The sequence below is a fragment of the Thalassotalea sp. G2M2-11 genome (assembly GCF_017168195.1).
GTDB lineage: Bacteria > Pseudomonadota > Gammaproteobacteria > Enterobacterales > Alteromonadaceae > Thalassotalea_E.
This window is the reverse complement of the sequence record NZ_JADNYL010000001.1, coordinates 403,700-519,042: the sequence shown is the minus strand read 5'-3', so window position 1 is coordinate 519,042 and position 115,343 is coordinate 403,700. Positions and strand designations below refer to the sequence as shown.

The 115,343-nt window shown below is 40.2% G+C and carries 111 protein-coding genes (1 of these 111 cut by a window edge); 49 read left to right on the top strand and 62 right to left on the bottom strand.

The window, feature by feature from the left end; all coding sequences use genetic code 11:
- Positions 1–265: 265 nt before the first annotated feature.
- From dksA to panC, 6 genes are all read left to right on the top strand, one after another.
- Entirely contained in the window at positions 266–706 is a 441-nt protein-coding gene (gene dksA / locus IV514_RS02295; RefSeq protein WP_206483287.1) for an RNA polymerase-binding protein DksA, read from the top strand.
- Between the two features lie 14 nt (positions 707–720).
- A complete protein-coding gene (gene gluQRS, locus IV514_RS02290; protein WP_206483286.1) occupies positions 721–1,614 on the top strand; it encodes a tRNA glutamyl-Q(34) synthetase GluQRS in 894 nt (297 codons plus the stop codon).
- 160 nt (positions 1,615–1,774) lie between these two features.
- Complete coding sequence (gene pcnB / locus IV514_RS02285; RefSeq protein WP_206483993.1) at positions 1,775–3,115, top strand: polynucleotide adenylyltransferase PcnB; 1,341 nt, start codon at positions 1,775–1,777, stop codon at positions 3,113–3,115.
- Complete coding sequence (gene folK / locus IV514_RS02280; RefSeq protein WP_206483285.1) at positions 3,112–3,621, top strand: 2-amino-4-hydroxy-6-hydroxymethyldihydropteridine diphosphokinase; 510 nt, start codon at positions 3,112–3,114, stop codon at positions 3,619–3,621. Before pcnB ends, folK begins: the two co-directional genes overlap by 4 nt.
- A gap of 88 nt (positions 3,622–3,709) precedes the next feature.
- Complete coding sequence (gene panB / locus IV514_RS02275) at positions 3,710–4,504, top strand: 3-methyl-2-oxobutanoate hydroxymethyltransferase (protein WP_206483284.1); 795 nt, start codon at positions 3,710–3,712, stop codon at positions 4,502–4,504.
- Between the two features lie 8 nt (positions 4,505–4,512).
- Entirely contained in the window at positions 4,513–5,358 is an 846-nt protein-coding gene (panC, locus tag IV514_RS02270) for a pantoate--beta-alanine ligase (RefSeq protein ID WP_206483283.1), read from the top strand.
- 118 nt (positions 5,359–5,476) lie between these two features.
- Here panC and IV514_RS02265 read toward each other — a convergent pair whose 3' ends face one another.
- From IV514_RS02265 to IV514_RS17410, 9 genes are all read right to left on the bottom strand, one after another.
- Complete coding sequence (locus IV514_RS02265) at positions 5,477–5,623, bottom strand: hypothetical protein (RefSeq protein ID WP_206484042.1); 147 nt, start codon at positions 5,621–5,623, stop codon at positions 5,477–5,479.
- A 152-nt stretch (positions 5,624–5,775) separates the two neighbouring features.
- Positions 5,776–7,416 (bottom strand): pyridoxal-dependent aspartate 1-decarboxylase PanP, encoded by a 1,641-nt coding sequence (gene panP / locus IV514_RS02260; protein ID WP_206483282.1) that lies wholly within the window; start codon positions 7,414–7,416, stop codon positions 5,776–5,778.
- 399 nt (positions 7,417–7,815) lie between these two features.
- Complete coding sequence (locus IV514_RS02255; RefSeq protein WP_206483281.1) at positions 7,816–8,499, bottom strand: SAM-dependent methyltransferase; 684 nt, start codon at positions 8,497–8,499, stop codon at positions 7,816–7,818.
- A complete protein-coding gene (locus IV514_RS02250) occupies positions 8,499–9,272 on the bottom strand; it encodes an ABC transporter permease (RefSeq protein WP_241242146.1) in 774 nt (257 codons plus the stop codon). Before IV514_RS02250 ends, IV514_RS02255 begins: the two co-directional genes overlap by 1 nt.
- Before the next feature lie 3 nt (positions 9,273–9,275).
- Positions 9,276–10,211 (bottom strand): ABC transporter ATP-binding protein, encoded by a 936-nt coding sequence (locus IV514_RS02245; protein ID WP_206483280.1) that lies wholly within the window; start codon positions 10,209–10,211, stop codon positions 9,276–9,278.
- A gap of 129 nt (positions 10,212–10,340) precedes the next feature.
- A complete protein-coding gene (locus IV514_RS02240) occupies positions 10,341–11,285 on the bottom strand; it encodes a carbon-nitrogen hydrolase family protein (RefSeq protein WP_206483279.1) in 945 nt (314 codons plus the stop codon).
- Between the two features lie 160 nt (positions 11,286–11,445).
- The gene (locus IV514_RS02235; protein ID WP_206483278.1) at positions 11,446–11,856 is read right to left on the bottom strand and encodes a CBS domain-containing protein; all 411 of its coding nucleotides are present in this window, start codon (positions 11,854–11,856) and stop codon (positions 11,446–11,448) included.
- Between the two features lie 212 nt (positions 11,857–12,068).
- On the bottom strand, positions 12,069–12,254 hold the full coding sequence (locus IV514_RS02230; protein WP_206483277.1) for a hypothetical protein: 186 nt from the start codon (positions 12,252–12,254) through the stop codon (positions 12,069–12,071).
- 323 nt (positions 12,255–12,577) lie between these two features.
- Complete coding sequence (locus IV514_RS17410; protein WP_241242145.1) at positions 12,578–12,790, bottom strand: GDCCVxC domain-containing (seleno)protein; 213 nt, start codon at positions 12,788–12,790, stop codon at positions 12,578–12,580.
- A 242-nt stretch (positions 12,791–13,032) separates the two neighbouring features.
- Here IV514_RS17410 and IV514_RS02225 point away from each other — a divergent pair, with 242 nt between their 5' ends.
- Positions 13,033–15,351, top strand: a complete 2,319-nt coding sequence (locus IV514_RS02225; protein WP_206483276.1) for a S9 family peptidase — start codon at positions 13,033–13,035, stop codon at positions 15,349–15,351.
- 237 nt (positions 15,352–15,588) lie between these two features.
- Complete coding sequence (locus IV514_RS02220) at positions 15,589–15,900, top strand: DUF4389 domain-containing protein (protein ID WP_206483275.1); 312 nt, start codon at positions 15,589–15,591, stop codon at positions 15,898–15,900.
- A gap of 76 nt (positions 15,901–15,976) precedes the next feature.
- On the opposite strand, the gene efp is transcribed toward IV514_RS02220, so the two are convergent.
- Entirely contained in the window at positions 15,977–16,546 is a 570-nt protein-coding gene (gene efp / locus IV514_RS02215) for an elongation factor P (RefSeq protein WP_206483274.1), read from the bottom strand.
- A gap of 48 nt (positions 16,547–16,594) precedes the next feature.
- Here efp and epmB point away from each other — a divergent pair, with 48 nt between their 5' ends.
- The 3 genes from epmB (at position 16,595) to IV514_RS02200 (ending at position 19,057) form a co-directional block, all read left to right on the top strand.
- The gene (gene epmB, locus IV514_RS02210; protein ID WP_206483273.1) at positions 16,595–17,611 is read left to right on the top strand and encodes an EF-P beta-lysylation protein EpmB; all 1,017 of its coding nucleotides are present in this window, start codon (positions 16,595–16,597) and stop codon (positions 17,609–17,611) included.
- A gap of 34 nt (positions 17,612–17,645) precedes the next feature.
- The gene (locus IV514_RS02205) at positions 17,646–17,951 is read left to right on the top strand and encodes a hypothetical protein (protein ID WP_206483272.1); all 306 of its coding nucleotides are present in this window, start codon (positions 17,646–17,648) and stop codon (positions 17,949–17,951) included.
- A gap of 95 nt (positions 17,952–18,046) precedes the next feature.
- Complete coding sequence (locus tag IV514_RS02200; RefSeq protein ID WP_206483271.1) at positions 18,047–19,057, top strand: DUF4382 domain-containing protein; 1,011 nt, start codon at positions 18,047–18,049, stop codon at positions 19,055–19,057.
- 109 nt (positions 19,058–19,166) lie between these two features.
- Here IV514_RS02200 and IV514_RS02195 read toward each other — a convergent pair whose 3' ends face one another.
- Positions 19,167–19,655: a DUF3016 domain-containing protein gene (locus tag IV514_RS02195; RefSeq protein WP_241242144.1), complete on the bottom strand. Its 489-nt coding sequence runs from the start codon at positions 19,653–19,655 to the stop codon at positions 19,167–19,169.
- Between the two features lie 341 nt (positions 19,656–19,996).
- Here IV514_RS02195 and IV514_RS02190 point away from each other — a divergent pair, with 341 nt between their 5' ends.
- The 8 genes from IV514_RS02190 (at position 19,997) to IV514_RS02155 (ending at position 27,629) form a co-directional block, all read left to right on the top strand.
- Positions 19,997–21,247 carry a tyrosine-type recombinase/integrase gene (locus IV514_RS02190; protein WP_206483270.1) on the top strand — a complete coding sequence of 417 codons (1,251 nt, stop codon included), beginning with the start codon at positions 19,997–19,999 and terminating at the stop codon, positions 21,245–21,247.
- Between the two features lie 10 nt (positions 21,248–21,257).
- The gene (locus tag IV514_RS02185) at positions 21,258–22,469 is read left to right on the top strand and encodes a pentapeptide repeat-containing protein (protein WP_206483269.1); all 1,212 of its coding nucleotides are present in this window, start codon (positions 21,258–21,260) and stop codon (positions 22,467–22,469) included.
- Between the two features lie 2 nt (positions 22,470–22,471).
- Positions 22,472–23,269, top strand: a complete 798-nt coding sequence (locus tag IV514_RS02180) for a phospholipase D-like domain-containing protein (RefSeq protein WP_206483268.1) — start codon at positions 22,472–22,474, stop codon at positions 23,267–23,269.
- A 142-nt stretch (positions 23,270–23,411) separates the two neighbouring features.
- Positions 23,412–23,972, top strand: coding sequence for a recombinase family protein (locus tag IV514_RS02175; protein WP_206483267.1), 561 nt, complete (start codon positions 23,412–23,414; stop codon positions 23,970–23,972).
- 545 nt (positions 23,973–24,517) lie between these two features.
- On the top strand, positions 24,518–25,471 hold the full coding sequence (locus IV514_RS02170; protein ID WP_206483266.1) for a hypothetical protein: 954 nt from the start codon (positions 24,518–24,520) through the stop codon (positions 25,469–25,471).
- Between the two features lie 113 nt (positions 25,472–25,584).
- Positions 25,585–25,848 carry a hypothetical protein gene (locus IV514_RS02165; protein WP_206483265.1) on the top strand — a complete coding sequence of 88 codons (264 nt, stop codon included), beginning with the start codon at positions 25,585–25,587 and terminating at the stop codon, positions 25,846–25,848.
- Positions 25,849–27,042 carry an HNH endonuclease gene (locus IV514_RS02160; RefSeq protein ID WP_206483264.1) on the top strand — a complete coding sequence of 398 codons (1,194 nt, stop codon included), beginning with the start codon at positions 25,849–25,851 and terminating at the stop codon, positions 27,040–27,042.
- A 164-nt stretch (positions 27,043–27,206) separates the two neighbouring features.
- Positions 27,207–27,629, top strand: coding sequence for a hypothetical protein (locus tag IV514_RS02155; RefSeq protein ID WP_206483263.1), 423 nt, complete (start codon positions 27,207–27,209; stop codon positions 27,627–27,629).
- A gap of 158 nt (positions 27,630–27,787) precedes the next feature.
- Here IV514_RS02155 and groL read toward each other — a convergent pair whose 3' ends face one another.
- The 3 genes from groL to IV514_RS02140 form a co-directional block, all read right to left on the bottom strand.
- On the bottom strand, positions 27,788–29,434 hold the full coding sequence (groL, locus tag IV514_RS02150; protein WP_206483262.1) for a chaperonin GroEL: 1,647 nt from the start codon (positions 29,432–29,434) through the stop codon (positions 27,788–27,790).
- 66 nt (positions 29,435–29,500) lie between these two features.
- Complete coding sequence (locus IV514_RS02145) at positions 29,501–29,791, bottom strand: co-chaperone GroES (protein WP_206483261.1); 291 nt, start codon at positions 29,789–29,791, stop codon at positions 29,501–29,503.
- Between the two features lie 104 nt (positions 29,792–29,895).
- Positions 29,896–30,417: an FxsA family protein gene (locus IV514_RS02140; protein ID WP_206483260.1), complete on the bottom strand. Its 522-nt coding sequence runs from the start codon at positions 30,415–30,417 to the stop codon at positions 29,896–29,898.
- A 153-nt stretch (positions 30,418–30,570) separates the two neighbouring features.
- On the opposite strand from IV514_RS02140, the gene cutA reads away from it, so the two are divergent.
- Positions 30,571–30,885 (top strand): divalent-cation tolerance protein CutA, encoded by a 315-nt coding sequence (gene cutA, locus IV514_RS02135; protein ID WP_206483259.1) that lies wholly within the window; start codon positions 30,571–30,573, stop codon positions 30,883–30,885.
- A complete protein-coding gene (locus IV514_RS02130; protein WP_206483258.1) occupies positions 30,882–32,726 on the top strand; it encodes a protein-disulfide reductase DsbD in 1,845 nt (614 codons plus the stop codon). Before cutA ends, IV514_RS02130 begins: the two co-directional genes overlap by 4 nt.
- 36 nt (positions 32,727–32,762) lie before the next feature.
- Here the strand turns inward: IV514_RS02130 and IV514_RS02125 are convergent, their stop codons facing one another.
- Genes IV514_RS02125 through IV514_RS02115 form a run of 3 tightly spaced genes read right to left on the bottom strand, consistent with a single transcriptional unit; the run spans position 32,763 to position 36,792 of the window.
- Positions 32,763–35,207 carry an EAL domain-containing protein gene (locus IV514_RS02125; protein ID WP_206483257.1) on the bottom strand — a complete coding sequence of 815 codons (2,445 nt, stop codon included), beginning with the start codon at positions 35,205–35,207 and terminating at the stop codon, positions 32,763–32,765.
- A 3-nt stretch (positions 35,208–35,210) separates the two neighbouring features.
- Positions 35,211–36,407 carry a hypothetical protein gene (locus IV514_RS02120; protein WP_206483256.1) on the bottom strand — a complete coding sequence of 399 codons (1,197 nt, stop codon included), beginning with the start codon at positions 36,405–36,407 and terminating at the stop codon, positions 35,211–35,213.
- A gap of 7 nt (positions 36,408–36,414) precedes the next feature.
- Positions 36,415–36,792: a hypothetical protein gene (locus tag IV514_RS02115; protein WP_206483255.1), complete on the bottom strand. Its 378-nt coding sequence runs from the start codon at positions 36,790–36,792 to the stop codon at positions 36,415–36,417.
- Positions 36,793–37,184: 392 nt separating this feature from the next.
- Between IV514_RS02115 and aroQ the strand changes: the two genes are divergently transcribed.
- From aroQ to IV514_RS02095, 4 genes are all read left to right on the top strand, one after another.
- Positions 37,185–37,640, top strand: a complete 456-nt coding sequence (aroQ, locus tag IV514_RS02110) for a type II 3-dehydroquinate dehydratase (protein WP_206483254.1) — start codon at positions 37,185–37,187, stop codon at positions 37,638–37,640.
- Positions 37,641–37,699: 59 nt separating this feature from the next.
- Positions 37,700–38,149: an acetyl-CoA carboxylase biotin carboxyl carrier protein gene (gene accB, locus IV514_RS02105; protein WP_206483253.1), complete on the top strand. Its 450-nt coding sequence runs from the start codon at positions 37,700–37,702 to the stop codon at positions 38,147–38,149.
- A gap of 23 nt (positions 38,150–38,172) precedes the next feature.
- Positions 38,173–39,519 carry an acetyl-CoA carboxylase biotin carboxylase subunit gene (accC, locus tag IV514_RS02100; protein WP_206483252.1) on the top strand — a complete coding sequence of 449 codons (1,347 nt, stop codon included), beginning with the start codon at positions 38,173–38,175 and terminating at the stop codon, positions 39,517–39,519.
- A 166-nt stretch (positions 39,520–39,685) separates the two neighbouring features.
- Entirely contained in the window at positions 39,686–39,853 is a 168-nt protein-coding gene (locus IV514_RS02095) for an oxidoreductase-like domain-containing protein (RefSeq protein ID WP_346776886.1), read from the top strand.
- A 65-nt stretch (positions 39,854–39,918) separates the two neighbouring features.
- Here the strand turns inward: IV514_RS02095 and elbB are convergent, their stop codons facing one another.
- From elbB to IV514_RS02080, 3 genes are read right to left on the bottom strand one after another with little or no spacing between them, the layout of a single operon-like run.
- A complete protein-coding gene (gene elbB / locus IV514_RS02090; protein WP_206483251.1) occupies positions 39,919–40,575 on the bottom strand; it encodes an isoprenoid biosynthesis glyoxalase ElbB in 657 nt (218 codons plus the stop codon).
- Complete coding sequence (locus IV514_RS02085) at positions 40,575–41,798, bottom strand: multidrug effflux MFS transporter (protein WP_206483250.1); 1,224 nt, start codon at positions 41,796–41,798, stop codon at positions 40,575–40,577. Before IV514_RS02085 ends, elbB begins: the two co-directional genes overlap by 1 nt.
- A gap of 3 nt (positions 41,799–41,801) precedes the next feature.
- Entirely contained in the window at positions 41,802–43,253 is a 1,452-nt protein-coding gene (locus IV514_RS02080) for a PLP-dependent aminotransferase family protein (RefSeq protein ID WP_206483249.1), read from the bottom strand.
- Positions 43,254–43,378: 125 nt separating this feature from the next.
- Here IV514_RS02080 and IV514_RS02075 point away from each other — a divergent pair, with 125 nt between their 5' ends.
- Together IV514_RS02075 and IV514_RS02070 are read left to right on the top strand one after the other, a co-directional pair.
- A complete protein-coding gene (locus IV514_RS02075; RefSeq protein ID WP_206483248.1) occupies positions 43,379–43,528 on the top strand; it encodes a hypothetical protein in 150 nt (49 codons plus the stop codon).
- Between the two features lie 11 nt (positions 43,529–43,539).
- On the top strand, positions 43,540–44,463 hold the full coding sequence (locus IV514_RS02070) for a DMT family transporter (RefSeq protein ID WP_206483247.1): 924 nt from the start codon (positions 43,540–43,542) through the stop codon (positions 44,461–44,463).
- Positions 44,464–44,555: 92 nt separating this feature from the next.
- On the opposite strand, the gene IV514_RS02065 is transcribed toward IV514_RS02070, so the two are convergent.
- Positions 44,556–46,973 carry a zinc-dependent metalloprotease gene (locus IV514_RS02065; protein ID WP_206483246.1) on the bottom strand — a complete coding sequence of 806 codons (2,418 nt, stop codon included), beginning with the start codon at positions 46,971–46,973 and terminating at the stop codon, positions 44,556–44,558.
- Positions 46,974–47,238: 265 nt separating this feature from the next.
- Between IV514_RS02065 and IV514_RS02060 the strand changes: the two genes are divergently transcribed.
- Complete coding sequence (locus IV514_RS02060; RefSeq protein ID WP_206483245.1) at positions 47,239–48,207, top strand: class 1 fructose-bisphosphatase; 969 nt, start codon at positions 47,239–47,241, stop codon at positions 48,205–48,207.
- Positions 48,208–48,322: 115 nt separating this feature from the next.
- Here IV514_RS02060 and IV514_RS02055 read toward each other — a convergent pair whose 3' ends face one another.
- Positions 48,323–50,395 carry a S9 family peptidase gene (locus IV514_RS02055; protein ID WP_206483244.1) on the bottom strand — a complete coding sequence of 691 codons (2,073 nt, stop codon included), beginning with the start codon at positions 50,393–50,395 and terminating at the stop codon, positions 48,323–48,325.
- 241 nt (positions 50,396–50,636) lie between these two features.
- Here IV514_RS02055 and IV514_RS02050 point away from each other — a divergent pair, with 241 nt between their 5' ends.
- From IV514_RS02050 to IV514_RS02040, 3 genes are all read left to right on the top strand, one after another.
- Positions 50,637–51,560, top strand: a complete 924-nt coding sequence (locus IV514_RS02050; RefSeq protein ID WP_206483243.1) for a manganese-dependent inorganic pyrophosphatase — start codon at positions 50,637–50,639, stop codon at positions 51,558–51,560.
- 92 nt (positions 51,561–51,652) lie between these two features.
- Complete coding sequence (locus IV514_RS02045; protein WP_206483242.1) at positions 51,653–52,192, top strand: GNAT family N-acetyltransferase; 540 nt, start codon at positions 51,653–51,655, stop codon at positions 52,190–52,192.
- 174 nt (positions 52,193–52,366) lie between these two features.
- On the top strand, positions 52,367–54,295 hold the full coding sequence (locus tag IV514_RS02040) for a DNA topoisomerase III (protein WP_206483241.1): 1,929 nt from the start codon (positions 52,367–52,369) through the stop codon (positions 54,293–54,295).
- Here IV514_RS02040 and IV514_RS02035 read toward each other — a convergent pair.
- From IV514_RS02035 to fadB, 4 genes are all read right to left on the bottom strand, one after another.
- A complete protein-coding gene (locus tag IV514_RS02035; protein WP_241242143.1) occupies positions 54,292–56,274 on the bottom strand; it encodes a tetratricopeptide repeat-containing sulfotransferase family protein in 1,983 nt (660 codons plus the stop codon). The genes IV514_RS02040 and IV514_RS02035 overlap by 4 nt on opposite strands.
- A 121-nt stretch (positions 56,275–56,395) precedes the next feature.
- Positions 56,396–59,050 (bottom strand): TonB-dependent receptor, encoded by a 2,655-nt coding sequence (locus IV514_RS02030; RefSeq protein WP_206483240.1) that lies wholly within the window; start codon positions 59,048–59,050, stop codon positions 56,396–56,398.
- Positions 59,051–59,354: 304 nt separating this feature from the next.
- Positions 59,355–60,518, bottom strand: coding sequence for an acetyl-CoA C-acyltransferase FadA (gene fadA, locus IV514_RS02025; protein ID WP_206483239.1), 1,164 nt, complete (start codon positions 60,516–60,518; stop codon positions 59,355–59,357).
- Positions 60,519–60,527: 9 nt separating this feature from the next.
- A complete protein-coding gene (gene fadB / locus IV514_RS02020; RefSeq protein ID WP_206483238.1) occupies positions 60,528–62,687 on the bottom strand; it encodes a fatty acid oxidation complex subunit alpha FadB in 2,160 nt (719 codons plus the stop codon).
- A 245-nt stretch (positions 62,688–62,932) separates the two neighbouring features.
- On the opposite strand from fadB, the gene IV514_RS02015 reads away from it, so the two are divergent.
- Positions 62,933–64,126: an MFS transporter gene (locus IV514_RS02015; RefSeq protein ID WP_206483237.1), complete on the top strand. Its 1,194-nt coding sequence runs from the start codon at positions 62,933–62,935 to the stop codon at positions 64,124–64,126.
- Between the two features lie 84 nt (positions 64,127–64,210).
- On the opposite strand, the gene IV514_RS02010 is transcribed toward IV514_RS02015, so the two are convergent.
- The gene (locus IV514_RS02010) at positions 64,211–66,433 is read right to left on the bottom strand and encodes an EAL domain-containing protein (protein ID WP_206483236.1); all 2,223 of its coding nucleotides are present in this window, start codon (positions 66,431–66,433) and stop codon (positions 64,211–64,213) included.
- Between the two features lie 294 nt (positions 66,434–66,727).
- Between IV514_RS02010 and IV514_RS02005 the strand changes: the two genes are divergently transcribed.
- On the top strand, positions 66,728–67,636 hold the full coding sequence (locus IV514_RS02005) for a TIGR03899 family protein (RefSeq protein WP_206483235.1): 909 nt from the start codon (positions 66,728–66,730) through the stop codon (positions 67,634–67,636).
- On the opposite strand, the gene IV514_RS02000 is transcribed toward IV514_RS02005, so the two are convergent.
- The 3 genes from IV514_RS02000 to IV514_RS01990 are packed head-to-tail and all read right to left on the bottom strand — an operon-like array spanning position 67,637 to position 71,920.
- Positions 67,637–68,398: a phosphoadenylyl-sulfate reductase gene (locus IV514_RS02000; protein ID WP_206483234.1), complete on the bottom strand. Its 762-nt coding sequence runs from the start codon at positions 68,396–68,398 to the stop codon at positions 67,637–67,639. It lies immediately after the preceding gene.
- Positions 68,391–70,124, bottom strand: coding sequence for an assimilatory sulfite reductase (NADPH) hemoprotein subunit (gene cysI / locus IV514_RS01995; protein WP_206483233.1), 1,734 nt, complete (start codon positions 70,122–70,124; stop codon positions 68,391–68,393). The genes IV514_RS02000 and cysI overlap by 8 nt, the downstream gene beginning before the upstream one ends.
- On the bottom strand, positions 70,124–71,920 hold the full coding sequence (locus IV514_RS01990; protein WP_206483232.1) for an assimilatory sulfite reductase (NADPH) flavoprotein subunit: 1,797 nt from the start codon (positions 71,918–71,920) through the stop codon (positions 70,124–70,126). Before IV514_RS01990 ends, cysI begins: the two co-directional genes overlap by 1 nt.
- A gap of 342 nt (positions 71,921–72,262) precedes the next feature.
- On the opposite strand from IV514_RS01990, the gene IV514_RS01985 reads away from it, so the two are divergent.
- Entirely contained in the window at positions 72,263–73,537 is a 1,275-nt protein-coding gene (locus tag IV514_RS01985) for a helix-turn-helix transcriptional regulator (RefSeq protein ID WP_206483231.1), read from the top strand.
- A 309-nt stretch (positions 73,538–73,846) separates the two neighbouring features.
- On the opposite strand, the gene IV514_RS01980 is transcribed toward IV514_RS01985, so the two are convergent.
- The gene (locus tag IV514_RS01980) at positions 73,847–74,956 is read right to left on the bottom strand and encodes an NAD(P)/FAD-dependent oxidoreductase (RefSeq protein ID WP_206483230.1); all 1,110 of its coding nucleotides are present in this window, start codon (positions 74,954–74,956) and stop codon (positions 73,847–73,849) included.
- 94 nt (positions 74,957–75,050) lie between these two features.
- On the opposite strand from IV514_RS01980, the gene IV514_RS01975 reads away from it, so the two are divergent.
- Positions 75,051–75,950, top strand: coding sequence for a S1/P1 nuclease (locus IV514_RS01975; protein WP_206483229.1), 900 nt, complete (start codon positions 75,051–75,053; stop codon positions 75,948–75,950).
- Between the two features lie 73 nt (positions 75,951–76,023).
- Here the strand turns inward: IV514_RS01975 and fkpA are convergent, their stop codons facing one another.
- Entirely contained in the window at positions 76,024–76,788 is a 765-nt protein-coding gene (gene fkpA, locus IV514_RS01970) for an FKBP-type peptidyl-prolyl cis-trans isomerase (RefSeq protein ID WP_206483228.1), read from the bottom strand.
- A gap of 121 nt (positions 76,789–76,909) precedes the next feature.
- Here fkpA and IV514_RS01965 point away from each other — a divergent pair, with 121 nt between their 5' ends.
- Both IV514_RS01965 and IV514_RS01960 read left to right on the top strand, forming a co-directional pair.
- Complete coding sequence (locus IV514_RS01965) at positions 76,910–77,908, top strand: hypothetical protein (RefSeq protein ID WP_241242142.1); 999 nt, start codon at positions 76,910–76,912, stop codon at positions 77,906–77,908.
- A complete protein-coding gene (locus tag IV514_RS01960; RefSeq protein WP_206483227.1) occupies positions 77,887–78,123 on the top strand; it encodes a SlyX family protein in 237 nt (78 codons plus the stop codon). The genes IV514_RS01965 and IV514_RS01960 overlap by 22 nt, the downstream gene beginning before the upstream one ends.
- A gap of 9 nt (positions 78,124–78,132) precedes the next feature.
- Here the strand turns inward: IV514_RS01960 and IV514_RS01955 are convergent, their stop codons facing one another.
- On the bottom strand, positions 78,133–78,324 hold the full coding sequence (locus IV514_RS01955; protein WP_346776885.1) for a YheV family putative zinc ribbon protein: 192 nt from the start codon (positions 78,322–78,324) through the stop codon (positions 78,133–78,135).
- 107 nt (positions 78,325–78,431) lie between these two features.
- On the opposite strand from IV514_RS01955, the gene IV514_RS01950 reads away from it, so the two are divergent.
- From IV514_RS01950 to IV514_RS01935, 5 genes are all read left to right on the top strand, one after another.
- Positions 78,432–80,330 carry an ATP-binding cassette domain-containing protein gene (locus IV514_RS01950; protein ID WP_206483226.1) on the top strand — a complete coding sequence of 633 codons (1,899 nt, stop codon included), beginning with the start codon at positions 78,432–78,434 and terminating at the stop codon, positions 80,328–80,330.
- Positions 80,331–80,762: 432 nt separating this feature from the next.
- Entirely contained in the window at positions 80,763–81,503 is a 741-nt protein-coding gene (locus IV514_RS01945) for a sel1 repeat family protein (protein ID WP_241242141.1), read from the top strand.
- Positions 81,504–81,622: 119 nt separating this feature from the next.
- A complete protein-coding gene (locus IV514_RS17405; protein ID WP_241242140.1) occupies positions 81,623–81,751 on the top strand; it encodes a DUF3149 domain-containing protein in 129 nt (42 codons plus the stop codon).
- A 183-nt stretch (positions 81,752–81,934) separates the two neighbouring features.
- Positions 81,935–82,624, top strand: coding sequence for a flagellin (locus tag IV514_RS01940; protein ID WP_206483225.1), 690 nt, complete (start codon positions 81,935–81,937; stop codon positions 82,622–82,624).
- A 98-nt stretch (positions 82,625–82,722) separates the two neighbouring features.
- A complete protein-coding gene (locus IV514_RS01935) occupies positions 82,723–82,953 on the top strand; it encodes a YheU family protein (protein WP_206483224.1) in 231 nt (76 codons plus the stop codon).
- Positions 82,954–82,964: 11 nt separating this feature from the next.
- Here IV514_RS01935 and IV514_RS01930 read toward each other — a convergent pair whose 3' ends face one another.
- From IV514_RS01930 to nudE, 3 genes are read right to left on the bottom strand one after another with little or no spacing between them, the layout of a single operon-like run.
- Positions 82,965–83,534 (bottom strand): YceI family protein, encoded by a 570-nt coding sequence (locus IV514_RS01930; RefSeq protein ID WP_206483223.1) that lies wholly within the window; start codon positions 83,532–83,534, stop codon positions 82,965–82,967.
- 14 nt (positions 83,535–83,548) lie between these two features.
- A complete protein-coding gene (cysQ, locus tag IV514_RS01925; protein ID WP_206483222.1) occupies positions 83,549–84,367 on the bottom strand; it encodes a 3'(2'),5'-bisphosphate nucleotidase CysQ in 819 nt (272 codons plus the stop codon).
- The gene (nudE, locus tag IV514_RS01920; protein ID WP_206483221.1) at positions 84,364–84,930 is read right to left on the bottom strand and encodes an ADP compounds hydrolase NudE; all 567 of its coding nucleotides are present in this window, start codon (positions 84,928–84,930) and stop codon (positions 84,364–84,366) included. The genes cysQ and nudE overlap by 4 nt, the downstream gene beginning before the upstream one ends.
- An 80-nt stretch (positions 84,931–85,010) precedes the next feature.
- On the opposite strand from nudE, the gene yrfG reads away from it, so the two are divergent.
- On the top strand, positions 85,011–85,688 hold the full coding sequence (yrfG, locus tag IV514_RS01915) for a GMP/IMP nucleotidase (protein WP_206483220.1): 678 nt from the start codon (positions 85,011–85,013) through the stop codon (positions 85,686–85,688).
- Here the strand turns inward: yrfG and IV514_RS01910 are convergent.
- The 12 genes from IV514_RS01910 to gspC all read right to left on the bottom strand — a co-directional run bounded on the left by IV514_RS01910 (position 85,685) and on the right by gspC (position 97,018).
- A complete protein-coding gene (locus tag IV514_RS01910; RefSeq protein WP_206483219.1) occupies positions 85,685–86,425 on the bottom strand; it encodes a type II secretion system protein N in 741 nt (246 codons plus the stop codon). The two genes, yrfG and IV514_RS01910, sit on opposite strands and share 4 nt — an antisense overlap.
- Complete coding sequence (locus IV514_RS01905) at positions 86,422–86,892, bottom strand: type II secretion system protein M (protein ID WP_206483218.1); 471 nt, start codon at positions 86,890–86,892, stop codon at positions 86,422–86,424. The genes IV514_RS01910 and IV514_RS01905 overlap by 4 nt, the downstream gene beginning before the upstream one ends.
- Complete coding sequence (gene gspL / locus IV514_RS01900) at positions 86,889–88,115, bottom strand: type II secretion system protein GspL (RefSeq protein WP_206483217.1); 1,227 nt, start codon at positions 88,113–88,115, stop codon at positions 86,889–86,891. Before gspL ends, IV514_RS01905 begins: the two co-directional genes overlap by 4 nt.
- Positions 88,115–89,104 carry a type II secretion system minor pseudopilin GspK gene (gspK, locus tag IV514_RS01895; protein WP_206483216.1) on the bottom strand — a complete coding sequence of 330 codons (990 nt, stop codon included), beginning with the start codon at positions 89,102–89,104 and terminating at the stop codon, positions 88,115–88,117. The genes gspL and gspK overlap by 1 nt, the downstream gene beginning before the upstream one ends.
- On the bottom strand, positions 89,101–89,730 hold the full coding sequence (gene gspJ / locus IV514_RS01890) for a type II secretion system minor pseudopilin GspJ (protein WP_206483215.1): 630 nt from the start codon (positions 89,728–89,730) through the stop codon (positions 89,101–89,103). Before gspJ ends, gspK begins: the two co-directional genes overlap by 4 nt.
- Entirely contained in the window at positions 89,727–90,107 is a 381-nt protein-coding gene (gene gspI, locus IV514_RS01885) for a type II secretion system minor pseudopilin GspI (protein WP_206483214.1), read from the bottom strand. The genes gspJ and gspI overlap by 4 nt, the downstream gene beginning before the upstream one ends.
- Positions 90,097–90,741, bottom strand: coding sequence for a type II secretion system minor pseudopilin GspH (gene gspH / locus IV514_RS01880; protein ID WP_206483213.1), 645 nt, complete (start codon positions 90,739–90,741; stop codon positions 90,097–90,099). Before gspH ends, gspI begins: the two co-directional genes overlap by 11 nt.
- A 33-nt stretch (positions 90,742–90,774) precedes the next feature.
- Positions 90,775–91,218, bottom strand: a complete 444-nt coding sequence (gene gspG, locus IV514_RS01875; RefSeq protein ID WP_206483212.1) for a type II secretion system major pseudopilin GspG — start codon at positions 91,216–91,218, stop codon at positions 90,775–90,777.
- Position 91,219: 1 nt separating this feature from the next.
- Positions 91,220–92,443 (bottom strand): type II secretion system inner membrane protein GspF, encoded by a 1,224-nt coding sequence (gene gspF / locus IV514_RS01870; RefSeq protein ID WP_206483211.1) that lies wholly within the window; start codon positions 92,441–92,443, stop codon positions 91,220–91,222.
- 9 nt (positions 92,444–92,452) lie between these two features.
- Positions 92,453–93,964, bottom strand: a complete 1,512-nt coding sequence (gene gspE, locus IV514_RS01865; RefSeq protein WP_206483210.1) for a type II secretion system ATPase GspE — start codon at positions 93,962–93,964, stop codon at positions 92,453–92,455.
- 2 nt (positions 93,965–93,966) lie between these two features.
- On the bottom strand, positions 93,967–95,979 hold the full coding sequence (gspD, locus tag IV514_RS01860) for a type II secretion system secretin GspD (RefSeq protein ID WP_241242198.1): 2,013 nt from the start codon (positions 95,977–95,979) through the stop codon (positions 93,967–93,969).
- A 103-nt stretch (positions 95,980–96,082) separates the two neighbouring features.
- Positions 96,083–97,018: a type II secretion system protein GspC gene (gene gspC / locus IV514_RS01855; RefSeq protein ID WP_206483208.1), complete on the bottom strand. Its 936-nt coding sequence runs from the start codon at positions 97,016–97,018 to the stop codon at positions 96,083–96,085.
- A gap of 176 nt (positions 97,019–97,194) precedes the next feature.
- On the opposite strand from gspC, the gene IV514_RS01850 reads away from it, so the two are divergent.
- From IV514_RS01850 to IV514_RS01840, 3 genes are all read left to right on the top strand, one after another.
- Entirely contained in the window at positions 97,195–97,602 is a 408-nt protein-coding gene (locus IV514_RS01850; protein ID WP_206483207.1) for a S4 domain-containing protein, read from the top strand.
- Positions 97,603–97,604: 2 nt separating this feature from the next.
- Positions 97,605–98,468 carry an Hsp33 family molecular chaperone HslO gene (hslO, locus tag IV514_RS01845; RefSeq protein ID WP_206483206.1) on the top strand — a complete coding sequence of 288 codons (864 nt, stop codon included), beginning with the start codon at positions 97,605–97,607 and terminating at the stop codon, positions 98,466–98,468.
- Between the two features lie 114 nt (positions 98,469–98,582).
- Complete coding sequence (locus tag IV514_RS01840) at positions 98,583–100,007, top strand: sulfotransferase (RefSeq protein WP_206483205.1); 1,425 nt, start codon at positions 98,583–98,585, stop codon at positions 100,005–100,007.
- Between the two features lie 190 nt (positions 100,008–100,197).
- On the opposite strand, the gene IV514_RS01835 is transcribed toward IV514_RS01840, so the two are convergent.
- A complete protein-coding gene (locus tag IV514_RS01835; protein ID WP_206483204.1) occupies positions 100,198–103,173 on the bottom strand; it encodes a TonB-dependent receptor in 2,976 nt (991 codons plus the stop codon).
- A gap of 401 nt (positions 103,174–103,574) precedes the next feature.
- On the opposite strand from IV514_RS01835, the gene IV514_RS01830 reads away from it, so the two are divergent.
- The 3 genes from IV514_RS01830 (at position 103,575) to IV514_RS01820 (ending at position 107,653) form a co-directional block, all read left to right on the top strand.
- Entirely contained in the window at positions 103,575–103,928 is a 354-nt protein-coding gene (locus IV514_RS01830) for a DUF3802 family protein (RefSeq protein ID WP_206483203.1), read from the top strand.
- 63 nt (positions 103,929–103,991) lie between these two features.
- The gene (locus IV514_RS01825) at positions 103,992–104,396 is read left to right on the top strand and encodes an OsmC family protein (RefSeq protein WP_206483202.1); all 405 of its coding nucleotides are present in this window, start codon (positions 103,992–103,994) and stop codon (positions 104,394–104,396) included.
- 314 nt (positions 104,397–104,710) lie between these two features.
- Complete coding sequence (locus tag IV514_RS01820) at positions 104,711–107,653, top strand: TonB-dependent receptor (protein ID WP_206483201.1); 2,943 nt, start codon at positions 104,711–104,713, stop codon at positions 107,651–107,653.
- 196 nt (positions 107,654–107,849) lie between these two features.
- On the opposite strand, the gene IV514_RS01815 is transcribed toward IV514_RS01820, so the two are convergent.
- The 13 genes from IV514_RS01815 to rplF all read right to left on the bottom strand — a co-directional run.
- Positions 107,850–108,749 (bottom strand): phosphoribulokinase, encoded by a 900-nt coding sequence (locus IV514_RS01815; RefSeq protein ID WP_206483200.1) that lies wholly within the window; start codon positions 108,747–108,749, stop codon positions 107,850–107,852.
- 136 nt (positions 108,750–108,885) lie between these two features.
- A complete protein-coding gene (gene rplQ / locus IV514_RS01810) occupies positions 108,886–109,293 on the bottom strand; it encodes a 50S ribosomal protein L17 (protein ID WP_206483199.1) in 408 nt (135 codons plus the stop codon).
- Between the two features lie 41 nt (positions 109,294–109,334).
- Positions 109,335–110,324, bottom strand: a complete 990-nt coding sequence (rpoA, locus tag IV514_RS01805; protein WP_206483198.1) for a DNA-directed RNA polymerase subunit alpha — start codon at positions 110,322–110,324, stop codon at positions 109,335–109,337.
- 24 nt (positions 110,325–110,348) lie between these two features.
- Positions 110,349–110,969 (bottom strand): 30S ribosomal protein S4, encoded by a 621-nt coding sequence (gene rpsD, locus IV514_RS01800; protein WP_206483197.1) that lies wholly within the window; start codon positions 110,967–110,969, stop codon positions 110,349–110,351.
- A 21-nt stretch (positions 110,970–110,990) separates the two neighbouring features.
- The gene (gene rpsK / locus IV514_RS01795) at positions 110,991–111,380 is read right to left on the bottom strand and encodes a 30S ribosomal protein S11 (protein WP_206483196.1); all 390 of its coding nucleotides are present in this window, start codon (positions 111,378–111,380) and stop codon (positions 110,991–110,993) included.
- Positions 111,381–111,393: 13 nt separating this feature from the next.
- A complete protein-coding gene (rpsM, locus tag IV514_RS01790; protein ID WP_206483195.1) occupies positions 111,394–111,750 on the bottom strand; it encodes a 30S ribosomal protein S13 in 357 nt (118 codons plus the stop codon).
- Between the two features lie 129 nt (positions 111,751–111,879).
- Complete coding sequence (gene rpmJ / locus IV514_RS01785) at positions 111,880–111,993, bottom strand: 50S ribosomal protein L36 (protein ID WP_009839384.1); 114 nt, start codon at positions 111,991–111,993, stop codon at positions 111,880–111,882.
- A 17-nt stretch (positions 111,994–112,010) separates the two neighbouring features.
- Positions 112,011–113,336: a preprotein translocase subunit SecY gene (gene secY, locus IV514_RS01780; protein WP_206483194.1), complete on the bottom strand. Its 1,326-nt coding sequence runs from the start codon at positions 113,334–113,336 to the stop codon at positions 112,011–112,013.
- Positions 113,337–113,344: 8 nt separating this feature from the next.
- Positions 113,345–113,779, bottom strand: coding sequence for a 50S ribosomal protein L15 (gene rplO / locus IV514_RS01775; protein WP_206483193.1), 435 nt, complete (start codon positions 113,777–113,779; stop codon positions 113,345–113,347).
- Positions 113,780–113,781: 2 nt separating this feature from the next.
- Positions 113,782–113,961 carry a 50S ribosomal protein L30 gene (gene rpmD, locus IV514_RS01770; protein WP_074496183.1) on the bottom strand — a complete coding sequence of 60 codons (180 nt, stop codon included), beginning with the start codon at positions 113,959–113,961 and terminating at the stop codon, positions 113,782–113,784.
- Between the two features lie 6 nt (positions 113,962–113,967).
- Entirely contained in the window at positions 113,968–114,477 is a 510-nt protein-coding gene (rpsE, locus tag IV514_RS01765; protein ID WP_206483192.1) for a 30S ribosomal protein S5, read from the bottom strand.
- 9 nt (positions 114,478–114,486) lie between these two features.
- Positions 114,487–114,840 carry a 50S ribosomal protein L18 gene (gene rplR, locus IV514_RS01760; protein ID WP_206483191.1) on the bottom strand — a complete coding sequence of 118 codons (354 nt, stop codon included), beginning with the start codon at positions 114,838–114,840 and terminating at the stop codon, positions 114,487–114,489.
- A 9-nt stretch (positions 114,841–114,849) separates the two neighbouring features.
- Positions 114,850–115,343 carry the 3' portion of a 50S ribosomal protein L6 gene (gene rplF / locus IV514_RS01755; RefSeq protein ID WP_206483190.1) on the bottom strand. The gene runs 40 nt beyond the window's last position, so the window shows 494 of its 534 coding nt (coding positions 41–534); its start codon lies off the right edge, out of view; the stop codon is at positions 114,850–114,852.

Genomic DNA, 115,343 nt, shown 5'->3' with positions numbered 1-115,343 from the left:
AAAACCAACTAACCATTGACGAAACAGGGTAAAACTTGCTAAAAAAGTGTGCTTGCAGAGTAATTGCTCAATAAAATAAATTTTTATCAAACCTAAGTGGTTGATTATATTTAATTATTTAATTATTTGTTGATTTCTTCTTGATTTTTATTCTCTGTAACACAATATAGTTCTGATATTTCAGGTCTATTTATAATTGGCACTTGCAATTAACTGACTAAAACAGACAAAGCCAGTTGATTTATTTAGCATTAGGAGACTTAGCATGCCAAACAAAAAAGCTTTAGGTATTTTAGCCTTGGCAGGTGTTGAACCTTACCAAGAAAAACCTAACGAAGAATACATGAGCGCTGAGCAATTAGAGCACTTTAAGGTGATCCTTGATACTTGGCGCGCGCAGTTAAGAGAAGAAGTTGACCGTACCGTAACCCATATGAAAGATGAAGCGGCAAACTTTCCTGATCCCGTAGACCGTGCGGCACAAGAAGAAGAGTTTAGTCTAGAGCTACGTACCCGAGATCGCGAACGTAAGCTGATCAAGAAAATTGAAAAAACGTTACAGTTAATTGAAGAAGATGATTTCGGTTTTTGTAAGGCTTGTGGCATCGAAATCGGTATTCGCCGTTTAGAAGCTCGCCCTACCGCCGATCTTTGTATTGAATGTAAAACGTTAGCAGAAATAAAAGAACGTCAACTCGCTGGTTAATTGTTAACAAAACAATGACGCAGTCAATCAAACGACCACCGAGTTATCGTGGTCGTTTTGCTCCATCTCCATCCGGTTACCTTCATTTTGGCTCCTTAGTCAGTGCCTTAGCTAGTTTTCTCGATGCCAGAAAAAATCAAGGATCTTGGTTAGTTCGCATTGAAGATATTGATCCGCCACGCGAAAAAGCCGGCGCAAGTAACGTCATTTTAAATACCCTAGAAGCTTATGGCTTACACTGGGATGATTCGGTTTTATATCAAAGCCAACAAACTGCACGCTATCAAGCCATTATTGATGAGCTAAGCCATAAAAAGCTCAGTTATAATTGCCAATGTACACGCGCACAAATTAAGGCTGCAGGCGGTATTTATCAAGGTCATTGCCGAGACTTAGCTTTAGCTGACCAGCACTGTGCAATCCGAGTTAAAAACACCGCCGGAACTAGCTCATTTAACGACTTGATCCAAGGCAAGGTGAGCTGCGATCCAGCGCTCGCTCAGGAAGATTTTATCATCCGTCGCAGAGATGGATTATTTGCTTATCAGCTTGCCGTAGTGGCTGATGATATCTATCAAAACATCACCCATGTAGTTAGAGGTTGCGACTTACTTGAGCCGACTTGTCGACAGCTCAGTTTCTATCAGATACTCAATGCAACAGCCCCTCAATATGCGCACGTGCCGCTTGCAGTCACTGAACAAGGTTATAAGCTTAGTAAGCAAAATAAAGCGCCAGCCATTGATGTTACAAAACCACAAGCGTCACTGATTGCGGCTTTAGAATTCTTGGGTCAATGTCCTCCCAATGAGCTACGCGATGGTACAGTCGATGACATCATTCAATGGGGGATCTCTCACTGGCAACGTGCTGCGATACCAAGAAAAACACAAATTCATATTTGCTAGAAATTCTCACCCATTGGTGTTTTTTCATTCTCTTTTTCCCGCTACTGTTATATTATTAGCCCTTATTTTTTTCAAAGTATGTTAAAGGCGTCTCATCATCAAAAGCGTGATCAATTTGTGCAAAAAAGTTTTAGCTAAAAAAAGCACTAAACCAGCCACTATCAAGCAAACATCCCCACACGTATATACCAGAGATCAACACCCTGTTTCTCGCAGCTTGATCAGTGCCAACGCATTGAAAGTATTATATCGATTAAACAAAGCTGGTTTTGACGCATACCTTGTTGGAGGTGGTGTACGTGATATTTTATTAGGCTTAGCACCAAAAGATTTCGATATCGCAACAAATGCTACTCCAGAAGAAATCAAAGCCCTGTTTCGAAATTGTCGTCTTATCGGCCGTCGCTTTCGATTAGCACATATTCTTTTTGGCCGCGAAATTATTGAAGTTGCCACGTTCCGCGGCCATCATGATAGTGATGAGAAACAGCAAAAACCTTGTCAAAAAACATCTAAGCAAAATGAACACGGCATGTTACTGCGTGACAATATCTACGGCTCAATTGAAGAAGATGCCGAGCGTCGAGATTTCACCATCAATGCCTTGTATTACTCTACAGCTGACTTTAAGGTCTACGATTTTGCTAATGGCCTAGCAGATATCAACAGCCGAACAATTCGTCTAATTGGCGATCCACAAACGCGTTATCGTGAAGACCCTGTTCGGATGTTACGAGCTATTCGTTTTGCTACCAAACTCGATATGACCATCAGCCCAGAAACAGAACAACCAATTAAAGAACTGGCTTCTTTATTAGGTAATATTCCTCCTGCTCGCATGTTTGAGGAGTTTTTAAAGTTATTTTTATCTGGAAAAGCTCAAGCAAATTATCACCAGCTCAATCATTATGAACTATTAAAGTACTTTTTCCCTATCGTAGCGCAAGCTATTGAGCAACAGTCATTACCTTTTATCAATTCTTTTATAGAAACGGCATTGAAAAATACCGATGACAGAATAAATCACAATAAACGGGTAACCCCGGCATTTTTATTTGCTGCGCTGCTTTGGTATCCATTACAAAGGCAGATCGAACAATTACGTGAGCAAACACAGTTAACGCCACAAGATGCGTTTTTCAATGCGCTGGGTGAAATAATGGCGGAGCAACAGCGTAGCATTGCCATCCCCAAACGTTTTCAAGCTGTCATGAAAGATATATGGGTTTTACAAGACAAACTGACGAAACGGGAAGGAAAAAAAGCGTTTAAAACATTTGAGCATCCTAAATTTCGTGCGGGTTACGACTTTTTACTGCTCAGAGCTGAAATAGAACAAGAGCCAAAACTGCAAGAATTGGCAAAGTGGTGGACGGATTTTCAAACCAATAACCATGAAACACAAAAACAGATGATCAAAACCCTTGGTCGCCCAAGTGCGCGCCGCAGCCCAAGAAAGCGACGAAAGCCAAGAGCAACAACAGCACCGAGTAAACCATGAACACAGTCTATATCGGATTAGGCAGTAATTTATCGGATCCTGAGCAACAAATTAAGCAGGCGTTACACGCCATCAGCGCCATGCCTGACAGTGAACTTGTCAAAACGTCATCACTCTATTTTAGTCGCCCAATGGGGCCACAAGATCAACCCGATTATATGAACGCTGTGGCAAAATTACATACTCAATTAACGCCACTGTCCGTGCTTGATCACCTACAAGCAATTGAAAATAAAGCAGGAAGAATACGAAAAGAAAACCGCTGGGGTGCGCGTGTTCTCGATCTTGATATCTTACTTTATGATCAGGAGTTGATTGAAAATGAGCGTTTAACTGTCCCCCATTACGGACTCAAAGCGCGTGAGTTTGTCTTAATTCCTCTCGCTGAAATTTGCGATGATTTAGTTTTACCTGATGGTGACAAAATACAAACACTTGCCAGTAATATTCCTGCCAATGGCTTAAAAATTCATAGTCAATTGAGCTACCCCCTACAAATGCGCTAAAATAGCTTGAGTTTGATAAAACTATAAGCCGCTGACCTACTGGCAGCAAAAAACAATAAAAAAACTTCAATACAATTTTGGAACAAGCATGGCAAAAATTACCACAGCAACATTACAAAAAATGAAGCAACAAGGTGAAAAAATTTCCACCATCACCGCTTACGACGCTAGCTTTGCTAAATTATTTGACCAAGCAGGTATTCACGCCATCTTAATAGGTGACTCTTTAGGTATGGTGTTGCAAGGTCAGGATGATACCTTACCGGTCGACATAGAGCATATGGCCTATCATACTCAATGTGTCAAACGAGGGGTAGAAAACACCTTAATCATTAGTGACATGCCTTTTATGAGTTATGCCACCAAAGAGCAAGCTTTTACTAATGCCGCCAAGCTTATGCAAGCTGGTGCGAGTATGGTGAAGCTCGAAGGTGGTTTATGGTTAGCTGATACCATTGAAGGCTTAGTAGAACGCGGTATTCCTGTTTGTGCTCATTTAGGGCTGACCCCACAATCGGTTAATGTCTTCGGTGGCTTCAAAGTTCAAGGACGAGAACAAGCGAAAGCACTAGAGATGGTTGAGCATGCCAAGGCATTAGAAAAAGCGGGTGCGCAACTATTAGTGCTAGAATGCATTCCCGCCGAACTTGGTAAAATGATTGCAGAAGCGATTACCATTCCAACCATAGGTATTGGTGCAGGCAAAGATACTGACGGCCAAATTCTCGTGATGCATGATGCGCTTGGCATCTCGTGCAGTTACATGCCAAAATTCTCACGCAACTTTCTGATAGATACCGGTGATATTAAAAAAGCGATAGAGCTTTATATCTCGGAAGTATCCAAAGGTAATTTTCCTGGCGAAGAGCACATTTTTAAATAGGCGTTATCATGAAAACAGTCAGCCAAATTGACGAACTCCGTCAAATCATCAAAGCATGGCATCAACAAGGGTTGACCGTCGCTTTTGTTCCTACTATGGGCAATCTACATGCGGGCCATATTTCACTCGTCACCGAAGCCCACAAGCATGCGGATAAAGTTGTTGCCAGTATTTTTGTCAATCCTATGCAGTTTGGTGCCAATGAAGATATCGATAGTTACCCTCGCACTCTTGCAGATGATCAGAAAAAATTAACCGAAGCCAACACAGATTTACTATTTACCCCAACCGCTGAGATTATTTACCCAAAGGGTTTAGATAAACAAAGCTATGTCGAAGTACCTAATGTCTCTGAAGGCTATTGTGGTGAAAGTCGACCGGGACATTTTCGCGGTGTCGCTACCGTTGTTTGTAAATTATTTAACTTAGTTCAACCCGATGTAGCTTGCTTTGGCTTAAAAGATTACCAACAGGTTCAAGTGATACAAACCATGGTGGAAGATCTATCCATGCCAATAAAAATCATTCCTGTGGCAACGGCCAGAGAAGCGAGCGGCTTAGCGCTTAGCTCGCGCAATGGTTACTTAACTGACGAAGAAAAGAAGATCGCTCCAGCACTGAGCCAAAACATTCAATGGTTAGCAGAGCAATTAAAACATAATAATGACTTTATCGGTTTAGCAAAAAAAGCCGCCAGTTTTATCGACAATGCCGGACTCAAAACCGATTACATTCATATTTGTCATGCGAGTACCTTACAACCAGCCAGTGAAGATGATCATGAGCTTGTCATACTCGCAGCTGCTCACTGTGGTAAAGCGCGTTTAATCGACAACTTGCAAGTCACACTGTAACATTACAGACAAGGTTACACCTTTAACTCTGTCAGTTAGCTGAGTGCTTGTCATAGACTTTTACAGATAAAAAAACCGAAAGCTGATGCTTTCGGTTTTTTTATGACTGAATAAAAGCCTATTCGTACGAACGTTCCATCCACATTAATTGGCTTTTCAAATCCTCAATTTCTTTCTGCGCTTCGATAAGCTGCTGTTCCATTGACAATTCAGTTACGTTATTTTCTTCAATCATTTCAGGCATGTTATTCTCTTCACTATGCATAATACTACTCCAAAGTGTAACCACACCTGAATTATTACACAATAACTTTCATTTTGTAAGCACAATGAAACAATTTAATTATGAAAAGAAAGGGAAAATGTAAAGAATTTAAATATATTTATGAATATCAATAAGTTAAATAAACGTAACAATTACTCATTTTCATTCGCTAAAGTAAGTAATTTAGGTAAAAAGTTTCGACTTTCCTGCGCTAATTCTGCTTGTTCAGCCAAAACATCCACTAAAATTTCATTTGAGGTCAGCGGGTTTGCCAGCACAACACGAAAAACTAAGGTTTTTCTACCTTGGTATTTCTGCACTTCAATACGGGTACGAGAAACAAATGATTTGCCATTTTCCCGCTGTCGCTTCTGTACATACTTCGTTAATTTATCCAACAAAGAATTGATTTTATCTTGTCCCGCCTTATCGCTATGTGCAAGAAGGTACTGCACCACAGCAGGATTATAACGATAAGTTAAAATACACAATTCTGGACGGGTAATTAATTCAAAGTCTGGATGCTGCTCAATTAAATCAGCAAAATAATGTGCTTTTTCAATACTACGGTTTATCAAAAGTTCATAACCTGGACGACTGATCACATGCAAACTGGCATAAACTAACATTGCCATACCTGGTCGAGAGCCCTCTAACGTATGAGATCCTAAGTCTTTAGAACCTTTACGCAGTATATATTCAGCATGATGTTCAATCGCAGCAACAGAAGCTGGATTTTTAAAAACGACTAAGCCTGCGCCCATAGGTACATACATTTGTTTATGAGCATCGATAGTGACAGAATCTGCTAATTCAACACCGGCAAGCAAAGAGCGATGTTTATCTGATAATAACGTAGCGCCGCCCCAAGCAGCATCAACATGAAAGTGACAATGAAACTGCTGAGCGATCTCAGCCATTTCCGTTAACGGATCAATATTCCCCGTTTCGGTTGTGCCCGCCACACCAATAATACTTAATACCCGTATATTTTTATCTGTGAGCTCTTGGCATTTCTCACGCAGCTTTTGGCAATCAACTTTATTGTTTTCATCCGTTGGAATAGCAATCACGCTGTCTTGTCCTATACCTAAGACATCAGCTGATTTTTTCAACGAGTAATGACCACGGCTTGAAACCAAAATAGCCAAACCATTGTATTGGTAATGCTTTAACGCATTAAATAACCCTTCACGAGCAACTCCTTTAAAGTCACCTTCAGGTTTTAACAAGTTATTACGAGCAACCCACAGCGCAGTTAAATTGGCAACGGTGCCGCCAGAGCAAAAAGCACCTAAAGAGTGATTGGCACTATGCATCCACTCCTGATAAAACGGTTCGTCATTTCGATAAACAAGGCGATGCATCATGCCCAATACTTGACGCTCTAATGGCGTAAACGCCTTAGATGTTTCTATTTTAACGAGGTTTTGGTTTAAGCCGACCATTAGCTTTGATAATGGTAAGATAAAATATGGTAAGGCTGAGGTCATATGCCCTATGAAACTAGGGCTTGATGTATGCACCGATTGCGCCACCAGCTTATCCAGCAAGTGATGCATATGGTCAGATACAAAGGTCGGCTGTTCAGGAATTTGTGAGCAAGCGAAATCTTTTTCAATTTCAGATAATGCCATTTCTTTCGCGGCAATGTGATCACCAAGAAAGCCCGTCAGGTTTTGTGACATTTCTTGTTCAATTCGCCCTAAGGTAGAATCTGGCGCTTCTGGAATGGTAAAAATGCGGTGTAACGACTCTTCTGTCGCCTTAGCTGCGCGTTTTGATACCGTCATACTTAGATCACTATTCTTGGCTTGCTCAAACAAGCGAAATATTCAATATAAGTGCGGCACTTTAATAAAATTTACAGTAAAAGTCTTGTGTTTTATTTCATTTATTCGCGTTAACAGCGTCAATTAAGCAACTAATGTCGCTAAATAAACAAAACCTAACTCAACAATTGCTAAGCTACTTAATGCCATCATTAATACATTCTTTTTAATATTTGTTGTCATTTTCATCACTTCCTTAATTAGTTTATATTTTATAAACAAGTTTCAAGCCAATATTTTAAATTATTGATATATATAAACTATTATAGTTAAGAAAGAATGGATTGTTAGTTGCTTTAAGAAAAAACAACTAATTTTTAGTAAATTTCACTAATTATAAATACTGCGAAATATCAGCTCTTAGCGCAATAACAGCTGCCAGCATGTTTGACCGCTAGCCTGATATTTTGCTTCAAATGGCGTGAGCGGTTGTTGATCAACAACTTCGTTAAGCTCTCCTTGGCGATCAACTAACGTGGCGGCGAGTTGAAACTCTTGCAAATACAAGCGCCAGTTACTGCGTAATTCGATCTCTTCTCCAATACTGATCAACTCAGGAAAAACGGCACTGCCATGCCAGCGTCTTTGTAAGTGTTTCGCTTTTGGCCACGGATTTGGGTATAAAATATAATGTTTACTCACCGGCCAGTTAGCGCGTTTAACTAACCGATAAAAGTCATTTAAATCAGCCCGCACAAGTAAGTAATTATTTACTTGTTGTGTTGCCGTTTGGGCGATTAACTGTCCATCATTTTTATTAATGCGGTGTGCTGACTTATCCACCCCAATGACTAATGCATTGGGGTTACGTTTAGCCAGCAACCGTGTACTTTGCCCGACACCACAGCAAGAATCTAAGATCACTTCACCTTGATGCGCCTGAACCAGCTGATTTGCTTGTTCAAACGCCTCTAGAGTATGGGACTGAAAAGGTTTCTTTGACGGATGCGCAAGATGTTTCTTAGCAACATCAAGTAACTTTTCATGGATATCTGGTTGATTGGTGATAATCGCTTTTGAATCACCTAACGCCTTATCTGTCATTAACTTCTTAGCCCTATACCTTTAGTAATTAACATCATTGCGATTGTAAATAGACTTACAATAAACACACCAAGTACAGCAAATGCAACGGTCAAGTCGACATCTGATACCCCGATAAAACCATAGCGAAATGCATTAACCATATAGACAATCGGATTAACCTTAGACACCCCTTGCCAAAATTCCGGTAATAAGCTTATCGAATAGAACACGCCTCCAAGGTAAGTCAATGGCGTTAAAACAAAGGTTGGTATAATAGAAATATCATCGAAGCTACCGGCGAATATGGCATTAATTAACCCGCCCAAGGCAAATGTTGCAGATGTTAGTGCCACGGTAACAATGATCACCCAAGCGTTATGTACTTGAATATCTGTAAAGAACAATGAAATAAAAGTAACAATACACCCCACTAAAATGCCCCGAGTCATGCCGCCGCCGACATAGCCGGCAACAATCACCCAATTAGGCACAGGGGCTACTAACATTTCTTCAACATTACGTTGCCATTTGGCACTAAAAAAAGACGAAGCAACATTCGAATAGGAATTGGTGATCACGCTCATCATAATTAAACCAGGGACAATAAACGACATATAATCAAAGCCGTCCATAGTGCCGATGCGAGCACCAATTAACGAACCAAAAATAACAAAATATAAACTAATAGTGATCGCCGGCGGTACTAACGTTTGTACCCAAATACGCATAAATCGGTGTACTTCTTTGTGTAATATACTTTTCAGCGCGATCATATTTCTTGCAGACGACATTAATTATTCTCCTTGCGCAGCAACATGTGCCCCTGAACCCACTAAACTGACAAACAACTCTTCTAAACGATTACTCTTATTACGCATACTTTGTACATCAATTTGTTGTTCACTTAATTGCATAAAAACATCATTAATACGTTGTGATTTTTTGACATCCACTTCAATGGTATGGCCATCAATCACACGATAACAAAAACCCTCAATCTTTGGTTCAGGGCTATTTAGTTTCAAATCGAGTACAAAAGTTTCAACATCCAATTTGGCCAATAACGATTTCATATCGGTATTTTCAACAATCACCCCTGAATCGATAATAGCAATATTTCGACACAGCATTTCTGCTTCTTCTAGGTAATGAGTCGTTAAAATAATAGTGATACCTTGCTTATTTAACTCCCTGAGAAAGTCCCACATTGAGCGGCGTAGCTCGATATCAACACCAGCAGTTGGCTCATCAAGGATCAGTACTTTAGGTTCATGCATTAATGCACGTGCTATCATCAAACGTCGTTTCATACCACCCGATAAGTTACGTGCAGGAGCATCTTTTTTATCCCAAAGATCGAGTTGTTTTAGATATTTTTCAGCACGTTTATGAGCCAGCGATCTTTCTACGCCATAGTAACCCGCCTGATTAACTAAAATTTTTGTTAACGATTCAAACTGGTTGAAGTTAAATTCTTGTGGGACTAAACCAATAAAACTTTTCGCTGTTTCAAGTGCTTGATCGATGTCATGACCAAACACCTTTACTTGACCTGCGGTTTTATTGACAAGGGAGGTGATCACGCCAATCGTAGTTGATTTACCCGCACCATTAGGTCCGAGCAATGCAAAGAAATCCCCTTGCTTAACAGACAAATCAATACCTTTTAACGCTTGAAAGCCACCCTTATATGTTTTTTTCAAGCTTGTTATTTCGAGCGCTTTTTCCATAGCAATACCTCATTAAGATCGTCTTGATAACATGGGGGATAAAACAATATTTTCAATATGGCAGCACTAAATATCTCGCATGATTATCATTCAAGTTTTTGATGATGACACGAGTTTATGATTTGAGCACTACTCTATATTGGTAAAGCTAATTGGCGATTGTCTTGCTTTATCAACGGTGAGTTTAAAAATATCAGGCCGCGCATAATGGCCAGCCACATCTAATGCACGTTTAGCAGTAGTTGCTTGTGCTGCATCAATATCAACCAGCAGTAGACCTTTTTCACAGGATAATGGGCCGGCAATAATTTCTCCTTTAGGCGATACCACCAAAGAATCCCCCTGATTAATCCATTGCTCTGTTTCAGGGTATAACCTGTCAATATCAGGAAAGTCTTTCGGTAAATCACCTCGTTCAAGAGCCACACCACAAGATAATACCCAGCATTTGCCCTCTCTAGCAATATGTTGCATCGTACCTATCCAGGCATCGCCACTGTCATACGTTGGTGCGATGTAAATTTCAACGCCCTGCGCATACAAGGCATAGCGCGCCAAAGGCATATAATTTTCCCAACAAATTAAGCTGGCAATTTTGCCAACAGGCGAATCTATCACGTTCAATCCATGCCCATCACCAAAGCCCCAAACCATACGCTCAGGGTTCGTAGGCATCAATTTACGGTGGTGATTAATCAGTTTACCTTTATCGCTGATAGTCACAAGTGAATTATAAAGTGTGCCTTGGCTGTTCTTGTCATCTCGCTCACTCATCCCACAAACGACAGTAACCTGTTTTTTCTTCGCAACATCAAATAAAGGCTTGAGATCGTCAGTGGATAAGTTGACAGAGTTTTCAAAAAACTGATGATGTAATGATTCACAAATCCCCCAATCGCCACCAGGTCTTAATCGCCAGATCCATGCAGGGTAACCTGGAATAAACGCTTCAGGGAAAATGATCAACTGAGCACCTTGTTCAGCCGCACTCTCAATCAATTCCACCGCTTTGTTAATAGTGCGTGTTTTATCTAAAACAACAGGTGCCTGTTGAATAATCGCTATTTTACTCATCTCTACACTCCCTTTCACTTGATTAGTAGATCAGACAAATAGCTCATGATCTATCGCTGAAGGTTTCAGCTTTTTAAACGAATGGTTCTTTTAGATTAGCAAATAAACACAGCTTTGCTGTGCTTGTAGTAGCAGTTTCAATAAAGTGAAGGTATTGGATTTACTGATTTTTTCGTTTTAGCGCCAACATAATATCACGCCATGACAGTATACCCACGGCCTTCTTGGATTGATCAACAATTGGAATGCAAGATATTTTATATTGGTTGAACACATCAATCGCATCATAGACACTTGCCTCAGAGGTAAGGGTGACTAACTTTCTCGACATGATCTGATGTACACGCTTATTCAAAACGGCTAAATCTTTCGCTGTCTCAGATGCTGTTCCTAAGTTAGGGCTTAATGACTTTAGTAAATCACGATCAGAAATCACCCCAACTAACTCATTAGATTCAACAACAAGTAAATGATGAAAGCCTGTGTGATCAAATAATTTTTTAATATGCTTCAGCGTATCATCCATTTGTACGGTAACAATCGCTTTGCTCATTAACTTTTCTATGCCCATATTTACAGCTCGTTTATTTGTGTCTCACCAAAGTCAAATATGATCAATATCATAACCGTATTTTATCAATCATCGTTAGCTCAAAATGATATATATAGCTATAAACATTTTCATCAACAATCACAGTTCGATTTAGTGAAACTTGCTCGCTTTTAACGGTATCAATTTGATGCTAAATAAGAGTTCAATACGCCCTTGGCAACTGACGCAAGCTATAGATACACCCTTGGGTTCTCCGAACCTTGAGTATGAGGATCAATATCATTGGCTATCAATTGCTCCCATAAGTTAATTGCACTTTTGATAGCAACTTGCGTAGAAGGCTCTTTTTCAGGATTAGCGAACATTGCTGCATATATCTGCGCTGATGTATCACGAATAAACATGTCTTTATCCATTAGCAGGACTCCTCAATCAAAGAAAGACTCAATACTCATCTCATTGAAATATTTGTAAGATAAGCCAGTTAACTCACTTATTTGAGTATATAACAGTAATTAAATAATGCGTGCTGAGAGAGTAACACTAAAATTTAGCTGTATATTATCCAAAAGACATTATGAGAAGTAAGCGGTTCGGCTATCTATACACCTTATGAGGTATATGGAGCACTACAGACGCCAACCTCGTTGTCGCAGCTAATATAACCCCCCTTATTCACCTGTTCATACTTTTACATCGACGAAATCTATGATGTCGGACACACGACGTAGAAAATGTTTTAACAACAGCAAGAACCATTTTCTTGAACCGGTGGACATTTAATGGTGCCATAAGAACAAAAAACACAACAGCTTTTAGGTAATGGTTTCAATAATTTACGACAAGAGGTGCATTCATAAAAATACTGACAAGCATTCTTAGGCATGGTTTCCTTTTTTTCAGCCCCGCACGCTGGACAGGTAATAACCGACTCGGAAATAGTAATATCCATATAATAACCTTAAAAAATTAATAAAGTATTAACCTCTTACCACTATCTCAAATTATCCATCATAAAGCCAATAGCGAATAATTATCATCATTATTCAACATAAATATGTCTTTAAAAGTAGATGGATATCATAAAGATGCGTTTAATCAAATAAGGTAACCAAGCCAGTTTTTAAGATGAAAAACATTGCCAATAAATTGTATGCAATTTAAAGTATCGGCAAGTTAAACAAGGAAAATTATATGCAACTTTCAACATTCCAGCGCTGGATGGTAGCCACGGTGTTTACCACAACACTTGCCGCGTGCCAAAGCACAGTCAAAGAGCAAGATTCAGCGGATATAACAAAAAAGAACAATCACTTAACATTAGAACGCATTTATCAAGACCACGAATTTACATCAGATCGCATTGGCCGTATCCGCTGGCTAGCTGATGGCAGTGGTTACACCGCTGTTGAGAAATCTGCAGCAAAGAAAAAAAATGATGAGGGTGACGAAGTTAGCATAGGTAAAGATATTGTCGTTTACGATCCCGCAACATTAGAACGCACGATATTAGTGAGTGCAGAGCAACTGATCCCTGAAGGTGAAACCAAGCCGCTTGCCATTCATAACTATATTTGGTCAGATGATCGTAAAAAACTACTGATCTATACCAACAGCAAAAAAGTGTGGCGCTCAAATAGCCGCGGCGACTATTGGGTCTTAACATTAGCTTCAAGCAAGTTAGCGCGTTTAGGTGGAAAGGATGTGCAAGACAGCAGCTTGATGTTTGCTAAATTTTCGCCAGACGCAAGTGCTGTAGCTTATGTGGTAGACAATAATATTTATCTGGAAAATTTAGCTAATCAACAAATTACTCAGTTAACTAAAGATGCGGGTAATGGCATTATTAATGGCTTATTCGACTGGGTATATGAAGAAGAGTTTAGCATTCGCGATGGCTTTCGTTGGAGCCCTGACGGCAAGAAGATCGCCTATTGGCAGCTAGATACCAGTGGTAGTAAAGATTTTCATATGATCAATAATACCGATGCGCTCTACCCAACCATTACCAGTTTTCCGTACCCAAAAGTGGGAGAAACTAACGCTTTAGCTAAAATAGGTATTGTTGACTTAGCCAGTGCAAAAACAACTTGGGCAAAAATTCCTAATAATTCTCGCGATATGTACATTCCTCGTATGAATTGGTCAGGCAACAGTGATGAAATTCTTATCCAACACCTAAACCGTAAACAAGACAGAGACATACTCTACCTTACTAACGTATCAACAGGTGACGTACGAAAAATTTATACCGAACAAGATGAACACTTCTTAGACGGTATTACCGATGCAAAATGGATCAATCAAGGTAAAAACTTTATTTGGACTAGTGAAGCCAGTGGCTGGCGTCATTTTTATAACATTTCACGAGATGGTAAAACCAAAATAGATCTCACGCCGGGTGAATTTGATACCGTTAGCATTCAAGCCGTAGATGAAGATAGCGGTTGGCTTTATTATATCGCCTCACCAAAAGATGTCGGGCAACGTTATTTATTTAGAAGTAAATTAGACGCCAGCATTGTTAATCAACAAGTAACGCCTGATGCTTTTGCCGGCTCAAATAGCTATCAAATGTCACCTAACGGTGAATGGGCGATACATTCTCATTCCACTTTTAGTCAACCAACACAAAAACGCTTAGTAAAGATTGAAGGTCATCAAGAGCAACACATGATGATGGATAACAACGAATTAATCACTAAGCTCGATTCCCTTATTGCTCCACAACATGAGTTTTTTCAAGTGACTGCTCAAGATGGTGTGGTGTTAGACGGTTATATCATGCGCCCTGCTGATTTTGACCCTAATAAAAAATACCCTATTATTTTTTATGTTTACGGTGAAGCTTGGGGGCAAACAGTACAAGATAGATGGCGTGGCAATGCGTACCTATGGGATCAAATGATGACGGAAAAAGGCTATATAGTCGCTTCTATTGATAACCGTGGCACTCGCGCGCCGAAAGGCAGAGAATGGCGTAAACAAGTTTATGGTGCAATAGGAGTTTTATCCTCTCGCGACCAATCAGATGCCCTTAAAGCTATGGCGAAGCGTTGGAGTTACATAGATACTGACCGTGTTGGTATTTGGGGTCATTCTGGTGGAGGCTCTATGACATTAAACATGTTATTTCGCTACCCTGAGCAATATCATGTTGGTATTTCACTAGCGCCAGTACCGGATCAACGTTTATACGACACAATTTATCAAGAACGTTACTCTGGCATCCTTGCTGACAATGAAGAAGGTTATAAGCAAGGTTCACCTATTACTCATGCGAAAAACTTAGCGGGTAATTTACTACTGGTACACGGTACAGGTGATGATAATGTGCACTATCAAGGCGCAGAGCGTTTGATTAATGAATTAGTCAAACATAACAAGCAATTTCAGTTTATGTCTTACCCTAATCGTAGTCACGGATTGTGGGAAGGTGAAGGCACTACACTTCACTTACAAACATTAAAAACCGATTACTTTGATCAACACCTACTAAATCGTAACCAGTGATCATTTTGTTTCTCGATTGACAAGAGCTCAAATAAGCCTGCAAAGCGCAGGCTTTTTTTATGCTAACGCTTGAGCTAGAACTAGAAAGTCAATTTACTTGGTCAAACTCACTCAACAATAGTGCTTTTTGCCACTGTTGTCATTTCTATAAAAATTAACTTATTGATATATAGTACTTAATTAAATGGTTTTATTTTTGCTTATTAATATTGAACCATAGTAAATGAGGTAAAAAACATGAGTATTGAGCAAACAAGCAGTAAGAATTGGTTAAACACTAGTGTATGGCTAAGAGGGATTTTTATGCTCATCTTTGGTTTTATCGGTGGCTTTGCACGGTTTTTGATCACCATTATTGCTGTTTTTCAGTTTTTCTCGTTGTTATTAACTCGAAAAGCTAATACGCCACTCAAAATATTTGGTGAAAGCTTAAACAATTATATTTTTCAAATTAATCAATTCTTAACCGTCAACTCAGATAAGTACCCTTTTCCATTCAATAGTTGGCCAGACAGCAAACCAGTATATCGCTACACACCTAGAAGTTAATAGAGTAAATTCAATAAAAAAGCTCGCAAAATTGCGAGCTTTCTCATACTGACTTTACCGTCTTACCGACAGTTGATTACTTAGAGGCACGCGATACGTATTCGCCTGAGCGAGTATCAACCTTTACCACTTCACCAATTTGCACAAATAAAGGCACACGTACTACAGCCCCCGTGCTTAACGTAGCAGGCTTTCCGCCGGTTCCCGCAGTATCACCTTTTAAGCCAGGGTCGGTTTCTGTAATTTCCAGTTCAACAAAGTTAGGTGGCTCAACCGAAATTGGGTTACCATTCCAGAAAGTAATAGTACAAATATCGCCTTCCACTAACCATTTGGCGACATCACCAATGGCTTTTTCATCCGCTGCAACTTGCTCAAAGGTCTCATTATTCATAAAATGCCAGAATTCACCGTCGGCATATAAATATCCTAGTTCAGAATCCATTACGTCCGCGCCTTCAACTGATTCGCCAGACTTAAACGTTTTCTCTAGGACTTTGCCTGAAATTAATTTACGAATTTTGACACGGTTAAATGCTTGGCCTTTACCCGGTTTAACAATTTCGTTTTCCAAAATGTTACATGGTTCGCCATCGATCATTAATTTTAGACCGGCTTTAAATTGGTTAGTACTATAGTTCGCCATAAGATAGATCTCTTTTTATTAACGCAGAGAGTTAAGTAGAATTAAGAAATGCCGCAAATAATAACCCAAATCAGTAACAATTTGCACAATTCTTGGCAAAAAGAATTAGCAAATGTTGTGACAGATCCAAAAACACTGCTACAAATGCTCAATATCGCCCCCGAGAAGTACTTGCAGCATTTTAGTGCTCGAAAGTTATTTCCGGTACGAGTTCCCCAAAGCTTCATTGGCCGTATGAACCAAGGCGATATCAATGATCCCTTGCTAAAACAAGTCATGCCTTTGTCAGATGAGTTTATCGAAACCGATGGTTTCAGCCTTGATCCATTAGCCGAACATGACACTGTCGCTGAAGGACTACTACACAAATACAAGCACAGAGTATTAATGATAGTGAAAGCCGGTTGTGCCATCAATTGCCGCTATTGCTTCCGTCGCCACTTTCCCTATCAGGATAACAGTCCAAATAAACAGAGATGGCAGCATGCGCTAACATACATAGCTGCACACAAAGAGATTAACGAAGTTATTTTTAGTGGTGGTGACCCATTAATGGCCAGCGATGCTCACTTAAGCTGGTTAGTTAAACAAATAGAACTTATCCCGCATGTGACTCGTTTAAGGTTTCATACCCGCATGGCGATTGTTATACCGCAACGCATCACCGATGAATTTGTCTCGCTATTGCAACAGTCACGATTAAAAGCCACCATTGTCTTTCACATCAACCACGCTAATGAAATTGATTCCTCAGTACGCACAGCCATTGAGCCGCTTAAAGCAGCTCGCATCCCTTTGTTTAATCAAAGCGTTTTACTCAAAGGAGTTAACGATAATGTAGACACGCTTTGTCAACTCAGTGAGCAATTGTTTGACAGTGGTATCCAACCCTATTACTTACATTTATTTGATAAAGTACAAGGGGTTGCGCACTTTAATATCAATGATGAAAAGGCTCAATCAATTGTCAAAGCAATGATGGCAAGATTACCTGGGTTTTTAATGCCAAAAGTGGTGCGAGAAATTGCGGGAGAAGCTAACAAAACGCCATTAAATTTGGCATAATAGCGGCGTTTTTTGACCAACCCAATATGAGCTTATGACTGCAACTGTTAACCAACAATTAATTGATAATATCTCCATCATTTTAAAGAAATCATTGGCTGCTGATGCCACTTTAACCGATCTTAGAGAAAAAAAGATGGCCGGTTTTGACGCTATCTTCAAAAAAGATGCGGGCTTTAATAGCTCTGCCAATACCTTTCAACCTTATGTTGAAGAAGTCGCTGATGACTTATTAAAATGGCAGCAATCACAAGATAAACAACTGCTTATTTCAATCGTTAAACGTATTGAACAATTATTTACTGTACTGGCTAATTTTGAACAGACATATACTGAGTAACATACCTTGTAACAAGATGTGACACTCACTACACAGAGACGCTACAAATAACCTATACTTAACCGGATAAACACATAAACAATAAGGTGAAACTGATGAACAATCATGCTCGTAGTACTTTTTTATTATGCTGTACTTTTTTATTAACTGCTTGTGGAGGTGGTAGCAGTAGCTCTGATACCACCACACCAACAGGCACGAGCCAAACTAGCTTAACTCTGGGTATTTCTGATGCGCCAGTGGATGATGCCGATGCAGTAGTCGTTACTATTGATACCATCACGTTCAAAAGAGATGGTAATGATGATGTGGTATTTGATACCTTTAATAATAGTGAACTCGGCATTGAAAATGCCGACACAGTACAAATTGATTTACTTCAATACCAAGGCAGTGCTCAAATCAACATCCTCGAAGGTGAGATGATTGATGTCGGTGATTACAATCAAGTTATTGTTGGTATCCTTGATGATGATATCGAAGCCACCTATTTATTGGAAAAAGATGGCGACATTAAAGCAATTAAATTGCCTAGTGATACCTTAAAACTTGGTGGTGTTAGCTTTAGCGAAGGCAATGACACTACCGCATTAACCATTGAGTTTAACTTGCGCCGTTCAATGACGTATAACACTGGGCCAGATCGCTATATCTTAAAACCTACCGGTGTTCGTGTTGTAGACAATAGTGAGTCAGGCACTATTTCTGGCGTTGTTGCTCTTGATACCATTAACCAATCTGGTGTTGATTGTATGGCTGACAATAATATGATTTATCTATATGAAGGTACTGATTTAGATACCAGCCTATTAGCAGACAACTTTGATAGTGAAGAAGCTAATCATGGTGCGCCTGACAATGCCATTGCACCAATAGATTCAACCTCACCAAGTTTTGATGATGACAGCCAAACTTACCAATACGAATTTGGTTTTGTCCCTAGTGGTCAATACACTTTGGTTTACGCTTGTAACTCAGGTGAAGAAGGCGATGACCCAGAAAAATATGATGGTGATATTACTCTGCCAAACCCTGAAACGGAAGTCATCACAGTGACGGTTGAAAATGAAGCCGTAGCTACTCAGGACTTCCCAATCACTCAATAATCTGAGACGCTGTTTTAAAGTCACAGCCCACAAAATAAAAAAGCCGAAAATTGAATTTTCGGCTTTTTTTGTTGGTTAAAAAATTTCCCTATTTACGGTTGATACTCCCTCATTGATTAAAAGTATCAGCAAACCAGTCATCCAACATACGTTTTTCATAACTCAATTGATCGTTATGGTATTTCAAACGTGCACCAAGCATAAAATTCATATCAGTTAAATTGATCTCATCAGATGAGAGCAACTGTTGATTCCCATCCAATAATTGATAGCTAAACTTCAATCGTGGATAGAATAGCTCTTTGACCACTCGAATACGGTGCATACCGCCATGATTGACATCACCCGCTAGGTCAACATCTTTAACCACTATTTTTAAGGTTTGCCCTTCAGGTAACTGACTGGCTAATTTAGCAAAATGCTGTTCAAACTCAGCAAATACTCGTGCTTTAAACTTCGCTCTATGACCTTCTCCTACATCAACATCCCGATATTTATCGGGATTAGACCAGGTAACTTCACTCACACCAGCTTGTGCATTTGTCATAACTAATAGCGACACAGCTAAGGTAATAGACTTGGCTAACTTATTCATCATTTGCCCCTTTTTCTGTTACTGACATTTATATTAGACCGGATTTTAACCAAAAGTTATGTAATTATTTGTTAAGGATAATTTATATCTTATTTATCAATCTATTAGTAATAAATTGATAAGAAAAAACTCGAACGATAAAAAATAAAGGAACATAACAATATAAATAAAAAAACCCCATAAACATTAGTTTACGGGGTTTTTGAAAGGTTATGAGTTTCTATGAAATCATAGAAGGATGATTACATCATACCGACCCATTCACCACATCCCCCGTAAGTTGCCGTTAAATAAGGCTTAGTGTTAACATTACTGTCTATAACAATGACTACAATAGCGGCTACATGGCGAAAAAAGAGAACCAATATTTAAAACTAAGGGGAAATGTATGGTGGTATCAAAGACGAGTCCCTACGGCCCTTAGAGAGCGCTTCAAAGGACAAACGATATTATCTCAAAGCCTAAACACAGGGGACATTCGAGAGGCTCGCGCAAAGCGGGATATTCTCAACGGCAAACTAGAGGAACAAAAGTTCAACTCATTCAATCCAGATCGTCACCGCTTCTTAGAGTTAGTCCAAGAGTTCTCCTATGAAAAAGAACGTAACCCGGGGGAGTGGGATGCGCCTCTCGACGCTCGAGAAATGCAACGTAAAGGCGATGACGCAGCTCTCGACGCCTACACAACGGTTAACGGCTACCAAGATCAACGACACAAGTACGGCATTACGCTCAAAGAAGGTGTCGAAGCATGGACGAGAAAATTTAAAACTACAAAGACTGCCGATACAGTTTCTAAGATTAAGAAAACGGCCTACGAATTCCTAGAATTTTTAAACCTTTTCGACATACAGATCAGCGATATAACTAATCGACAGGTTCACGATTTTATCGAGGTTCTACAAGCGACCAAGGCCAGAGCAACGGTACAAGGTAAAATAAGTCGTCTACGCTCGATATGGAACTATTGTAAGAGCCTAGGAGAAGTATCAGGAGAGAGTCCGTTCGATGGCCATATCTTCGTAGGGAATGACGAGCGGAACCAAAAGCAGCCCTTTACGGTCGAGGAAATGACTTGGATTAAAAACAACGTAGCGACGGACGACCCTATTAAGCGCCTATTGTTGGAGCTTGGTATTTTTACAGGTTGTCGTATCTCAGAGCTATGCAACCTTACTCCCGAGCATGTCATTAGCCGAGAAGGCGTGTCGGCTATTTTTATCGAGGAAGGAAAGACATCTGCGTCAACCCGGTTAGTACCCGTTACAGACGATTTAGGAGAGCGCCTTGAAGCTTTAGCCGAGAAAAAAACTAAAGGTGAAAGGCTGTTTGGTATCGAAGGGAAAGACGCCAGTCGATGGTTCTCACGAATTAAGACCGAACACATATCGACCGACTCCGCAAAGTCATTCCACTCATTTCGAGTTATGTTCGCCACGGCCATGCAACAAGCCGAGGTCGAGGAATTAAAGGCCGCCGCCATAATCGGCCATAAACGAGGCAATACAATGACCTACGGATACTACTCGAAAGGTTACGAACTTAAACAATTAAAAGAAGCGTACGATAAGTGCGTCGAAAAGATTATTTGGTAAAGGACTAAAAATGACTCAGGAAGAATTAGATTTAATAATTAAGAACCACCAACTTTGGCTAAACTCAGAAGGCAGCGAAGGGCAACAGGCCGATTTTAATAACGAAATTATAGATTGCGATTATGAACATGCCCCACAGAGTATGAGAGTAAAATTCCATAAAGGAGGTGGACTTGAAGCTGTGGGAGGAGTCGCTTTCGTAAACGGACAAGAAAGTAAAGAGCATCGCCCGTCTCACTTTACTGCTCTTAATTTTGGACAAGCAGACCTACGAGGCGCACTCTTTAAAAATGCATTATTTTATAAATGCGATATGTCGGAAGTGAACTTTAGCGCCTGTGACTTGAGTGAGGCCAAATTCGCGGAAGTTAAGCTGACAAAGGCTAAATTCGGTGGTTTTTTCGAGCCTCCCGCTAAGTTAAACGGTGTTACTTTTATCCGTTGCGATTTAACTCACAACTTCCTTCAACAACATGACCTCTCTTACAGTGAGCTTAGTGGCACAGACTTTAGCGATAGCAATATGATTTCAACTGTTTTTAAAGAGTCTACAGCGGTAGGTGCGAAATTCAAATCAGTCAGTCTATCCGGTGCAGACTTTTCGGGCTGCTCTTTGTCAAATGCCGAGTTTGTAGGTTCCGACTTAACTGCCGCAAACTTTTCATTAGCACGGCTTAAACTGGCGACCTTCGTTAACTCTAACTTGGCGGGAGCGATAGGCAAACAACAAGGCTACTTTAAACGCCTTAAAGAGGCCTTTAATAGTAAAAGAGAGTCAAATTATGTCGGGTGTCGAATAGATGGTTCGTATGGAAATGAAAGATTTAAAAAAGCAATTAACGAAGAGGCTTATGTCGAAGAGTTTTCGTCAGCCCATCCTCACTGGTACAAACTATGGTTAATATCCTCCGACTGCGGACGTTCCATGCGATTGTGGTCCGTTTGGTCATTGGTAATTGCGTTAATTTTTGCCATTGCCTATTTTAATATCGGAGTTGATGGGTTCACGTTTAATGATCAGATTACTAAACTTATTAAAGCGGGTGATTTCTTCCCATTTTTCTATTATTCGGTAGTAACCTTTACAACATTGGGGTTTGGCGACATAACGCCTATCAACTCTTTGGCGATGGGAGTCGTAATTTTAGAAGTAATCATCGGCTTTGTTATGCTCGGTTTACTAATTTCTATTCTCGCTAACAAAGTCGCAAGCAGGAGCTAACGATGAACATTAATAGCCTTTTTGATGATAGTAATTCTTCGTATGAAGACTCTTTACTAAAAGTAGTATTCGACAATATAGAACTAGAAGTCTGTAAAGAAATAGAGAAACATAATTTAATCGTTGGCTGCACCCTGACTCTTTCAAATGAAAAAATTATTGAAGCTTTATCCTCAAATGAAAAGGAAGTGTGCATTATCGTCGATAAGAAAAGTTCTCTCAAAAAACAGAGATTCTTAAAGGATTCGAGTTCTAACTTAACAGCTTTTAAATTTGACCCTTCCACTTTTGGCGATTTATACCTGTTAACATCTCCAGATGTAAAACAAATCAATAATAAAGACCCTATTAGACTTTTTGGTTTATCAACAGAGCCGTATGAAGAAGTTGGCGACGATAATGAAACAAGAAAACGATATCCTCTATCACATCAAAAGTTTTTAGTATTTTGTAACTACGATAATGATGGAACAATTAGTGCTGAAAAGATTGTTACTGGCTCTTTTAACTTTTCAGACAATGCACCTTACTCAAGAGAAAACGTTATATTTATTAATGACCCGAAAGTCGCAAACCTCTTTTATAGAGAGTGGCAGCGTATAGCTACATTAAGTGAACCTCTAAATCAATTTTGTAAGGATGATATTGCGCCTCAATTCCTCGAAAGCTCAATGAGCGGTGAAGAAATAAAATGGAATTATGAAACACTTAAATCGTTGAGCGAACATAATGAGCATACATACAAAATGCTAGAGGACGCCGATGCAGCTAAACATTTATACGAAAAAGATTACTATTAAAGAAGAGTTCTTTTTGACTATAGCCGTAACGAACCATTAGGCCGAACCAAAATAAAGTTCGTTTAGACTTGCATCTCCATGAACTCCATCATAGGATGCTGACCTTTAGACTCTAAACGAACTATTTTGATAAGGTCCCCTAATGACTGCACACCGTTACGGTTACGCCCGAGTATCGACACTAGACCAATCCACCAGCATTCAACGAGAAGCTCTAGAGGCGGCTAAATGCAACCGTATATTCGAGGAGAAGGCGTCCGGAATAACCCGAGAAGGCCGCTCCGAGTTGTCCTTAGTCCTCGAAGTGTTACGCGAAGGCGACACTCTTGTCGTGACCAGAATAGACCGTCTAGCTCGCTCACTTAAAGATTTACAAGACATAGTCCACGACCTAAAAGTCCGAGGAGTTCACCTCGAAGCAACGGAACAACCAATCGACACAAAGAGCGCCGCCGGGAAGGCTTTCCTCGATATGCTCGGGGTTTTCGCTGAGTTCGAGACCAACCTTCGTAAAGAACGTCAGCTAGAAGGTATCGCCAAGGCCAAAGAGAAGGGCGTCTATAAGGGCCGAGCGCCAGTGTCCGAGGAGAAGAAGAAGCAAGTTAGAAAGCTTTACTTAGAAGGCGTTAAGCCCGCACAGATAATCAGAGAGACGGGAATCGGCAAGACGACTGTGTTTAAAATCATAAAAACGTTAAGATAGCAGCAAGCACGAGAAGAAAAGAACTCACTGATGTTTATTCCCGATCCTGAACGACTGATTGAAAAAACGTCGACCCGAACTGCAAGGTTTTGGGGTTGGATATCTTTGCTCGTTTCTATAGGTGTCCTGATATTGGTTTTTATGTCAAATGACTTCCCCGCGAAGGTCATAGGGATACCCGCCGGAGTCTTATTGCTGTTGCTGTCTATTAGGTTGTTATTTGGTAGGGGCCAAAAAGGGCTAGGGATCTTCTCATCGACGTCTCTTTACTTATTGGGGGCATTAATTGGCCTAACTAGCGTCTTCGCGAGCTTATGGAACCAAACGTTTTACTACAATGGCATTGTAATGGCCTTGGGCTGCATACTTTTAGCAAAGCACCGTAAGAACAAAAAATAGTTGTTCGATACACTTATCCGGATTTTTAAATACCTTATCGAACGTCCTTAAGGTTGACCTAAAAAACCTCTTAGACCTCGCTGTTGCTGGCTTTATGACGTTCTTGTCGTTACAATTTTAATTTTAATTAATTACGGAAAAACTTAATGCCTAGAGGTAACTCCCGCAAAGTCCCCCTTAAGGAAATCTTACTAATTGACGAGATAACTCCTCGCGGTCCTCTAGGGAAAGGCTCAAAGGGTCGACAAAAGGTCCTAGATAAACTCACAGACGACCACCGACAAGCTTTAACCAGCGAGGCTGCTCTTAAGGCTAGGGTAACGCCTCAAGGGTTTTCGATAGGAGCAAACATAGAACGGCTTAAAGTCGCTAAGATCCCCAGAGACCTACCGACGGCTTACGAGAAGAAACTTAAAGGCGTCTCTTATGCGCTGGTGGACGGTTACCAACGTTACAAGGCCATTGTCAAAAAGTACGGCTTAGAGACCCGCGTCCCTATCGAGGAGCTAGAGGGCGAAACTATGGCGGACCTAATGCTCGCCGCTTACGAGGCAAACGAAAAGCACCCGTTACTCTTAACGCAGGACGAAAAGAAGGCCCACGTCTTCCGCCTCATGCTTAACGGCCTCCTTATGGACAAGTCTATCGACCAATTGTATAAAATGTTTTCTCACTCTTTCGGACGCACGACCATAGCTGAATATAAGAATGCCGCTAAGTTTGCCCGAGAGGAGGCTCAACTCGAAGGACTCCCCCCGGAGCAAGTTATAGCCGCCCTTAGAGAGCATTTAAGAGCCCCCACGGTAGACTTAATTAACCCCCGATATGACTCCAAGGGCTACCCCCTAAAGGAGACCGTAGTCGGCTGGAAGTCGGTCGTAGAGACTGGAGACGTAACGGAGCTATTAGCTAAAAGGGAGCGAGAAGAAGAACGACGCCAAAGCAAGGAGCGAGAAGCCTTGACAGACTTCGCTGCGACCGCTAAAGGCTATGACGAAAAGGTGGCCCTAAAAGCCGCTTACGCATTAATTGGTAGGCTAAAAGATAAGCTTAATGATAAACCAGACGAGGACTTCCTAGAGCTTTTCGGGGAGGACTAGAGTACGGTCGTAACTAAAACCTTTAGCATGGCCTTGTTTTAAAATATAAAAAACTTTAGCTTATTGCTGATTAGTATTTTCAAGAATGTTAGGTAACTATAAGTAAGGACAAAATGAAGACTCTTAAGTTTAAAATGGAATGCGAAATAACTGTACCCGACAACGCAGTAATTCACGAGGTTAATGGTCTAGAGTTTCTTTTAGTACATGGTCGATTAATAGCACCAGAATTATCTTGGATAACGTTAGATGGTGTTGATGCTGACGGTGAACCTGATTTAATGCCCTTGGAGGGCGAAATTGAAGACAAAGTTAACTCGTTAGGGACCTGCTACTCTGTTAGTAAATTAATACTCGAAAACTCAAAGGGTGAATAAATGGATATAGAATTACTTCGCCCTAAGGACTCTCCTAGAATAATTGATCTTGTCGCACAGGCAGGCATCGATGTTACTCCATGGACCACCAATGAAGATGGGACAGCTTGTAAAGTTCCCGCCAGCAATCCTAAGTACTGTTACGAATGGTGCTTTAGGGATTTTAAGTCTAAGGTAGTAGTTTTAAACATTTGGTTCGATGAGCTTTATGTCGATAACACTCAAATCAGCCAAAGGCTAAATTTACGGTTAATAGCCGATACAGACCAAGACCCCAACCGTAGAAGAAGAGCGGCAACAATGGACTCTGCGATAAGAGTAGCTTCATTGGGCGGCTGGACCATAAGAGCTATAATTATGGCCGGAAAAGATAGAAAGGATGGGAAGCAGGAAGCTAAAGCGAGAATGTTAGACTCGCAACCATGGATTGTAGATTCCTACTCAGAAGATACTGGGGAGTGTCACTTAGTTAGGAACGAAAACGACGTGAAGCCGAAGCCCGTCCAAACCGCCCCATGGACCCGTAAAGAATTAAGAGCATCGGTTGAGGCATACTTAGAAATACGTACAGCAGAGATGCAAGGTAACCGAATCAATAAAGCGGCTGTCTATAGACAACTTGAGGAGCGCTTCGATAGGACCGGGAAAGCCTTTGAATTTAGGATGCAAAACATCTCGCACGTATTGTCGCTAATGGGCCGAGAATGGGTAGATGGCCTTAAACCAGCCTCGAATGTTGGACCTACCAACGCAAGCATTATCGAAGAACTAATATACGAACTAGAGGGAAATTCTGCTCCGCCTGTAGCCGCATTCGAGGAGAAAATTAGAGCATCCCTTAAAAAAGGCATAAAGAGCCCCCCAGAAGGTAATCAGTCACCCGGTACTTCAAGCTCCCCCGTCACACAATTCGTTAGGGACCCTGCCGTTGTCGCATGGGTTTTAAACGTGGCCCAAAAGAACTGCGAGTGCTGTAAACAAAAAGCGCCATTCGAAAAAGATGATGGCTCCCCGTTCTTAGAGGTTCATCACGTATTACGCCTTGCCGACGGAGGGCCCGATGTCATATCAAATGCTGTAGCACTATGCCCTAACTGTCACCGAGAGCTCCATTATGGGGTAAATCGAGCCAAACTTACAGAACGCCTTTACGAGTCGATCAAACGCTTAGAGAAGCCTACGGGTCCTTCCTAGGCCATACCACGAGGGTAATTCTCGCCCCGTCGTTTAAATTGTGAGAGGGTTCTGGGGATCGCCTTTATATTGTTGCTAATGCCTGTTTTAACTTAAAGGTTGACAATTAATACCTGAATTTATTTAACTAAACCTAATATTAAGTTAAGCAAGGAAATAATAAGTTGTTCAGTTCGATTAAGAAAAAATGGAACGAGATTCAATTCGAAGCTTCACTAGAAGCAAGAGTCAAACGGGCGAAACTAGTAATTGAAGAGTACGATGGTGTAACTGACGATGACATCGACTATATAAACCAAAAATTCGCCAAATCGATAGTGCTTCGAAATTTAGGAAAAGAGGATCTCGGACAAATAGAATGGGTTACAAATAAAGTCGAACAAGCTAGAAAGGAGCTCGAAAATATGTTCTTACAGGACGGTTACGATAAAGAACTATCTAGAGCTATCTCATTTATTTGTATTGGCTGGGACCAACAAACTTATGAGAAAAACAAGCTAAATAATAATATGACCTTAAACTGTCTGTTAAAAGTACACACGATGTTCAATGGACTATATTCAGAAAAAGACCTACTCAAACGGTAAAAGTGCTTTGTAGTTGAACAACTGGCTTAAAGATAAGTTTGAATCTAAATAAAAAGGATGCCGTTGTCTCCAACAAGCACCCTCTTTACTGTCTACATTAATGTCTACGACGCTTTGTAACTCATTGATTTAAAAGAGATACAAACCGAAAGGCTGGCTTACATCATGCCCGGCATACCGCCGCCCATACCACCCATGCCGCCCATATCAGGCATTGCAGGTGCATCTTTTTGTGGAGCGTCAGTTACCATAGCTTCTGTTGTTAACATTAAACCTGCTACCGATGCCGCAAACTGTAATGCAGAGCGAGTCACTTTAGCTGGGTCTAAAATACCCATTTCTAACATATTGCCGTAAGTGCCATTACCAGCATTGTAACCATAGTTACCTTCACCGTTACGTACTTCATTTAATACTACTGACGCTTCATCACCACAGTTAGATACGATTTGACGAAGTGGTGCTTCCATTGCGCGAAGTGCTACGTTAATACCATGTGTTTGGTCTTCATTAGCACCTTCTAAGTTTTTAATTGCATCAGATACACGAACTAAAGCAACACCACCACCAGCAACTACGCCTTCTTCAACCGCTGCGCGAGTTGCATGTAACGCATCTTCAACACGAGCCTTCTTCTCTTTCATTTCAACTTCAGTTGCTGCACCAACTTTAATTACCGCAACACCGCCAGCTAACTTAGCTAAACGTTCTTGAAGTTTTTCTTTGTCATAATCTGAAGAAGATTCTTCAATTTGACCACGAATTTGACCAACACGTGCTTCAATGTCAGCTTGCTCTCCAATACCGTCGATGATAGTTGTGTTGTCTTTAGAGATCACTACACGTTTCGCCTGACCTAAATCTTCTAATGTTGCTTTTTCAAGCTCCATACCAATTTCTTCAGAAATAACCGTACCGGCAGTTAATGTTGCGATATCTTGTAGCATGGCTTTACGACGGTCACCAAAACCTGGTGCTTTAACTGCAGCTACTTTAACGATGCCACGCATGTTGTTAACAACTAATGTTGCTAACGCTTCACCTTCTACGTCTTCAGCAATAATTAATAACGGCTTACCTGCTTTAGCTACCGCTTCTAACGTCGTTAATAATTCACGGATATTAGAGATTTTTTTATCAACTAATAAAATGAACGGGTTTTCTAATTCAACTGCACCACTTTCCTGATTGTTAATGAAGTATGGTGATAAATAACCACGGTCAAACTGCATACCTTCAACAACGTCTAATTCGTCAGTTAATGCTTGGCCTTCTTCAACGGTGATAACACCTTCAGTGCCAACACGTTCCATTGCAGTAGCAATGATTTTACCAACAGTTTCATCAGAGTTAGCTGAGATAGTACCTACCTGCTCAATCGCTTTGTTATCGGCACATGGCGTTGATAAACCTTTCAATTCTTCAACCGCTGCGATAACCGCTTTGTCGATACCGCGTTTAAGATCCATTGGGTTCATGCCAGCAGCAATTGATTTTAACCCTTCAGTTACAATTGATTGTGCAAGTACTGTCGCAGTTGTTGTACCGTCACCCGCCTCATCATTGGCTTTAGAAGCAACTTCTTTCACCATTTGTGCGCCCATGTTTTCAAACTTGTCTTCAAGTTCGATTTCTTTTGCCACAGAAACACCATCTTTAGTGATTGTTGGGCCACCAAATGATTTGTCTAAAACAACGTTACGGCCTTTAGGGCCTAACGTTACTTTTACTGCATCTGCTAGAATGTTTACACCGTTAAGCATTTTAACGCGTGCGTCATTACCAAATAATACGTCTTTTGCCATTTTAAATTCCTTAAATTTCAGTTTAGATGGAGCTAAGCTCTACATCATCAATAAATTATTTTTGTGTTACTCAACGATAGCTAAAATATCTGATTCACTTAGAATCAAAACTTCTTCACCATCGATTTTTTCAGTCTTAACACCGTAACCTTCATTAAAAATCACTTGGTCACCAACTTTTACGTCTAAAGCACGCACTTCACCGTTTTCTAAAATACGGCCATTGCCAACAGCTACTACTTCACCGCGAGTAGATTTCTCAGCAGCGCTGCCCGTTAAAACAATACCGCCGGCAGATTTTGACTCTACTTCTTTACGTTTGATGATTACGCGATCGTGTAATGGACGAATGCTCATTGATTTCTCTCCTGAGATATAAACTTACTATTAGGGTTTAACAAAATTGTTTGAGTTAGAAATGGGGGTGTTTTATCACTTCACAAGTCCCCCAATAAAATTTTTTAATCTTTTCGCTCATACTCGCCATCAATGGTTTGTCCACGATGGGGTTGAGTGCCAATACTAGGCTCTTTATTAGTAACGCTATCAGGTTTAACACTACGCTCTTCTGGCTGGCCATAAACGGTATGATGATGAAAAGCAAACCCTTGCCCAGCGCCAATACTTGATACGGTTAAGTGGCGTTGTACTGCACCAATTAACAGCGTTCTAAATTGCGGGATAAGTAGCGATAAACCAAAAATATCGGTCACAAAGCCGGGGGTCACCAAAAGTACACCAGCAACTAACAGTAATAAGCCAGCAACAATATCTTCCGAGGGCATTTCTCCCATGGCCATTTTATTTTGTAACGATTGAACGGTGGCCATACCTTGCTGTTTAACATTTTTAGCGCCTAGCCATGCTGTGATAATAACTATTGCAATTGTTGGCCAAACCCCAAGCATTGCACCTACTTGCATTAACACAGCAATTTCAATAATTGGAATAACAATAAATAAGAAAAATAAAATTTTAAACATGCAATACCCAGAAAAAAAGACGGTGAAACTTATATGGGGGTATTCAGGTCTATTTCAAGCAACTGGTATCAGGTAGGTGCTGTTGTTACACTCGTAAAGAGAAAAATAAGCTCACAGTATTTGTGTTAAGTTTCATTTAAGGAAAAGTCATTAATGTACCAAGTCGTTTTATCAACCTGTCCCAATACGCAAGTAGCAGAACAGATTGCATCCGCACTGGTGACTGAGCAATTAGCCGCTTGTGTTAATATCTTGCCGAAGATCAAGTCTATTTATCAGTGGCAAGGTAAAATAGCTTGTGATGATGAAGTGCAGCTGATAATTAAAACAAAAACTGAACACTTTACCGATGTTAGTGATAAAATATCACAATTGCATCCGTATGATACGCCAGAAATCATTGCTTTAGATATAGCACAAGGCAATCACTCTTATTTACAATGGATAGATGAGTCGTTAACCAAATGATAAATAGAAATTTTTTACTCGTATGCTTTGTTTCATTAACTACGTTACTAGCCGCAATACCAAGCACATACGGTCAATCTTCGATTTTTGATACATCTGCTTCCTCTTTATTCAATAATGAAGATGAATTTTTAAAACCGGATCAAGCATTTGTCTTTAATTTTGATCAGCAAAACAACACGTTAATTCTGACGTTTGATATCGCCGATGGTTACTACCTGTACAAAAAACAATTTAAATTTACTGGTGAAAAGATAACGTTCAATCCAGTGTCTTTACCTACTGGAAAAGATCATGAAGATGAGTTTTTTGGTAAACAGCAAATATATGTCGATCAGTTATCGCTTACAGTGCCGCTCAGTTCAGTCGATGAAGAGGGTAAAATTCACGTTCGTTATCAAGGCTGCGCAGAAGCAGGGTTATGCTTTCCGCCAATCATAAAAACAATTGAGTTAAATACTATTCACTCTGGCTCAAACGCTGTGTTATCTGCTTTAAATCTGTCGACTGGGTCAAAGTCTCCTAGTAACAGTTCAGCTATTTCACAACAATCATCAGCAGAAAATAGCGAGCAGCATCAACTTGTTGATTTGCTAAAAGGCAATGATCTGCTGTTCACCCTCATTGCCTTTTTCATTGGCGGATTATTACTGTCTTTCACACCTTGCGTCTTCCCGATGTACCCTATTTTAACCGGTATTATTGTTGGGCAAAAAGATAAGTTATCAACGAAAAAAGCCTTTAGCTTATCTTTTATTTATGTTCAAGGTATGGCCATTACCTATACAATTTTAGGGATTGTTGTGGCACTAGCAGGCGCACAATTTCAAGCTATGTTTCAACACCCATATGTACTAATTACCCTAAGCATTCTGTTTATCTTTTTAGCCTTATCAATGTTTGGCGTCTTTAATTTAGCACTTCCTAATAGCTGGCAGAACAAGCTCAATAATTTAAGCAATAGTCAACAAGGGGGATCATATTTAGGAGTATTATCCATGGGCGCTATTTCTGGCCTTGTTGCTTCTCCTTGCACCACAGCGCCATTAACAGGGGCCTTGCTTTATATCTCACAGTCGGGTGATATTTTACTCGGCGGCTTCGCCCTTTATGCATTGAGTTTAGGCATGGGTTTACCTTTATTAATTTTAGGAAGCTCTGGTGGTAAATTATTACCTAAAGCTGGTAATTGGATGAATGTCATCAAAAACATTTTCGGCCTTTTACTACTCGCGGTGCCTATTTTCTTACTGGAACGTTTAATTCCTGAACTTATCGCGAATATTTTATGGATAACACTATTGCTAACAACCGCTAGCTATTTTTATGTGGTCAACCATGGCTCAAAAGCAAATTTATGGTTTGGTGTGCGTAGCTTAGTGATTTTCTTAATGATGTTTTATGGGGCGATACAAGCTTATCATTTGATCTATCCAAATATGGCTTCCTCTGCTTCACAAGTGCAACATGAAGAAAAATTTATCAAAGTGAAATCGCTTGATGAACTGCACCAATTGGTTAAGCAATCCAATGACAGCAACAAAACCGTCATGGTAGATCTTTATGCCGATTGGTGTATTGCCTGTAAAGAGTTTGAGAAATACACCTTTACCGCACAGAAAGTTAAACAAGCACTAAAAAATACGGTACTCGTTCAAATGGATCTAACCGACATGGGCGATCCTAATTCGCGCGCCATGATGGACCAATATCAAATATTGGGATTACCCTCAATTTTATTCTTTGATCTAAATGGCCAAGAGTTAACTCAACAACGCGTCACAGGATTTATGGGACCAGACGAATTCGCAGAGCACGTCAATCGCCTCTTTAAAGATTAAGTCTTGTTTAGTCGTAGTGAACTAAGCATAGGTTCACTACGACACAATGGTTTGCGCTGTTGTTTTCCAAAAGCCGTCAACCACTTGCTTATCGATAAACTCGAGTAACTCTCTATCTGGAATAGGTTTAGAAAAGTAATAGCCTTGAATAATATCGCAATTACTCTCGGATAAACTTCTTAACTGCGCGCTACTTTCAACGCCTTCAGCAACAACGGTCAAACCTAAATTCTTCACCATAGCGATGGTTGAAGTAATGATCTGATAATCGGCATGGTTTTCTAGCATACCAAAAATAAAACTTTTATCGATTTTGATCACATCAACAGGCATTTTCTTGATATAAGCGAGTGAAGAATACCCCGTACCAAAGTCATCAATAGCAAAGGAAAAGCCTATTTCTTTTAAGTTATTCATCATATCGATGGCGCGATCAATATCTTTTACTAAGGTTTGTTCTGTCAGCTCTAATTCAAAAAGGCGTGCTGGTAAGGCAAACTCTCTTAATAAACCTTGTAAATACCGAGGTAAGTTAACATCAACAAATTGTCCGGCAGATAAGTTAATGGCAATACGGACATTCTTAAGCCCAATAGCCTGTAACTGCTGTACCACTTCAAAACACCGTCTGATCACCCAATAACCAAGTTCTACCATGTGCTCAGAATTTTCCAGAATAGGAATAAAATCATCCGGCGAAATCATACCTTTTTCGGGGTGCTGCCAACGCAATAAGGCTTCAAAGCCATAAATTTTATTGTTTTTCGCCATCACTTGTGGCTGTAAACTAATGCTAAACTGGCCTTTAGCTAACGCTTGTCGCACTTCAGTTTCCATCATCACACGGAACGCAACACGTTGATACATATCCTGATGATAGATATGAAATTGATCGCCACCGTTATCTTTAGCTTCGTACATGGCGATATCCGCCTGACTCACTAATTGCTCTGGTTTGGTCAATTCATCGTTACTAAAAGCAATACCAATACTCGTGGAAACATAAAAAATACTTGAACCAATTTTTATTGGCTCTTTAAAGCGCTCCAAAATTTGCTGAGCAACAGGAATGGTATCTTGCTCACTATTAACATGACTTAATACCACAACAAATTCATCACCACCAAAACGACACGCTAAATCAATGTTGCGCACGCTTAATCGAACGCGTTTAGCTGCTTCAATCAGTAATTTATCACCTTCACCATGACCGTGACTGTCATTAACTTTTTTAAAATCATCGAGATCTAAAAATAATACCGCGACACCATGCTTATAACGCGCAATATTCGCCACGGCTTTTTTTAATTGGTAATTCAACATATTGCGATTAGGTAAACCGGTTAACAAATCATACATCGCAATGTTTTCCAGCTCTTTGGTTTTCTGTTCTACCTCAATATTGAGCTGCTCCAATTCAAAGCTCAATTCTGTTGCAGCATCCGCGACACTATCAAGTTCATCAGCAAACAAGCGACGACGGTTTAGCTGGATCAAACGAAACTTTTCAAACTCTTTGCGTGCCAATAATGGCAAGGCATTAGATAATTTTAATATTCGGTTAGCAAAAGGGTTCGTCACAAAGAAAACCAATATTGCAAGGGTGATAAATATCAGTAAGGCAGAAAGTAAAAACTGTAAACGATGCTGATGATATTCCTCAGCGATAGAGGTCACATCATCGACTAACAACAACAAGTATTGACGCTCTGCCGACACAGATAATGGGATCAAATTAATTAAATAATGCTGCTTGGCAAGCTTTACTTGCAAGCCTTTCTCTTTCACTGAGCTCACTAGATTTTCTGGCGGTATTTGCTGGAATACCTGCTTCATCATTCTGGCATTTGACGCCGAAATAAAAGTAATATCAGACATGATTGCTTGAGCAGAATTTTCAAAACTAACTATAGATATTTCACTGTTAAGCGCTTGATTTATTGAATAAATAATATCAATAAGTGAGATGGTCATTGCCAACACAACGGGCTCCCCGTTGGTCGATAACAGAGGAATTGCCATTAATTGCAAACATTGTTGTGCACAAGTGAGTTGATACCAAGGTTGCTGGTCATTAAATGCAGATTCTGCCGCAAACTTTACATCTTGTTCGAGTTTACTTGATTGATAAAGTAGCTCACCGCTTTGATTGATTAACCAAATATTTTCAACATTATGATTGATTTGCAAGGCATCAAATTGACGATCTAAGGCAGTCACTAACGCCTGCTCACCACCACTACCGTTATGTTGTATCACATCATTAAATGACTCAACCCATAAACCTAATTGCTCTTTCGCGACCTCGCTGTGTATTCTCAATTGCTCTTGCCCCTGAGCAATTTTTTCTATTTGAAAGCGCTTAAATTCTTTATTAAGACGATCAATAGACATTACCGAGATGCCCGCACTTAATAACATTAACGCGCCAACGACTAACAATAATAACTTGTTCGATACGCTGATAAATAACTTGCTCATAAGCTAAAACCAATACATCAATTGCATCGCTAAAATATTCCAGTCTTCTTGGTCATTGCGTTGAGCATCGGGCATAACAATAGGTGTTAAACGCGCAGTACCAGCAATATGATGATACTCCATCTGCAAGCGAAGTGAGGCATTAATATCGTAATATACCCCAAAGGTTAGATCGTTTTGATAGGCAAAATAATGCGGCACTAAACCAAATGATCCGGCAGCTAATTGACTACCATTTTTATCATCTTTATCCACATAAAAACGCTCAGCGCGCGCTAATAAAGACAAATGACTGCTATATTGATATTGCGCCTGAAGATAAGCTCCCTGACCAATCGACTTCTTACTAAATCCATCAAAGTACAGGCCCGTTAACAAAAAGTTTTGTTGAAAGAATTCAGTACTAAATTGCCACTTCTCTCCTTCATATAAAATATTACCGGTATACTGCTGAAAGCTAAAACCTGCATCAGTAAACATATCGGTACTGACATGCTGATAGTTAAAATCAGAATCAAGTAAAGAAAAACCAAATTGCCAAGGTGAAAACTCAGGTTGCCAGTAAATGCTAAATTGCGCATCAAATTCTTGTTCCCCCTTACCTGACACTGAATCGCCCAATAAAAGTTTAGCATCTTTGCGACTTAATGAAGACGCACCATAATTAACATTAATATCGATATCACCAATGTGTTCACCACTATAGCTGATCTTTAATGCCGCACCATCACTCCCCATGGCAATATCTCTAAAGCCATCAAAATAAACAGACTGAGGTAAAATAATACTGGGCCGAGCATGGGGGACATCTCGGGTACTAGAATACAACCAGTTATTATTCTTATAGCGACCAAGATAAAAGTTCACCAGCCAGTGTTCATTTTGAAAGACACTAAAATCAATCAACGCATAATCAATTCTTGCCCCTTCAACAAAACGGTTACCACCATTTAAATAAACTGCCTGCCCGGTTAATCGCACCACATCATTTAATTGATAAGATGCATTGATACCTAACTCGGTTAAATCAGTCGACATCCCTTCATTGTCAGTGACAAAATTGGTGCCATTAACATTGATCAAACCTTGTGATAAAAAGCCATGCGTTTGCCAGCTTTTATTGTTTAATTCTTGGCTGTAGCTAAAGAAACTAAGCAAGGCTCCTAAAAACAAACCGCCCTGTATAAAACTTTTTTTCACTATGTGCTCACTTTGACATTTTAACAACATTGATATGTCCACCTTCACTTACTTTATCCACATAGCCAATTGCGCCAGGAGTAATTCTTACTAATCGTTCTATTTCTTGTTGAGAAGAGATTTTACGTGGTACCACACCTAAACCAGAAAAAGTTAACTTATTCCAGATCCTATCAAGTTTGTACGGAAAAATTTTTAGATATTGAGTTGCAAATTGGATATGTACATCATGCTGACTGGGTAACACAAACACCACAATAGGTGTATCATCAGACCAACGCTGTTGGCGCATGGTAAAGATTCGTCGCAATTGTGTAGTATCAATAGCAGACACGTTGACCGATTGATGAGTAATAACATCTATAGCGAGTACAGGTCTCACCATTACTAACATTACAATCAATAAACAAAACTTAAGAATATGAAAGATAATGATATCCTTATCATTGGTAAACTGAAGCTCACTCAAGCAAGGCCTGAAATAAACTATTCACAATGATAAATAGCTAAGTAATTAAATTTATTGCGAATAGAACCATATTTTCTAGGATAAAGTCTAGTCAAAATCAGCGAAATAACAAATTTTTTACATCATTTGCTCATTAAATCACCCCTAAAAAGAGATTAGACCAGTATTTTGCTGCTAATTTCGGCGAAAACACTATAATATGCGATTAATTTTATAAGTTACTGCAAATATCAGTTCATTATTCCATTCTTACTGAAATTATGTGATGATATTGCTATTAACAAACTTTAACCGGTATTTTAAGAAAGATGGCAGCAAAGTTTAATATTTTAGTGCTTAATGGCCCAAACCTAAATATGTTAGGAAAGCGTGAACCAGAAATTTATGGTGCTTTGTCATTAGCCGAAATAATCAATGAATTAACAACTATTGCAAGCGCACGTGATATTGCATTAACCCATCTGCAATCAAATGCCGAACATGAATTAATTACTAAGATTCACCAATCGTTTGAGCACATCGATTTTATTATTTTTAATCCTGCAGCCTTTACCCATACAAGTATTGCATTAAGAGATGCATTACTGGCCGTTAATATCCCTTTTATTGAATTACATTTATCAAATGTCTATGCCAGAGAAGAGTTTCGACATCACTCATATTTCTCAGACATAGCAAAAGGTGTTATTTGTGGACTTGGCAGCAAAGGTTATCAATACGCATTAGATGCTGCTCAAGATTGGTTAAACAAAAATACGAAGTGATTGAATACCATTTCAGTCACTAAATCACAGTCATCAATAGAGAGTTATAAGGTAATCCCATGGATATTCGTAAAATTAAAAAGCTAATCGAATTAGTTGAAGAATCAGGAATTAACGAATTAGAAATAGCAGAAGGTGAAGAGTCTGTAAGAATCAGCCGTGGTGGTACAGTTGTTAGTGCTCCAGCACCTGCTCTAGCACCGGCACCAGTTGCAGCTCCAGCACCTGTAGCAGAAGCCCCAGCAGTAACGGCTGCAGAGCCTGCAGCCATTGCTGGCCACGTAGTACGTTCGCCAATGGTGGGGACATTTTATTCAGCAGCTTCTCCGGATGCACCTGCATTTGTTGAAGTAGGTCAACATGTTAATGCTGGTGATACGCTTTGTATTTTAGAAGCCATGAAAATGATGAACCAAATCGAAGCCGATAAATCAGGGGTTATCAAAGAAATTTTAGCAAGCAACGAAGATGCTATCGAATTTGATCAACCGCTATTCATCATTGAATAAGCCCAACCAGTAAGGGTAATTTCATGTTAGAAAAAGTCGTTATCGCCAATCGAGGCGAAATTGCACTGAGAATTCTCCGTGCATGTAAAGAATTAGGCATCAAAACAGTTGCAGTTCATTCAACAGCTGATCGCAATCTAAAACACGTATTGCTAGCAGATGAAACCATTTGTATTGGTAAAGCTCCAGCTACTGATAGTTATTTAGATATTCCTAGTATCATCACTGCTGCCGAAGTCACTAATGCTGTTGCTATTCATCCTGGCTATGGCTTTTTAGCAGAAAACGCAGACTTTGCCGAGCAGGTTGAACAATCAGGTTTTGCCTTTATCGGTCCCAAAGCAGAAAGCATTCGTTTAATGGGTGACAAAGTGTCAGCGATTAAGGCGATGAAAGCTGCTGGTGTACCTTGTGTGCCTGGCTCTGATGGGCCATTAACAAGTGATGATGAACTAAACCTTGCCCACGGTAAGCGTATTGGTTACCCCGTCATCATCAAAGCTTCAGGCGGCGGCGGTGGTCGTGGTATGCGTGTTGTGCGTGAAGAAAGCGAATTATTAGAAGCGATTCAATTAACAAAATCCGAAGCACGAGCCGCTTTTAACAATGACATGGTTTATATGGAAAAATTCCTTGAAAACCCTCGTCATGTTGAAATCCAAGTGATGGCGGATGGTCAAGGTGGCGCCATTCATTTAGGTGAACGTGACTGTTCAATGCAACGTCGTCATCAAAAAGTAGTTGAAGAAGCGCCAGCACCAGGTATCACCCCTGAAATGCGTGCTAAAATTGGTCAGCGCTGTTGTAATGCTTGTATTGAGATTGACTACCGTGGTGCAGGTACTTTTGAGTTCTTATATGAAAATGGTGAGTTTTATTTCATTGAGATGAACACTCGTATTCAAGTAGAGCATCCGGTAACAGAAATGGTAACGGGTGTTGACTTGATCAAAGAGCAACTTCGCGTTGCCGCTGGACAACCATTATCATATAAACAAGAAGATATTAAAGTGGCCGGTCACGCAATTGAGTGCCGTATTAATGCGGAAGACCCACGCACGTTCATCCCTTCTCCAGGTAAAATTACTCGTTTCCACCCACCAGGTGGTATGGGTGTACGTTGGGATTCTCATATCTATGCCGATTATTCAGTACCTCCTCATTATGACTCAATGATTGGAAAATTAATCACTTACGGTGATAATCGCGATGTCGCTATCGCTCGTATGCGTAATGCATTAAAAGAGTTAGTCATAGATGGTATTAAAACCAATATTGCATTACACCAAGACATTTTAACCGATCAAGGTTTTGTCAATGGTGGTGCGAATATTCATTATCTAGAGAAGAAACTTTCTGATACTGAATAATTGACACATGTTATATAAAGCCCTGCAATGCAGGGCTTTTTTATGTGCTTAATTTTATCTAGGTGTGGTGACATCAACTATAACCCGAGTGATAGCCAGCAAAGATAAAAAAAGGTAAAATAAGACGCAGTTTAAGAGATTGTACTCAGCAAAAGATCAGGTAGTAATGATGAATGAAGTAGATGAAAAACCGCAACCACCAGCTGACGGTGAATGCTGTGACAGTGCCTGTGATCCCTGTGTATGGGATCATTATTACGCTGAGTTAAAAGCTTGGCGTTTGAGACAGGTGAAACTCAAAGAACAAGCAGAAAAGCCAACAACTGAGCAATAAAAAAAGCCGAGTACAGCTCGGCTTTTAATCACTCTCATCTGAGCTGAACCTAAAAAGTCATTGACTTAATCACACATAGCGATGATCGCATCAACCAGTTTATTAATGCCCGACGAAGCTTCTACCAAAGACATTGCCAGCATATAAGCAGGTGTTGTTACTAATTTACGCTGCTTATCAATCACAACGTCATTCACTTCACAATTAATATGATTCAAGCCCATCGCTTCCAATTGAGCAGCAACGCCTTGGTCTTTACCTATTGTTGCAGATGCTCCCTTGCCATAAACAAAGCTAATTAGCGTTGGGGCTATACACATATACCCAGCCGGCTTGTTTGCCTGTTTAAATTGCTGGCACGCCGTTAATACTTGCTCATTGATCTGACAATTTTCACCATGAATAGCAAAGTCACATAAATTTTTTGCAGCGCCAAAGCCACCGGGAACAATTAAGGCATCAAACTCATCCGCATTTAATTGCTCAACATCTTCTATATCACCACGAGCGATACGTGCTGATTCTTCCAAGACATTTCGGCTTTCACTGGTCATGACCTCACCATTGAGATGATTAATCACATGATGTTGCTCTATATTCGGCGCAAAACAGCGATAGCTCGCCCCTTTCTGCTCAATAGCTAAAAGCGTTAATACCGATTCATGAATTTCACTGCCATCATAAACACCACTGCCAGATAATATAATTGCGATTTTCTTCATTAAACTTCCTCTGCTTGTTTCTGTTTACGGCTAAATTTACCCAATATCTGAGACAATAATACCACAATGATCGAGCACCACATTAACAAGGCAAAGGGCAAGGCAGTATCATTATGAAAATAGGCTAATATCGGACCGGCTAATGCACCGATACCAAAACGCAGCGTACCGATCACCGCCGTCGCCGTACCAGATTCATTAGGAAACTCTTGTAATACTAGCGCATCAGTATTTACCGCTATCATTGAAATACTGCCCATTAACGGTAATAACGTCACTATGGTAAAAATTAACGGTAGTTGCCAATAATTAACTAACACAAGCCCGGAAGAAGCCAACAAAGCAACAATGAGCCCATAACTTAGCATCACTCTTGAACCTTTGCGCACCACTAAGCGTGTATTAATAAAATGTGCACTCATCAACCCTAGTACATTCATACCAAACAGCATACTAAACGCAAACTCCGATACCTGATACACCGTTAAGTAAACAAATGAAATAGACGTGATAAAAGCAAAAAATGCCAGTGACACCACCATAGAAGAGATCAAATCGAGACGAGCACTGTGATGGGATAACACAATCTGATATCGTCTAATAAAACTGGTATGCTGTTGTTCAGTATCACGTTTTGCTTCGGGCAAATACCAAGCAACAAAACATAAAACCACTACGCTGTATGCAGCTAAAACAAAGAAAATAGCCTGCCAGCTATGCAAAAGCAAAACACTACCAATCGTGGGGGCAATCATAGGTGCCAACATCATGATCATCGAGACATACGAAAAGCCTTTCGCTGTATTTTTGCCATAGCGTTCTCGGATGGTGCCAGGCACAACCACAGTGGCGGCGCTGCTAATAAATGCCTGCATAAATCGCAAACCAATAAACTGCTCTATCGTGCTTGAAAATGGTAAACAAAAGCTGATCACGGCAAAACCCGATAACCCTATTATCACCAGTTTTCGTCGGCTATATTTATCAGAAAGAGGACCAAAAAATAATAAGCCTAGTGCATAGCCCAACAAGTAAACACTTAAGCTATTTTGCACACTCGGTATATTGGTATTAAATTGTTCTGCCAACAACGGCATCGCTGGCAAATACATATCAATTGCTAACGGTGATACCGCAATCACTGATGCCAGCAATGGCAGCAACACGGTCACCGAAATCAAATGCGGCTCATGCGTTGTTAAAGATGTTTTTTCCTTACTCATCTATTATCGGTCACCCTTTGGGTATTGATGTACTAATTGACCAAGCGTCTGAATAGCCTTCTCGATGGCCTCACTCCATTTCTCACCATAACTGATGCGCATATAGTTTTTATGTTTTCCAGCTGGTGAAAATATTTCGCCCGGCGAGAAGCTGATGCCCTTTTCGATCGCTTGAAAGAAAAGTTTACTGGTATCGACATGGGAACGACAGCGGATCCACAGCACACTGCCCCCTTTAGGTTGAGAAATACATACCTCACTTGGGAAGTGTTCTGCGATTAAAGCACGCATTCGTTCACAATTGTAACGTAGGGTTTTACGTAATACTTGCAAGTGGCGATCATACTCACCACTTAATAAATAATCCGTCAAAGTCCATTGCTGAAGCATTGCGGTTGAACATGACATCGCACGTTTTATACGTTTCGCTGCTTCTTCAAACTTACCAGGGATCAACCAACCAACGCGATAGCCTGGTGCTGCCGTTTTGGAAAACGATGAACACGTCATGACCAGCCCTTTTTCCGAATATAACTGCGCAGGAATAGGACGTTGCTCACTGTAATAAAGATCACTATAAACCTCATCTTCAATGAGCGGGATATCCCTTGACTCCAGCAGCTTCACTAACCTTTGTCGCTGTTCGTTATTCATCATTGACCCGAGCGGGTTGTTGATGGCGGTGGAAAAAAGGCACGCCTGTACTGGGTGCTGGTCTAATACCTGTTCAAGAGAATCAACACAAACCCCTTGCTCTGTACAAGTGTATACTTCAAGTGCTTTCATGCCTTGACTTTCAATCAACTCAATCAAGCCAAAATAACAAGGTGACTCTACTGCAATAATATCACCAGGTTTTGCTACACATTGCAGCGCAATCGCAATAGCTTCTTGTGCACCATTGGTGATCACCATGTCCTGATGATCGACAGCCACCCCTTGTTCTTGGTAACGTAACGCTAAGGTTAAACGCAATTTTGCATCACCATTGACTGGACCGTAACTTACCGCTTTTTCTGATACTTTCGTTAACACTGACCGCATCAACCTTGCCAACGCTTTATCCGGTGGATGTGCATTCACGGGATTAGAAATCCCCAAAGCAACAGTATCCGGAATGTGTATTGCGTCATACACCTGTTCAATCAGGCTACGACATGACACTTCAACCGGTTGACAACACGCCCATTTACTTGGCATCGGCAACAAGGTTCTCGCTTGTTTTGCCTTTAAATAATAGCCCGATTGTGGGCGTGCACAAATCATTCCCTGACGCTCTAACTCAATATATGCTTGCTTCACCGTTGGCACACTAATGTCGAACTGTTTACTCAGTTTTCTTAAACTGGGTAGCTTATCACCGGGCTTTAATGCACCACTTTTTTCTTGTCGTTCAATAAAATCAATGACTTGTTGATATAAAAACTCAGGTGCCGACTTATCTAATAATCGCATAAAACTGTATAGGTTTCATTTTCATTTTTCTGTGTATGTTATTACAACAAAATTTCGATACACTGTCCATCATCAACCACACATCACTTGATGTTTGTTTATTCTGACCATAAGGAGATTGCACAATGACTTTTACTTACATCATAAAACAACTTATCCACCAATGGATTAAAGCCATGGCAAAAAGCCAGATGGCGCAACAACTTGTGGCACAAGAAACTCCTAACATTGCATTAACTGAGCAAGCAAACAATTGCGCTTCCTGCTGTAAATAAGGTAAACCTTAATGAACAATTTTCTGCTCTATATGTTGACTGTGCTAATTTGGGGCTCCACTTGGATAGCCATCAATTATCAATTAGGCGAAGTCAGTAATGAAGCATCACTAAGCTATCGCTTTGGTCTTGCTGCACTTGTGCTCTTTGCCTACTGCAAACTGAAAAAGCACTCGCTAAGCTTTCAGCTAAAACATCATGGGCAGTTTTTCTTTTTTGGCTTGACTTTATTCAGTGCAAATTACTTTTTCCTTTACAGCGGACAACAATATATTAACTCCGCACTGACTTGCATCGCTTTTTCGTTGATTTTATTTGCCAATATTATCAATGCAAAAATTTGGTATAACACCCGTATTTCTAAGCGGGTATACCTAGGTGGCTTTATCGGTATTAGCGGTATCACTACCTTGTTTTGGCCAGAAATTTACCTGACAGAATTTGGCGATCAAGTGCTTTTAGGTTTGTTGTTATGTGTGATAGGTACTCTGTTTGCGTCAACCGGTAACATGTTGTCAATTGGTCATCAACGTAAGCAACTTCCCCTTTTACCAACCACCGCTTGGGGCATGTTCTATGGAGCATCTTTCATGGCGCTGGTCAATGTACTACAAGGGAAAAGTTTTGGCTTTGACATGTCCTTACCCTATGTATCGTCCCTGCTTTATTTATCTATTTTTGGCTCAGTGATCGCCTTTAGTTGCTATTTAACGTTACTTAATAATATTGGCGCCCATAAAGCATCTTACAGCTCGATTATGTTTCCAGCAGTGGCTGTGATTATTTCCACTTTTGTTGAGGACTTTCAATGGAGCGGCTACACCATAATCGGCTTTTTGCTGATCGTTATCGGTAATATTATTGTCTTAACACCAACAAAGGTATGGTATCGCTTTTATCGTAATCCCCCTCAACCAAGCTCATTTTCAACATAAAGTAATTTCCTTCTGTGGCATTGCACATTAGAGCCGTGCAAATTGCACAACGGCTTGAGGATACCTTCCCCTCAAGCCGTTTTTTTTTATTGCTAGCTACCTATAGGAGAACCAGGTGGTAAGCTAATGTTCGATGCAGGGGGCATAAGTTCATTATGAGTTAAACCATAGCGTATTTGCTGCGCCAATAAGGCAAAATGCGCCCGATATGATTGATATTGTCGCGACGAGGATTTTTTAGTTAACCACTTTTCCAAAGCAGTTAACGTCACAAAAACTTCTGCTCGAACTTCACTCACTACCCCTTGCTCTTGCCACAGCGCAAGTAACTGCTCTATCACCTGCTGATTAACCCGTTGTTGTACCAATGAAGCAAGCCCAGACTGACTCGGTAAGTGGATGGTCTGATCAATTAACTGCTCAAATAATTGCCCTACTGACAAAATATTTTCATCACGCACCGCTTGTTGCTGCAATCGTGCTAAGCGCGCACTATTTAACAATAAAGTGAGGGTATGTTTTGCACTGGCTTGCGCCGCGGACACAGGATCAAACGTTAACCCAGTTTGGCTGGTGAAACTTTCGCGATCACGTTGATAGCCATAAGCTTTTGGCGGGATCAAGTTGATAATATGCTCCGGCAAGGTCAAAGTATCACTTGCTAACGTATCCAGTAACGCCGCAAAAGCTTGCTGTTGTCGTTCACCACTTACCGGCTGTAAAGAGTTAGTGAACGCCTGCTCACGCACTTGGTATTGATAATCAACACCCGCTATTAATTTAACCGCAGCTTCAACCTGATAACGATGAAAATTATAAATTGGCACAAGCACTCGCTCTAATTCTGACAACGGGGTATCCACCGGAATACTGGTAATGCCAAAATCAGCCAAGGCTTTGGCACGAACGGCTAAGACTCGTTGTAACTCTTGTGCAGCATTCGCTCCATTATCCCACAAATGACCGCTAACATGTGCGCCTGAACGCGGCCTTGCATCGGCATCTGACATATACAACAAGCCTTTATTTTGCGCTGCTTTAATGGTTTGCGCTAAATATTGGGGTTCATCAGAGCGAACGTCAGCATAACCATAAGCAATCACATGCTTATCCCAAACACCAATTTTATCGTCATATGCTTGCGATAAGTCTATTTCACCATTTGTTAACGTGATCAAAGGGTGCGGATAATCCATCACTGAGGCACGATTATTCACACTGGCTGCAAAGTTATGGGCAATACCCAATGTATGACCAACTTCATGCGCTGCTAATTGACGAATACGGGCTAACGCCATTTCTTTCATCTCACTGGTATCGGTTTGCTTAGAGGTAAACGGAGAAGTTAGCCCTAATGCGATAAGATAGTCTTGTCTGACCCTAAGCGAACCTAAGGTCACGTGGCCTTTAATAATTTCACCAGTGCGAGGATCAATCACAGATGCGCCATACGACCAACCTCGAGTTGCACGATGAACCCACTGGATCACGTTATAGCGTACATCCATAGGATCAGCATCTTCAGGTAACATTTTCACTTGGAAAGCATTTTTATAACCAATCGCAGCAAAGGCTTGATCCCACCATTTAGCACCATCAAGTAACGCACTGCGTACAGGCTCAGGCACACCGGCATCTAAGTAATAAACAATAGGCTCTACTGCTTCACTTATTTTTGCACTAGGATTTTTCTTGGCTAAACGATGACGTGGGATCACTCGTTTAACGAGAGGTTCATCAATGGCACTGGCATAATCGGCAAAACTGATCGCCCAAAAACCGCTGTAAGGGTGAAAAGCACGACTTTGATATTTATCATCTGGCAACTTGATCAATGAATGATGCAAATTAACCGTTACCGCATGAGAGTCAGGCGTCACTGAGCGCAAATATTTACCGGCACCACTGCCTTTATAAGTCACCCGTGCTTCTAATTCGGTATTTTCAGGAAATGCTTTACTGCGTTTGGCATACAAACCACTGCGACTGCTATCAATACTAAAGCTGCCTTGCTTTCTTTGCTTTAATTTTTCACTGATATTATGAATATCTGATAACAAGAACGGGGTATAATCAACCAAAACAGACTGACCATCATCACTTGTTTGAGCAACGTTAAAGCCCCAAATTATAGAGCTGGCAAATGCTTGCTCGACCGCTTGCTGTTCTAACTTGTTTTTACTGTTGGCGCGGTAATAACTATTTTTCTGTCGCAAAAATACTTTATTTCCCACCCGTTCAAACTGGACTAGGCGTGTATCGCCTAATTGGCCACGATCTAGCCCGATATCATTAGAGCCAATTCCTTGCGGTAATGAACTTTGAAATAAAAACTCTTGCTCAAACTTATCGATGACTAAATAGACCTTACCGCTAGTATCATCCAAGTAAAATGAAAAATAGCCTTGATGATGAGTTTTCCCTTCCACAAACTCTGTATAATTGGCTGACACCGACAATGAAAAAATACTACATACGAGTAATAAAAGTATATTTTTAACTAAGTGCATTGATATCCCTTTTAATTTTAAAAAATCAGTTAAATTTATAGCATTTACGCTACAGAAAACCGTTCATTTATTGTTATAATTAGCGTGAAAGTTAGGGTGTAATATTTCAATTTTACTAATTGAATCTTTATTATTGGTTAAATTATCAGTAATTTTAACGCGCCAGTTTAATGTTAGTTGAACAAAAAGTGACTAAAAAAAGCCCAACAAATATAATATACAATTTACTCAAACACGAGTATTTCACTCAAAATTAGGTAAAACAATGCAACGACTTGCCCCAGCTCTACGTGAAGATAACGTACCTTTAGATTTAATTTCTCTGATCAAAACTATCTTAGCAGCCACCAAAGAGATTTCTTTTCGTGTCAGTCAGGCACACTTAGGGGGCTTAATGGGCTCTACCTTAGATGAAAATATTCAGGGTGAAGTGCAAAAGAAGTTAGATGTTGTGGCAAATGAATTATTTAAAGATATTTTATTAGAATCAGGGTTTGTTAAAGCCATTTCTTCAGAAGAAGAAGATACCTCTGTTGCTGGTGAGCCAAAAGGAAAATTTATCGTTTCATTTGACCCGCTAGATGGCAGCTCAAACATTGATATCAACTCACTCATAGGTACAATTTTTTCAATCCATGAATCTCGCCCAGAGTTGGCTGCTGACGACCCTGATCAATTTAAGCAAGCGGGTCACAAACAAGTATGTGCCGGTTATGTGCTTTATGGTCCATCCACCATGCTAGTGATGACTACAGGTCAAGGAACACATTTTTATGTCTTAGATCGTACCCATGGCGGTTATCTATTGGTGCAACGAAATGTGCAAATCCCTCAGGATACACAAGAATTTGCCATTAATATGTCGAATCAACGCTTTTGGCAACAACCCATGCAAAATTATATTAACGACCTAGTGGCCGGTGATACAGGACCACGAGGTAAAAACTTCAACATGCGTTGGATTGCAGCTATGGTAGGCGATATTCACCGCGTATTGACTCGAGGCGGCATATTTACCTATCCTGCTGATAACAAAAACCCGAATAAACCCTATAAGTTACGTTTAATGTATGAAGCTAATCCGATGAGCTTTTTGGTTGAGCAAGCCGGTGGCCTAGCGATGACCTCTCAAGGGCGCATTATGGAGATTGATCCATCAGATATTCACCAACGTGTAGAGGTGATCATGGGCTCGAAAAACGAAGTGACAAAATGTTTAAGTTATTATCAGTAACCTCATAACTGCATGAGCGCATTACCAAATAAAAAGCCCTGATAGTTCAGGGCTTTATTTTTTTCAACGATTTATCATGCTTTAAACGCATGGCTTATATGAAGCTGAGGTTATCTTAAGCACTCTCTTTTTTCTTCGCTTTATTTTTATCTTTCACAGCTTTCAGTTTCGCTTTGTGATCAAGCTTATAATCCGGCATGGTTTTCTTACCTTCCATCAGATAATTATCCATCCAACGCATCAAACGTAAGCTGTAATCATACTGCGCTGCAGCCTTACGGTTACCATGACCTTCTCCTGGATAATATACTAGGCGCACATCTTTACCTTGGACTTTCATGTAACGATACATTTCCATCGATTGTGCCGGATGCACTCGAGGATCATCTTTACCATGCATGATCAAAAGAGGCGTTTTAGACTGGTGAGCCCAATAAATAGGGCTACGTTCTAAATAGTACTGCCATTTATCCCATGGGTAAGAGCGCGCATGAACTAAATGCATTTCATTAGAAATATCGGTAGTACCAAATTTAGATAATTGATTTGAGATACCAACAAACATCACACTTGCAGCAAAATGCTCTGTCAATTTTGTTGCTGCCCAAGCAGAGGCATAGCCACCATACGAACCGCCAGTAATGCCGACTCGTTTACTATCCACTAAGCCTTGCTCAACCAGATAATTTTTCATATCCACCAGATCATTAAACTCAGCACCCGCATAATCATTTTGTCCTAACTTAGAATACTCAACACCTTTACCGGTTGAGCCACGATAATTAGGATAAAATACTGCATAACCGCGCGCTGCGCCCATTTGACCGGGTTTAGAGTAAGCAGTTACCCAACCATTTTTTTCATGACTTTCAGGTCCACCATGCACTTGCATGATCAATGGATAGCGCTGACCTTTTTTATAATCAAGCGGATAAACTAAAATCCCGCCTACTTCCACGCCATCACGTGCTTTGATAGTAATAGATTCTTGTTTCGCAAAACGTTTATCTTTTAACCAAGGGTTGGAATCTGATACTTGCGTCAGTTTCTTACCACGAAGCATAAACGCTTCATTTGGGTGTTTGGCACTATGACCCTTTAACGCGATGGTTTTATCTGAATCAGAGATTGAGAGGTTTGAAGCAATGATTTTGCCCGCTTTCAATTGCGTTCGATACTTTTTGCTGCCCGGCTTAATATTTGCCACTATGCTTTCAGTGCCAATATTGGCAATAAAGTGTAATTTGTCGCTGTGATGAGACCACTCAATATCACTGACATGACCAGCAAAATTCGGTAACCAATGACTAATTTTACCACTACTTGCGTCAGCTAAATATAAACGTCCAGTTGCTGGATCATGTTTATCTTGTGCGCCGATAATGGCGATGTATTGTCCATCAGCAGAAAACTCAGCAGTGCCTAACTTACCTTCAGTGGCGATAGATAAGGTGATTTTCTGCTCGGCAAGGTTCATAACATGCCATTGTGATTGAGTGTATGTATCATCAATTAATGAGGTGGGTTGAGTTTTCACCAATAACTGCTCGTTATCAGCTGACCAATTCATATCGGTCACATGACCTTTAACATCAAAGGCATCCAGTTGCTGTGCTTTGTCATGGACGGCTAAGTCGGTGACAAACAACTGTTTGTTTTTCAAGCCCATTTCATACACTTCGGCTTTAAAACCTAACTTTTTCAGTTCTTTCTCAGACTTGTCTTTTGCTGGCATAGCAAGTATCGCCACTTGCTTACCATCAGGACTAATATCGTAACGGCTGATCGAAGTATCTTTTAACCCCATGACTTTTTGGCGTTCACCACCATCAACGGGAATGCGATACAACTGAGTAAACTTATCCCCTTTAAATTTCGCCAGAAAATAGACAAATTTTCCATCGGCAGACCATTCCAAACCACCAACGTTCACTTTACCTGTAATAAATGGGCGAGTATTTCCTTTCGCATCAGTAATATATAATTCGGTATAATTTTTACCATGTTGATCAACATACAGCTCTCGAGGTTGCGTACGAGTATAAGCAAGGTAATCACCACTTGGGCTAACAACACTACTAACGACTGATTTAATTTTTGGAATATCCTCGATACTAATAGTATCGTCTGCTACGACAGTTGTACTGACTAACGAAAGCACTGCCGCAAATGATGTTAATTTGAACATAAGGTCCTCATATTTAAAGCTTTGGATTATTATCATTTTTCGCAGCAATATTAGCCCACCTGAGAAAAACCATAAAGCCTTTATCACGGTAAAGTTGTTTAAGAATAATAGTGGATAAAATTAGTACAATTGTTGACTAGTCTAACCAACGAACTTTTTGTTAGAATAGACACTCTAATATTATCAATAGCCAATATAAATTGCTTTATTGGCAACTCATGGCGTTTGGAGAACACTATCAATGTCAGCATATGCAGTAGGACACAAGGTTCCTGATTCAGATTCAATTTGCTCAGCAATTGCGCTTTCATATTTAAAAACAACGCTGGGCGAAGACGTTAAACCAGCACGTTTAGGCGAACTTTCACCTGAAACATTATTTATTTTAGATAAGTTTGGTTTTGAACAACCTGAACTTAAGCTAAGTTTTGCTGATACTGATGGTATTTATGTTGTTGATCATTCTGATCGAATCCAAGGGCCAGATGATATCGATAACACTACTATTTTAGGCATTATTGATCATCATAAACTAGGTGACATCACCTCAAATGCGCCGCTGGAATGTTGGATCCGCCCTGTCGGCTGTACCAACACAATTATTAAAATGATGTACGACTTCCACAATGTTGAGATCCCTAAAAATATTGCTGGTGCGATGATGTGCGCGATTTTATCCGATACCGTTATTTTTAAATCACCAACCTGTACTACCGCTGATATCAAGTGCGTTGAAGCTCTAGCAGAAATTGCAGGAATAGATGATCCACAAGGCTTAGGCATGGAAATGTTTAAAGTGAAATCTGCGGTAGAAGGCACACCGATCCGTGACTTAGTATTACGTGACTTTAAAGACTTCGATATGCATGGCAACTTAGTCGGTATCGGACAATTAGAAGTGATCGATCTGGCGATATTTGACGATATCAAAGCAGAGCTAGCGGCTGATATTGCAGCACTCAAAGCTGAAGGTAACCGCCATAGTGTGATGTTATTATTAACAGATATTATGAAAGAAGGCTCAGAAGTGTTAGTGGTAAGTGATAATGACGATTTAACCGAAAAAGCTTATGGTAAAGCAACTACTGATGGCAAAGTATGGCTAGACGGTGTGTTATCTCGTAAAAAACAAGTGGTACCGCCACTACAGGAATCTCTCGCTTAACAAACATAGCGATGTGTAACAAAGCTCGATGATATGAACTTACATCGAGCTTTTTTATTTGGCGTTCTCAGCCAGCAGATAAAGGCATATGCATGGATATTAATGATTCAACCCGCTTATCTTTTCGGTTAATGAATAGCTCTGACATAGACGCTTTATGGCAGTTAGATCAAGATCCTGAGGTAATGAAATATATCACAGGCGGTATCATCTCAACTCGAGATAGAATCATTAATACCTTTATTCCTCGCATGCAAGCTTACCGAAATGAAGATAAAGGTTGGGGCTTATGGCAAGTTAACCTCAAACAAACGGATGAATACCTCGGCTGGATTTTAGTCCGACCAATGAATTTTTTCTCTGATCACCCTGAAGCTGACAACCTTGAACTTGGCTGGCGATTTTTTCGTTCATCATGGGGTAAAGGCTATGCCTCAGAGGCAGCCCAACATATCAAAAACATTCTCGCGCAAAATAAAGCTTACCGCGCTTTTAGCGCGATAGCTGCCACTGATAACTTAGGCTCTATCAATATCATGCAGAAAATCGGCATGTCATATGTGAAAACCTATCATCATGTTGATCCGTTATTTGAATGTGATATTGCCTATTATCAAATCAAAAATCGCTAACCACTATTAATAAACTCAGTGCTGTTTTGACACGCTAAGTAAAGTGAATTAATAACATTAGCTGTCACCAAGCAATATTCTAGCCCCTATTTTCTCATACCATCCAAGAAGCACTGGATATAAAAACAGTTATCAATTACACTCTTCAAACATTCTCTCGACACTTTAATTTCAATGAGATTATATATTGCCGAAAAACCCAGCCTTGGCCGAGCTATTGCCTCAGCACTACCAAAACCACATAAAAAACAACAAGGATATATCGAACTCGGGAATGGCGATATTGTCACATGGTGCATAGGCCATATTTTGGAACAAGCACAACCTGACGCCTATGATGAAAAATACAAAAAATGGCAGTTAGAACATCTGCCTATTATCCCTACAAAGTGGCAGCTAACGGCAAAGTATCAAACAAAATCGCAACTTAGTGTCATCCGAAAATTAGTCAAACAAGCACAACAGATCATCCATGCTGGCGATCCTGATCGCGAAGGACAATTACTGGTAGATGAAGTAATTGAATTCCTTAAGGTAGCACCGCACAAAAAAGCCAATATGCAACGGTTATTGATCAGTGATCTCAATACTTCTGCCGTCAAACGCGCATTACAACAATTAAAACCGAATCAAGCGTTTATGCCATTATCAATATCTGCATTGGCACGCAGTCGGGCTGATTGGCTATACGGCATCAATTTAACTCGTGCCTATACCATACAAGGAGGTAAAGTAGGCTATCATGGCGTGCTATCAGTAGGTCGTGTCCAAACGCCAGTACTTGGTCTGGTAGTTAATCGCGATCACGACATTGAACACTTTGTCAGTAAACCCTTTTATCAAGTAAGTGCCGTGCTAGAAACAGCAAACGGCGAGCAGTTCGAGGCAAAATGGCAACCCAGCGATGCTTGTATACCTTATATGGATGAAGAAGGACGAGTGGTCGTTAAAGCATTAGCAGAAAATGTTGTCGAACGCATTTCTGAGCAACCGGCAACCGTTACTGAGGTCGAGAAAAAGCATAAAAAGCAAACACCACCATTACCCTTTAACTTATCCGCATTACAAATAGCTGCAGCTCAACAGTTTTCAATGAATGCTAAATTAGTGCTCGATGTTTGCCAGTCTTTATACGAAAAGCATAAATTGATCACTTATCCTCGCTCTGATTGTCGTTATTTACCCGATGAGCAACACAGTCAAGCAACAGGTATTTTAACGCATATCGCCCAAGGAAATTCATCACTGGCTAAAGCGGCAAGTAATGCCAATGCACAATTAAAAAGCGGAGCATGGAATAGCAAAAAAGTAACCGCACATCATGCGATTATCCCGACAGAAAAACCTGTTAATGCCATCGTATTAAACAATTTTGAGCAAAATATTTACCAGCTGATCGTACGCCAATATATCGCCCAGTTTTATCCCGACTATCTATACCACCACACAAAAATTTCATTAACAATTGCTGGAGGCCACTTTACTGCAAGCGCCAATATCCCTAAACAGCTGGGATGGAAGTCTTTATTTCCTCAGAAAAAAATGGTTAAGAACAGCGATGAAGCTTTGCAAGAGCAACAACTACCAGTAGTTGAACAAGGTGACGTGCTACTTTGTAAACAAGGCAATTTACTGGAAAAGCTGACTCAAGCCCCTAAAGCTTTTACTGACGCTAGTTTACTTGCCGCAATGACAGGCATTAATCGTTTTGTCAGTGATAAAACACTTAAAGCCATATTGAAAGATACTGATGGTTTAGGCACCGAAGCTACCCGTGCCGGCATTATTGAATTATTGTTCAAGCGTGGTTTTTTACAGCGTCAAGGCAAAAATATTCACGCAACTGAGGCGGGGAAAGGCCTGATCAATGCATTACCGAAACAATGTACGCAACCAGATATGACCGCACAATGGGAAGCGACATTAAACAATATTGCCGAACGCAAAGCCAGCTATCAGCACTTTATAACACCGCTCACTGAGACATTAACTGAATTAATTAGCTTAGCGATGCAGCAGTTACCCGTCAGCTTAACAGGAATTAAATCAACACAAGCTCCGGCATATAAAAAACGTAAACGTGCGAAAAGACAACGTGCTTAATTGATATTAAGCACTTTCTTCAAAGGTGAAAGATGCTGCTCAAAGTATTGCCATTGCGCTGTAGCACTTTTATAAATAGGCTGGCGAACTTGCTCAGAACTTGGCGTTTTGATATTACGTTTGGTTTTATGAAACTCTAAACATGACGGTTCAAATTCTAAGCGACAAAAATCAAGCATTCTTCTGACTTGCCCTTCGAGATCATCCACCACATCTTCATGGTTCACTGTCAACACGAAACCAGGTAAGACGGATTGCCAGTGTGCCATTAATTTCATATATGCATTGTAATAACGACCAATATCTTCAAGGCTATAACTAAAATCCTGCCCTTCAGCAAACAACTGTTTGTAACCACTAAAGCAACACGCCATGGGAGAGCGCCGTGCATCAATGATTTTAGCATTAGGTAAAATTAATCGGATCAGGCCGATATGAAGAAAGTTGTTCGGCATTTTATCGATAAATAATGGCGCATGTTCGCGATAGACCCTAGTGTCATCGATAAATTGCTGACCAAAACGTTTAAAGTAACTCCCGTCAATGTCAGCTAAATTTTTCGGGTATAAATTTTCTTGTTTATTTCTTCCGCGCAAACGTGCAGCTAAGCCAAGGATATTATGCAGCTCCATGGTGCCATCTACTTGGCTGTGAGATGCTAGTATCTGCTCCAACAAGGTAGAACCCGCACGAGGTAAACCGACAATAAAAATAGGATCCGGCACATCAAGACCTAAATGCCCCCGTTGTTCAAATAACTCAGCTGTGCAATGGTGTATTTGTTCATCCACTTGCTGCTCGATCTTACTAATATCAAATTTATTATGAGAACTTTGCAGTTGATTGCCTTGCTGATAGGCATGAAATGCTTGATCGTATTGCTTTCTGTCTTCATAAGCTTTACCCATAGCAAAATGCAACTGAACTTTATCGGTTAAGCTAGCCTGTTCATTGTCAATTTGCTGTTGCATCAGCGCTATTTCGTCATCTCTAAAATGATAAGTTTTAGTATTCGCCAAGCTCCAAAATGCATCACCGTAATTCGCTTGTATTTGATATGCCCTTTGATAAGCCTTAATTGCTTCAGCTAAATCTCCCTTAGCTTTTAGGGCATGCCCAAGCTGTAAATGATAACCCGCAATTTGATCATTATCGGCTATCACTTGCGTAAATATATTAATTGCTTGTTCGGTTTTTCCTAAGCCAGTTAACACGCTTGCTTTTGCGACTTTAAAGCTATGGTTATCAGGCTGTGCGGTTAATAATATCTCAACTTGCTGCTCAGCTTTTTTAAATTTGCCCAAACGGATCAACAAATTTAGATATAAAGAACGCGCATGGATATGCTTTGGTGCTAATTCAATAGCACTCGACAATAAAAACTCAGCATCGGCGTACACTTTCAGCTCTATACCGATCTCAGCCAGCAGGCACATACCTTCAATATGATGTTTATTCTGTTGCAGAAAATGACGACATACTTGTTCTGCTTTAACAAACTTACCTTCATGCATAAATTCAGTGACGGCTAGCAAAGCAGGCGGTAATTGCTTCAATTTTTCTAATTGATTTGCCGCTTGTTGTATTAACTTCGGTTGAGCTTGCTTGCGGTATATTTCTATTAATTCTTGCCAACTCGCGACTAAGCAAGGATTAAGCTTTACGGCTTGCTCAAATGCCTGTTGTGCTTTGTCAGCTTGTTGCAGTGCCAGATAATTATAGCCTTTTTCTTGGTAAGCTCTGCTGTGCTTGTGATCGAGCACCAATAATTCATCGAGACTTGCCAAAGCACTGGAGAATTTTTTTGCATAGCGTTGGGCAACAGCAACTAAATACCGCAGTTGCACTTGATGCGCCTGCTCATCAGTTTGTCTCAGGGATTGTTTTGCCTGTTCAATGGCCTCATTAAATTTTGCCGATTGGATTAATTGTTGAATATTTTTGAATTGCACTTCAATAGAGGAAGATGAGTTGACCAACGATTTAGCTCCATAAAATGATAGAAATAGCGACGAGCTGCAAGAGTGAACACTGTATCAAGAAAAAGCCGCTTGATACAAATATCAAGCGGCTTTGCACAGCATTATTGTTAACTACAGCTTAATAAAAATCATACGAAAATCTTAAGCCAATCGTACGAGGACGATTTGTTACAACTTTAGGTGTGAATTGTTGCATATCAACATATAAAGTTGCGCTTTCATCGGTCAAGTTATCAATAAACAATTCAGCTTTCCATTCTTCGTTGGTGACACCAAAGCTTAAATTTGCAAGCACGTAACTGTCTTGGATATAACGGCCACCTGCAAATGTTTGACCATTTCTATCAGTGTAATTAACACCGGTATAAACATCCGCTTCTTTCTTAATGCTGATGCCAGAGCCTGTACCGTAGATCAAGTTAGTCGCATCTTCCTGCACAAATGCTGCCATTGTCATACCTGTGAATCTTTCCCCGGTATAACTAATAGAACCATTAATATAGCCTGTCATATCTCCTTTGATATGATAGAAATAACGTGCTTGTAAATTACCAGAGAACTCAGCTGAGTAAGGTAATCGACTACCAACCGGTGGTGCAATCCCATCTAGTTCAGCATTAATTGACGTTAACTCTGTATCAAGGAAACTAAACGCACCTGAAATGATTAGATCTTCAGTTGCTGCCCAACTAAAGTCACCATCAATACCTCTAATTTCTGCATCACCGACATTATCGGTAAACACTAAGAAACTAATATTGGTTGGGTCAAACCGTGACGTTTGTAAATCAGATATTTTTGAATAGTACGCCGTGGCATTAAAGCGCAGGCTTTGATCAAACAATGTTGATTTTAAACCAAGTTCAATATTATCCAAACTATCTGTAGTCGAATACACTGGAATACGGAAGCCATCAAATGCCCCTTCCTGAACTTTGGCCTGTCCACCACCAACGCGGTTAGTCACTGGAGGTCTAAAACCTTCTGAATAAGATGCAAACACCATCACTTCATCTGACACCTTCCAGTCGAGAGATGCTTTAAAAATGGTGTCATCAACTGTTAGCGTACCGTCGCTATCCAACAGACTCGTGTCTAATTGTCCATTCGCAATCGCTTCTTGAATGGCTTGCGCCTCATCTTCGCCAAAAAATTCGGTTAAGGCAGCATCACTACCATCTCCAAAGGCACGTAATCGTCCACTGACATCTGCGGTCGTTGTTGAACCTTTATAAATATCATCAATCTGGTACCAACGAGCACCTAAGCTTGCTGTCACCGTATCGGTTAAATCAAACTCAACTTGGCCAAATAGTGCGATTTGATCAATAGTATGAGTGATATCATTCACAAAGCTATATTCAGCAGAAAATGGGCCTTCACCACTGTTAGTGCCTTCGTTACCGACAAGCGTTCTTTCTAGATTACTAAAATGAGGTAAATCCGTGTTAGCAATGTTAAATAAACCAACCGTGGCTAATTCTTGTGAATCATAAAACACACCAGCAGTGACTCGCCAGTCATTATCCATTGAGGTATTCATACGAAGTTCATGGGTAATACGTGAAGTGTCGGTATGTTCCTTATAAAACTTCGTTGGATCTAAACATTCTTGAGCTTCTGGAGCGCCCCAATAGCTACAGACGTAATAGGCAGAAAAAGAACCACCATTGGTATAACCCGTGTAATCAATGGTTGAGTCTATTTCTCTGTCTAAGTAGCCACCCGTATAGACTAGCTCAAGCTGTTCTAAACGACCTTCTAAGGTCCAGGTCGTTAAGCCAAAGTCATCACGATTATCTTCTGGCGTAAAACGGTTAGTCGATGATTCACCTTCAAGGTTAGGGTCATAAGCAAACACCCCTTCTGTTTCAAGTGATTGTTGAGTATGTTGTACCAACAATTCCCACTCATCATTAATTAAATAAGACAAACCAAAACGCGCACCAGCGTAATTAGCCGTGTTAAAGTTTTCTTCCACTAATGAATCATTTCTTGGTGAGGTCACTGGTACATCTTCAGGGTTAGTTAATGCCCCTCCTGAGATTCGACTGATCACTTCCGCGCTACCAATGTAACCACCATCACCGGGTACATTTAGTACATTATCAATCCAACCACCTTGAGTATCATTATAAGTCGCAACGCGCACCGCCAAATCATCCGATAATGACATATTGACATAAGCTTCAACAGAGTTGCTCATATCACCACCAGAGGTTGAACTGATGCTGGAATCAAACCCAACAGCAAAACCGTCATGGTTCGGTTTGTTAGTAATTAAACGAACGGTACCTGATTGAGAGCTAGCACCAAACAGTGTCCCTTGCGGCCCAGGTAATACTTCTACCCGTTCGACATCTGTGGCATAAATATCTAAGTTACGACCTTGCATCGAAACCGGTTGCTCATCTAAATAAAAAGCCACTGAAGGTTGCAATGCTTGTACTGATGACACACTGATATTCGTTTGTGTCGTTGCCGCACCGCGAATATAAATTTCATTTTGTCCTGGGCCTGTGCCTTGGAAAACCACATTAGGTAAGAACTCAACGTACTCATCAAAATTAGAGACACCCAGTGTTTCTAAACTATCGCCAGTTAACGCGGTGACCGTCACTGGCACTTCTTGAATAGATTCGGCACGTTTCGTTGCAGTAACTTCAATCACTTCAATGGTTGCTTTATCTTTTTTGCTAACTTCTTCTGCATAAATAGAGCCTGACGCTGCTATAGCTGACAATACAGCACAGTGCAACTTAGTTAGTTTCATAATAAATTTCCCTTAAATCATTATTAATTTATTTGATATGGTACTTTTAGTACTCTAATTATATTTATTTCCTACTATAACGTAACAACGGCATAAATTCATACAAAACCAATAAATAATTAAAAAAATCAGCAGCTAAATGGAAATAACAAGACCCCTTATCCAATAGTAAGAAAAAAAACTACTATCAACACAAATCAAATCGTTCGTTAAATCACCCATGATTATTAGAGCTATTCTCAAAGAATTTTTGACAAAAAAAAAGCCCACCGAAGTGGGCTTCTTACTGACATTTAGTTCGGCATTAAACGCGTTCTATTACGGTTGCAATGCCTTGACCTAAGCCGATACACATGGTTGCAAGACCAAGACTTACATCCTTATCTTCCATTAAATTCAATAATGTGCCGGTAATACGAGAACCTGAACAACCTAACGGATGACCTAACGCAATAGCACCACCATTTAAGTTGATCATATCGTCAGCTTTATCTTCTAACCCAAGTGCACGTATACAAGACAATGCTTGCGCAGCAAATGCTTCATTAAACTCTGCTAGTTCAATATCTTCAAGCGATAAGCCAGCACGTTTCAATGCTTTCTTAGTGGCTGGTACCGGACCAAATCCCATGGTTGAAGGATCGCAGCCCGCGATCCCCATACCACGAATTTTAGCACGCGGCGTTAAGCCTAATTCTTTCGCTCTATCAGCAGACATAACCAACATAGCCGATGCGCCATCAGACAATGCTGAAGAAGTACCCGCGGTAACCGTGCCATTAACAGGATCAAACACAGGTCGTAGCCCAGCAAGTGTATCAACTGTGGTTTCAGGACGAATGACTTCATCGTGTTCAACCAGAGTTAATGCACCTTGTGCGTCATGGCCTTGAGTTGCGACAATTTCATTAGCCCAACGTCCTTCAAGTGTTGCTTGATGAGCTCGCTGGTGTGAACGGGCAGCAAATGCATCTTGTTGTTCACGCGTAATACCATGTTGTTTACCCAATAACTCTGCAGTTAACCCCATATTGCCTGCGGCACGTGAGATGTATTTACTTAGTGCCGGATCAAAATCGACATCATACATCATAGGCACATGCCCCATATGCTCAACACCACCAACAATAAACACGTCACCTTGACCAGACATAATATTAGTTGAGGCATCATGTAACGCTTGCATTGATGAACCACATAAACGATTCACTGTGACTGCGCCCACGTGCTTTGGAATATCCGTCAGCAGTTGAGCATTTCGAGCGATGTTAAAACCTTGCTCTTTGGTTTGTTTAACATTACCCCAAATGATATCTTCAATGAGTGCAGGATCTAAGTTGGGATTACGTACTAACAGTTGCTGCATCAAATGTGCAGATAGTCCTTCGGCACGTACATTACGAAAAACGCCCGCTTTAGAGCGTCCCATTGGTGTACGAATACAATCGACAATTACGACTTCTTTCATGGTCGGCTCCTAAGCTTTTTTAACATCTGTAGAAAAATAAGACTTGCCTGATGCTGCCATTTCACGCAGACCATCAGTTACTTGATAAATCTCACCTAGGTGAGCATATTTATCAGCCATGGCAATAAAGTTCTCTAATCCTAAGGTTTCAAGATAGCGAATCGGACCACCTCTGAACGGAGGGAATCCTAAACCATAAATCAAGCCCATGTCGGCTTCAGCAGCGCTATCAACCACTCCTTCTTCTAAACAGCGAATTACTTCATTCACCATAGGGATCATTAAACGAGCAATGATTTCATCGGCTTCAAATGTTTGATGCTCAATATTAAATAAATCATAGGCCGCTTGAGCTGCCACCTTAGTTGGCTTGCCACGCTTATCTTTACCATAGTCAAAGAAGCCCGAGCCATTTTTCTGTCCCAAACGGTTAGCTTGATACAGAGAACTCACAGGGTCATTAGCTATTTTACCCATGCGAGTTGGGAAGCCTTCTGACATCACGCCTGTACAATGATCGGCAGTATCAATGCCGACAACATCTAATAAGTAGGCAGGACCCATTGGCCAACCAAATTGTTTTTCCATCACTTTATCAACAGCAGCAAAATCAGCACCTTCAAGAACTAATTGGCTAAAACCAGCTAAGTATGGGAATAAAACACGGTTGATATAAAAGCCAGGGCAATCATTGACGACAATGGGAGATTTTCCCATTTTAGCAGCATAAGCCACTACTGCAGCAACCGTTTCATCAGAGGTCTCTTTACCACGGATCACTTCAACTAATGGCATTTTATGCACAGGGTTGAAAAAGTGCATCCCGCAGAATTTATCTTTACGTTTTACACTTTGGGCAAGTAAATCAATTGAAATGGTTGATGTGTTCGAAGTAACAATAGCATCATCACTCACATAGCTTTCAACTTCAGCTAATACCGAGGCTTTGACTTTAGGGTTCTCCACAACCGCTTCAACAACTACGTCAACGTCTTTGACACTATCGTAGCTCAGTGTTGGCGTAATATTGTTTAATACACCCGCCATCTTCTTAGCGTTAATACGTCCACGGTCTGCCAATTTAGATAAAATACCTGCAGCAGTGGTTAATCCTAAATCAAGCGCTTCATTGTTGATATCTTTCATCACAATCGGCGTGCCTTTATAGGCAGATTGGTAGGCTATTCCGCCACCCATTATGCCTGCGCCAAGTACGGCAGCTCTGTCTACCGATTTAGTCGCCATTTTGCTGGCTTTTTTCGCTTTGCCTTTCACCACTTGATCCGCTAAAAATAAACCAATCTGTGCGGTGGCCGCATCTGTTTTAGCCAGTTCAGCAAAGCCTTCATTTTCTAATTTCATAGCGCCGGTACGATCTAAACCTGCCGCCGCTTCAATGGTATTAACCGTCGCCATTGGTGCTGGATAATGCTTACCAGCTTTAGCTGCTATCATGCCTTTACAAGTACTAAACGTCATTACCGTTTCAGTAGGCGACAGCTTTAATGGTTCAAGTTTTGGCTGACGCTTGGCGCGCCAATCTAGCTTGCCATCGATGGCTTGTTGCAACATCTTTAAGGCCGCATCACGTAAATCTTCTGGCGCTACGACCGCATCTAACACACCGACAGCCATCGCTTGTTCTGGCTTATGGGCTTTACCTGTTGACATCCATTCAATGGCATTATCTGCACCAATTAAACGAGGTAAACGAACGGTACCACCAAAGCCAGGCATTAAGCCTAATTTTACTTCGGGTAAGCCGATTGAGCAGCTAGTATCGGCAATACGATAATCACAGGCTAAACTCATTTCACAGCCGCCACCTAGAGCAAAACCATTTAAGGCAACTACCGTTGGTATGTCTAAATCTTCAAATGAGTCAAATACATCAGAGCCTTCTTTAATCCAAGGGATCAACTCTTCTTTTGGCTTTTTGAACATATCCAAAAATTCAGTAATATCAGCACCAACAATAAAGCTAGATTTACCTGATGTTACTAAAACACCTTTAGCATCGCTGCAATCCTTAATTGCTGCAATGACTGCTCTGTATTCTTTAAACGTTTCCTGATCAAACTTATTTACTGAACCTTCGGCATCGAATTTAAATTCGACAATACCGTTATCCAATAGCTCGGCAGAAAGGCTTTTGCCTTGAAATAACATGCCTAGTCTCCTCAATTAAATGTAGGGTGAACAATTGTGTTTTTTAATAATAGTCGATTGAGTGTGCCTTGAATGAAATTGAAAAGCAAATTTTTTAAACAAGTGTTTTAATTAGGTGTATTAATTTTTAAATATTTGCTCAAAATGAGCGAAATAGTTCTATTGACAACACTACATAATCCCTTGATAAAACGTGTTAAACTGGGAATAGAAAAAGTAACTTCACCTTAAATTAGCTCTTATATATGAAAATGCCAACCAAAATGCACACACCAGAAACTTTATTACTTGCGATGGCTTTTATCATGCCGTTAGTTTTTTCAGTCTGGATGGCACTGTTAAATAACTTCGTAATTGAAAAGGCGCAGTTCACTGGTGCTGAAATAGGAATTTTACAGAGTTTACGAGAAGTACCAGGTTTTTTAGCCTTCACGGCAATCTATGTCATGTTGTTCATTAAAGAGCAAAAACTCGCTTTGCTTGCGTTAGGCATCACGGCTTTCGGCGTAGCCATTACCGGTTATTTTCCGTCTGCAATTGGTTTATATATCACCACAGTGATCATGTCAGTTGGTTTTCATTATTTTGAAACAGTCAATCAATCACTAACATTACAATGGATTGATAAAGAACACACCGCCCACTTTTTAGGGCGTTTATTATCGGTTAAATCCGCTGCTTCACTGCTGGCCTTCGGCAGTATTTGGCTATTAATGGAATGGCTATCTTGGTCTTATCAAGCCACCTACACTTTATTTGGCGGCTTAGCATTAATACTGACATTTCTATTAGCGATTTCATTTAAGCAATTTCCAATTAAAGCCGAACAGGAAAAAAAATTGATCCTGCGAAAACGCTATTGGCTGTTTTACGCATTAACATTTTTTAGCGGCGCTCGCCGACAAATATTTGTAGTATTCGCAGGGTTTTTAATGGTAGAAAAATTTCACTATAGCGTGGCTGACATCAGCGCTTTATTTTTAATTAACTACATTTTCAATTGGCTGTTTGCAGCTCGCATTGGTAAATTAATTGGCATAATTGGTGAGCGTAAAGTGCTTAGATTTGAATATATCGGCCTTATCACCTTATTTATTGCCTATGGCTTAGCTGAGAACGCCACTTTTGCTGCCATTTTATACGTAGTCGATCATTTATTTTTCGCGCTGGCCATTGCGATAAAAACCTACTTTCAAAAAATCGCTAAACCTGAAGATATTGCGGCCAGTGCAGGCGTCAGCTTTTCAATCAACCATATTGCCGCCGTTATTATTCCTGTGTTACTTGGCATGGTATGGTTAGTAGACTCATCACTAGTATTTTACATTGGTGCTGGTTTTGCTGCTTGCTCGTTGTTACTTTCCTCTCAAATTCCGCGCCATCCGATGCAAGGAGTGGAACTGCGCAAGCATGAAAATATGAACCTCAGCTCGACATAACTCCTCATGCTTGTTTTGTTAAACTAAAAACAAAAAACTGAGCATAGCTCAGTTTTTTTTACTCAATAACGTTATTATTTAGTGTTATTCATTTGCTTTTAAGAAAGCTAAAAACTCATCTGCCGGCATAGGTTTCGCGTAAAAGAAACCTTGTACTTCATCGCAATTTTGCGCTTTCAAATGTGCTTGCTGCTCTTCTTCTTCAATCCCTTCAGCAATCACTTTCAAGTTCATTTGCTTACCTAAATTGATGATAGTATCAGCAATAATAGCCTGTCCTGGTTTTGTTATATCAGTAACAAATGAACGATCAACTTTAAGTCTATCTAATGGCAATTTCTGCAAATAACTCAGTGATGAGTAGCCAGTACCAAAATCATCTAACGCGATACTAATACCTTGTTGCTTTAACTTAACTAACGCATCAATAACAACCTGAGGTTCATCCATTAAGATATTTTCAGTGATTTCCAGCTCTAACTTATTCGGTAACACTTTATGCCTGACAGTAGCGTCGATGATGCTATCAACGAAGTTCTCTCGCCTAAACTGTGGAATTGACACATTCACTGAAATTCCCACATCATCAAAAGACTCTTGCTCAAGCGTTTTGATTTGTTGACAGGCCTGGTTGATCACCCAATCACCAATTTCAATAATTAACCCTGAATATTCGGCTAATGGAATAAATACCCCTGGCGAAACAAATTGGCCATCTGCGGTACGCCATCTTAACAGCGCTTCAGCACCAATCACTTTACCGGTTTGCAAGTTTAATTGTGGTTGATACCATAGCTCTAAGCGATTTTCGGCAAAGTCTGTGCGCAATTGACGGATCATCCCCAAACGCCACAGTGTTTTTTCTTCCATCTCTTGCTTGTAATAAACAAAGTGCTCTTGGTTATTTTTCTTCGCTAAGTTCAATGCAATATTAATTTGATTTAATACATTAACACCGCGCGAACCAGCATCTGCTTTTTCACACAAACCAAAGCATGCATTAATCGGTAAATGTTGTTCACCAGCAGAGAATGGTTTATTAAATAACAAACTTAATTTTTCTGGGTTAACTTTGTCTTTTGTACCGATAATACCGAAAACATCGGCACCCACTCGAGCAAACTGACATTGTTCACCCATCGCTTTCATTCGGCTAGTCACAGCCATCAACAATTGGTTACCTAAATCTTGCCCTAGACCATCGTTAATATCGCTGAAGTGATTAATATCGATTAAACCCGCGACAAGTTCTGTATTATCACTTTGCGCAAAATTATCTAATAAATTCACAAATTCTAAGCGATTGGGTAAGTCTGTTAACCAGTCTTTATAGGCGGCATCGCTTAACTTTTGAAACAAGTGTACATTTTCATAACCCGTCGCAATATTGGTCATGAATACTTCAATTAATTGTTTTTGGGTATCGGTTAAGGCCGTTTTTAATACCAAGTGAATAACGGCGCGATAACCGCCACTGGATAAATACAAGCTCACACTGTCTGTATCAAAAATATGCTGTTTTTTCTGGAAACAACTAGTCACTTGTTGCTGTATTGTTTCGTTAGCAAGCATATCTACTTTTTGATGATTCAGTACAGATGAAAAACCTTGTTGTCCTAAAACATAAAGACTTAAATCATCCGCCCCCTCGATAATACCTTGGCCACGAGCACAAAAAACACCTGACTCACAATCACTTAACGCACTTAACTGCTTCAGTACCCCTTCCGCATATTCATCAACGGAGTGTAATTCTAACAACTCAGCTGCGGAGCAAATGATTTTCTCTAAACCTTTTCTATTTTCAGTCACTGTGTCTATTTGTTGGTAGGAACGAATAGCAGCAAATACAGTGGTAACGAGTTTTCGACGGGTTAGTTCAGTTTTGGTTTTATAATCGTTAATATCATAATCTTTGATAACGCTTTCTTCAGGCGCATAACCCGGTTGCCCGGTTCTGAGCACGATACGGATATCTTGACGATCCAATTCATCACGAATGTGTTTAACAACATTTAATCCAGCATCATCAGTTTCCATTACTACATCGAGTAATACTAAAACTAAATCTTCATGTTGTTCGATTAATTGACAAGCATCGCGTCCAGAGTAAGCATGGAAATATTCTAACCGTCTACCTAATACCACTAAATCTGATAAAGCAAGTTGCGTCACAGAATGGATCTCAGGATCATCATCAACGATTAATACTTTCCATGTATCATTGCTCGAGTCTTCGAGAATCTCGTCTTCATCACTATCATCGATAAACAAAAAATCATCGTTTGTTTCTTCAGATGCCTGCATATATTCCTCAAAGTAAGTAGACAACTAGCCATTTTGTCTGTATTTCACTACTAGGTTAATTATTATAAATTAAACACCCACACTTACATAATAAAAGTGAGTAACGGAATATTCAACCTAACAATTGCATAATAATTAATTAATTCAAACGCCCGTTACCTATATGTAAAGAATAGGTGAAGTTTTTGAGACTACCTATAAAATTTCAAATTAATTTTCTCGTAGACAAAACAATAAAAGCGGAGGATACTGAATCAGTAAGAAATAAATAGTGCTGTTTTTTAGGATGTTACAATGAAAATTGGTAAAGCCTCTGCGACAACATCGGTTAAAGTGACCCCAGTGAAAGCTAAAAGCCAAGCTACGACGACAGAAAGTGTAGACGCTGGCACTAAAACTAAACACAGCGCAAGCCCTTCTTCTCACATGCAATTACTTACTCTCGCTAAACAATTTGTCGTAGATGGCGCATTACTTTCCCCCGATAAACAAGCACCTCTTGAAGAGCGAATGAGAAAAAGAGAACGACTCTTACAACTTCGTAAACAGCAGAACCTTGAGAATATTATCCAAAAAGCGATCCCCTATTGTTCAAGTAATGAGGTAACCGATCGCGCAGATCAAGACTGGTTTAATAGTTTTACCGCCTTGGCTGAGGATATCAGTAATAACACCATGCAAGAGTTATGGGCCAAGATCCTCGCAGGTGAAATTGCAGCTCCGGGTAGCTTTTCACTGAAATCACTCTCCGCCTTTAGAAATTTAAGTATTAGTGAAGCCAAATTGCTATCAAAAGCTTGTGCATTAGCTGTCAGAGATCACAGTTATAGAAATATGCGAATTATTTCAGGTGCTTCACAAACCCCAGGGCTATTTAATTTTTTCAGTAAGAGCAGAGAACAGCACATCAATTTGAGCCAGTTTGGTTTAGCGTATTCTGAATTATTAACTCTGGCAGACAACCACCTTATTTTTATTCAAGAAACCGAAACGTCTCCCATTAGTAAAGGTGAATCAATTTCGCTCAATTATAATGGCAGCCCATTTACCATAGTTGCAGATAAAAATAATTGTCTATTACGCTTTTATAAATTCACCCCAGTGGGCTCAGAACTGGCCCAACTGATAGGTGATAATGCCAATCAAAAATATTTTAACAGTATAAAACAAGCCTTTTCAGGGTTATTTTCTATTAAGGATTAATTAGATCCCATCACCATCGGTATGTAAACCGCATTCACGTTGCATCCCTGAGAAACGAGTTTCACTTTCATCCATCCCCAGCGTCAACGGCCTAGTGCTGTGAGTATCGCCCACAGATACATAGCCCTGATCCCACAATGGATGATACGGCAAGCTATGCTTGGTTAAATACTGATGAATATCGCGGTTACTCCAATCAATGATAGGGTGCACTTTAAAGCGGCCACGTAAGATCCCTACCACAGACAAACCTTCACGATGCTGCGACTGCTGACGTCGCACTCCAGAGAACCAAGTGCCTGCATTTAATTCAGTTAAGCCTCGCTCTAACGGCTCAACCTTATTACGACGATTATAGGCTTTTAATGACGCTTCATCTTTTTGCCACTCTTCACCATATTTAGCCATTTGCCATGCCGCACTTTCCTTCGCACTGTAAACATGTAAATTCAGTTTTAATCGCTCTGTCAATTGATCAATAAAGCGATACGTTTCAGGAAATAAATGCCCTGTATCGGTTAATATCACCGGAATATTGGCATCAACTTGCGTCAACATATGCAACATCACTGCCGATTGAATACCAAAGCTTGATGATAAAACAAACTGTGACGGCAAATTTTCCATTGCCCACTCAACACGTTCTGTTGCTGATTGCTGCTCTAACAGCTCATTCCACTGCCTCAACCAAGGCTCAGGTAATGAGGCAGGAAATTTACTATTGATCACAGAAGAGGATGCCTGCGAAGGTATATTAGTCATGAAAGTCTCGCTTACTGACCACCACTTCATCGACAATCCCAGCGCGAATCGTAAAGTCACCAAAGGCTTCATTACCTTCACGCTCAGCAACCCAACGCGCCACTAATTGATCAATTTCTGTCAGAATATCTTGCTCAGTTAAATTTTCTTTATACATTTTAGGTACACGAGTACCCGCAATATTACCGCCAAGATGCATATTGTATTTACCAGGTCCTTTACCAACTAAGCCTAATTCAGCGAGCATTGCTCGACCACAGCCATTAGGACAACCTGTTACCCGTAAAATAATACTGTCATCACCAGCGCCATGCTTAGTAAGAATAGCTTCCACTTCATTGACTAAACTAGGAAGATAACGCTCGGCTTCTGCCATTGCCAATGGACAAGTAGGAAACGCCACACATGCCATCGAATTTTTACGTTGATTTGAGATACCATCATCCATTAAGCCATGGGCACGGGCTATTTGTTCTATCTGCGCTTTATCTTGAGAAGCAACACCTGCCACAATAAGGTTTTGATTCGCTGTCATGCGAAAATCACCTTTATGTACCTTGGCAATCTCTGCCACGCCAGTTTTCAACGGCTTGCCCGGATAATCCAATAAACGTCCATTTTCAATAAATAATGCTAAGTGATGCTTACCATCAAAACCTTCTACCCAACCAAGGCGATCACCACGCCCTGTAAATTCATAAGGACGAGAATCAGCAAAGTTAACGCCAGCGCGTTTTTCCACTTCGGCTTTAAAGGTGTCGATACCCACACGATCTAAGGTATATTTGGTTTTCGCATTTTTACGATTAACACGGTTGCCCCAATCACGTTGCGTACTCACTACCGCAGCAGCCACATCTAGCGTATGTGCTAGCGGTATAAAACCAAAATCATCTGCCTTACGAGGATAAGTTGACTTATCGCCATGAGTCATGGCTAAGCCACCACCAACTAAGACATTAAAACCAACTAATTTGCCTTGTTCTGCAATTGCAACGAAGTTTAAATCGTTCGCATGAACATCAACATCATTTTGCGGTGGGATCACTACCGTTGTTTTAAACTTACGCGGTAAATAATTACTACCAAGAATGGGCTCTTCGGTATCTTCCCCATTCGGGCCTTCAAGTTTCTCGCCATCTAGCCAGATTTCCGCATAGGCACGGGTTTTAGGTAATAAGTGTTCACTTATTTTCGCTGCCCATTGATAAGCTTCTTCATGAAGTTCAGATTCCACCGGGTTAGTGGTACACAACACATTACGATTAACATCGCCAGCAGTGGCAATAGAGTCAATACCAATACTATTTAACGTTTGATGCATCACCTTAATATTTGGCTTAAGCACCCCATGAAACTGAAACGTTTGACGAGTCGTTAAACGAATAGAGCCATACATAGTGCTTTGTGCAGCAAACTTATCAATCGCTAACCATTGTTTAGGAGTAATAATGCCCCCAGGCATCCGCGCACGTAGCATCACATTATGCAATGGTTCAAGCTTTTGCTTGGTCCGTTCAGCACGAATATCACGATCATCTTGTTGATACATGCCATGAAAACGTATTAACTGAAAGTTATCGGCAGTAAAGCCCCCTGTCACAGGATCTTGTAAATCTTGTGCAATAGTGCCACGTAAAAAGTGACTTTCACGTTTTAATCGCTCGTTATCAGCCAAGTTACCTTCAACAATAAGAGGGCCATTTGCTTGAGTTGTACTTGTCATTAATATACATCCTTCTGATAACGCTTAGCGTCACGTAAATCTTTTAAATACTGTTGGGCTTGCTCGGCTGTTTTATTGCCTTGTTCGATAATAATGTCAGTAAGTGCTTGCTCGACATCTTTTGCCATACGGCTCATATCACCACAGATATAAAGATGGGCACCACGTTCAAGCCAGCTATAGACTTCAGTGGCATTCTCACGCAAACGATCTTGCACATATACTTTTTCAGCCTGATCACGAGAAAAGGCTAAATCGATTTTGGTTAACAGCCCTGATTTTAAATACCCTTGCCATTCCACTTGGTATAAGAAGTCTTGCGTAAAGGTTTGATCGCCAAAGAATAACCAGTTATCGCCTTGTGCATCAGTTGCTTCACGTTCTTGTAAAAATGCTCTAAATGGCGCAATACCTGTACCTGGGCCGATCATGATCACTGGCGTATTGCCATCAGCAGGCAAACGGAAGTTATCATTGTGTTCGATAAAAACTTTTACTTCGCCACCCTCGGCCAAACGTTTACCTAAAAAGCTTGATGCGCCGCCTGCTCTAAGGTGGTCACCTTGTTGATACTCCACTAAGCCAACGGTAAGGTGCACTTCTTCTTCCACTTCTGCCTGACTTGAGGCTATCGAATACAAGCGTGGTGTTATTTTGCGTAATGCATCAACAAAGTCTTGGGCAGCAACCTTGGCTGGTGCTAATTTGATCACATCAACCACTTGGTGGTTTGCAGCGAATTCACGTAGTTTGTTTTTATCATCTGTCAGCTTAACTAACGCTACATTAGTAGATTGTTCCGCCCAAAAGCTAACAAAATTGACAGACGTTTGCGTGATCTCAAGCTTAGATGTTAATGCGGCTTTTAATGAAAGACTTTCACCCGCAATTTCAACCGGCTCATTAGCTGAAAATTCAAGCGCTGAAATAATTTCAGCCACTAATTCAACATCATTATCAAACCAAACACCCAAGGCATCGCCCGGTTGATAGGTTAAACCTGACTCACCTAAATCAATTTCAATGTGACGTACATCTTTGTTAGAGTCACGACCAGTGATCTTTTGACTAACACTTAATTCAGCGGTGTAAGGCTGTTGTTTGGTGTATTGGCTGCTTGCCCCTATGGTTGGCATTGCCACTACATTGGTTGGCGCTTCACTGCTACCCAATAAATCTTTTGATTTTGCAATGATCTCTGCCGACCATGCTTGTGCGGCGTCATCATAATCGACATCGCAATCTACACGTGGCGCAATTTGTTGTGCGCCAAGTTTTACTAAAAATTCATCAAAGTCTTTACCTGTTTGGCAAAAGAACTCATAGCTAGTATCACCTAATGCCAAAACACTAAAATGTAAATTGGCCAACTTCGGCGCTTTTTTAGACTGTAAAAACTCATGTAACGCTACGGCATCATCGGGCGGCTCACCCTCACCATTAGTACTAGCAACAATCAAGAGATGCGACACATTTTTAATGCTCTTCGGCTTAAACTCTCCCATGCTTTTGCAATCAACAGTAAGACCCTGAGCCTGTGCTTGCTCAGCCAGCGCTTTCGCTACACCTTTGGCATTACCAGTTTGAGAACCATACAAAATCGTTAGGGTAGAAGAGGCCTGCACATTGCTACCAGTAGGCAGCACAGCAACGGAAGCACCTTCTGCTTTCGCCGCTAAATAGCCACTCGCCCACGCCAATTGTAATGGCGAAAAATTGCCAACAGTTTGTTGTAAAGATGCCAACTGATTCGCATCCAGCATGGTTTGGTTTAAATTTTGTTGATTTGGCAACATATCGTCAATTCGCCCATTTCAAAATAATGAAGCAAGAATAGACGGAGTCTGTCCAAAAGAAAAAGAATAGAAAAGGCTTTTTTATTCCAATAAAGAATATAAAACTATGTTTTATTAATTACGCTTTACTTGTGGTGAATCTATTCGGGAATGAGAATATTCTCATCTCGGGTTTAACACTCTAATTTAAACTAAACATGCTCATTTATCGAATTGTTCTATATATTAATATGATCAAGTAATATGACATACATATGCCATGTCACATGACATCACAGGAAAGTCGTTGATAAATCAATTAGTAAGTCTATGCTAGTCAAATTCAAGCGGCGGAAATACATTATGAACTTGCAACTGGATATTGAAGCAATAAAACGTTTTCGATCTCAAAAAAATTGGACTCAGCAGCAACTAGCTGATATCTGCGATGTGAGTTTACGAACTATTCAACGCATCGAAAAAACAGGAATATCATCAATAGAAACATTATCAGCCCTTTGTTCAGCTTTTAATACCGATAAATCTAATCTACTAGAAGAATCCTTCCCGTTAAATGACAAACATGAAGTAAAAAAACTACCTGAGCTTTTAGGTATCTTATTGATGCTATCAATAGTTACTACGCTAATGTTAAAGTTCGGGCATCTAAATATGTTTGTAGATCTTGTCTCTGGTTTATTTGTTGGTGGTGTTCTCATCGGCTGTACTTTATTAACATATGCCAAAAACCCCAAGCTTTCTAGCTCTTCTTATGTTACAAATTCGCAACGAACATACTCTTGGCTTTTCAATAAAGTTGCAATGTTTAACTCTCTTTCTAATTTTACTTTATATGGTTTTCTAGTGGCGATGGGCGTAGAAACTTTACTCATCATAAAAAACTATAATGAACCTAAATTGATGGGCCCAGCACTTGCTGTACTTATAATTTCTTTTCTTTACGCAATTATATTTTCTGAGTTAGTGATACAAGTTTTAAAACACAATCTTATTAAACAAAAGCTTCAATCTACTCCGCTTAATTATAAATCTGAACAGGCAGGTGGGACGGCAACAATGACTCGAATCACTGGAATGCTGCTCATTTTATTAACCGTAATACTCGCACCGTCAGCTATAGGTGCGAATATATTTTTCATGCCTGCATTTATCTTCATTATGTTACTCGTCATTGTGGGCGCCATTATTTCTTATGGAAAACTTACCTTACCTTTGTTAATAGGTGCACTTAAGGGAGTGACAGAGGAGCGCCAACTGATCACTATTCATATGTTCTTAAATTATTTAAGCCGCTTAACTATTTCTTCAGGCATTATTTATCTTTTAGTGAGCCTAGTGTCATTACTCAGCACGCTTGATGACGGTTCAAAGTTATACCTGCATATATCAGAATCTTTAATTGGCCCCATCACCGCAGTCGTTATCTACCTTTGCCTGATAAAACCACTGATGATCTCGCTTCACGCTAATTCAAAAGGTCAATTAAAACTGTCATTAGTCAATGAAGAAAATAAACTGAATGAAAATATGTTAAAAACGTATGGATTGTTGACAATTGCTGTCGTATGTATCACGACGGTAATTTTAGAAATCGCTTTTCAGGTTTTGAATACTTAACTTTTAAGGTCACTCTTGTCTGAAAGCAGCAATAATTGATAATTCTATCATTGGATAAAAAAAGGGTAGCAAAGCTACCCTGAAAAAACTTACTAGCACGTCTAGGTAAAATTAGGATCACTAGAAAGTTGCTCAACTGTCAGTTAGCATTACCAGAGAGAGTACTCTAACCTTGACAACATTAATTTTCCCCCCAGCCACTTGTACCCTATCGATAACAAACAGCTTGAAAAATCAACACCTAGATAATGACAAACTATTCACTAAAAATAAATAACAATTCAGCCATAAGTTATAACTTTTGTTTAATTAATCATCTAGCAGAGACTGTAAAACATACTCAGCTATCGCTAAACTAGAAGTTAACCCTGGCGAGTCGATACCATAGAGATTGACCAAACCACCTACTTGATGCTCTTTACTGGTTTGTATTTTAAAATCACAAAAACCATCGTTCTCACCCTGTAATTTAGGGCGAATACCCGCATAAGCAGGCTGTAATTTTTCACGATTAATACGGGGAAAATATTGCTTTATTGCTAAATAAAATTTTTCTCTTAGTTGTTCATCAACCCCATACGATAGCTCATTAATATATTGTGTATCTGGGCCAAACTTTAATTGACCACCAATATCTAAAGATGCATGAATACCCAAACCATTCGCTTCTGGTATCGGGTAAATTAAATGCTCAAATGGGCTTTTGCCCATATAAGAAAAATAATGACCGCGACAGTAATGCAATGCGGGAATAGAGTCTGCAGCTAGCCCTGCTATCGTGGTGGCAACTTTGCTGCTGTGTAGACCACCACTATTGATTAAATATTGTGTCGATAGCGTAATGGCATCATTCACACTGGTTATCTGAAGTTCGAAACCATTATTCATAGGCTCGGCTGCATTCATTTTGGTGTTCGCGACAAACAAACCGCCATTTTGCTGAAACGTCACTAGCAAACTTTGCATGTAACTATGTACATCAATTATCCCTGTAGAAGGAGAAGATAGCGCAGCACTAGCAGCCAGTTCGGGTTCAATAGCACGTAACTGAGACTGAGTACGCCAAGTGAGATCACACACGCCATTTTGTTCAGCCAAGGTCACGGTTTTATGTAAAAAATCCTCGTCATCTTCATTGTGCGCCACCAAAAATTTTCCCAATCGCTGATGAGGGATCTGCATTTTCTCGCAGTAACGGTATAAGGCTTCTTTTCCCTGTACACACAACTTAGCTTTTAAACTTGAAGATGGATAATAAATGCCTGCATGTATCACTTCACTATTACGACTACTGGTTTCCTCGCCAAAACACGCATTTTTATCAATCAGCAATACCTTAGAAAATTGCTCACTCAACTTCGCGGCAATGGCAAGGCCAACCACACCTGCACCAACAATAACGGCATCAAAATGCTCCATAATTTATTCTATCCAATGCGTATAGATATATTTAACAGCATATTTTTATTTCATCATTAATGCTATATCCTTAGCAAAAAATAAAGAGAACAATATGATGAATCGTCTATTACTGTTATTACTGATACTGCTTACTAGTGTGTCGTTTCCAAGTTGGGCATTAGGACAAATTGGCCATCAACTTGTATGTCAGCTCAGTTATGAGCTATTACCTCAGGATAAACAACAAAAAATCAATCAACTGTTAGAAAGTCTCCCCAAGAAACACAAACTCCTCATCAACCAATACACTCGAACAGATAAAGACCAAGCAGTAAGTTTTGCCAATAGTTGCACTTGGGCTGATGCCATTAAAAGAGATGACAGCTATGATGAGTTTAAACCTTGGCATTACCTTAATGTTGAGCAAGACCAAACGAATGTTAGTCAGGCAACTTGTCGTAAAAACTGTGTCACGCAGGCGATTCGCTTTCATAGTGAGCAACTAAAACACTCAACCACCCCTTTTGAAAAAGCACAAGCATTGATGTTTTTAGGCCATTGGGTAGGAGATATTCATCAACCTTTACATGTTAGCTTTGCCGCAGATTATGGTGGAAATAAAAATAGTGTTATCCCTGCAACAGGCAGATGTAACAACTTGCATTGGTATTGGGATGAGTGTTTGTTGTACCCATTAAACAAACCCAAGAAAAATTTTGATTACCCGGCCTTTAAAAAGCGTTTATATCAACAGTTAAAGCAATCATTAAGTAGCGCTCCTTGGCAAGAATGGCGTAACAGTAATGTGATAGACTGGGCTAATGAATCACTAACCCTAGTGCGCAGTGCTCCTTTACAGTATTGTTCATTAGTGTCAGATAACTGCCGTTCTAATCAAACAAAAACCATCGAAATAACTCCCAGTTATCATCAAGAATTTCAACAAAAGTTAACTAAGCGCATGTTACAGGCAGCAGTGAGATTAAGTGAACAGTTATCAATCATCCTATAATCACATTATCCTTTGACCACACATAAAAAAACCAGCGAAAGTCGCTGGTTTTTTTTGCATATTAATCTATTGATTATTTTGACGCATCGCCAACTTGCTCTGGCTCTTCTGCTTTTTGAATTTCTAATAATTCAATTTCAAATTGTAAAACAGAGTTACCTGGAATGCGTGGCGGATTACCATTTGGTCCATAGGCTAAGTCAGATGGAATAGTAAATTTATACTTAGAACCAACAGGCATTAATTGTACACCTTCAGTCCAACCAGCAATCACACGATTTAATGGAAATACCGCTGGTTGATTACGGCTATAAGAACTATCAAACTCTTCGCCATTTAAAAAAGTGCCTTTATAGTGAACTTTAACCGTATCGGTAGCTGTTGGTTTTTCACCAGTACCTTCTGTTAACACTTGATATTGAATACCTGATTCAGTCACTTGAACGCCTTCTTTTTTAGCATTCTCTTCCATGAATTTTTTACCTTCAGCTAAGCTTTCTTCAGCGGCTTTTGTTGCAGCTTCTTGCTTCTTCGCTTGCATTGATTGCTCAAGGTTCATCATAAGCGCTTGTATTTCTTCTTTTTCAATCACTGATTGACCGGCTAAGCTATCTTTAAAACCACGTAAAATAAGCGCTTGATCTAAAGTAAGACCTAATTTTTCTTGTTCAGCTAAGTTACGTTGAGTGAACATGCCAATTGATGCTCCTAACCCATAGGCTTGTTTTTGCACTTCAGTGTCTAAAACTGGGGCTTTTTCTTCTTGCTTAGCTTCTTGTTGACAACCAATGACTGAAACTAGAGCCAATGCCACTAAAGTGGGTTTAAACAATTTCATTTACTTCTCCGTTAAGGTTCATTTCTGTGATCCACAAATGAACAAAGTTAATGTGCGATACACATGTGTAAAAAAAGAACTTATACTAACGATAAACGCGGAACGATAAAAGCATAAAATTTTGACGATAAGCAAACAAATAACTTACATACTGACTTTTTGCTTACTAGGCATGATGTTACTCGCTTGCCAGCCTGCCGGACAAAAGCCAATTATTCGCTGGCAGCATGCGGTTGAAGGGGCATATGCCGCCGATATTTCAAATGATGGTAAACTAAGTGTCGTCTCCTCTATTCATCACGGCATTAGTTTATGGGACATAGAAAATAACGCGTTAAAATTTAATTGGTCTCAGCAACAAGACAGCGCTGATAATCTGGTATTGGCCGCTGACATTGCAGATAACAATAGTCATGTCTTAACCGCTAGTCGAACAAAGTTTTCATTATGGAATACCACCACAGGTGTCTCTGAAGGGTATTGGCAGATCAGTTCATCCAATATCCGTGATATTGCTTTAGCCAACAACGGTAAGTACATTTTAATCGGAAAGAGTGATGGCAAAGTTGTTCATTTAACCCCAGAAAGTGGCCGTCGTATTGAGTTTTTAGGCCATCAGGAAAAAGTGAATACCGTCGATATGTTACCCAATGGACGCATCGCCATTTCAGGCTCTAATGATTTTGTTGCGTATGTGTGGGATACGCAAACTGGTCAAGTGATTTATCGTTTTAATCACCCCAGCCGGGTCACAAAAGTTATTATCGACCCTCAAGGCCGTTACGCCTTTACCGCCGACAGCAAAAAATCGGCAAATATATGGGATTTAACCAATGGAAAACTAATAAGCCAACTCAAATACACAAATCGTCAAGAAGTCTTTAGTGCGGTGAGGTTTTCACCAGACGGTCAATACATAGTCACTGGGGCACCTTCAAGAAAAGTCAGTATCTGGCAAGTATCTAATGGCAAGCGATTAGAAAGTTGGCGCGTGACACCACGAGAAGATATTCGTCCAGCGGGAGCGGTTGTGTATAGCGTTGCTTTTAGCGATAATAACCTTATATTAACTGAATCTTCTTCTGGATACGCAGAATTATGGCAAACGAGCCTTCCGTAACAATTAAGCAATTAGAACAAAGTATTGAAGCATTGGAGTCTAGAAATGCTTTTCAGGACGATGTGATCGAACAACTCAATCACGAATTAACCATTCATCAAGAAGAAATTACTAATTTAAAAATTCAGTTGAAGCTTATTGCTACGCGACTCAAAGAAAGCCAGCCCCAATCCACCGACAAGCAAGAAATAGAGCCTCCACCACCGCATTATTAAACGAGCGATTTATTGTTTAAAAACACCGATCACTTGCTCATGTTCGCGAACCGCTTTTTCAACTTGCGCTTCGGGTTGTGTCATCTGTTCACCACAGCTTACACAAGTAACTTTTTCCACATCATTTTCTTTTGTCAAAGCCATGGTATCCATTGCTTGACATTTTGGGCACACAGCACCCGCTATAAATCGCTTTTTCACCTAAGATCTCATATTTTCATTAATCGCGTTAATTTTCACATTTTACCTTGAATAACGACCCGAGGAAAAGCGACAATAGCCGCGTTTTTTAATTATCAGGATTTTTCATGATCACCGCAGTCGACTTAAGCTTAGATAGAGGCATTAAAAACTTAATAAAATCATCAAGCTTTACCATACATCCTAATCACAAAGTTGGTTTGGTTGGCGCTAATGGCTGTGGTAAATCTTCGCTCTTTGCCGCATTACTAGGTGAATTACAGCCAGATGCTGGTGAACTAGCTATGCCAGCCACATGGAAAATTGCCACCGTTAAACAGGAAACTCCTGCATTAGCAAAGTCAGCGCTTGATTATGTGATTGACGGTGATAAAGAATTCCGCGCGCTTGAGCAAAAACTAGCACAAGCAAGAGCAGACAATAATGGTACCTTAGAAGCCACGATTATTAATCAAATTGATACCATTAACGGTTATTCCCTGCCTGCACGAGCTGGTGAGCTATTACATGGGTTAGGTTTTTTGCAAGAACAATTAAGTCAACCTGTAAAAGATTTTTCAGGGGGCTGGCGCATGAGGCTAAACTTAGCCCAAGCGCTGATCAGTCGTTGTGATTTATTATTACTGGATGAGCCAACCAACCATTTAGATTTAGATGCCGTCATTTGGCTACAAAAATGGTTAAAACGCTTTACCGGCACCTTAGTATTGATCTCACATGACCGAGACTTTCTTGATGACGTGATCGGCCAAATTTTGCATATTGAACAGCAAAGAGCCAAACTTTATAGCGGCAATTATACTGCCTTCGAGCGTCAACGTGCAGAGCAACTAGCCCAACAAGATGCTCAATATCAAAAACAACAAAAAGAAGTTGCGCATTTAACCGCATTTGTAGACCGTTTCAGAGCCAAAGCAAGTAAAGCGAAACAAGCTCAAAGTCGATTAAAACGCCTACAAAAGTTACCTGACTTAGCGCCGGCTCATGTTGATAGCCAATTTACTTTTAGCTTCGACAAGCCCGATTACATGCCTTATCCACTACTGTCATTAGAGCAAGCCGACTGCGGATACGATGACGCAATTAAAATTCTCGATAATACAAATATTTCACTCGTACCCGGCAGTCGTATTGGCTTATTGGGCCGTAATGGCGCAGGGAAATCAACATTGATCAAGTCGCTCGCCGGTGACATAAACTTACTTGATGGAAAACGATATTGCGCCCAAGAGCTGAAAATTGGCTACTTTTCTCAGCATCAACTTGAACAACTGCATATGAGCTCTAACGCCATTGAGCATATAATACGCGCAAAACCTGAGTTTGGTGAATTACAAGCACGGACATTTTTAGGTCGTTTCGGCTTTAGCGGCGATCAAGCATTATCAGCGGTCAATACCATGTCTGGTGGTGAAAAAGCACGTTTAGTCTTAGCGTTAATTGTGCTCGACAAACCTCAGTTATTACTTCTTGATGAGCCCACTAACCACTTAGATCTGGAAATGCGCCAAGCGCTAGTCTTAGCATTACAAGAATTTACCGGAGCAATCATATTAATCGCCCATGATCGCTATTTACTGGAATCTTGTGTTGATGAATTTTACCTTGTTGCTAATGGCCAAGTTGATGAGTTTTCAGGTGATATTGATGATTATCAGCAATGGCTCAACAATGATAAAAAAGTAAGCTTTCAAAATGAGAAAACACCATCGACTGAGCCAAGCATTGATAAAAAGCAGCTACGTAAACAGCAAGCTGAATTGAGAAAACATGCTGCCCCACTGAAGAAAAAAGCACAACAATATGAGAAAAAAATCACCCAGTGGCAGCAAGAATTAGCACAAGTAGAGCACACTTTAGCAGACAGTGATATTTACCAGAGCAACAATAAAGATCAATTAGCCGAATTACTTAAGCAACAAGCTTCATTGAAACAAGATATCGCTGAAAATGAAATGTTATGGTTAGAGCTTGAAGAACAGATTGAAGAAATCATGTCGCAGTGATGGCCTGTTCAGTCATAAATATTTACGATAAATTAGTATAAGATTTAATTCACTTGCTACACTTAACTAGGGCGTGTTGATCTTTGCTGTTTAATTTTTGTTCGAGATAAAAGCGTTTTAATCGCGGCGTGAGGAATGACGCTTAGTCATCTAAGTAAATCTCCTTACAACAAAGAGTAAAACGCTTTTAACCGAATCTTTCAGGCAGCGTTTGTTGTCATTTATACTATGTTGCCCCACATGGATGTGGGGTAAGGTGATTTTGCAGGAGCATAAAATCTTTAGTGCTTTATCATGTGGAACAACCACACATCAAAAGCACTGCCTTGTATGAATTTCCAACAAACTGCTGCAAAAACAAACTTGAAAGATCAACACGCCCTAAAAGTAAATCTAAAAATTAAGTCAAATAATTCAATACTTAGGTGCTTTATGAAAATAATACAACAAGCAATACTATTACTTGCGTTGAGCTCAAGCGTTTCAGTCTATAGTTTTGATGGCGATTTAGAACTGGGCATTTTTCAATTAAACCGAGGTGAATTTGCCGCTGCCATCAAAGAGTTTAAACCTTTAGTTGAAGAGGAATACTCTCCCGCTCAATATCAAATGGCAATGATACATTTGAATGGTTGGGGAGTGAAAAAAGATCCTCAAAAAGCCTTTGAATTACTCACCTTAGCTGCAGCTCAAAACTACCCAGATGCATTATTTTCATTATCAGTGATGTACAGTGATGGGGAAATTGTTAAGAAAGATTTAAAAACAGCATTCACTTTAATGAAAAAAGCCGCAGATAAAGATCTAGCTAGCGCTCAATTTAACTTAGGTGTCATGTATTCTGATGGGATTGGTGTTAGAAAGAATGCAAAAAAGGCTGCTTACTGGTATGAAAAAGCAGCAAGACAAAACTACGCTTTAGCACAATTCAACTTAGCGCTAATGTACTATGAAGGAAGAGGCGTGAAAAAAAGCTTACTTAACTCTTATGTGTGGAATTATATCGCAGCTAAAAGTGGCTATGAGCCAGCGGAAAAAAGTAGAGACATGGATGAGCATAAGTTGAGTATTGATGACATAAAAGAAGGTCGTGAAAAAGCAGAGTCGCTGCGCGAGCAAATTTTTATACAATTAGATTTAAAAGCCAAAAAAGCACGCCAATCACGGCTGTAATTCGCAAAAAAATACCGATGAAACAGAATATTGATCTGCATCATCTCCTTCTTGCTTAATCGTTATAAAATACACCTACAAACAATGTGGAATATAACGAATTAAGCAAGGAGTTTGTCATGAACTTTTTTAACATGTTACTTAACGATCCTGTGGTATTTACCTCTATTATTGGCTTAGCAATCGTACTAGGCATTTGTGGTTTTTATGTCTATTTCTTCCTCAAGAACATCGAACAAAATAAATAATAGAATTTCGTTTGTAGTTCGATTGTCGGTAATTCGCCTAATGATACCTTTGATCTATTAAACAAATTTATTGCTAACTTGTTCATCTTTATAGTTGTTTATTTTGTGACCAAAACAAGATTTTCTGCTATACTGTGAGGTGCATTTATTCGTTGTACTTGTAATATGATCAAGGGGCATTTTATGGCACTTTCTATTAATCAAACATCACCGTCGTTAAGCATTATCGACCGCTTGAACAACGAACGTGAAGAAAAAGATGAAAAAATAGCGTCGGGTAAGCGTATTAACAGTGCAGCAGACGATGCTGCTGGCCTGCAAATTTCTAGTCGTTTAACCTCTCAAGTAAATGGTTACCAGCAACTCAGTAATAATGCTCAAGATCAAGCCAATATTAACGATGTACAATCAGGCCAACTCTCTTCTATTGCCGATGGCTTACAACGTGCTAACGTGCTGTCAATTCAGTCAGGCAGCCCTTTAAGCGACAGTAATGCAATTCAAGGTGAACTTGACCAACTCACTGAACAAATTAACACAGTAGCAGGTCAAGCCTTGGGAGATAGCAATTTTCTTTCTGGTTTAGACGCCAATGATCCTGAAGCCACGCAACAAGCTTTAGAATCTGCCTTTACGGCAATTAATGAAAATGCGGCGGCTTTGGGTGCAGAGAGTAACGCATTAGCCAGCCAGTCTGTTAGTTATGATACCACACGCGTCAATGTTTCAGCGTCACGCTCACGTATACAAGATACTGACTATGCGCAGACAACTGCCGAGCAACAGCAAATCAATACGCAATTACAAGCTGCCATCATTAACAAAAAAGATGAAGATAGCCGAAAAGGCTTATTAGTTAACCAACTGATTTAAATATCACTTACACCACATACAGAAAAGCCTACTCTTGCGTAGGCTTTTTTAGTTGCTTTAGGTAACATAGACCCCTATTTATCCATCAACAAGATACTATGATCATTCCATACCAATCGCTGACAGCAGAAACACTAAACAACATCATAGAGGCCTTTATTCTGCGAGAAGGCACAGATTATGGCGAATATGATGTGTCACTCGACGATAAAATTACACAAATCAAACAACAGCTTGAACAAAAGAAAATTGTCTTAGTCTTTTCTGAACTGCATCAAACGGTCAATATCCTGCCAGCAGAGCAATTTAATAATCAAGTATTGGAATAGGCCTGTTGTCCTTACTGAGTAAAACTTAATACAAAACTCACCGGTACTGTGGTTGTAATACTGGGTAATTTTGCTAATTCCGCCAATTTATTAATTCCTTTAATAAGATCAAATGCTTGTGCCTGAATCAAGATAGGCTCAATGCTCGAGACTAAAATACGATCGTCGCTCACCTTAGTTACCATCACTTTAACAGGAAGTTGTTGCTTTTGACCGTGCAGCTCGATTAAACCTGTTACCGTTAAAATATCACTACTCCCCTGTTCAAGCGCTGTTATTTGTTTAACTGGCACTTGAGCCGAAAAGCTCGCTTTTGGAAATTGTTTAACATTAAATAAATACTCTTTCATACGCTGATCACGTATAGCAACTTTAGTATCGACACTGGTCAAATCAATCGACAGAGCCACTTTGCCTTGTTCAGAGATAGTAGCGGCGATTTGATGGAATCGGTGATTTTCCGCAACATGTGTTTTTTTCAATGTGGTAAAACTCACCACAGAAGCTTGATTGTCGAGTTGCCAATTTGCCAACACAGAAAATGACAAAAATAATGCTAAAAACCCAATTAACTTGTTCATAGATACTCCTTTACTTAACGTTGTGCCCGATGAGGACGGATCACTTGCTGCCATGGAATACTCGATGAGCCTAACGAAATAAAATCAGGATTCATCAAAGATTCACGTAAATTATAGGACAGTGGATTAAATTCACTGTCAAGTATTTTGCCACCGGCTTGTTCCAATATGCACTGGCTGGCTCCAGTATCCCATTCACCTGTCGGTCCTATTCGCAGGTAACAATCAGCAACACCTTCAGCAATTAAGCAGTTTTTCAGCGAACAGCTACCATAAGCAATGTGTTGGTAATCAAACGCATCATTTAAATACTGTCCCATCAAATGAAGCTTTTGTCTTCTACTGATCGCCACCTTAATTGGACGTTCACCATCATATGAAGCGACTTTGATTGCTTGGCTGCCTGTTGATGTCTCTTTAAAAGCTCCCAGCTGACGTTGTCCATAATAAGTCGTATGATGATCAGGCGCATGAATAACCCCAATCACAGGCCAGCCATTGTCCACTAAGGCAACATTGACAGCAAAGTCACCACTGCCAATAATAAATTCACCTGTGCCGTCAATAGGATCTAGTAGCCAATAACGCTGCCACTGTTTACGTTGCGCTAAAGGTAGTGCTCCCACCTCTTCCGAAATAATAGGAATATTGGGCGATAAACGTTGCAATTCATCCATCAATACCTGATTAGCCGCAAGATCAGCACTAGTGACAGGGCTATTATCATCTTTAGTTTCAGCCGTGTAATCACCGCTACTATAGTGCTTTGCCACTTCTATACCAGCTTTTTTGCTGCTATCCAGCGCAATAGTCAACAACTGTTCTAAGTTCATTCGCTACTCTTTACGCTATCTACCACTAACATCAAAGCGGCAATACTGCGCGCTTCATTAAAGTCAGGGTGTTGTAATAATGCTTTGTAATCTTTGATTTTCCATGATACTACGTCTAATGGTTCAGGTTCATCCCCTGTAAGCTTTTCCGGATAAAGTGTTTGTGCTAAAAATATCTCCATTGAGCCCGAGAAAAATGCCGGAGCCATAGCTACCGTATGCAATAAGGTTAGTTGCTTTGCTCCATAACCCACTTCTTCTTTTAACTCTCTATCCGCGGCGACTATCGGTTTCTCTCCTGGGTCAATCAACCCCTTAGGAAAACCTAATTCATAACTGTGAGTGCCCGCACAATACTCTTTTACTAATAATATAGTCTCGTGATCTAACATAGGGACTATCATTACCGCACCACGGCCTGAGCCTTGCATTCGCTCATAAACACGCTCAACACCATTACTAAACTGTAACTCCAGTTGCTCAATAGCAAATAGCTGACTTTTCGCCACTTGTTTACGCTTTAATATCTGCGGTAATACTTTCTGTTTAGTCATTTTTACCATTCAAATAAATAGATTACCTGAGAACTACCCTTTATTATTCGATATACTACTATAATACGTTGCTTCACTGGAAAAAATCTATGCTTGATTGGTCAAATATCTCAACTGTTTTACTTGATATGGACGGTACTATTCTTGATTTATATTTCGATAACCATTTTTGGCTAGAGCATTTACCTAAACGATACAGTGAAAGTGAGAATATTTCATTGTCAGAAGCCAAAAAGTACATGGCAGCACAATACCAAGAAGTTTATGGCACCATTGGCTGGTATTGCTTAGATTACTGGGCTGAACAAACCCAACTTCCCATCGCTATGCTAAAGCGAGAGGTGCAACACCTGATCCGTTTACGCGATGATGCTGAACAATTTTTGTTAACTTTAAAAGCCACTGGCAGACGAGTGATATTAGTCACCAATGCCCACCCGGATAGTTTGTCATTAAAAGTAGAGCGCACTCAATTAGATAAATACTTTGACAAGTTATACTCAACACATGAATTCGGTGTCACTAAAGAATCACAAGAACTGTGGCAAAAACTCAAAAAAACCGAGCCGTTTGATTTATCTTCCACCTTATTTGTTGATGATAATATTGATATTTTAGATTCTGCCAAAGAGTTTGGTATTCAACATTTATTAGCCGTAGCTAATCCTGATAGCCAGCAACCTGCAAGGGAAATCACTCAATATCCGTCAGTACAAGACTTTAATACCTTAGTTGATGATATCAGTAATAATCCCTATAGCGGCTAAAAACGCAAACGATAGCGTCCTTGATTATCTGGAGAGCCTAAAAATGGCACCATTTGTTCTATTGCTTTTGGCATTTGCGCCGTCGGTTTAAGATAGCCATCGCCCGAAACCTGAGCATTTTGACCAAGATATAAATCAAAACTCAAGCCTAGATTATTCGGCTCCTGCAAAGTTAATACAATAGCGCCTTGTTGACAGGTCAATGTCGCCTGAAGATCTCCGAGTGCGATTTTTTCATCCAACGCGGTAACCGCTGCATTAGCCCAACGCACATCACCAGCAAGCGCCTGACAACCTGCTTCACCGGCAACAAATTCATCAATACTCACATCAACAAATTGATGAGCCGTTAACGCAACCGGTAAAGAAAGTTTACTGACAATCCGATTCGCAGACTCGGTTATTTTAGTTTGTGAAAATCGAACATCAGATAACAAACCTGCGATGGTTGCTTGCCCTTCTGGCCCTGGCAGTAAAGCATCGCCGAACGTGACATTAATACTTGGGTCGAAGGTAAAAAATGACCAAACATTCGGTTTGATTTCAATCTTGTGCACAACTTCCTGATTGATTTTCAATGCATCTACTTTAGCATGCCAAATCGTACCCGAAACATTACCTAAAATAACATTGCTTGGTAGTTCAACCCATTGCATCACAACGCGCGCGGGCGTTGAAATAATCAAAAATACAATATACGCCAACAAAAAACTGGCAATAACCGCTACTTTTTTCATTCACTTCTGCCTAATTGCAAACGCTTCACTTGCACTTCCCCTGAGCGCTCTGATGCCGCAATATCAATATTTAACACTTGAATACCTTCTTTTTCAGCCAATTGCGCCAACCACTGTAATAATTGAGTAAAAGAAACACTATCAATCCATACTTGTACATCATTATTTTGCGGTTGTATGCGGGCAATACTAATGTCATAGGAACGAGCTGAACGGTTGACAATACTTGAAATACTGCCTGAACTCGGTCTTGCTAGCTGTCCTTTTGCAGCCTGATAGCGTGCAGTTTCACTAGTGACCCAAGCAAGCAGTTCATTTCGTTTATCAAGTTTCTGTTCGCCTTTTTCAATATGTGTGTTTAACGGTTGCCAGATAAGACTATACAAAATAAAAACGATCACCACTGCGGATAACGCACTGATTAACCGCTGTTCACGCGCGTTTAATTGAAGCCACCAAGCTTTCATGATCGACCTCCGTTACTCGCTTTGATACTAAATGCGCCCGTCACTTTATCCCCTTGATTATTCTGCGTTCCTTGCGACACGCTTAATTGCTGTGACTCTAACTGCACTTTAAACTGCTCAAACTGCTGATAACCGTCAGCTGTTGCTTGTAAACGTAATTCATTTCGTTTGCCATCAAATCGTAGTGAGTCTGGCTTTAACTGTGGCACCGCAGCGAAAGCAGGCTGCACCTTCGCTAATAAAGCAAGGAACTCAGCTTGGTGATCTCCTGAGCCTACAGCACGCATTTTCCGCTTAAGTTGTGAGCGAATCGTTGCGATTCTGACCCGTCGAGTCTCAGGAAAAGCTTGTTTATAAGTGGCCACTATTTGTTGTTCAATTTCAACTTGTTGCTGATTAATTTTCATTAACGTCAGTGACTTAAGCATGACATTGACTAACAAGGCTACCACTAAAAACCCTGCTGCCCATGCCCATGTTTTCAGCAAAGGAGAACGATCTGACTTAACAGCAAACTCTCCTTGTAATAGGTTAATTTTCTGTCCTGATAATTGCTGCGCCATGAGCGCCAAAGGTAATTCTTCAGGTTGAGACTCGATCTCAAGTGCAACATCGGCTTCTGGCAACGGCGAGTAACTCTCAATTACTTTAATTGCTTCACTCGAGAAAGTTTGACAAATATTGGGCCATAACGATGCATCAACGGTGATCCCTTGCCAATCTCCTTGACGTAATATAACTTGTTGACCTAATTGAATCGCTTGCCATTTATCACTTGCATCAGGTAAAGCAAGAGCATCGGGTAACATGCACAACACTTTTATATTCGCGTCTGCTAACCAGGATAACCATAGCTGCATTTGTTGGCGTTCAATCGCCGCCATAAAGCAATTGTGCTGATTATCTGCTGATTTTACATCCCCATAAGCAAAAAATAACTGCTCAACGTCTTGTGCCAAGTCATCTTCTAGCATAAACGGCGCAGCTAATTGCATCGCTTTTTTCGACTTTGCCGGCACTTTGAGCTGTTTTAACGCTACATCACATGCCGGCACTAACACCAGCACTTGCCGAGTTAATGACTTATCATGAAGTTCAGCCAATAACGAAGCACTTGCGAGCTCGCCACTGGCAATAATATTTGTTTCTGTATTCGACCACACCAACCAGTGAACTGGATCGTGTATATGACTACCTAGTCGAATAATTAATTTTTCTGCCATTAGTCACGTCCTATCGTGCGGCTAATTACACTTATTTGATTATTTTCTGCTACTTGTAACACCGAATTCAGTTGAAAGTAGCTCGTATTAAAATTTGTCTTAGCTGTTAGTTTAAAGTATTCACTATCAACTACAAACTGCTGTTTTTGTTCATCGGTTAATTTTAATTTTTTCACTTCAGGCAAATCAAAAAACGCCCCCGTTTCTTTAAAACCTTCAATGCCTCGAGCAGCTAAAATTTGCTCTGCGTCAGTTTCAGCGATAGCAAGTAGTCCTTGGAGCAATTGAGGCTTTTCAGCATCAATGGTATTGATATTGATCTGGTGTAAATCGGTATTAGGTAATGCACAAACATAAGGTTTTAACGCATCGATAACAGGCACAGTAAAATGTTCTATAACCCTTAATTCATTAACGCTCGCTAAGTAATGATTCGCAGGTAGGTAAGGAAACTCTTTGGCAGAATAATCATTATCTTCAGCCCCGCCAGCACTCACTATTGCACTATCATCATCTAACCAATCACTTAACGCATCAGCCATGTATTCAGCTTCAAAATCACCAATACCTTCAATATTCAACGCTAAAATCAGCTCTTGGAATGCTTTTTTTGCCAAAGGCTCTGCTTTTGCCGCAACATTTGGATCATTGATAACCCGCAATGCATTAAGGTTCAAACACGAGTGCATATCAGTAATTTCACCACTGATTTCGCCAAAGTCTACTGGATAGGTGGTTTCACCTTGCGCCCAAATTTGCCCTAAGTGCGTCACTTTAGGCTCTTGTTCAAACGCCGTGGCTAACACACGTTTAGCAAATGCTTCTGCCCCCATCGCATACCAATACGCTTGTTGATTAAAGCTGATATTCGTAGTGCGTTGTACTTGATACTGTAACCTTGCCAGCATCTGTGTCGCAATAATAGCAGCGAGTGCAACCACTAACATAACAGTGATTAATGCAACACCGCTGTTGGGCTTGCGCCTCATGATTTGACCCCAGCTTGTTCAGCAACTAAGAATTTTCGTTCAATTTCACCAAGATCATCTAATTCAAGTGTCAGACTAATTGCTCTGGGTAAACGACCTGCAATGGGTTTTTCCTGCCATTTATTATCATAAAAAAATTGCAACGCCATTGATGAAACATGATCAATTAATACCCTTACTTTAGGTTTTTCTCCCACCACTGCATCTACAAAATTGTAGTGTAAACGTTGTAACTGGTTATCCTTCAGTTGATAAGCAACCGACTGCAAATCACTACGCGGGATCAATAAACCAGGGTTTGTCCATCCCGCACGAACAAAGGCAATAGCCTGCTCCGATAATGAGTAACTATTGTTACTGGTATAAATAAAATCGCTACTCGGCGCTTCACCATCCATGCGTATAGAACGTTGAGATATCTGCAAAAAATCACGCTCAATCACCATGAATGTATTTTGCAGCGCATTGATACGTTCAATTTTATCTTGAGAACTCTGTTCACTTCTCATCACGCCATCAAAAATTGAAAAACTAGCTAAACTGATCATCGCAAAAATAGATACTGCGAGTAACACTTCTATCAAAGTAAAACCAACGGCTAAACGAAGTTGACGAGCCCTGATCATTTGGCACTTCCTTTCGAGATATAGCTTGTCAAACTTGTCAGTGCTAATTCCGATTGTTCATCTGATCTGACTTCAACAACAATAGCACGCATATCTTTGTCAGTTGTCTTGATCACTTTTTGTAGCCAATGCCATTGGCGACCGGCAAGTTCAACCTTGCCTTTTTTATTATTTTTCGGTGGCCAACTCTTCTCTAAATGAGCTTCTACCAATTGATTACTGGCGATCCATTCCGCCATCATTTTATCTTCCAATTGATTCAAACTGGTAAAATGAGTGTCTGCAGTATTTAGCAACGCCAAGCCAGCTAATGAAAACACTGACAATGCTAATAAGACCTCGATTAAGGTAAAGCCGAAACTACGGTTATAATGCATCTGACTCTCCTGACAGCTCGCTAAAATCACCGTTGATAATAGGCTCAGATACCCTCACTGGAGCACTATATAAACCAGTCACGGCATAAGCGATATCTTGCTCGACATCAAACAAATCCGCAAAAGAAAATACCATACGAAACGGCGTAATATCTCCCCCTGAAAGTATATAAACTTGTGGGATAATCACAGGCTGCTCATCACTTGCATCATCCTCAAGGTCTTGTATCGCGTCCTCATCAAGTTGAAATAACTCTCGACTAACAAGGCTGGGCTGTTCCATCGGCAGATCGTCAAACACTAAGTTCATCGTGAACATATCCGGCAATTGATAAATATCAAACAGCTTATTATCAGGAATTGTCGTCCAACTCACACCATCAAAGCCAACAAACTGATAGGTATTGTTTTGAATATACAAGCCAAGTTCTAGGTTGTTGAGTAAGCTATACTCTGCTGCCAAATTAAATACACTAGCAAATCGAGCACTTTCTTGTTGCAGCTGAGCTTCTGGCTTATTGGAATTAAAGTTGAGCTGAACTGCCGCCACCATTAGGCCAACAACGAGGATCACCAACAACACCTCAATTAAGGTAAACCCAAAGTTGTGGTGTTTGTTGGTTAGATTTTTCATTGTATCAACAGAGCATTTCGCACTAGAGGCGAATTATTGGTAGTCGCCTAAATTCCAGTTGCCGATGTCATCATCAGTACCGGCTTCACCATCAGGTCCCATTGAAAAGATATCCATTGCACCATGCTCACCTGGGTTTAACAACTGATAATCATTACCCCATGGGTCTTGAGGCAAACGCTTAATATATCCACCTTCAGGAAAACGCTTAGGGATAGGTTCAATATCCGTTTTTTCCACTAATGCTTCGAGACCTTGCTCTGTAGTGGGGTAATTATAATTCTGTGAACGGTACATACCTAGCGCCGTTTCTAATGAGCCAATATCAATAACCGCTTTTTGTTCGCGCGCAGTATCTTGGCTTCCCATCAGGTTAGGCACAACCATACTGGCAATAATACCGATGATCACTAAAACCACCATCACTTCTAATAAGGTAAAACCTGATTGTGGTTTACTCATTCTCTTCTTATTCATACTAACTTCCTATTAACGTGTTCAACTGCAAAATCGGTTGAAGAATCGCCATAACAATAAATAATACAATGCCAGCCATTGTCACCATAATCGCTGGCTCTACCGCTTTTAGTGAAATATTCACTAATGCTTCAAATTCTCTATCTTGGTTATCTGCCGCTCTGCCTAACATATGTTCTAATTCACCACTTTTTTCACCACTGGCTATCATATGGAGCATCATAGGAGGAAAAAGTTTTGTCTGTTCTAATGACAAGCGTAAACTTGAGCCTTCTCTTACTTTATCCGCCGCTTGTTTCACTTTATCTTTAATGTAAAGGTTATCCAGTACCTCACCAGCTATGGTCATACTTTCCAATAGTGGCACCGCACTGGCTGTTAATATACTTAAAGTACGGGCAAAACGTGCGGTGTTAATGCCTCGGATCACTTTTCCCAGCCCAGGCATAGATAATATTTTTTGATGAACTTGATACTTAAAACTGCTCTTTTTCATCATTTGCAAAAATATAACTACCGCCACTATTATCAAAACTAAAATAGCTAAGCCATAGTGTTGCAAAAACTCACTGGTCGAAATTAAAAATTGTGTCGTTCCCGGCAGATTAGCCCCCATATGCTCAAACTGACCAATAATTTGAGGGACCACTGAGGTTAATAACACCACGATAACCCCAATAGCAACAACAGTCATTATTGATGGGTACACCATAGCCTGAACCATCTGAGAGCGGAGCTTCTGACGCTGTTCGGTATAGTCAGCTAAACGATTTAGAACTTTATCGAGATGGCCTGATTTTTCACCTGCTGCGACCATGGCGCGATAAAGGTGATTAAATACTTGAGGAAATTCCGCCATACTTTCGGCTAAGCCATAGCCTTCGGTGATTTTTGTTCGTACAGCCATCACCATGCTTTTCAGGGTATTTTTTTCACATTGCTCAGCAACAGCAAGCAAAGATTCTTCCAACGGTAAACCTGACTCAACTAACGTAGCAAGTTGACGGGTTAATAAAGCAAGCTCGGTAGCGGTAATTTTTTTGCTACGGCCAAAACCTGATGAAGATTGCTTTTGTTTGCTTTTCATTAAACTAGGAGTGACTTCCGTTGGCATTAACCCCTGATCGCGCAATAAAGTGCGCACATGCCGAGGTGTATCCCCTTCGATGACCCCTTTTTTAATTTTTCCTCGGTTATCAACCGCTTGATAGTCAAATGCTGCCATAATGCTTGATTAATCTTCCCGAGTAACGCGTAACACTTCTTCCAGCGTAGTTATACCACCAAGCACTTTATCAAAGCCATCACGACGAATACTTGCAGTATTAGTACGTATGTATTTTTCAATGGCTTGCTCACCTTTACCATTGTGAATGAGTTCTCGCACCTTATCATCTACCAATAATAATTCGTGGATACCCGTACGCCCTTTATAGCCTTTAAAGTTACATTCTTCACAACCAACGGCTCGATAAATATGCGTCTGACTGTCTGCAGCTAAACCTAAGAGTTTAACTTCTTTATCATCAGGCAGGTGACTTTCCCTACAGTGCGGACAAAGCGTTCTCACTAATCGCTGTGCTAACACGCCTAATAAACTGGAGGAAAGTAAAAATGGCTCAACGCCCATGTCTTCCATACGAGTGATCGCACCAGCAGCGGTATTAGTATGTAAAGTGGATAACACCAAATGCCCAGTTAAACTAGCTTGCACACCAATTTGCGCCGTTTCTAAATCACGTATTTCACCCACCATCACCACATCAGGATCTTGACGTAAAATGGCACGTAACCCGCGCGCAAAGGTCATATCGACCTTAGTGTTTACTTGCGTTTGACCTATGCCTTCAATCGCATACTCGATTGGATCTTCAACGGTTAATACATTGCGCTCATTATGATCGATTTGACTTAAACCAGCGTACAAGGTGGTCGATTTACCTGATCCTGTAGGGCCTGTCACTAAAATAATGCCATGTGGTTTTTCAATTAACCGCGAAAACCTTTCTCGGTTACCATCGGTCATACCCAAGTCTTGTAAATCAAGCCGCGCAGAGTTTTTGTCTAATAAGCGAAGTACAACCCGTTCGCCATGCCCCGTTGGCATGGTTGATACCCGCACATCGACAGCACGCCCAGCAATACGCAAGGAAATTCGCCCGTCTTGTGGAATTCGCTTTTCAGCAATATCAAGCTTAGCCATGACTTTAATACGTGACACCAATAACGAGGCCAATTTACGGTTGGGTTTTAACACTTCACGCAATACACCATCTACGCGAAAACGAATTTGCAATGCTTGTTCAAATGTTTCGATATGAATATCAGAGGCGTTTTCTTTTATTGCTTCGCTGAGCATGGCATTGATCATCTTAATGATCGGCGCATCATCTTCGTTCGCCAATAAATCTTCGGTTTCCACCATCTCATCGGCAAGTGAATATAAGTCCACTTCATTACCGATATCTTCCATCATTTGCTTGGCTTCGGAAGAGTCTCGCTGATAAACAGTCGTAAGCAATAATTCAAAACGCTCAGGTGTTTCTATCACCACCTGAAATGGCTGTTTAGTCAAGCGTCTTACTTCAACCATGACATCGGTTGAGATATCCGCTAAACAATGCAGTGACAATTGCTCATTTTCAAAAGTCAGCAAGGCACTATGGCGTTTAGCATAACCAAACGGCAATTGTAGTACGGTATGTTCGATCGGCGCAGTCACCACGGTTTCATCATCACTTATCATAACTATTGCTGCTCTGATGATTTTTCTTGCTTATCTTTGATATATTGATCAAACGATGGCGGTAACACCAATTTATCATTCCATTTTGGTAATAATGGTAATTTCTCATCGTCCATCAAATCGATGCCTTCTTCTAACTTACGTAATTCATCCGCGCGGATATAATTATATTTTTCCTTGCTGATTTGATTCATCAATTTACCATCACGAATAATTGTTGGGCGCAAAAATACCATTAAGTTACGCTTACGCTTAGTGTTACTGGTAGACTTAAATAAATGGCCTATGATCGGAATATCACCCAGGAATGGTACTTTCTGCACACTTTCCTGTACATCTTCATCAATCAAGCCACCTAAAATAACAGTCGCACCATTATCAGCCATGACCGTGGTTTTTATTTCACGCTTATTAATCGCAATATCAACCCCTGTAGCGCCGCTGACAGAAGAGACTTCCTGCTCTATGGTTAACTGTACGCCCGCGCCTTCATTTACTTGTGGCGTCACTTTTAACTTGATGCCCACTTCTTGACGATCAACCGTTTGGAACGGATTGTTATTATTACTACCAGTAGTAGACCCTGTGATCACTGGTACTTCCTGACCGACTAGAAATTCAGCTTCTTCATTATCAAGCGTGGTGATGCTTGGGGTTGCTAAAATATTTGAATTAGTGTCAGCACTTACCGCTTGCACAATCGCGCCCCAATCATTATCCATGATGCCGAACATCATACCGTTTACTGAACCAAGCACTTGTGCCAGTAAGTCATAATTACCTTTAATGTCTGGTTCTTGCACACCTGGTGAAATAATATTTCCGGTGTCAGGGTGTAATACTGGAGGAATATATTTTCCCTTTTCAGATCTGGCAGCCTCAGCAGCGCCAGCGACGTTACTGATGGTAGCAGGCCCATTAGTAAATTGGGTAAAGCCACCATTTTCGTTGTACCATTGAACTCCTAAGTTCACCCCATCACTTTCAAATACTTCAACAATAATAGCTTCCACTAATACTTGTGCTCGACGTACATCCAACTGGCGAATAACCGCTTCTAACGAACGTAACATATCGGGTTGTGCGGTGATAACCACAGTATTGGTTTCTTTATGAGCATTGATGCTGATATTGCGATTTTTGCTACGCTGTGATTTTGATTTACTACCGTTATCCTCAGCTTCTATCGATTCACTCACCCCTTTAAGAACATCGACTAAATCTTCAGCTTTTGAGTACTTCAAATAATACACCCGTGTATTACCATTACTTTCCAGCTCGCTATCTAAGCGGGATATTAACTTTGCGGTACGCTCGCGTGCTTGTTTTTCACCGCTGACAATCACACTATTGGTTCGTTCATCGGCAACAATTTTTGGGATAAGAAAACTCGGTGTCCCTGCCTTATTGCCAGAGTTTTTATTCAGCGACTCGATAATTCGCACCATTTCACCAGCAGATGCGTATTTTAATTTAATGATTTGCTCGTATTGATCGCCTGCTTTATCAACACGTTTAATTATTTCAGCTAAGCGATTTACCACGGCAGCAGTACCGGTCATAATAAACACATTGGCAGGATCATAATTGACCACTGTGCCACCGCCAGCTTGGTTAGCCATTTGACGTAACAATGGAGATAACTCTCTAACGGTAACATTTTTCACTTCGATCACACGAGTGACCACTTCATCACCAACCCCTGGATTGGTTTCATCAACAAGAGGGGTTGCTGCAGATTTAGCTTTTTTATCGCGGATAATTTTGATGATGTTATTATCCATTTCTATGGCTGCAAAACCATAAACCTCTAATACATTTAAGAAAAATTGGTAATATTGTTCTTCGGATAATAAATCATAACTGCGAACATTCACCTTCCCGCGAACGTTAGGATCGACAATCATGGTTTTCTTCAAATTTTTACCGACAATATTAATAAACTCTTTTAAATCGGTGCCTTTAAAATTAGGAGAATACTGGGCCGCATTAACAGAAAGCGCAGTAAAAGCCATACCATTAAAAAAAACAGCGGTTGATATCACTAAGCAGGCTCGTTTTAGCCAAGGCGCAATTATCGATGTGCGCATGAAAAATTCCTTATACTCTCAAAAATTATTATTCTTCAATACTAAAAAGTATTTCTGTCATTTCGTTGCCTCGCAATACGAGTAACGATAAATCGGTCTGTTCTTTCAGTGCCTGTAACGCTTGAGCGGCTTCACTGGGATTAGTCAGGTCTAAACCATTCATTTGCACGGCAATATCGCCAGATTTCAAACCCGAAGCTTTAAAAAATTCAGGGTTTTTACCTGGCATCAGCTGATAACCAATGATGGTACCATCACTTCGTTTGGGTACTATCTTTAAATGATCGATAATTTTTCCCGGATCATTATTAATATCTTCTTTCAATTGTTTCGCAGATTCACTCAGTAATTGATTATCTCGCTGATCAATTACTTGAGGTTTACTCGGCGCATCAATCACAGGCGGTCTTTTCGAAGGCACGCTTGGCAAAGAGGATGACATTTTATTGTATTTAAAACCATCTAACATTAACGTTTCTAAGCGACCTGACTGTTTAATCAATACCCGATCTTGCGCGACGCTTTCTAATGTTGCTCTGGTGCCTTCTATCTTATCGCCAACACCATAGGTTGTTTGTTTACCGTTTTGTTCAATAATGGCTGCGGCTATCTCTGGCTTATCACTAGCAACCGTCCCCGTTAACTTCAAACGTAGATTAGTTTCTGGTGCATCTTGTACTTTCACTTCCACCACTTTAGGTGTTGCGTTGTATTCACCAAACAAATTTAATTGGATGATCGAGGCGATATCAATTTTCGCACTTTGCGCTTGCGCTAACTGCTGTCCCTGATTAAAAACAGGCGCAGACGCAACTTGCTGCTGTGGTACTAACAACCAGGTCAATTTTGCGCATAGATAAGCGATATAGCACAGCAATAATGCACTGATAACTTTCGCTATTTTTTGCTGAGGTAACTTTAGCAAAACTTCATAGGCTGTTGCTAAATCTTTAGGAAATCCCATTTTATTATAATAATGCAGTTAATTTTGATTTCATCGTTGCCTGATGATACTTGAGCAATCGCTTTGCAACAAGAAATCTACAGGATTTTTCAAGAATATTAAAAAATAACCCGCTCAATAGTGTAAAATAGTGACTACAGATACAACCTATTTTAAATGATTTGAATGACATTAAGATGAAAAAAGATAAAACAGCCGATGTTAGCCATTCAACCCGTTTAGATAAATGGCTTTGGGCAGCACGCTTTTATAAAACACGCGCTATCGCAAAACAGATGATCGATGGCGGTAAAGTATTTTATAATGGTCAGCGCCCTAAATCAGGCAAAAACGTCAATATTGGTGACACCATCAAAGTACGCCAGGGCTACGAAGAAAAAGAAGTTGTTGTTGTTGCACTTGCCGATAAGCGCCGAGATGCGACTTTTGCTCAAACGCTTTATCAGGAAACTGAAGACAGTGTTGAGTTAAGAACTCGTAATGCCATCGCAAGAAAGCAAGGTATTTTATTAAGCCCAGCTGCCGATGGTAAACCCGATAAAAAACAACGCCGACAAATACGACAATTTAAAGAAAGGATCTAAGAGTGACTTCTCAACCAGATATTTTACATCGTTACTTATTTGATGATTTACATGTACGAGGCGAGCTTGTACAACTTAGTCAAACTTATCAACAAATAATCGAGCCACACAATTATCCTTCAGGCGTAAGACAATTATTAGGCGAACTAGTTGCAGCCACTTGCTTATTGACCGCAACGTTAAAATTTGAAGGTGAAATTGCCGTACAGTTACAAGGTGATGGTCCCATTGGCTATCTTGCCGTTAATGGTAATCATCAACAACAAATGCGTGGCATTGCCAAATTATCTGAGCAAACTAATGCCACTGGCTTACAAGCATTAATTGGCAAAGGAAATATGGTGATCACTATACGCCCCAGCAAAGGTGAACCTTACCAAGGTGTCGTTGCACTTGAGCATGCCACACTTGCTGAGTGCTTAGCCCATTACTTTGAAGCATCGGAACAAATTCCGACAAAAATATGGTTATTTCATGACGATACAAATCAACAAGCCGCTGGCAGCTTAGTGCAGCTTTTGCCTGATGGCGATAATAAACAACAGCAGCTTAATGATTTTGATCACCTGTGCCAATTAACAGAAACCATTAAGGCTGATGAAATTTTTACATTAGATGCCAAAGAGCTACTATATCGTTTATATCACCAAGAGCAGGTACGCTTATTCGACCCACAAACGGTCGAATATCAATGTAGTTGCTCACAACAAAAGTGTTTAAATGCCATCGCGCAAATAGAGCCGAGTGAAATCAAAAGTATATTAGCCGAGCAAGGCAACATTAGCATGACCTGTGATTATTGCTTAAGTACTTATCAATTTGATCAGGCACAGTTAGCGCATTTATTGGTAGAGACTAAACACTAATATAGCTGCTATATCTGCTCCGCCCAACAAGTTTCATGGCGGAGCTATGATTATTGTCCGTTAAAGGTTAAATTATAACGTTGAAAAGTAAACAAATAACGTTAGGTCATTCTTTTGGATCACAAAACTTTAGCTAATCAAGTATTAGCCAATATCAAAAAAAATAACAAAGCCACAGCTATTGAAAATTTGACTCAGTTAATAGAAGCACAAGCTGATCTGGGTAATCTTTGGGGTGGATTAACTCGTATTGCATTATCAGTTGGTGAAATAAATTTATCAATCCGCTGTGCTCAATTCTACCTAAATGTTGCTCCTAATGAAGATAATCGACGATTACAAGTAGCTGGGATTTATGCTGAAGCAGGTAAAATACATCAAGCGATTGCTTTGATGGAATCATCTGCAACGCAACATTACTCAATAGCAGCTAATCACTTTTTAGGCACGGCATACAGCCAAGTAGGTCAAATTGAGTTGTCGCTGAAACATTTGAGGTTAGCGCTGTCACAAAATCCTTTATTAGGGATCTCCTGGCTAACATTATCAGCGTTAAAAAAATTTACTATCGAAGACAAAGAGTTTAAAAGCTTACAAGCATTAGAAGTTAAGATGCGTCAAGGCAATGATTTACAAAATCAAATTCCCTATTGGTTTGCCTATGGTAAAGCGTTATTAGATGTGGATAAAGAAGAGCAAGCCTTTGCAAAGTTCTCAATTGGTTGCCAGTTAATGAAGGCAAAATATCCATTTAATGATATTGAATATCAACATCAAATAAATGAGATCATTAGGCATCAAAATCAAGAGTACTTTCAAAAGATTGCGAAATTAACGCCAAAATCGTCAGAGAAGTTTGTTTTTATTATAGGGTTACCCAGAACAGGTACAACCTTATTACAACAGGTATTATCGTCCCATCCTTCAATTGTTAGTGCTGGTGAGTCAAATAGCTTAGCACTTGCTATCGCACAGATAGGACAACAAACAATAAATAATTTAGCTAACCATACAAATGCTAAAGAGATACTGACAACACTGCAAAGCGAATACAGCCAATTGATGGCTCAACGAACCGATGGCAGCCCTTATATAATAGACAAATCATTGAATATTAATCATCACCTTGGTTTGTTGATGCAGCTATACCCTAACGCGACATTTATTAATATTACCCGAGACCCTAACACAACAGCTTGGTCATGTTTTAGAACTTTCTTTAGTCAAGGGTTACCTTGGAGCTTTGACATTTCAAACATCAAAACCTTTATTAATGGTGAAGCAAGACTCATGGCTCATTGGCAATCGCTATTTGCTGATAAAATACTACAGATCAGTTATGAAGAACTTGTACAAAAACCTGAAGCTACGATTAAGCAATGCTGTGCTCAATTAACAACCGAATTTACCCCAGAAATGTTAACTTTTTATCAAAATGACCAGCCAGTACAAACAGCCAGTGTTGGGCAAGTTCGGCAAGCATTAAATCCGCATTCACTCAATTGCTCAGCATTTATCAAAGCAAAGTTCTTCAATTAATGAATATTGTCTCACCCTAGTGCGGGTTATCTTCTGCTTTCAACTTGATTAAGGTCGATAAATCAGGCATTTACCTAGTTATAAAACAACTAACTAATGATAAATGTTTTAATCATTTGCATCTATTGGACAAAAAAAAGCCTTAGCTAAAATGCTAAGGCTTTTTATCTACGTTATTAGCTACACTATATTAGAATTCAGCTGATACACTGAAACGAACATAACGTGGCGTTTGGAATGATGTTGGCAAACCATAAGTTGGGTTGTGCTCGCCGCGAGCAATAACACCAAATGGGCTGGTTGGATGTCCATCATAGTGAGAAAAACGCTCATTTTCTTCATTGAATTGAGTCGCTTTATCATTGTTGAAGACATTAAATACGTCTGCACGGAATGTTATTTTACTGTCATCATAATACCAGTCATAGGTAGCAGATAAATCTAAGTTCCATGTATTAGGCGTACGACCTTCCGAACCACGTTTTACTAGCTGACCATCTTTAACAAACGATGCCGCATCATACAAAGACGCGAATACATCTGTAGGGTGATAACCAAACGAGTTAAGTGGGCGACCTTGAGTCCAACGGAAGTTTGCACCAATGTTAAAGTTTTCCATTACATTGTATGCAGCATTCCACTTAACTTGGTGTCTACGGTCATTAGGTAAGTTACCGTTTGCACCATCAGTTAAACCCGGTTGGTCAAAGTTAGTCGTTAAACCTGAATCATCTTGGTCGTTATCCGAACGAACAAAACCTTCGTTATTACCCCAGCTGTGTGCCCAAGTATAAGTGAAAGACATCATCCATTGGTCGTCCCATTGACGATCTACAGTAACATCTACAGAAGCATAAGAACGCTCTGCTTTAGGATAGCCTAATTGATCTGCACTGATAGTATATTCTTTATATTCTAATGGGCCATCGTCACCATCAGGATCAGTAGTGATAGTCACATCTTCACCTGGATTAGTTAATACATAATAATGGAAACCTGATGCACACATAGTACAACCGCCATCTAACATAGCATCAAAGCCAGCATCAATCGCGATATCTTCTAATGAGCTACCTAAGTCACGATAAGTGGCCTTAACGCCAAAGCTCCAAGAATCATCGATGACTTGTTGGTAACCAATAATGTATTCATCTTGATACATAGGATCTAAGTCTGCATTAACAGTCTCAGCAGTATTTTTTAAGGTACCGTCACCATAAACAGAAACACTACCACCTGAACCTGGAACCAAGTTAGGAGTAAAGTCAGCATTGATACTTTCAACATCAAAATATTGACGCGTATAAGTTTCATCACCCGCTAAACGCACGTTTGTATTCGTTGCAACAGGTAAGAAGTAACGGCCATAGTTGGCAAAGACTTTACTTTCACCATCGCCTTTAACATCCCAGCTTAAACCTAGACGAGGAGCCCATTGGTCAGAAACATCAACAAATTTGTCACCCGCTTTGTTGTAGTTTTCAAACGTTTCATTACGTAAACCAATACGTGCTACTAAGTTCTCAGTAACTTGCCATTTGTCTTCAATATAGAAAGCTGAAGACTTAGTTTCAAAATCACCTTGGTTTCTATAAATTTCTTTACGTACAGAGTCACAGTCTAATTGGCCTTGAGCTAGCAAGTCAGAGTCACAATCTTCATAACGCCATGCTACACCGCCTGCACGTTGAGTATTCTCAGTTGCAGATAAATCTTCTGAATCAATACCAAAACGCAAAGTGTGATCATCATGAACATACCAATCTACGTCAAAACGAAATGCTTTACGCTCATCATTTTGAACCGATGGAGTGAACAATCCAAAACCACCAAATTCACGACCTGAAAAGCGTTCATAAACTACTGGTTTGTCACCAACAGGGTTACTACCTGCGTTTAAATTACTATAGCTCGCTTTGTTAATTGAGTATTGGGCACTAATAGTTAAGTCATCTGTAATAATACCGGTGTACTTAAGACCCCAAGTTTTACCACCGCGCTCTAGGGTGTAGTCACCATAGTGCTCACCGGTAGTATTCGTATCTGGGTTGTAAAGGTTTTTAGTGCTGTCTAAATCAGAACTGTTGTCCCAACCAGTAAACTCTAAGATATGATCATCGGTGATATACCAATCAAGTTTCAACGCATATAAAGTATCGTTAGCTTCACGATCAAAGATAGCACTGCTAGATGCATAGTCGCTATCGCGTTGTTGTTGGTTAAGGATACCAAAGAAGAATAACTTATCTTCAATTAGTGCGCCGCTAGCCCAAAGGTTATAGTTGGTTTCACCAACGTTGTCTCTGTTATTAACAACATAGTACTCAGAACCAGCTTCTTCGATATTATCTGGATCTGTACGTTTTACATCAGGAGACTCTTCTCTTAATGATGCTGGTTCAAAGTAGGCACTTGCACCCCATTTGAATTCATTTGAGCCGCTCTTGGTAACAATGTTTACAACACCACCAGTTGAACGACCGAACTCAGCAGAATAACCACCTGTTTTAACTTCAAATGTCTTATACATTTCAAATGGTAGTTCAGAGCCACCTAAACCATTACGGAAGTTAGTAGTGTTAATTCCATTTACATAATAAACGTTTTCACCAACTGATGAACCGCCGAAAGATGCAAGATTACCAAAATCAGAGTCACCTTCAACGGTACCTGGTGCTAACATTGCAACAGATGTAATGTCACGAGGAACTGGGATTTTCTCTAAGTCAGCAACATCAACGACTAATTGTGATTCACTTGAGCTAACATCGATAGCAGAGATCATAGCACCAGTAACAGTAATACGTTCAATATCGCCACTTTCTAATGCCAAATTCACATTCGTTGAACCGATAGCTCCAACTCTTAAGCTATCTTGCTTTAATACGGTAAAGCCGTCTTTTTTCGCTTCTAATGAGTATTCACCAGCCGGCAATAAAGGAAAACGGTAGTTACCTTGAGCATCAGATAATACAGTACGAGTCAAGCCCGTGGTTAAGTTTTTAATTGTAACAGAAACGCCTGATAACGCTTGGCCTTCTGTCGTAATTGATTTACCAGCGATGTTACCTTCATTTGCCATTGCAGGCATAGCAACACCAAGCGACATTGCTACAGCAGCAGCTGTAACTGAGCGCTTAAACGATCTAGAAATATTATTTCTCATATTGTGTTTCTCTCTGGACTTATAGTGTTTTATTTTTTTATTGTGTTGAAATAGATTCGTGCACAATTGTTACTAAAAAGTAACATGTCGTTGATTCTGCCTCATTTTGAAATATTATCAAGTGAAGTTACATGATCTGAGAAACATATTAAGCACTAACAAGCAGCACAAACAATCACCTTTAAATCAACAACTTAACAAAAGAAAACACTCTTTTGTACGCATTTTTTTACACACATTTGGTTACAAATAGACACACAATGTACGACAATATACCTACAGCCATTCATTCACCCTTCTTGTTTTACCCATATCCCCGAGCTTATTTTATTAGACAAAACTTGATTGTTTTTACAAAGAGAGAGTAGTATTAAATGAACAGCAATAACTAAAGGTTTACTATGGTTACCGACACCGAGGGTTATGTTCATATCATTGAATACTTAACCGAACATTTAAGCTTGTTTGAAAATAAAGCGGCTCAAGCCAGCGATAACGTAACGGTAATGGAAGTCATTGAACAAGAATTAACAGAACAAGTTATTATCGTCTGTAGCCAAAATGAACAACTTAGCTTTAACCAGCGCAACACTATAATTCGTGAAGTAGATGCCATGGTATCTGATCTTGAAGAAATCCTTTCAGGCGTTATCAATAATCCCGCAACCACCGAACAAAAAGCCTTTATTAAAGAGTTTACCTTATTAATTAAAAACTTGTTTGATACCGAAATACATTCAGGTGTCCTCAGCTAACCTCACTCACTAGTCTTCTCCACTTTAGTCAGTTATTATCCTCCTTTTTGCTTTGAGGAAAATATGAAATCACAAGTTAAATGGATCGGCGAAGAGATGTTCGCAGGTATTTCAGAGAGCGGGCATACCGTAGTGTTAGATGCTAATGCTGGTAAACTTGCACCTAGCCCACTAGAGAATATATTGATTTCACTTGGTGGCTGCTCATCGGTAGATGTTGTTAGCATCTTACAAAAAGCACGACAAAACATTACTGGTTGTACTGTAGAGATTTCTGGAACTCGTGTGGACACTGTACCTAAACTATTTTCCGATATACATTTACACTTTGTCATCACTGGTGAAAATGTCTCAGAAAAACATGTAGCAAGGGCGGTTGCATTATCTGCTGACAAATACTGCTCGGTGGCACTGATGCTTAACAAAGCCGTCAACATCAGCCATGATTTTTCAATTAACACACCTTAAGTAGAAACTACGACTAAACAACATAATGTTCGTAAATGTATCAATATGTTGTTTAGCCCATTCATTGCTATTTTTCCCGTACTGCAAACATTACTTTCCAGCTATCAACACCAATAAGAATGCTGCCTGATGGCTATGTCATACAATAGTTCCCCCCTTTATTGGTAAGCCCTGCAGATCAAAAAATTGTAATGAAATAACTTGAAAATATTTTCAAACTATGCAAAATCAGTGTGATGTTACTTTTTGTAACATTTTTACACACATTGTATGAATGAAAAAAACAATAAACGTAAGTCCAGAGAGAAATAAATATGAAAAATATTAAACAGTCACTTATTGCAGGTGCAGTTACTGCTGCCCTAGCCCTAAGTGCAAATACTGCTTTTGCCGGTAACAACGACGGTGGTTTATCGGGTAAAGTTCTCGATGCTGTTACAAGTAACGTTATCAGCGGTGCAACAGTAACAATTAGAAATACTAAAACAGGTTTCACCAAAACGTTAACATCTGACGCTGACGGTTCATTCCGTTTAAGTGGCTTACCAGTTGGTGTTTATAGTGTTACATCAAACTATAACGGTTATGGTGAAGTTTCATTAGGTACTGTTAATGTTGGTATCGGTGGTGACACCAATGTAAACATTACCATGGTTTCTTCTGATAATACTGAAGTTATCGAAGTACGTGGTTCTGCCATTGCTACTATCGACGTAACGTCTTCAGAATCAGCGTTAAACATTAGCTCAGTTGAATTAGAGCGTATTCCTGTTCCTCGTGATGTTACATCTGTTGCTTTATTAGCACCAGGTACAACTCGTGGTGACAGCCGTTTTGGTTCTTCTGCGTCATTCGGTGGTGCATCTGTTGCTGAAAACCAAATGTACATTAACGGCCTTAACGTTACTAACTTCCGTAACGGTTTAGGTTTCTCAAACGTACCATATGAATTTTATGACCAATTCCAAGTGAAAACTGGTGGTTACTCTGCAGAGTTTGGTCGTTCAACAGGTGGTGTTATCAATGCGGTAACTAAATCTGGTTCGAATGATTTTGAATTTGGTGCAAGCATTTTTGTTCAACCAGAAGGCTTACGTGAAACATCTCCTTCTGTACGCGCAAACGATGGTACTTGGTTATCATATCGTGATAATGACACGCGCTCTAGCACACAAGCTAACATATGGGCGTCAGGTGCTATCATAGAAGATACATTATTCTATTATGTAATTTATAACCCAAAAAATATCGATAGCGAATTTGATAGATTTGAATCAAATGGCGATCTATCTAAATATGAACAGGATGATGCATTCTGGGGTGCCAAAATTGACTGGAACATCACAGAAGATCATCGTTTAGAGTTTTTAGCTTTCTCTGATGACAACACTCAAGCAATTAACACTTATCGTAATAACAATGGCAACGCAGAATATGCCTCTACGACAAATGATTTGTCAGGTGGTGATAACTGGTCAATTAAATACACAGGCTATTTAACTGAAGATTTATCGATGACTGTGTTATACGGTGAAAACGAATATAACCGTACATCATTATCAAATACAGCGGATAGCTGTGAACTAGTAATGGATCGCCGTTTTTACTTCGGTGCGGATGGTGACCAGCCAGTACCAGATCGTTATTTAACAGGTTGTAGTACGTTTGATGACTATTTTGTTGAAGTAGGTGATGATACACGTGAAGCATTTCGTGTCGACTTTGAATGGGTATTAGATGATCACATCATTCGCTTTGGTATGGATAACGAGACTAACACTTCATTCAGTGAGCAACGTTATTCTGGTCCTAATGGTGCTTATTGGTTTATTTACCCTGGTTCAGACTTTGGCTACGATGACAGAGATGTTGTACGTGACCGTGTAAGAACTGTTGGTGGTAGTTTTGAAACTGAAGCTGGTGCATTCTACATCGAAGATACTTGGACAATCTCAGAAACCTTAACAGCAAACATTGGCTTACGTCGTGAAATGTTTGACAACAAAAATGGTGAAGGTGAAACGTTTGCGAAAATGGATGACATGATCGCACCACGTTTAGGTTTAACTTGGGATGTAAATGGCGACGGTGAGTCAAAAGCGTTCTTTAACGTAGGTCGTTATTTCTTACCGGTAGCAAGTAATACTAACGTACGTTTAGCTGGTAACGAAGCTGATTCTCGTCGTTATTATTTCTTAGAAGGTTATACAGAAGTTGACGGTATTTACCAAATGACACTTAGCGAACCGTGGAGAACAGATGTAATTTCTGATGGTTCTGTACCTGATACTCGTTCTATCGTCTCTAAAAACTTAGACGCTATGTATCAAGATGAAATCATCATCGGTTATGAAGCCATGCTCAACGATGACTGGTCATACGGTGTTAAATACACTAACCGTGAAATGAACGGTGCCATTGATGATATGATCATCGATCATGCTTATGACTGTGGCGCAGACTATCACCCACACCAATATGTACTAGGTAACCCTGGTAAAGATATGGAAGTTTACGGTGATACTAATTGTGACGGCGAAGCAGATGGCTGGATGACATTCTCTGCTGAAGATTTAGTCTATGCAGAAGCTATTCGTAAATATCACGCGGTTGATTTAAATGTTAAGAAGCAGTGGGATGGCGTATGGTCATTAAGTGCGACTTACACTTGGTCACATAGCTACGGTAATGCTGAAGGTATGGTTAAATCAGATAACGGCCAAGACGATGCTGGTTTAACAACTGACTGGGATTTCCCTGAGTTAATGGATGGTGCATACGGTAACTTACCTAATGACCGTCGTCATATGTTTAAAGTTTACGGTACTTATGCAATCACTGAAGATTTGACTGCTGGCTTTAACTTTAACTTAGAATCAGGTCGTCCGTTAAATGCCTTCGGTTTAGGTCATCCTAACGTTGGTGAGCTAGATTACGGTGAAGGTTACTACCTTACAACATGTGATGATCCATCAGATACTAGCACGTGTGAATACACTAAAACTAATCGTGGCTCTATGGGACGTTTACCATGGCAAGCTCGTTTAGATTTAAACATGATGTACAACACTGAAATTATGGGTGCTGATGCGATGTTTAAAATTGACGTATTTAACGTGTTAAATGCTGATACTTATACACGTGTTGAAGAGACAGCTGAAGAAAACTTTGGTGTAATTAATAGTCGTACATTTGGTCGCCCATTAGCGTTCCAAACTCCTCGTTACGTACAACTGAGTGCACGTTTCGCATTCTAAGTATTAAACGATTAATCGTTTGATTAAAAGCCTCCATATGGAGGCTTTTTTATTGGTTAAACAAGATAATACGAATGAAACCATTCAACTGTAGCGATGCGTTTAGTTAATACTAATAGCGTATTAGAAGCAGTGAATAAGTGAAGTTTCTGTAAAATACAGGCAGGGACTTTAACGAATAATATCAAGCGAGCGGCTAAAAGCCACTCATCCAATCTAATTGCTTATTTGCTTGGTTTTTCTTGTCCATTAATTCTTTAATTAAAGGGGTGAGAATAAGCTCCATTGCTAAGCCCATTTTACCACCTGGCACCACTAAGGTATTCATGCGTGACATGAAAGATCCTTCAATCATGCTGAGGTAATAAGGAAAGTCGACATTGTTAACCTCACGAAAGCGTATTACCACAAAGCTTTCATCTAAGGTAGGAATCGCTTTTGCGCTAAAAGGGTTAGAAGTATCTACTGTAGGCACACGTTGAAAGTTAATGTGGGTGCGTGAAAATTGTGGGGTAATAAATGAGATATAATCTTCCATACTTTTAACGATACTGGCCGTAACTGCCTCTCGGCTGTGGCCACGTTGATTGGTATCACGAATAATTTTTTGTATCCATTCTAAGTTAACAATTGGTACCATGCCGATGAGTAAATCTACGTGTTGGGCCACATTGTTATTTTCGGTGACTACGCCGCCGTGGAGTCCCTCATAGAATAAAAGATCGGTCCCCTCCCCTAGGGGTTCCCATGGAGTAAAAGTACCCGGCATTTGATTGTATGGCACTGCTTCATCAAAGGTATGCAAATAACGACGCATTTGCCCTTTACCTGTTTCGGAATAATCACAGAATAACTTTTCTAAAGCATCAAAGTCATTCGCTTCATCACCGAAGTAGCTAATTTTACGTCCCGTCTCCCGAGCTTTACGTTTTTCAAGATCCATTTCTTGACGAGAGAAGCGATGAAAACTATCACCCTCAACTTTGGCAGAATTGATACCAAGCGTACGAAAAATATGCTCGAATGATTCAGTTGTGGTGGAAGTACCTGCGCCAGAAGAACCTGTAACAGCGATAATGGGGTTTCTCGATGACATAATTGGGACCTTTTTGACGACAGGCTAATGTTATACGAGTATTTAGCTAATTGGTCAAGCCTTTAGCTCTGTTGAAAGACAAACATAAAAAAACGGAGCAGTTGCTCCGTTTTTTCACTAAATAACAAAGTGTTATTTACGCTTCTTCGTTTGCTTCTTCAACTTCTTCAGCAACTTCTTCAACTGCTGGACGGTCTACAAGCTCAACGTAAGCCATAGGCGCTTTATCACCAGTGCGATAGCCGCATTTTAGAATGCGAGTATAACCACCTGGGCGATCTTGGTAACGTTCACCAAGTTCATTGAATAAAATACCTACTACTTCTTGATCACGTGTACGTGCAAAAGCCAAACGGCGGTTTGCTACGCTGTCGGTTTTGGCCATTGTGATTAATGGCTCAACAACGCGACGTAATTCTTTAGCTTTAGCAACAGTTGTTTTAATAACACCGTGCTTCACTAAAGAACTTGCCATATTGCGGAACATCGCTTGACGATGACTGCTATTACGGTTTAACTGGCGACCGCTATTACGATGACGCATAAGTTAATCCTTATCTCAACTATTAAAAAATGATGACCGACTTAGTCGTTATCAGCAATGCTTTCTGGTGGCCAATTCTCTAGGCGCATACCTAAAGATAAACCACGAGACGCTAACACGTCTTTTATTTCAGTTAATGACTTCTTACCTAAGTTAGGTGTTTTAAGAAGCTCAACTTCAGCACGCTGTACTAAATCACCAATATATTGAATCGCTTCTGCTTTTAAGCAGTTAGCTGAACGAACAGTAAGTTCAAGATCATCTACTGGACGAAGCAAAATTGGATCAAATAATGGTTTCTCTTCTTTCGGCTCTTCTTGTGTAATATCGCGTAATTCAACAAACGCATCTAACTGTTCAGCTAAGATGGTTGATGCACGACGAATCGCTTCTTCTGGATCTAACGTGCCGTTAGTTTCCATGTCTAAGACTAATTTGTCTAAGTCAGTACGTTGCTCAACACGAGCTGAATCAACGTCATAAGCAATTCTTACTACAGGGCTGAAAGAAGCATCGACCAATAAACGACCAATTGCACGTTCTTCTTCCTCGGCTTCGCGACGGGCTGATGCAGGAACGTAACCACGTCCTGTTTCAACTTTGATACGCATGCTGATTGAACCGTCACCTGTTAAGTGACAAATCACATGTTCTGGATTTGCAATTTCTACATCACCATCATGTTGAATATCAGCTGCCGTTACAGGGCCTTCACCAGTCTTAGTTAAGGTTAAAACTGCTTCGTTTTTTCCTTCTAAACCAATAGCTAGTCCTTTAAGGTTTAACAGTATTTCAATGATGTCTTCTTGCACACCTTCTTTACTACTGTACTCATGTAATACACCATCAATTTCTACTTCAGTTACCGCACAACCTGGCATTGAAGATAATAAAATACGGCGTAAGGCATTACCTAAAGTGTGACCAAAACCACGCTCTAACGGCTCTAAAGTAACTTTTGAGCGCGTTGGGCTTACAGTTTCAACATCAACCAATCGTGGTCTTAGGAATTCGGTTACAGAACCCTGCATTATGTCCTCTCTTAAAGTTCAACTTTACTTAGAGTAAAGTTCTACTATCAACTGTTCATTAATTTCGGCAGATAAATCTGTACGATCAGGAACACGTTTGAAAACGCCTTCCATTTTCTTATTATCTACTTCAACCCAGACTGGTTTCTCACGTTGTTCAGCTAATTCTAAAGCAGCAACAATACGCGCTTGAGTTTTAGATTTCTCACGAATAGAAACTACATCTTCAGCTTTAACAGTGAAAGATGGAATATTAACAACTCTTCCATTCACTACGATAGCTTTATGACTTACAAGCTGACGAGCTTCTGCACGTGTACTTGCAAAGCCCATGCGGTATACAACGTTATCTAAACGTTCTTCTAAAAGTTGTAACAAGTTTTCACCTGTATTGCCTTTTAGACGCGCAGCTTCTTTGTAGTAGTTATGGAATTGCTTCTCTAATACGCCATAAATACGACGTACTTTTTGTTTTTCACGAAGTTGAACACCATAGTCAGATAAACGACCGCGACGTGCGCCGTGCTGACCTGGGATCATTTCGAATTTACATTTAGTGTCAATTGCTCGAACACCGCTTTTAAGGAATAAGTCGGTTCCTTCACGGCGGCTAAGCTTTAACTTAGGACCTAAATATCTAGCCATTTTCTTTCTCCAACTATCCTATTAAACGCGACGTTTCTTAGGAGGACGACAACCATTATGAGGAATCGGTGTTACGTCAGTAATGTTGGTGATTTTATAACCAGCAGCATTTAAAGCACGGATCGCAGATTCACGACCTGGACCTGGGCCCTTAACGAACACTTCAATATTCTTCAAACCAAACTCTTGAGCAGCTTTACCAGCGCGCTCTGCAGCTACTTGCGCAGCAAAAGGGGTAGATTTACGTGAACCACGGAAACCTGAACCACCAGCAGTCGCCCAAGATAATGCATTACCTTGACGGTCTGTCAGAGTTACGATTGTGTTGTTGAAAGAAGCATGGATATGAGCCATGCCATCAGCAACTTGTTTTTTTACGCGTTTACGCGTACGTACAGGTGTTTTAGCCATTGTCTAGTTCCTCTTACTTCTTAATTGGCTTACGAGGACCTTTACGGGTACGCGCATTTGTTTTAGTGCGTTGACCACGTAGAGGAAGACTGCGACGGTGACGAATGCCACGGAAACAACCTAAATCCATAAGACGTTTAATGTTCATTGAAACTTCACGGCGTAAATCACCTTCTACGGTGTATTTATCCACTTCTGCACGAAGCACATCAATCTGAGCTTCGTCTAATTCACTGATCTTTGTTGATTCAGCGATACCAGCCGCCGCACAAATTGCTTTTGCGCGCGTTTGACCGATACCGTAAATCGCAGTAATGGCGATTACTGCATGCTTACGATCAGGGATGTTAATGCCAGCGATACGGGCCACTAACACATCTCCTATTCAAAATTTAAAATTAACCGGTTGAAAAGCCCGTTAGGATACTCAACCAGCGACTTGTTTGCAAATCGAAGCGGCATTATACAGAAATATCCGCATAATGCCACTGCTAAAGATTTAGCCTTGACGTTGCTTATGCTTTGGTTCGCTACAAATTACACGAACAACACCAGCACGCTTAACAACTTTACAGTTACGACAAATCTTTTTTACGGATGCACGAACTTTCATTTTATACTCCGTTAAACCTAACGACCGTAGCCTTTGAGGTTTGCTTTCTTAAGCACATTGTCATATTGATGTGACATCAAATGCGTTTGTACTTGAGCCATAAAATCCATGATAACAACTACGATGATCAATAGTGATGTTCCACCAAAGTAGAACTGAACATCCCAGAACATTCTCATAAATTCAGGAACCAAACAGATAAAGGTAATATATAACGCACCAGTTAAGGTTAAGCGAGTCATCACTTTATCTATATACTTAGACGTTTGCTCACCAGGACGGATCCCAGGAATAAACGCACCAGATTTTTTCAGGTTATCTGCTGTTTCACGCGGATTGAAAACCAATGCCGTATAAAAGAAACAGAAAAATACTATCGCTGCTGTTAACAACATCATATACAGCGGTTGGCCAGGAGAAATCGCAATAGACAATTCCTGTAACACGTCAGCCACCATACCATCACCTTGACCAAACCAACTGGCAATTGAACCAGGGAATAGCAAGATACTTGAAGCAAAAATTGGCGGAATAACACCAGCCATATTTACTTTTAATGGTAAATGTGTGCTTTGTGCGGCAAACACTTTACGTCCTTGTTGACGTTTTGCGTAGTTAACAACAATTCGACGTTGACCACGTTCAACAAATACAACAAAGAATGTAACTGAAAATACAATGACTGCAATTAGCAATAATACTAATAAGTGCAATTCACCTTGACGCGCCATTTCAGCTGTTTGACCAACAGCTGATGGCATACCAGCAACAATACCAGCAAAAATCAAAATCGAAATACCATTACCAATACCGCGTTCCGTAATTTGCTCACCTAACCACATTAAAAACATGGTACCGGTGACGAGCGAAACTACCGCAGCAAAGTAGAAACCAAAACCTGCGTCCATCACTAGACCAGGCATCATTCCAGGTAAACTTTTTGCAATTGCTATTGATTGAACCGTTGCTAATACTAAAGTACCGTAGCGGGTATATTGACTGATTTTACGACGTCCAGCCTCACCTTCTTTCTTTAATTCTGCCATTGCAGGGTGAATCACCGTCAACAATTGCATAATAATCGAAGCTGAAATGTACGGCATAATACCTAGCGCCAATACAGAGGCTCGCTCAAGAGCACCACCAGAGAACATGTTAAACATTTCTACGATGGTACCCTTTTGTTGATCAAACAACTGAGCTAATACAGCGGCGTCAATACCAGGGATTGGCACGAATGATCCTAAACGGAACACTATTAGTGCACCGAAAACAAACCATAATCTTTGTTTTAGCTCAGACAAGCCGCCTGCGCCTTTATTATCCATTCCTGGTGTAGCCATAACCTGTATTATTCCTCGATTTTTCCACCGGCAGCTTCAACAGCCGCACGAGCACCTTTAGTAATACTTAAGCCACGTACAGTGATTGGACGAGTGATTTCGCCAGACAAAATAATTTTTGCCGTTTCAATGTTACGTGAAATAAGGTTTGCGTCTTTAAGTGCATGAATATCGACAACATCTGCATTGATGCTATTTAGTTCATGTAAACGTACTTCAGCGCGAACTAAAGATTTACGAGACGTGAAACCAAATTTAGGCAAACGTTGTTTCAAAGGCATTTGACCACCTTCAAAACCTGGACGTACACTACCGCCAGAACGTGACTTCTGACCTTTGTGACCGCGACCACCTGTTTTACCTAAGCCTGAACCAATACCACGACCACAGCGTTTCTTGGCTTTCTTAGCACCTGGTGCAGGAGATAAAGTATTTAAATGCATTATTAATCCTCCACCTTAATCATGTAATGTACTTGATTAATCATACCACGTACAGAAGGAGTATCTTCTAACTCCACTGTATGGTTGATACGACGTAAACCAAGACCTTTCAATGTAGCTCTATGCTTCGGTAAACGACCAATAGAACTTTTAACTTGAGTTACTTTTACTGTTTTAGCCATGTTCAATTACCCCAAGATTTCATCAACGCTTTTACCACGTTTAGCTGCTACAGCTGCTGGCGATTTCATATTCGCTAGCGCTGAAACAGTAGCGCGGACTACGTTAATTGGGTTAGTAGAACCGTATGCTTTTGACAATACGTTCTGTACACCGGCCACTTCTAGTACCGCACGCATCGCACCACCGGCAATAATACCTGTACCTTCAGAAGCAGGCTGCATGTAAACTTTAGAACCAGAGTGACGACCCTTGATAGGATGCTGAAGAGTAGTACCCTTCAAATCAACTGTTACTAAGTTACGACGAGCCTTTTCCATTGCTTTTTGGATAGCAGCAGGCACTTCACGTGCTTTACCGTAACCAAAACCAACACGACCGTTACCGTCACCAACAACTGTTAATGCGGTGAAACTGAAAATACGACCACCTTTAACCACTTTTGAAACACGGTTAACGGCGATTAGCTTTTCAGCCATATCACTTTGTTGTGAGTTTTCTTGATTATGATTAGCCATCATCAACCCCTAAAACTGAAGACCAGCTTCACGAGCTGCATCTGCTAACGCTTTAACGCGACCATGGTAACGGAAACCTGAGCGATCAAATGCTACAGACTCAATGCCTTTAGCTTTTGCACGTTCAGCGATTGCTTTACCTACAGCTTGTGCTGCGGCAACGTTACCGGTTTTTTCAACTTGAGCTTTCACTTCTTTATCTAAAGTAGACGCTGTTGCGATAACTTCAGATCCAGTTGGAGCGATCAATTGCGCGTAAATGTGGCGAGGAGTACGGTGAACGACTAAACGATTCGCACCCAGCTCGCTGATTTTAGCACGTGCACGCTTTGCACGGCGTAAACGAGATGTTTTCTTATCCATCGTATTACCCTACTTTTTCTTAGCTTCTTTACGGCGTACATACTCATCGCTATAACGGATACCTTTACCTTTATAAGGCTCTGGCTTACGATAAGCGCGAATGTTCGCTGCGACTTGACCTACCAACTGCTTGTCAGCGCCTTTAAGCACAACTTCAGTTTGGCTAGGAGTTTCAACAGTGATTCCCTCAGGAATCGCGTGGTCAACTGGGTGTGAAAAACCAAGTGATAAGTTTAAGTTCTTACCAGCGGCTTTTGCACGGTAACCAACACCGTTTAATACTAATGTTTTTGTAAAACCTTTACTAACACCTTCAACCATATTATTGATTAAAGCACGTGCAGTACCGGCTTGTGCCCAAGCTGCTTTGCTTTCTTCTGCCACTGTAGTTGTAATTACATTTTCTTCTTGAGAAATTGTAACTAAATCATTGATAGTGCGAGAAAGCTCACCAATTGGACCTTTTACTGTAATGTCTTGACCTGACAACGTTGCGGTAACGC

Excerpts from the sequence above, each read along its gene's own strand:
- dksA (WP_206483287.1), top strand. The coding sequence starts at position 266 with ATGCCAAACAAAAAAGCTTTAGGTATTTTAGCCTTGGCAGGTGTTGAA.
- gluQRS (WP_206483286.1), top strand. The coding sequence starts at position 721 with ATGACGCAGTCAATCAAACGACCACCGAGTTATCGTGGTCGTTTTGCT.
- folK (WP_206483285.1), top strand. The coding sequence starts at position 3,112 with ATGAACACAGTCTATATCGGATTAGGCAGTAATTTATCGGATCCTGAG.
- panB (WP_206483284.1), top strand. The coding sequence starts at position 3,710 with ATGGCAAAAATTACCACAGCAACATTACAAAAAATGAAGCAACAAGGT.
- panC (WP_206483283.1), top strand. The coding sequence starts at position 4,513 with ATGAAAACAGTCAGCCAAATTGACGAACTCCGTCAAATCATCAAAGCA.
- IV514_RS02265 (WP_206484042.1), bottom strand. The coding sequence starts at position 5,623 with ATGCATAGTGAAGAGAATAACATGCCTGAAATGATTGAAGAAAATAAC.
- panP (WP_206483282.1), bottom strand. The coding sequence starts at position 7,416 with ATGACGGTATCAAAACGCGCAGCTAAGGCGACAGAAGAGTCGTTACAC.
- IV514_RS02255 (WP_206483281.1), bottom strand. The coding sequence starts at position 8,499 with ATGACAGATAAGGCGTTAGGTGATTCAAAAGCGATTATCACCAATCAA.
- IV514_RS02250 (WP_241242146.1), bottom strand. The coding sequence starts at position 9,272 with ATGTCGTCTGCAAGAAATATGATCGCGCTGAAAAGTATATTACACAAA.
- IV514_RS02245 (WP_206483280.1), bottom strand. The coding sequence starts at position 10,211 with ATGGAAAAAGCGCTCGAAATAACAAGCTTGAAAAAAACATATAAGGGT.
- IV514_RS02240 (WP_206483279.1), bottom strand. The coding sequence starts at position 11,285 with ATGAGTAAAATAGCGATTATTCAACAGGCACCTGTTGTTTTAGATAAA.
- IV514_RS02235 (WP_206483278.1), bottom strand. The coding sequence starts at position 11,856 with ATGGGCATAGAAAAGTTAATGAGCAAAGCGATTGTTACCGTACAAATG.
- IV514_RS02230 (WP_206483277.1), bottom strand. The coding sequence starts at position 12,254 with ATGGATAAAGACATGTTTATTCGTGATACATCAGCGCAGATATATGCA.
- IV514_RS17410 (WP_241242145.1), bottom strand. The coding sequence starts at position 12,790 with ATGGATATTACTATTTCCGAGTCGGTTATTACCTGTCCAGCGTGCGGG.
- IV514_RS02225 (WP_206483276.1), top strand. The coding sequence starts at position 13,033 with ATGCAACTTTCAACATTCCAGCGCTGGATGGTAGCCACGGTGTTTACC.
- IV514_RS02220 (WP_206483275.1), top strand. The coding sequence starts at position 15,589 with ATGAGTATTGAGCAAACAAGCAGTAAGAATTGGTTAAACACTAGTGTA.
- efp (WP_206483274.1), bottom strand. The coding sequence starts at position 16,546 with ATGGCGAACTATAGTACTAACCAATTTAAAGCCGGTCTAAAATTAATG.
- epmB (WP_206483273.1), top strand. The coding sequence starts at position 16,595 with ATGCCGCAAATAATAACCCAAATCAGTAACAATTTGCACAATTCTTGG.
- IV514_RS02205 (WP_206483272.1), top strand. The coding sequence starts at position 17,646 with ATGACTGCAACTGTTAACCAACAATTAATTGATAATATCTCCATCATT.
- IV514_RS02200 (WP_206483271.1), top strand. The coding sequence starts at position 18,047 with ATGAACAATCATGCTCGTAGTACTTTTTTATTATGCTGTACTTTTTTA.
- IV514_RS02195 (WP_241242144.1), bottom strand. The coding sequence starts at position 19,655 with ATGATGAATAAGTTAGCCAAGTCTATTACCTTAGCTGTGTCGCTATTA.
- IV514_RS02190 (WP_206483270.1), top strand. The coding sequence starts at position 19,997 with ATGGCGAAAAAAGAGAACCAATATTTAAAACTAAGGGGAAATGTATGG.
- IV514_RS02185 (WP_206483269.1), top strand. The coding sequence starts at position 21,258 with ATGACTCAGGAAGAATTAGATTTAATAATTAAGAACCACCAACTTTGG.
- IV514_RS02180 (WP_206483268.1), top strand. The coding sequence starts at position 22,472 with ATGAACATTAATAGCCTTTTTGATGATAGTAATTCTTCGTATGAAGAC.
- IV514_RS02175 (WP_206483267.1), top strand. The coding sequence starts at position 23,412 with ATGACTGCACACCGTTACGGTTACGCCCGAGTATCGACACTAGACCAA.
- IV514_RS02170 (WP_206483266.1), top strand. The coding sequence starts at position 24,518 with ATGCCTAGAGGTAACTCCCGCAAAGTCCCCCTTAAGGAAATCTTACTA.
- IV514_RS02165 (WP_206483265.1), top strand. The coding sequence starts at position 25,585 with ATGAAGACTCTTAAGTTTAAAATGGAATGCGAAATAACTGTACCCGAC.
- IV514_RS02160 (WP_206483264.1), top strand. The coding sequence starts at position 25,849 with ATGGATATAGAATTACTTCGCCCTAAGGACTCTCCTAGAATAATTGAT.
- groL (WP_206483262.1), bottom strand. The coding sequence starts at position 29,434 with ATGGCAAAAGACGTATTATTTGGTAATGACGCACGCGTTAAAATGCTT.
- IV514_RS02145 (WP_206483261.1), bottom strand. The coding sequence starts at position 29,791 with ATGAGCATTCGTCCATTACACGATCGCGTAATCATCAAACGTAAAGAA.
- IV514_RS02140 (WP_206483260.1), bottom strand. The coding sequence starts at position 30,417 with ATGTTTAAAATTTTATTTTTCTTATTTATTGTTATTCCAATTATTGAA.
- cutA (WP_206483259.1), top strand. The coding sequence starts at position 30,571 with ATGTACCAAGTCGTTTTATCAACCTGTCCCAATACGCAAGTAGCAGAA.
- IV514_RS02130 (WP_206483258.1), top strand. The coding sequence starts at position 30,882 with ATGATAAATAGAAATTTTTTACTCGTATGCTTTGTTTCATTAACTACG.
- IV514_RS02125 (WP_206483257.1), bottom strand. The coding sequence starts at position 35,207 with ATGAGCAAGTTATTTATCAGCGTATCGAACAAGTTATTATTGTTAGTC.
- IV514_RS02115 (WP_206483255.1), bottom strand. The coding sequence starts at position 36,792 with ATGGTGAGACCTGTACTCGCTATAGATGTTATTACTCATCAATCGGTC.
- aroQ (WP_206483254.1), top strand. The coding sequence starts at position 37,185 with ATGGCAGCAAAGTTTAATATTTTAGTGCTTAATGGCCCAAACCTAAAT.
- accB (WP_206483253.1), top strand. The coding sequence starts at position 37,700 with ATGGATATTCGTAAAATTAAAAAGCTAATCGAATTAGTTGAAGAATCA.
- accC (WP_206483252.1), top strand. The coding sequence starts at position 38,173 with ATGTTAGAAAAAGTCGTTATCGCCAATCGAGGCGAAATTGCACTGAGA.
- IV514_RS02095 (WP_346776886.1), top strand. The coding sequence starts at position 39,686 with ATGATGAATGAAGTAGATGAAAAACCGCAACCACCAGCTGACGGTGAA.
- elbB (WP_206483251.1), bottom strand. The coding sequence starts at position 40,575 with ATGAAGAAAATCGCAATTATATTATCTGGCAGTGGTGTTTATGATGGC.
- IV514_RS02085 (WP_206483250.1), bottom strand. The coding sequence starts at position 41,798 with ATGAGTAAGGAAAAAACATCTTTAACAACGCATGAGCCGCATTTGATT.
- IV514_RS02080 (WP_206483249.1), bottom strand. The coding sequence starts at position 43,253 with ATGCGATTATTAGATAAGTCGGCACCTGAGTTTTTATATCAACAAGTC.
- IV514_RS02075 (WP_206483248.1), top strand. The coding sequence starts at position 43,379 with ATGACTTTTACTTACATCATAAAACAACTTATCCACCAATGGATTAAA.
- IV514_RS02070 (WP_206483247.1), top strand. The coding sequence starts at position 43,540 with ATGAACAATTTTCTGCTCTATATGTTGACTGTGCTAATTTGGGGCTCC.
- IV514_RS02065 (WP_206483246.1), bottom strand. The coding sequence starts at position 46,973 with ATGCACTTAGTTAAAAATATACTTTTATTACTCGTATGTAGTATTTTT.
- IV514_RS02060 (WP_206483245.1), top strand. The coding sequence starts at position 47,239 with ATGCAACGACTTGCCCCAGCTCTACGTGAAGATAACGTACCTTTAGAT.
- IV514_RS02055 (WP_206483244.1), bottom strand. The coding sequence starts at position 50,395 with ATGTTCAAATTAACATCATTTGCGGCAGTGCTTTCGTTAGTCAGTACA.
- IV514_RS02050 (WP_206483243.1), top strand. The coding sequence starts at position 50,637 with ATGTCAGCATATGCAGTAGGACACAAGGTTCCTGATTCAGATTCAATT.
- IV514_RS02045 (WP_206483242.1), top strand. The coding sequence starts at position 51,653 with ATGGATATTAATGATTCAACCCGCTTATCTTTTCGGTTAATGAATAGC.
- IV514_RS02040 (WP_206483241.1), top strand. The coding sequence starts at position 52,367 with ATGAGATTATATATTGCCGAAAAACCCAGCCTTGGCCGAGCTATTGCC.
- IV514_RS02030 (WP_206483240.1), bottom strand. The coding sequence starts at position 59,050 with ATGAAACTAACTAAGTTGCACTGTGCTGTATTGTCAGCTATAGCAGCG.
- fadA (WP_206483239.1), bottom strand. The coding sequence starts at position 60,518 with ATGAAAGAAGTCGTAATTGTCGATTGTATTCGTACACCAATGGGACGC.
- fadB (WP_206483238.1), bottom strand. The coding sequence starts at position 62,687 with ATGTTATTTCAAGGCAAAAGCCTTTCTGCCGAGCTATTGGATAACGGT.
- IV514_RS02015 (WP_206483237.1), top strand. The coding sequence starts at position 62,933 with ATGAAAATGCCAACCAAAATGCACACACCAGAAACTTTATTACTTGCG.
- IV514_RS02010 (WP_206483236.1), bottom strand. The coding sequence starts at position 66,433 with ATGCAGGCATCTGAAGAAACAAACGATGATTTTTTGTTTATCGATGAT.
- IV514_RS02005 (WP_206483235.1), top strand. The coding sequence starts at position 66,728 with ATGAAAATTGGTAAAGCCTCTGCGACAACATCGGTTAAAGTGACCCCA.
- IV514_RS02000 (WP_206483234.1), bottom strand. The coding sequence starts at position 68,398 with ATGACTAATATACCTTCGCAGGCATCCTCTTCTGTGATCAATAGTAAA.
- cysI (WP_206483233.1), bottom strand. The coding sequence starts at position 70,124 with ATGACAAGTACAACTCAAGCAAATGGCCCTCTTATTGTTGAAGGTAAC.
- IV514_RS01990 (WP_206483232.1), bottom strand. The coding sequence starts at position 71,920 with ATGTTGCCAAATCAACAAAATTTAAACCAAACCATGCTGGATGCGAAT.
- IV514_RS01985 (WP_206483231.1), top strand. The coding sequence starts at position 72,263 with ATGAACTTGCAACTGGATATTGAAGCAATAAAACGTTTTCGATCTCAA.
- IV514_RS01980 (WP_206483230.1), bottom strand. The coding sequence starts at position 74,956 with ATGGAGCATTTTGATGCCGTTATTGTTGGTGCAGGTGTGGTTGGCCTT.
- IV514_RS01975 (WP_206483229.1), top strand. The coding sequence starts at position 75,051 with ATGATGAATCGTCTATTACTGTTATTACTGATACTGCTTACTAGTGTG.
- fkpA (WP_206483228.1), bottom strand. The coding sequence starts at position 76,788 with ATGAAATTGTTTAAACCCACTTTAGTGGCATTGGCTCTAGTTTCAGTC.
- IV514_RS01960 (WP_206483227.1), top strand. The coding sequence starts at position 77,887 with ATGGCAAACGAGCCTTCCGTAACAATTAAGCAATTAGAACAAAGTATT.
- IV514_RS01950 (WP_206483226.1), top strand. The coding sequence starts at position 78,432 with ATGATCACCGCAGTCGACTTAAGCTTAGATAGAGGCATTAAAAACTTA.
- IV514_RS01945 (WP_241242141.1), top strand. The coding sequence starts at position 80,763 with ATGAAAATAATACAACAAGCAATACTATTACTTGCGTTGAGCTCAAGC.
- IV514_RS17405 (WP_241242140.1), top strand. The coding sequence starts at position 81,623 with ATGAACTTTTTTAACATGTTACTTAACGATCCTGTGGTATTTACCTCT.
- IV514_RS01940 (WP_206483225.1), top strand. The coding sequence starts at position 81,935 with ATGGCACTTTCTATTAATCAAACATCACCGTCGTTAAGCATTATCGAC.
- IV514_RS01935 (WP_206483224.1), top strand. The coding sequence starts at position 82,723 with ATGATCATTCCATACCAATCGCTGACAGCAGAAACACTAAACAACATC.
- IV514_RS01930 (WP_206483223.1), bottom strand. The coding sequence starts at position 83,534 with ATGAACAAGTTAATTGGGTTTTTAGCATTATTTTTGTCATTTTCTGTG.
- cysQ (WP_206483222.1), bottom strand. The coding sequence starts at position 84,367 with ATGAACTTAGAACAGTTGTTGACTATTGCGCTGGATAGCAGCAAAAAA.
- nudE (WP_206483221.1), bottom strand. The coding sequence starts at position 84,930 with ATGGTAAAAATGACTAAACAGAAAGTATTACCGCAGATATTAAAGCGT.
- yrfG (WP_206483220.1), top strand. The coding sequence starts at position 85,011 with ATGCTTGATTGGTCAAATATCTCAACTGTTTTACTTGATATGGACGGT.
- IV514_RS01910 (WP_206483219.1), bottom strand. The coding sequence starts at position 86,425 with ATGAAAAAAGTAGCGGTTATTGCCAGTTTTTTGTTGGCGTATATTGTA.
- IV514_RS01905 (WP_206483218.1), bottom strand. The coding sequence starts at position 86,892 with ATGAAAGCTTGGTGGCTTCAATTAAACGCGCGTGAACAGCGGTTAATC.
- gspL (WP_206483217.1), bottom strand. The coding sequence starts at position 88,115 with ATGGCAGAAAAATTAATTATTCGACTAGGTAGTCATATACACGATCCA.
- gspK (WP_206483216.1), bottom strand. The coding sequence starts at position 89,104 with ATGAGGCGCAAGCCCAACAGCGGTGTTGCATTAATCACTGTTATGTTA.
- gspJ (WP_206483215.1), bottom strand. The coding sequence starts at position 89,730 with ATGATCAGGGCTCGTCAACTTCGTTTAGCCGTTGGTTTTACTTTGATA.
- gspI (WP_206483214.1), bottom strand. The coding sequence starts at position 90,107 with ATGCATTATAACCGTAGTTTCGGCTTTACCTTAATCGAGGTCTTATTA.
- gspH (WP_206483213.1), bottom strand. The coding sequence starts at position 90,741 with ATGAAAAATCTAACCAACAAACACCACAACTTTGGGTTTACCTTAATT.
- gspG (WP_206483212.1), bottom strand. The coding sequence starts at position 91,218 with ATGAATAAGAAGAGAATGAGTAAACCACAATCAGGTTTTACCTTATTA.
- gspF (WP_206483211.1), bottom strand. The coding sequence starts at position 92,443 with ATGGCAGCATTTGACTATCAAGCGGTTGATAACCGAGGAAAAATTAAA.
- gspE (WP_206483210.1), bottom strand. The coding sequence starts at position 93,964 with ATGATAAGTGATGATGAAACCGTGGTGACTGCGCCGATCGAACATACC.
- gspD (WP_241242198.1), bottom strand. The coding sequence starts at position 95,979 with ATGGCTTTTACTGCGCTTTCTGTTAATGCGGCCCAGTATTCTCCTAAT.
- gspC (WP_206483208.1), bottom strand. The coding sequence starts at position 97,018 with ATGGGATTTCCTAAAGATTTAGCAACAGCCTATGAAGTTTTGCTAAAG.
- IV514_RS01850 (WP_206483207.1), top strand. The coding sequence starts at position 97,195 with ATGAAAAAAGATAAAACAGCCGATGTTAGCCATTCAACCCGTTTAGAT.
- IV514_RS01835 (WP_206483204.1), bottom strand. The coding sequence starts at position 103,173 with ATGAGAAATAATATTTCTAGATCGTTTAAGCGCTCAGTTACAGCTGCT.
- IV514_RS01830 (WP_206483203.1), top strand. The coding sequence starts at position 103,575 with ATGGTTACCGACACCGAGGGTTATGTTCATATCATTGAATACTTAACC.
- IV514_RS01825 (WP_206483202.1), top strand. The coding sequence starts at position 103,992 with ATGAAATCACAAGTTAAATGGATCGGCGAAGAGATGTTCGCAGGTATT.
- IV514_RS01820 (WP_206483201.1), top strand. The coding sequence starts at position 104,711 with ATGAAAAATATTAAACAGTCACTTATTGCAGGTGCAGTTACTGCTGCC.
- IV514_RS01815 (WP_206483200.1), bottom strand. The coding sequence starts at position 108,749 with ATGTCATCGAGAAACCCCATTATCGCTGTTACAGGTTCTTCTGGCGCA.
- rplQ (WP_206483199.1), bottom strand. The coding sequence starts at position 109,293 with ATGCGTCATCGTAATAGCGGTCGCCAGTTAAACCGTAATAGCAGTCAT.
- rpoA (WP_206483198.1), bottom strand. The coding sequence starts at position 110,324 with ATGCAGGGTTCTGTAACCGAATTCCTAAGACCACGATTGGTTGATGTT.
- rpsD (WP_206483197.1), bottom strand. The coding sequence starts at position 110,969 with ATGGCTAGATATTTAGGTCCTAAGTTAAAGCTTAGCCGCCGTGAAGGA.
- rpsK (WP_206483196.1), bottom strand. The coding sequence starts at position 111,380 with ATGGCTAAAACACCTGTACGTACGCGTAAACGCGTAAAAAAACAAGTT.
- rpmJ (WP_009839384.1), bottom strand. The coding sequence starts at position 111,993 with ATGAAAGTTCGTGCATCCGTAAAAAAGATTTGTCGTAACTGTAAAGTT.
- secY (WP_206483194.1), bottom strand. The coding sequence starts at position 113,336 with ATGGCTACACCAGGAATGGATAATAAAGGCGCAGGCGGCTTGTCTGAG.
- rplO (WP_206483193.1), bottom strand. The coding sequence starts at position 113,779 with ATGCATTTAAATACTTTATCTCCTGCACCAGGTGCTAAGAAAGCCAAG.
- rpmD (WP_074496183.1), bottom strand. The coding sequence starts at position 113,961 with ATGGCTAAAACAGTAAAAGTAACTCAAGTTAAAAGTTCTATTGGTCGT.
- rpsE (WP_206483192.1), bottom strand. The coding sequence starts at position 114,477 with ATGGCTAATCATAATCAAGAAAACTCACAACAAAGTGATATGGCTGAA.
- rplR (WP_206483191.1), bottom strand. The coding sequence starts at position 114,840 with ATGGATAAGAAAACATCTCGTTTACGCCGTGCAAAGCGTGCACGTGCT.